Annotated in this window: 102 protein-coding genes, 1 tRNA gene and 1 riboswitch (1 of these 104 running past the window's edge); of the genes, 68 read left to right on the top strand and 35 right to left on the bottom strand. The window is 68.2% G+C overall.

What is annotated here, in order from left to right:
• On the bottom strand, window positions 1-1,274 hold a 1,274-nt coding region (locus M2282_RS05185; protein ID WP_280807721.1), incomplete at its 3' end, for an ABC transporter transmembrane domain-containing protein.
• A gap of 262 nt (window positions 1,275-1,536) precedes the next feature.
• Complete coding sequence (locus M2282_RS05190; RefSeq protein WP_280807722.1) at window positions 1,537-1,659, bottom strand: hypothetical protein; 123 nt, start codon at window positions 1,657-1,659, stop codon at window positions 1,537-1,539.
• A 61-nt stretch (window positions 1,660-1,720) separates the two neighbouring features.
• Between M2282_RS05190 and M2282_RS05195 the strand changes: the two genes are divergently transcribed.
• Window positions 1,721-2,209 (top strand): YcxB family protein, encoded by a 489-nt coding sequence (locus tag M2282_RS05195; RefSeq protein WP_280807723.1) that lies wholly within the window; start codon window positions 1,721-1,723, stop codon window positions 2,207-2,209.
• 6 nt (window positions 2,210-2,215) lie between these two features.
• On the opposite strand, the gene M2282_RS05200 is transcribed toward M2282_RS05195, so the two are convergent.
• Together M2282_RS05200 and M2282_RS05205 are read right to left on the bottom strand one after the other, a co-directional pair.
• Window positions 2,216-3,706 carry an ATP-binding protein gene (locus tag M2282_RS05200; protein ID WP_432422867.1) on the bottom strand — a complete coding sequence of 497 codons (1,491 nt, stop codon included), beginning with the start codon at window positions 3,704-3,706 and terminating at the stop codon, window positions 2,216-2,218.
• Window positions 3,703-4,431, bottom strand: coding sequence for a response regulator transcription factor (locus M2282_RS05205; RefSeq protein ID WP_280807724.1), 729 nt, complete (start codon window positions 4,429-4,431; stop codon window positions 3,703-3,705). Before M2282_RS05205 ends, M2282_RS05200 begins: the two co-directional genes overlap by 4 nt.
• 96 nt (window positions 4,432-4,527) lie before the next feature.
• Here M2282_RS05205 and M2282_RS05210 point away from each other — a divergent pair, with 96 nt between their 5' ends.
• The 4 genes from M2282_RS05210 (at window position 4,528) to msrA (ending at window position 7,071) form a co-directional block, all read left to right on the top strand.
• Window positions 4,528-5,163 carry a cytochrome b/b6 domain-containing protein gene (locus tag M2282_RS05210; protein ID WP_280807725.1) on the top strand — a complete coding sequence of 212 codons (636 nt, stop codon included), beginning with the start codon at window positions 4,528-4,530 and terminating at the stop codon, window positions 5,161-5,163.
• Window positions 5,160-5,951 carry a molybdopterin-binding protein gene (locus M2282_RS05215; RefSeq protein ID WP_280807726.1) on the top strand — a complete coding sequence of 264 codons (792 nt, stop codon included), beginning with the start codon at window positions 5,160-5,162 and terminating at the stop codon, window positions 5,949-5,951. The genes M2282_RS05210 and M2282_RS05215 overlap by 4 nt, the downstream gene beginning before the upstream one ends.
• A 76-nt stretch (window positions 5,952-6,027) precedes the next feature.
• Window positions 6,028-6,264 (top strand): pentapeptide MXKDX repeat protein, encoded by a 237-nt coding sequence (locus M2282_RS05220; protein ID WP_280807727.1) that lies wholly within the window; start codon window positions 6,028-6,030, stop codon window positions 6,262-6,264.
• Window positions 6,265-6,369: 105 nt separating this feature from the next.
• Window positions 6,370-7,071 (top strand): peptide-methionine (S)-S-oxide reductase MsrA, encoded by a 702-nt coding sequence (gene msrA / locus M2282_RS05225; RefSeq protein ID WP_280807728.1) that lies wholly within the window; start codon window positions 6,370-6,372, stop codon window positions 7,069-7,071.
• Here msrA and M2282_RS05230 read toward each other — a convergent pair whose 3' ends face one another.
• From M2282_RS05230 to M2282_RS05250, 5 genes are read right to left on the bottom strand one after another with little or no spacing between them, the layout of a single operon-like run.
• Entirely contained in the window at window positions 7,072-8,367 is a 1,296-nt protein-coding gene (locus M2282_RS05230) for an acetyl-CoA hydrolase/transferase family protein (protein ID WP_280807729.1), read from the bottom strand.
• A gap of 13 nt (window positions 8,368-8,380) precedes the next feature.
• Window positions 8,381-9,406 (bottom strand): class I fructose-bisphosphate aldolase, encoded by a 1,026-nt coding sequence (locus tag M2282_RS05235; protein ID WP_280807730.1) that lies wholly within the window; start codon window positions 9,404-9,406, stop codon window positions 8,381-8,383.
• Between the two features lie 47 nt (window positions 9,407-9,453).
• On the bottom strand, window positions 9,454-10,626 hold the full coding sequence (locus M2282_RS05240) for an NAD(P)/FAD-dependent oxidoreductase (protein WP_280807731.1): 1,173 nt from the start codon (window positions 10,624-10,626) through the stop codon (window positions 9,454-9,456).
• 13 nt (window positions 10,627-10,639) lie between these two features.
• The gene (locus tag M2282_RS05245; protein ID WP_280807732.1) at window positions 10,640-11,545 is read right to left on the bottom strand and encodes a delta(1)-pyrroline-2-carboxylate reductase family protein; all 906 of its coding nucleotides are present in this window, start codon (window positions 11,543-11,545) and stop codon (window positions 10,640-10,642) included.
• An 11-nt stretch (window positions 11,546-11,556) separates the two neighbouring features.
• Complete coding sequence (locus M2282_RS05250; protein ID WP_280807733.1) at window positions 11,557-12,702, bottom strand: branched-chain amino acid ABC transporter substrate-binding protein; 1,146 nt, start codon at window positions 12,700-12,702, stop codon at window positions 11,557-11,559.
• Window positions 12,703-12,876: 174 nt separating this feature from the next.
• On the opposite strand from M2282_RS05250, the gene M2282_RS05255 reads away from it, so the two are divergent.
• From M2282_RS05255 to M2282_RS05340, 18 genes are all read left to right on the top strand, one after another.
• Window positions 12,877-13,770, top strand: coding sequence for a LysR substrate-binding domain-containing protein (locus M2282_RS05255; protein WP_280807734.1), 894 nt, complete (start codon window positions 12,877-12,879; stop codon window positions 13,768-13,770).
• A 50-nt stretch (window positions 13,771-13,820) separates the two neighbouring features.
• Window positions 13,821-14,273 carry a GNAT family N-acetyltransferase gene (locus M2282_RS05260; RefSeq protein ID WP_280807735.1) on the top strand — a complete coding sequence of 151 codons (453 nt, stop codon included), beginning with the start codon at window positions 13,821-13,823 and terminating at the stop codon, window positions 14,271-14,273.
• Window positions 14,274-14,294: 21 nt separating this feature from the next.
• Entirely contained in the window at window positions 14,295-15,035 is a 741-nt protein-coding gene (locus M2282_RS05265) for an extensin-like domain-containing protein (protein WP_280807736.1), read from the top strand.
• A 246-nt stretch (window positions 15,036-15,281) separates the two neighbouring features.
• Window positions 15,282-16,256 (top strand): MurR/RpiR family transcriptional regulator, encoded by a 975-nt coding sequence (locus tag M2282_RS05270; protein WP_280807737.1) that lies wholly within the window; start codon window positions 15,282-15,284, stop codon window positions 16,254-16,256.
• On the top strand, window positions 16,256-17,212 hold the full coding sequence (locus M2282_RS05275) for an isoaspartyl peptidase/L-asparaginase family protein (RefSeq protein WP_280807738.1): 957 nt from the start codon (window positions 16,256-16,258) through the stop codon (window positions 17,210-17,212). Before M2282_RS05270 ends, M2282_RS05275 begins: the two co-directional genes overlap by 1 nt.
• 29 nt (window positions 17,213-17,241) lie before the next feature.
• A complete protein-coding gene (locus M2282_RS05280) occupies window positions 17,242-19,119 on the top strand; it encodes a dipeptide ABC transporter ATP-binding protein (RefSeq protein WP_280807739.1) in 1,878 nt (625 codons plus the stop codon).
• A 56-nt stretch (window positions 19,120-19,175) separates the two neighbouring features.
• On the top strand, window positions 19,176-20,729 hold the full coding sequence (gene gsiB, locus M2282_RS05285) for a glutathione ABC transporter substrate-binding protein GsiB (protein ID WP_280807740.1): 1,554 nt from the start codon (window positions 19,176-19,178) through the stop codon (window positions 20,727-20,729).
• Between the two features lie 95 nt (window positions 20,730-20,824).
• Complete coding sequence (gsiC, locus tag M2282_RS05290) at window positions 20,825-21,745, top strand: glutathione ABC transporter permease GsiC (RefSeq protein WP_280807741.1); 921 nt, start codon at window positions 20,825-20,827, stop codon at window positions 21,743-21,745.
• A 10-nt stretch (window positions 21,746-21,755) separates the two neighbouring features.
• Window positions 21,756-22,676 carry a glutathione ABC transporter permease GsiD gene (gsiD, locus tag M2282_RS05295; protein WP_280807742.1) on the top strand — a complete coding sequence of 307 codons (921 nt, stop codon included), beginning with the start codon at window positions 21,756-21,758 and terminating at the stop codon, window positions 22,674-22,676.
• A gap of 10 nt (window positions 22,677-22,686) precedes the next feature.
• The gene (locus M2282_RS05300) at window positions 22,687-23,763 is read left to right on the top strand and encodes a P1 family peptidase (RefSeq protein WP_280807743.1); all 1,077 of its coding nucleotides are present in this window, start codon (window positions 22,687-22,689) and stop codon (window positions 23,761-23,763) included.
• Complete coding sequence (locus M2282_RS05305) at window positions 23,760-24,581, top strand: M55 family metallopeptidase (protein ID WP_280807744.1); 822 nt, start codon at window positions 23,760-23,762, stop codon at window positions 24,579-24,581. Before M2282_RS05300 ends, M2282_RS05305 begins: the two co-directional genes overlap by 4 nt.
• Before the next feature lie 999 nt (window positions 24,582-25,580).
• Window positions 25,581-27,359, top strand: a complete 1,779-nt coding sequence (locus M2282_RS05310) for a nitrite/sulfite reductase (RefSeq protein ID WP_280807745.1) — start codon at window positions 25,581-25,583, stop codon at window positions 27,357-27,359.
• A complete protein-coding gene (locus M2282_RS05315) occupies window positions 27,356-27,751 on the top strand; it encodes a DUF934 domain-containing protein (RefSeq protein ID WP_280807746.1) in 396 nt (131 codons plus the stop codon). Before M2282_RS05310 ends, M2282_RS05315 begins: the two co-directional genes overlap by 4 nt.
• A 19-nt stretch (window positions 27,752-27,770) precedes the next feature.
• A complete protein-coding gene (locus M2282_RS05320) occupies window positions 27,771-28,391 on the top strand; it encodes a phosphoadenosine phosphosulfate reductase family protein (protein ID WP_280807747.1) in 621 nt (206 codons plus the stop codon).
• 42 nt (window positions 28,392-28,433) lie between these two features.
• The gene (cysD, locus tag M2282_RS05325; protein WP_280807748.1) at window positions 28,434-29,375 is read left to right on the top strand and encodes a sulfate adenylyltransferase subunit CysD; all 942 of its coding nucleotides are present in this window, start codon (window positions 28,434-28,436) and stop codon (window positions 29,373-29,375) included.
• Window positions 29,375-30,712, top strand: a complete 1,338-nt coding sequence (locus M2282_RS05330; protein WP_280807749.1) for a sulfate adenylyltransferase subunit 1 — start codon at window positions 29,375-29,377, stop codon at window positions 30,710-30,712. The genes cysD and M2282_RS05330 overlap by 1 nt, the downstream gene beginning before the upstream one ends.
• A 41-nt stretch (window positions 30,713-30,753) precedes the next feature.
• A complete protein-coding gene (gene fdxA, locus M2282_RS05335; RefSeq protein ID WP_056518182.1) occupies window positions 30,754-31,083 on the top strand; it encodes a ferredoxin FdxA in 330 nt (109 codons plus the stop codon).
• Window positions 31,041-32,117, top strand: a complete 1,077-nt coding sequence (locus M2282_RS05340; RefSeq protein ID WP_280808225.1) for an NAD(P)/FAD-dependent oxidoreductase — start codon at window positions 31,041-31,043, stop codon at window positions 32,115-32,117. Before fdxA ends, M2282_RS05340 begins: the two co-directional genes overlap by 43 nt.
• Here the strand turns inward: M2282_RS05340 and M2282_RS05345 are convergent.
• The 3 genes from M2282_RS05345 to M2282_RS05355 form a co-directional block, all read right to left on the bottom strand.
• Complete coding sequence (locus M2282_RS05345) at window positions 32,098-33,402, bottom strand: aspartate aminotransferase family protein (RefSeq protein ID WP_280807750.1); 1,305 nt, start codon at window positions 33,400-33,402, stop codon at window positions 32,098-32,100. The genes M2282_RS05340 and M2282_RS05345 overlap by 20 nt on opposite strands.
• Before the next feature lie 77 nt (window positions 33,403-33,479).
• Complete coding sequence (locus tag M2282_RS05350; protein ID WP_280807751.1) at window positions 33,480-34,898, bottom strand: sigma-54-dependent transcriptional regulator; 1,419 nt, start codon at window positions 34,896-34,898, stop codon at window positions 33,480-33,482.
• A gap of 252 nt (window positions 34,899-35,150) precedes the next feature.
• Window positions 35,151-36,035, bottom strand: a complete 885-nt coding sequence (locus tag M2282_RS05355; protein ID WP_280807752.1) for a class I SAM-dependent methyltransferase — start codon at window positions 36,033-36,035, stop codon at window positions 35,151-35,153.
• 507 nt (window positions 36,036-36,542) lie between these two features.
• On the opposite strand from M2282_RS05355, the gene M2282_RS05360 reads away from it, so the two are divergent.
• The 18 genes from M2282_RS05360 (at window position 36,543) to M2282_RS05445 (ending at window position 67,305) form a co-directional block, all read left to right on the top strand.
• The gene (locus M2282_RS05360) at window positions 36,543-43,775 is read left to right on the top strand and encodes a polyketide synthase (RefSeq protein ID WP_280807753.1); all 7,233 of its coding nucleotides are present in this window, start codon (window positions 36,543-36,545) and stop codon (window positions 43,773-43,775) included.
• On the top strand, window positions 43,772-48,799 hold the full coding sequence (locus M2282_RS05365) for a non-ribosomal peptide synthetase (protein WP_280807754.1): 5,028 nt from the start codon (window positions 43,772-43,774) through the stop codon (window positions 48,797-48,799). The genes M2282_RS05360 and M2282_RS05365 overlap by 4 nt, the downstream gene beginning before the upstream one ends.
• A gap of 6 nt (window positions 48,800-48,805) precedes the next feature.
• Window positions 48,806-49,660, top strand: coding sequence for a serine aminopeptidase domain-containing protein (locus M2282_RS05370; protein WP_280807755.1), 855 nt, complete (start codon window positions 48,806-48,808; stop codon window positions 49,658-49,660).
• A complete protein-coding gene (locus tag M2282_RS05375) occupies window positions 49,653-50,597 on the top strand; it encodes an alpha/beta fold hydrolase (protein WP_280807756.1) in 945 nt (314 codons plus the stop codon). The genes M2282_RS05370 and M2282_RS05375 overlap by 8 nt, the downstream gene beginning before the upstream one ends.
• Window positions 50,598-50,632: 35 nt before the next feature.
• On the top strand, window positions 50,633-51,850 hold the full coding sequence (locus M2282_RS05380; protein ID WP_280807757.1) for a polysaccharide biosynthesis/export family protein: 1,218 nt from the start codon (window positions 50,633-50,635) through the stop codon (window positions 51,848-51,850).
• A gap of 64 nt (window positions 51,851-51,914) precedes the next feature.
• A complete protein-coding gene (locus M2282_RS05385) occupies window positions 51,915-54,200 on the top strand; it encodes a polysaccharide biosynthesis tyrosine autokinase (protein WP_280807758.1) in 2,286 nt (761 codons plus the stop codon).
• A complete protein-coding gene (locus M2282_RS05390) occupies window positions 54,197-54,889 on the top strand; it encodes a sugar transferase (protein ID WP_280807759.1) in 693 nt (230 codons plus the stop codon). Before M2282_RS05385 ends, M2282_RS05390 begins: the two co-directional genes overlap by 4 nt.
• A gap of 63 nt (window positions 54,890-54,952) precedes the next feature.
• Window positions 54,953-55,933: a GDP-L-fucose synthase family protein gene (locus M2282_RS05395; protein WP_280807760.1), complete on the top strand. Its 981-nt coding sequence runs from the start codon at window positions 54,953-54,955 to the stop codon at window positions 55,931-55,933.
• Between the two features lie 22 nt (window positions 55,934-55,955).
• Window positions 55,956-57,308, top strand: a complete 1,353-nt coding sequence (locus M2282_RS05400; protein WP_280807761.1) for a hypothetical protein — start codon at window positions 55,956-55,958, stop codon at window positions 57,306-57,308.
• A 26-nt stretch (window positions 57,309-57,334) separates the two neighbouring features.
• A complete protein-coding gene (locus M2282_RS05405; RefSeq protein WP_280807762.1) occupies window positions 57,335-58,429 on the top strand; it encodes a glycosyltransferase in 1,095 nt (364 codons plus the stop codon).
• Complete coding sequence (locus M2282_RS05410) at window positions 58,426-59,433, top strand: hypothetical protein (protein WP_280807763.1); 1,008 nt, start codon at window positions 58,426-58,428, stop codon at window positions 59,431-59,433. Before M2282_RS05405 ends, M2282_RS05410 begins: the two co-directional genes overlap by 4 nt.
• Before the next feature lie 31 nt (window positions 59,434-59,464).
• Window positions 59,465-60,421 (top strand): hypothetical protein, encoded by a 957-nt coding sequence (locus M2282_RS05415; RefSeq protein ID WP_280807764.1) that lies wholly within the window; start codon window positions 59,465-59,467, stop codon window positions 60,419-60,421.
• A complete protein-coding gene (locus tag M2282_RS05420; protein WP_280807765.1) occupies window positions 60,418-61,677 on the top strand; it encodes a polysaccharide biosynthesis protein in 1,260 nt (419 codons plus the stop codon). The genes M2282_RS05415 and M2282_RS05420 overlap by 4 nt, the downstream gene beginning before the upstream one ends.
• Window positions 61,678-61,696: 19 nt before the next feature.
• A complete protein-coding gene (locus M2282_RS05425) occupies window positions 61,697-62,995 on the top strand; it encodes a glycosyltransferase WbuB (protein WP_280807766.1) in 1,299 nt (432 codons plus the stop codon).
• Entirely contained in the window at window positions 62,992-64,071 is a 1,080-nt protein-coding gene (galE, locus tag M2282_RS05430; protein WP_280807767.1) for a UDP-glucose 4-epimerase GalE, read from the top strand. The genes M2282_RS05425 and galE overlap by 4 nt, the downstream gene beginning before the upstream one ends.
• Before the next feature lie 164 nt (window positions 64,072-64,235).
• Window positions 64,236-65,051, top strand: coding sequence for a response regulator (locus M2282_RS05435; RefSeq protein WP_432422879.1), 816 nt, complete (start codon window positions 64,236-64,238; stop codon window positions 65,049-65,051).
• A gap of 43 nt (window positions 65,052-65,094) precedes the next feature.
• Window positions 65,095-65,763, top strand: coding sequence for a sensor histidine kinase (locus M2282_RS05440; protein WP_280807768.1), 669 nt, complete (start codon window positions 65,095-65,097; stop codon window positions 65,761-65,763).
• Window positions 65,764-65,808: 45 nt separating this feature from the next.
• A complete protein-coding gene (locus M2282_RS05445) occupies window positions 65,809-67,305 on the top strand; it encodes a mannose-1-phosphate guanylyltransferase/mannose-6-phosphate isomerase (protein ID WP_280807769.1) in 1,497 nt (498 codons plus the stop codon).
• 22 nt (window positions 67,306-67,327) lie between these two features.
• Here M2282_RS05445 and M2282_RS05450 read toward each other — a convergent pair whose 3' ends face one another.
• Window positions 67,328-67,810, bottom strand: a complete 483-nt coding sequence (locus M2282_RS05450) for a hypothetical protein (protein ID WP_280807770.1) — start codon at window positions 67,808-67,810, stop codon at window positions 67,328-67,330.
• 220 nt (window positions 67,811-68,030) lie between these two features.
• Window positions 68,031-68,133, top strand: a riboswitch (TPP riboswitch).
• 76 nt (window positions 68,134-68,209) lie between these two features.
• Here M2282_RS05450 and M2282_RS05455 point away from each other — a divergent pair.
• A complete protein-coding gene (locus M2282_RS05455) occupies window positions 68,210-69,544 on the top strand; it encodes a purine-cytosine permease family protein (protein WP_280807771.1) in 1,335 nt (444 codons plus the stop codon).
• Here the strand turns inward: M2282_RS05455 and thiD are convergent.
• The gene (gene thiD, locus M2282_RS05460) at window positions 69,489-70,367 is read right to left on the bottom strand and encodes a bifunctional hydroxymethylpyrimidine kinase/phosphomethylpyrimidine kinase (protein ID WP_280807772.1); all 879 of its coding nucleotides are present in this window, start codon (window positions 70,365-70,367) and stop codon (window positions 69,489-69,491) included. The genes M2282_RS05455 and thiD overlap by 56 nt on opposite strands.
• 185 nt (window positions 70,368-70,552) lie before the next feature.
• Here thiD and M2282_RS05465 point away from each other — a divergent pair, with 185 nt between their 5' ends.
• The 8 genes from M2282_RS05465 (at window position 70,553) to M2282_RS05500 (ending at window position 77,450) form a co-directional block, all read left to right on the top strand.
• Complete coding sequence (locus M2282_RS05465) at window positions 70,553-71,653, top strand: FAD-dependent oxidoreductase (RefSeq protein ID WP_280807773.1); 1,101 nt, start codon at window positions 70,553-70,555, stop codon at window positions 71,651-71,653.
• A complete protein-coding gene (gene thiS, locus M2282_RS05470; protein WP_198784221.1) occupies window positions 71,650-71,853 on the top strand; it encodes a sulfur carrier protein ThiS in 204 nt (67 codons plus the stop codon). The genes M2282_RS05465 and thiS overlap by 4 nt, the downstream gene beginning before the upstream one ends.
• A gap of 24 nt (window positions 71,854-71,877) precedes the next feature.
• Complete coding sequence (locus tag M2282_RS05475) at window positions 71,878-72,690, top strand: thiazole synthase (protein ID WP_280807774.1); 813 nt, start codon at window positions 71,878-71,880, stop codon at window positions 72,688-72,690.
• Window positions 72,687-73,634, top strand: a complete 948-nt coding sequence (locus M2282_RS05480; RefSeq protein ID WP_280807775.1) for a thiamine phosphate synthase — start codon at window positions 72,687-72,689, stop codon at window positions 73,632-73,634. The genes M2282_RS05475 and M2282_RS05480 overlap by 4 nt, the downstream gene beginning before the upstream one ends.
• A 5-nt stretch (window positions 73,635-73,639) precedes the next feature.
• Window positions 73,640-75,805 carry a TonB-dependent siderophore receptor gene (locus tag M2282_RS05485; RefSeq protein ID WP_280807776.1) on the top strand — a complete coding sequence of 722 codons (2,166 nt, stop codon included), beginning with the start codon at window positions 73,640-73,642 and terminating at the stop codon, window positions 75,803-75,805.
• An 83-nt stretch (window positions 75,806-75,888) separates the two neighbouring features.
• Window positions 75,889-75,964: transfer RNA gene (locus M2282_RS05490), tRNA-Asn, on the top strand.
• A gap of 147 nt (window positions 75,965-76,111) precedes the next feature.
• On the top strand, window positions 76,112-76,759 hold the full coding sequence (locus M2282_RS05495; RefSeq protein WP_280807777.1) for a murein hydrolase activator EnvC family protein: 648 nt from the start codon (window positions 76,112-76,114) through the stop codon (window positions 76,757-76,759).
• A gap of 289 nt (window positions 76,760-77,048) precedes the next feature.
• Window positions 77,049-77,450 (top strand): GreA/GreB family elongation factor, encoded by a 402-nt coding sequence (locus M2282_RS05500; protein WP_280807778.1) that lies wholly within the window; start codon window positions 77,049-77,051, stop codon window positions 77,448-77,450.
• 3 nt (window positions 77,451-77,453) lie between these two features.
• Here M2282_RS05500 and M2282_RS05505 read toward each other — a convergent pair whose 3' ends face one another.
• A complete protein-coding gene (locus tag M2282_RS05505) occupies window positions 77,454-77,672 on the bottom strand; it encodes a hypothetical protein (protein WP_280807779.1) in 219 nt (72 codons plus the stop codon).
• A gap of 328 nt (window positions 77,673-78,000) precedes the next feature.
• Here M2282_RS05505 and M2282_RS05510 point away from each other — a divergent pair, with 328 nt between their 5' ends.
• Entirely contained in the window at window positions 78,001-78,888 is an 888-nt protein-coding gene (locus M2282_RS05510; RefSeq protein ID WP_280807780.1) for a CsgG/HfaB family protein, read from the top strand.
• Window positions 78,889-78,901: 13 nt separating this feature from the next.
• Here M2282_RS05510 and M2282_RS05515 read toward each other — a convergent pair whose 3' ends face one another.
• A complete protein-coding gene (locus M2282_RS05515; protein WP_280807781.1) occupies window positions 78,902-79,816 on the bottom strand; it encodes a LysR family transcriptional regulator in 915 nt (304 codons plus the stop codon).
• A gap of 129 nt (window positions 79,817-79,945) precedes the next feature.
• On the opposite strand from M2282_RS05515, the gene M2282_RS05520 reads away from it, so the two are divergent.
• The 3 genes from M2282_RS05520 to M2282_RS05530 are packed head-to-tail and all read left to right on the top strand — an operon-like array spanning window position 79,946 to window position 83,592.
• A complete protein-coding gene (locus tag M2282_RS05520; RefSeq protein ID WP_280807782.1) occupies window positions 79,946-80,929 on the top strand; it encodes a Bug family tripartite tricarboxylate transporter substrate binding protein in 984 nt (327 codons plus the stop codon).
• A 16-nt stretch (window positions 80,930-80,945) separates the two neighbouring features.
• Window positions 80,946-82,472: an amidase gene (locus M2282_RS05525; protein WP_280807783.1), complete on the top strand. Its 1,527-nt coding sequence runs from the start codon at window positions 80,946-80,948 to the stop codon at window positions 82,470-82,472.
• A gap of 49 nt (window positions 82,473-82,521) precedes the next feature.
• Window positions 82,522-83,592 carry an MBL fold metallo-hydrolase gene (locus M2282_RS05530; RefSeq protein WP_280807784.1) on the top strand — a complete coding sequence of 357 codons (1,071 nt, stop codon included), beginning with the start codon at window positions 82,522-82,524 and terminating at the stop codon, window positions 83,590-83,592.
• Here M2282_RS05530 and M2282_RS05535 read toward each other — a convergent pair.
• Genes M2282_RS05535 through M2282_RS05560 form a run of 6 tightly spaced genes read right to left on the bottom strand, consistent with a single transcriptional unit; the run spans window position 83,589 to window position 89,028 of the window.
• Window positions 83,589-84,371: an SDR family oxidoreductase gene (locus M2282_RS05535; RefSeq protein WP_280807785.1), complete on the bottom strand. Its 783-nt coding sequence runs from the start codon at window positions 84,369-84,371 to the stop codon at window positions 83,589-83,591. The two genes, M2282_RS05530 and M2282_RS05535, sit on opposite strands and share 4 nt — an antisense overlap.
• Complete coding sequence (locus tag M2282_RS05540) at window positions 84,368-84,961, bottom strand: cysteine hydrolase family protein (RefSeq protein WP_280807786.1); 594 nt, start codon at window positions 84,959-84,961, stop codon at window positions 84,368-84,370. Before M2282_RS05540 ends, M2282_RS05535 begins: the two co-directional genes overlap by 4 nt.
• Entirely contained in the window at window positions 84,958-85,443 is a 486-nt protein-coding gene (locus tag M2282_RS05545) for an aromatic-ring-hydroxylating dioxygenase subunit beta (protein ID WP_280807787.1), read from the bottom strand. Before M2282_RS05545 ends, M2282_RS05540 begins: the two co-directional genes overlap by 4 nt.
• Window positions 85,440-86,783, bottom strand: coding sequence for an aromatic ring-hydroxylating dioxygenase subunit alpha (locus M2282_RS05550; protein ID WP_280807788.1), 1,344 nt, complete (start codon window positions 86,781-86,783; stop codon window positions 85,440-85,442). The genes M2282_RS05545 and M2282_RS05550 overlap by 4 nt, the downstream gene beginning before the upstream one ends.
• Window positions 86,784-86,806: 23 nt before the next feature.
• A complete protein-coding gene (locus M2282_RS05555; RefSeq protein WP_280807789.1) occupies window positions 86,807-87,772 on the bottom strand; it encodes a PDR/VanB family oxidoreductase in 966 nt (321 codons plus the stop codon).
• Entirely contained in the window at window positions 87,769-89,028 is a 1,260-nt protein-coding gene (locus M2282_RS05560; RefSeq protein ID WP_280807790.1) for a dienelactone hydrolase family protein, read from the bottom strand. The genes M2282_RS05555 and M2282_RS05560 overlap by 4 nt, the downstream gene beginning before the upstream one ends.
• Before the next feature lie 190 nt (window positions 89,029-89,218).
• Here M2282_RS05560 and M2282_RS05565 point away from each other — a divergent pair, with 190 nt between their 5' ends.
• The gene (locus M2282_RS05565; protein ID WP_280807791.1) at window positions 89,219-90,406 is read left to right on the top strand and encodes an ABC transporter substrate-binding protein; all 1,188 of its coding nucleotides are present in this window, start codon (window positions 89,219-89,221) and stop codon (window positions 90,404-90,406) included.
• Here the strand turns inward: M2282_RS05565 and M2282_RS05570 are convergent.
• Together M2282_RS05570 and M2282_RS05575 are read right to left on the bottom strand one after the other, a co-directional pair.
• Window positions 90,403-91,404, bottom strand: coding sequence for an AraC family transcriptional regulator (locus tag M2282_RS05570; protein ID WP_280807792.1), 1,002 nt, complete (start codon window positions 91,402-91,404; stop codon window positions 90,403-90,405). The genes M2282_RS05565 and M2282_RS05570 overlap by 4 nt on opposite strands.
• Window positions 91,405-91,547: 143 nt before the next feature.
• On the bottom strand, window positions 91,548-92,561 hold the full coding sequence (locus M2282_RS05575) for a zinc-dependent alcohol dehydrogenase family protein (protein ID WP_280807793.1): 1,014 nt from the start codon (window positions 92,559-92,561) through the stop codon (window positions 91,548-91,550).
• A gap of 116 nt (window positions 92,562-92,677) precedes the next feature.
• Here M2282_RS05575 and M2282_RS05580 point away from each other — a divergent pair, with 116 nt between their 5' ends.
• Genes M2282_RS05580 through M2282_RS05595 form a run of 4 tightly spaced genes read left to right on the top strand, consistent with a single transcriptional unit; the run spans window position 92,678 to window position 95,760 of the window.
• Window positions 92,678-93,580, top strand: a complete 903-nt coding sequence (locus tag M2282_RS05580; RefSeq protein WP_280807794.1) for a LysR family transcriptional regulator — start codon at window positions 92,678-92,680, stop codon at window positions 93,578-93,580.
• A 1-nt stretch (window position 93,581) separates the two neighbouring features.
• The gene (locus M2282_RS05585) at window positions 93,582-94,484 is read left to right on the top strand and encodes an alpha/beta hydrolase (RefSeq protein WP_280807795.1); all 903 of its coding nucleotides are present in this window, start codon (window positions 93,582-93,584) and stop codon (window positions 94,482-94,484) included.
• 11 nt (window positions 94,485-94,495) lie between these two features.
• On the top strand, window positions 94,496-94,966 hold the full coding sequence (locus M2282_RS05590) for a group II truncated hemoglobin (RefSeq protein WP_280807796.1): 471 nt from the start codon (window positions 94,496-94,498) through the stop codon (window positions 94,964-94,966).
• 38 nt (window positions 94,967-95,004) lie between these two features.
• A complete protein-coding gene (locus M2282_RS05595; RefSeq protein WP_280807797.1) occupies window positions 95,005-95,760 on the top strand; it encodes a molybdate ABC transporter substrate-binding protein in 756 nt (251 codons plus the stop codon).
• Window positions 95,761-95,805: 45 nt separating this feature from the next.
• On the opposite strand, the gene M2282_RS05600 is transcribed toward M2282_RS05595, so the two are convergent.
• Both M2282_RS05600 and M2282_RS05605 read right to left on the bottom strand, forming a co-directional pair.
• Window positions 95,806-96,153 (bottom strand): GFA family protein, encoded by a 348-nt coding sequence (locus M2282_RS05600; RefSeq protein WP_280807798.1) that lies wholly within the window; start codon window positions 96,151-96,153, stop codon window positions 95,806-95,808.
• Between the two features lie 83 nt (window positions 96,154-96,236).
• Window positions 96,237-97,487 carry a LysR family transcriptional regulator gene (locus tag M2282_RS05605; RefSeq protein WP_280807799.1) on the bottom strand — a complete coding sequence of 417 codons (1,251 nt, stop codon included), beginning with the start codon at window positions 97,485-97,487 and terminating at the stop codon, window positions 96,237-96,239.
• Window positions 97,488-97,644: 157 nt separating this feature from the next.
• Here M2282_RS05605 and M2282_RS05610 point away from each other — a divergent pair, with 157 nt between their 5' ends.
• The 5 genes from M2282_RS05610 to M2282_RS05630 are packed head-to-tail and all read left to right on the top strand — an operon-like array spanning window position 97,645 to window position 102,374.
• Window positions 97,645-98,673, top strand: coding sequence for an amidohydrolase family protein (locus M2282_RS05610; protein WP_280807800.1), 1,029 nt, complete (start codon window positions 97,645-97,647; stop codon window positions 98,671-98,673).
• A 3-nt stretch (window positions 98,674-98,676) separates the two neighbouring features.
• Window positions 98,677-99,375, top strand: coding sequence for a 4-carboxy-4-hydroxy-2-oxoadipate aldolase/oxaloacetate decarboxylase (gene ligK / locus M2282_RS05615; RefSeq protein WP_280807801.1), 699 nt, complete (start codon window positions 98,677-98,679; stop codon window positions 99,373-99,375).
• 11 nt (window positions 99,376-99,386) lie between these two features.
• Complete coding sequence (locus M2282_RS05620) at window positions 99,387-100,694, top strand: gallate dioxygenase (RefSeq protein ID WP_280807802.1); 1,308 nt, start codon at window positions 99,387-99,389, stop codon at window positions 100,692-100,694.
• On the top strand, window positions 100,691-101,680 hold the full coding sequence (locus tag M2282_RS05625) for a Bug family tripartite tricarboxylate transporter substrate binding protein (protein WP_280807803.1): 990 nt from the start codon (window positions 100,691-100,693) through the stop codon (window positions 101,678-101,680). The genes M2282_RS05620 and M2282_RS05625 overlap by 4 nt, the downstream gene beginning before the upstream one ends.
• A 4-nt stretch (window positions 101,681-101,684) precedes the next feature.
• Window positions 101,685-102,374, top strand: a complete 690-nt coding sequence (locus tag M2282_RS05630) for a substrate-binding domain-containing protein (RefSeq protein WP_280807804.1) — start codon at window positions 101,685-101,687, stop codon at window positions 102,372-102,374.
• A 16-nt stretch (window positions 102,375-102,390) separates the two neighbouring features.
• On the opposite strand, the gene M2282_RS05635 is transcribed toward M2282_RS05630, so the two are convergent.
• Window positions 102,391-102,795, bottom strand: coding sequence for a GFA family protein (locus M2282_RS05635; RefSeq protein ID WP_280807805.1), 405 nt, complete (start codon window positions 102,793-102,795; stop codon window positions 102,391-102,393).
• Window positions 102,796-102,884: 89 nt separating this feature from the next.
• Here M2282_RS05635 and M2282_RS05640 point away from each other — a divergent pair, with 89 nt between their 5' ends.
• The 3 genes from M2282_RS05640 to M2282_RS05650 all read left to right on the top strand — a co-directional run bounded on the left by M2282_RS05640 (window position 102,885) and on the right by M2282_RS05650 (window position 106,554).
• A complete protein-coding gene (locus M2282_RS05640; RefSeq protein WP_280807806.1) occupies window positions 102,885-103,868 on the top strand; it encodes a helix-turn-helix transcriptional regulator in 984 nt (327 codons plus the stop codon).
• Between the two features lie 108 nt (window positions 103,869-103,976).
• Window positions 103,977-104,660, top strand: a complete 684-nt coding sequence (locus M2282_RS05645; protein WP_280807807.1) for a response regulator transcription factor — start codon at window positions 103,977-103,979, stop codon at window positions 104,658-104,660.
• Window positions 104,602-106,554: a sensor histidine kinase gene (locus M2282_RS05650; RefSeq protein ID WP_280807808.1), complete on the top strand. Its 1,953-nt coding sequence runs from the start codon at window positions 104,602-104,604 to the stop codon at window positions 106,552-106,554. Before M2282_RS05645 ends, M2282_RS05650 begins: the two co-directional genes overlap by 59 nt.
• Before the next feature lie 6 nt (window positions 106,555-106,560).
• On the opposite strand, the gene M2282_RS05655 is transcribed toward M2282_RS05650, so the two are convergent.
• The 5 genes from M2282_RS05655 to M2282_RS05675 all read right to left on the bottom strand — a co-directional run bounded on the left by M2282_RS05655 (window position 106,561) and on the right by M2282_RS05675 (window position 111,665).
• Entirely contained in the window at window positions 106,561-106,902 is a 342-nt protein-coding gene (locus M2282_RS05655) for a hypothetical protein (RefSeq protein ID WP_280807809.1), read from the bottom strand.
• Between the two features lie 18 nt (window positions 106,903-106,920).
• Entirely contained in the window at window positions 106,921-108,405 is a 1,485-nt protein-coding gene (locus tag M2282_RS05660) for a Do family serine endopeptidase (protein WP_280807810.1), read from the bottom strand.
• A gap of 73 nt (window positions 108,406-108,478) precedes the next feature.
• Window positions 108,479-109,840 (bottom strand): ATP-binding protein, encoded by a 1,362-nt coding sequence (locus tag M2282_RS05665; protein WP_280807811.1) that lies wholly within the window; start codon window positions 109,838-109,840, stop codon window positions 108,479-108,481.
• 172 nt (window positions 109,841-110,012) lie between these two features.
• Window positions 110,013-110,672, bottom strand: a complete 660-nt coding sequence (locus M2282_RS05670) for a response regulator transcription factor (RefSeq protein ID WP_280807812.1) — start codon at window positions 110,670-110,672, stop codon at window positions 110,013-110,015.
• Window positions 110,673-110,894: 222 nt separating this feature from the next.
• On the bottom strand, window positions 110,895-111,665 hold the full coding sequence (locus M2282_RS05675; RefSeq protein WP_042579964.1) for an IclR family transcriptional regulator domain-containing protein: 771 nt from the start codon (window positions 111,663-111,665) through the stop codon (window positions 110,895-110,897).
• Window positions 111,666-111,798: 133 nt separating this feature from the next.
• Here M2282_RS05675 and pobA point away from each other — a divergent pair, with 133 nt between their 5' ends.
• Complete coding sequence (gene pobA, locus M2282_RS05680; RefSeq protein WP_280807813.1) at window positions 111,799-112,983, top strand: 4-hydroxybenzoate 3-monooxygenase; 1,185 nt, start codon at window positions 111,799-111,801, stop codon at window positions 112,981-112,983.
• Here the strand turns inward: pobA and M2282_RS05685 are convergent.
• The 3 genes in view from M2282_RS05685 to M2282_RS05695 are tightly spaced (at most 16 nt apart) and all read right to left on the bottom strand, a layout consistent with a single transcriptional unit that may run on beyond the window.
• On the bottom strand, window positions 112,980-113,384 hold the full coding sequence (locus tag M2282_RS05685; RefSeq protein ID WP_280807814.1) for an SRPBCC family protein: 405 nt from the start codon (window positions 113,382-113,384) through the stop codon (window positions 112,980-112,982). The two genes, pobA and M2282_RS05685, sit on opposite strands and share 4 nt — an antisense overlap.
• Before the next feature lie 16 nt (window positions 113,385-113,400).
• Entirely contained in the window at window positions 113,401-113,760 is a 360-nt protein-coding gene (locus tag M2282_RS05690; RefSeq protein WP_280807815.1) for a VOC family protein, read from the bottom strand.
• Window positions 113,739-114,272, bottom strand: the 3' portion of a protein-coding gene (locus M2282_RS05695) for a helix-turn-helix transcriptional regulator (protein WP_280807816.1). Its footprint extends 378 nt past the window's final position; only the last 534 of its 912 coding nucleotides appear in the window; its start codon lies beyond the right edge, outside the window; its stop codon occupies window positions 113,739-113,741. The genes M2282_RS05690 and M2282_RS05695 overlap by 22 nt, the downstream gene beginning before the upstream one ends.

Below are 114,272 nucleotides of genomic sequence, written 5' to 3' on the forward strand. Positions count from 1 at the left end.
ATGCGCATGATGGGCTGGCTCACGCGCTGGGCGAACATGTTGAAGGCGACGAACTGGCCGACGGTCAGCTCGTTGTTCATGACAAGGTGTGCGCCGTACCAGAGGGTGGCGGAGTTGACGAGCTTGCCGATGAGGTTGACGCCTTCGTGCGCCCAACTGGCGAGGTTCTGGGTCCGGAAGCTGGCTGAGACGTAGGCCGCGAGCTGGTTGTCCCAGCGGCGTCCGAAGGCGGGCTCGAGCGCGGTGGCCTTGACCGTCTGGATGGCACTGACGGTCTCCACCAGCATGGCCTGGTTCTCGGCACCGCGCGCGAACTTCTCGTCCAGGCGCCGGCGCAGGATGGGCACGACCGCGAGGCTGAGGCCGAAGTACAGCGGCATGCTCACGAGCACGATCAGCGTCAAAGGCACGCTGTAGAACAGCATGACCGCCACGAAGACAAGGGAGAAGACGACATCCAGCAGCACGGTGAGCGCATTGCCAGTGAGGAAGCTGCGGATGTTCTCCAGTTCGCGCACGCGGGCGACCGAGTCACCGACGCGCCGGGCCTGGAAATAGGCCAGGGGCAATTGCACGAGATGCCGGAACAGGCGCGCACCGAGTTCGACATCGATGCGATTCGTGGTGTGGCTGAAGACGTAGCTGCGCAGGCCGTTCAGCAGCGACTCAAAGACGACGACGACCACAAGGCCGATGACGAGCACGTCCAGCGTGGTCATGCCGCGGTGCACGAGCACCTTGTCCATGACGACCTGGAAGAACAGCGGGCTGACCAGCGCAAAGAGCTGCAGGATGAAGGAGATGAAGAGCACTTCGCCCAGCAGCTTGCGGTGCTTGACGAGGCTGGGGATGAACCAGGAGAAGTCGAACTTGGCGAGTTCGCCCGCGAGGGCAGCACGGCTGGTGATGAGGATGAGTTCGCCGGTCCAGTGGGCGGCGAAGACGTCCAGGGGTTCGATGACGGGGCGTGCGCTGTCGGCCGCAGGGTCTTGCAGCAGTACGCGCTGGGCATCGCACTGGGCGAGGATGACGAAGCGTTCGCTGCCGTCTTCGTTGCGCAGCACGGCCAGGGCGGGGAGCGGCGTCAGGGACAACCGCTCGGGGGTAGTGCGGGAGGACTTGGCCTTGAGACCCAGTTGCTTGGCTGCGCGCAGCAGCGTGGAAGTGTCGACGGGCTCGGAAGGCGTCAGGCCCAGTTGGTGCGCCAGCAATGACGCATCCGCTGCGACCTGGTGAAAGCGCGCAATGGTGCACAGCGCCGCCAAGGAAGCCATCGCCAAAATCGACGGTTCCGCCTCTCTTGATCCTTCACGCGCACTTGGCTTTGCGGCGGCCCCGGAGGGGCTCGCCATCGTGCTTTCCATTCGATCTCTCCCGATGCTGAACTCTGCGGTTCAGATCTTCGGAAGATATCGTGAGGGCTTGTCTTTGGGTTGAACGCAGTGAGAAAGAACAAGACTTAGAGGACTGGCAACAACGCAATGTCAGCCCAAGAAACCCCCGTGTCCCAAACGTTTCCGATCAGTCAATGCCCGCTCAATGCGATCCGCGCCCCTTACGCGTGTCGATGAACGCAATGATCTCGCCCATGATCCCCTTGCGGAACGCAAACACGCAGATCAGCAAGATCCGCCATGTCTCCTTGGGTTGGGTCGCCATGCTCTTGTAGCATCGCCCCCAGGCCGACCGGCACAGGCAAACCACGGGAGAGCACCACGCGATGACCGCGACATTCACTATTTCGGAAGACGACTACGTCGATGCGATGCGGCTCTACGGCAGGCTGCCGCGCCTCGCGCGATGGGTGGTGATTGCGATCGCCGTCGGGCTGCTGCTGGCTGCGATCTTCGGTTCGCGCCAGATCCAGTCGGGTGCGCTGGGCGGCCTCGTCGGCGGCACGCTGGTGCTGCTGGCCATGCGCTACATCGCCCTGCCGATGAGCGCACGCCGCCACTACCGCAAGTACAAGGCGATCCAGGACGAGTTCTCGGTGGACCTCCTGGAAGACGCGCTGCGCATCCGTGCCGCGCATGGCGAGAGCCGGCTCATCTGGGCGAACGTGCTCAAGTGGCGCCAGGACGACCGCTTCGTGCTGATGTACCTGATGCCGCGGCTCTTCCACGTGCTGCCCAAGTCGGTGGCATCGCAAGGCTTCGACGTCCCCGCGCTCGTCGAGCAGCTGAACCGCCACGTCGGCCCGGAGACCTGAGGCGACTCAGGCGCCCGCGGCGCCGCTCAACTGAAAGCGGAACACCGCGCCCTTGCCCGCCTGCGGCACCAGCCGGATGTCGCTGCCATGCAGCTGCAGGATGCGCTGCACGATCACCAGCCCCAACCCACCGTTGCCCGAACCGTCGCTGCGCGCACCGCTCATGAACACGGGCCGCACGAAAAGCCCCTTCTGCAACTCGCCCGGAATGCCCGGCCCCGTGTCGCTCACCTGCACCGCCACACCGGTATTTGCGGGCCGCAGCTGCACTTCGATTTCTCCGCCGGCCGGCGTGTGGCGGATGGCGTTGTCCAGCAGGTTGGTCAGCACGCGTTCGATCATCCCGAGGTCGGCCGACACCACCGGTAGGCCCGGCGCGATGTCGGGCTTGAGCTGCTGGTGCCGCGCCTCGGCCGCGAGTTCGAACTTCTGGAACACGTCCTGCACCAGGTCGGCGAGTGCGAAGTTCTCCTTCTCGGGCTTGACCACGCCGTATTCGAGCCGCGCGAGCTCGAACAGCTCCTGCGCCAGCCGGCCCACCTTGCGGCTCTGGCCGAGCGCGATCTCCAGGTAGCGCCGACGCTCTTCGTCGCTGAGCGTGCCGGCCTTGAGCAACAGGGTTTCGAGGTAACCGTGCAGCGATGTGAGCGGCGTGCGCAGGTCGTGCGAGATGTTCGCGAAGAGCTCGCGACGCTGCTGGTCCTGCAGCGTGAGCTCGCGCCATTGCTCCGCGATGCGGCGCGTCATTTGCGTGAAGGCCTGGCCCAGCAAAGCGATCTCGTCGCTGCCGTGCGAGAGCCGCTCCAGCGTGGGCGTCTCGCTTTCGAGCGAGGCGATGCCCTCGGTCTCGAAGCGCTTGACCGCCTTCGTCAACTCGCGCAGCGGCCGCGTGATGAGCCGGAACGCCGCCAGCCCCGCAATGAGCCCGAGCAACGCGACCAGCGCCATCGACCAGAGCGTGGTGCGCAGCACGTTGTCGGTCGCGACATGGGCCGCGAGCGCGTCGTAGTCCTCGCCCTGCAGCACCACGTACACATAGCCGGCATCGCGCCCGCCCATCTTCAGCGGCGCGGCGCTGAACACCTTGGCCGCATCGGCGCTGCGCGGATCGTCGCCCAGGATGGGCAGCGGCGCGCCCGACAGCAGCTTGCGGATCGGTTCCAGCGCGACACGGTCGCGCTTCATGTGGCCGGGCGGCGCGGCCTGTGCCTCGATGCGGCCATCGAGGCCCAGCAGGTAGACCTCCACGCTGGGGTTGACGGCCATCAGCTTGTCGAACAGGTCCTTCACCGCGGCCTGGTTCAGGCCTCCGGGCTGCATCAGCTCGGAGTTCCCGGCGATGTGCGCGGCGAGCCCGCCCGACAGGCGCTGCACCACCTCCTGCTCGTGCAACCCGCTCGATCGCATCTGCAGCCACGCCGAAGCGCCGTAGCAGGCCAGCAGCAGCGCCGCGAACACCATCGAGAGACGGCGCGAAAGCGTGGCCCAAGCCATCATGTAGCGCCCTCTTCTCCAGCGCCCGTCGGCGAGAGCTTGTAGCCCCGCCCCCACACGGTGAGGATGCGCCGCGGCTCGGCCGGATCGGCCTCGACCTTGGTGCGCAGCCGGTTGATGTGCGTGTTGACCGTGTGCTCGTAGCCGTCGTGCTGGTAGCCCCACACTTGGTTGAGCAAGTCCAGCCGCGAAAACACCTTGCCGGGGTTGCGCGCAAAGAAATACAGCAGGTCGAACTCGCGCGGCGTGAGCTCGATGAGCTTGCCATCCACGCGCACCTCGCGCGCCAGCGGCTCGATGTCCAGGTTGCCGAGCGTGAGGCTGCCCGACTCCATGCGCGCATTGCGCGCCAGCGCGTCGGTGCGCCGCATCAGCGCCTTCACCCGCGCCACCAGCTCCAGCACCGAGAAGGGCTTGGCCAGGTAGTCGTCGGCGCCCAGCTCCAGCCCGAGGATGCGGTGCACTTCGCTCGAGCGGGCACTGATGATGATGATCGGCGTGTAGCGCGCCATGGCACGGGCGCGGCGGCAGATCTCGAGGCCGTCGACGCCGGGCAGCATCAGATCGAGCACCAACGCGTCCCAGTTGCCGCGCTCCAGTTCGCGCAGGCCCGCGTGGCCGTCGGCGGCGTGATGCACTTCATAGCCCTCGTCGCGCAGGTGCATGCGAAGCAGTTCGGCGATGTGGGCGTCGTCCTCGACGATCAGCACGCGTTTGGGGGTGTCCATCCCGCGATTGTCCTGCGATACCGGCCCGGGAGTTATCACGATTAATTGAACTTTGCGTGATGAATCGGCCATGGGGTGCGCCCAAGAATCCACCCCATGAACAGCACAGCCCTCGCAAGCACTGCACCCGATGCCCGCCCCATCCACCCGCTGTGGATGCGCATCACCCACTGGCTCAACGCCCTGGCCGTGCTCGTGCTGGTGACCAGTGGCTGGCGCATCTACAACGCGGCGCCGTTCTTTACGTTCAGCATTCCGAACCCGGTGACGCTCGGCGGCTGGCTCGGCGGCGCGCTGCAGTGGCACTTTGCGGCGATGTGGCTGCTGGTGTTCAACGGGTTCGTGTACCTGGCCATCAACATTGCCAGTGGGCGGCTTGCCGCGAAGTTCTTCCCGGTCACGCCGGCCGGCATCTGGCACGACGCGCTCGCTGCCCTCAAAGGCAAGCTCTCGCATGCCGACCCGCGCCGCTACAACAGCGTTCAGCGCCTGGCCTACCTGTTCGTGATGCTCGACATCGTGGTGATCGTGCTCTCGGGCCTGGTGCTGTGGAAGTCGGTGCAGTTCGCCGTGCTGCGCGACCTGTTGGGCGGCTACGAGTTTGCGCGCCGCATCCATTTCTTCGGCATGGCCACGCTCGTAGCCTTCGTGGCCCTGCACCTGGTGATGGTGGCGCTGGTGCCTCGCACGCTTCTCACGATGATCCGCGGCCGCACCTCCAAGCAATCATGAATATCTTCAAAGCCCCCAAGATGAGCGGCGTCGACGGCGATGCCGTGGTGCGCGAAGCCCGCACGCTGATCGCGAAGAACCTCGACCAGCCTGCGCGCCGCGCCTTCCTGCAGCGTTCGCTCACGCTGGGTGGCCTCTCGCTGCTCACGGGTTGCAGCATCAGCGACGACAAGAACGTGGAAGCCGCCCTCTCGAAGATCTCGCGCTTCAACGACGAGGTGCAGGGCCTCATCTTCAGCCCCACGCAACTGGCCGAGACTTTCCCCGAATCGATGATCACGCGTCCCTTTCCGTTCAACGCCTACTACGGCGAGGACGAGATCCGCGAAGTCGACGAAGCTACCTACAAGCTCGAAGTGACCGGCATGGTCGCCGACAAGCGCAGCTGGGCGCTGCCCGAGCTGCGCGCCATGCCGCAGCACGACCAGGTCACGCGGCACATCTGCGTGGAGGGCTGGAGCGCCATCGGCAAGTGGGGCGGCGTGCGCTTTGCCGACTTTCTGCGCCACATCGGCGCGGACACCACCGCCAAATACGTCGGGTTCAAGTGCGCCGACGACTACTACACCAGCATCGACATGCCCACCGCGCTGCACCCGCAGACGCTTCTGGCGCTCACCTACGACGGCCAGCCGCTGCCGCCCAAATACGGCTTCCCGATGAAGCTGCGGATGCCGACCAAGCTTGGCTACAAGAACCCCAAGCACATCAAGGCGATTTTCGTCACCAACACCTACACAGGTGGCTACTGGGAAGACCAGGGCTACAACTGGTTCGGAGGGAGCTGAGGCGTCGTTTGCGACGCCTGAACTGCCGATGAAAAACGCGAAAGCAAAGACCTCAACCTCAACTCAAGGATTTCCAATGAACAAGCTCACCGCAACCCTGCTCGCAACCTGCATGGCCTTTGCCGGCGCCTCGGCCTTTGCCGCGGACGAAATGGCCAAGGATTCGATGTCGAAAGACGCGATGAAGAAAGACTCGATGGCCAAGGATTCCATGGCCAAAGACGGAATGAAGAAGGATTCGATGGCCAAGGACTCCATGTCCAAGGACGCCATGAAGAAAGACAGCATGGGCAAGGACGAGATGAAGAAGTAAGCGGCGCGCCATTGACGGCCGGTGGATTCGGCGGCAATGTCGCCGAATCCACCGGCTTCTTGCCTGCAGGCGCAACCCTTCTCAAGGCCCCCTCAAGGACAAACCATGAAATCCCTCGCACTCACCGCTGGCGCACTGGCTGCCGCAGCCCTGGTCTGGTATGCCGTGCCCTCCTTCGCCGAACCGGCCAGACGCGTGCCCGCCCCCACCGCCGACCTGGCCGCCCCGGCCAGCGCAAAAACCGAAACCGCCGTCTTCGCGGGCGGCTGCTTCTGGGGCGTGCAGGGCGTGTTCCAGCGCGTCAAGGGCGTGAGCAACGCGGTGTCGGGCTATGCCGGCGGCGACGCCAAGACCGCGCGCTACGACGAAGTGGGCTCGGGCCGCACCGGCCATGCCGAATCGGTGCGCATCACCTACGACCCCAAGCAGATCAGCTACGGCAAGCTGCTGCAGATCTACTTTTCGGTGGCGCACGACCCGACCGAGCTGAACCGGCAAGGCCCCGACACCGGCACGCAATACCGCTCCACCGTGTTCGCCGAGAACGCCGAGCAGGCCCGCATCGCCAAGGAATACATCGCGCAGCTGAACCAGGCCAAGACCTTCGGCAAACCGCTCGCGACCACCATCGAGGTGTCCAAGCCCTTCTACGCGGCCGAGGACTACCACCAGGACTACCTCACGCTCAACCCGAGCCAGCCCTACATCGCGATCAACGACATGCCCAAGATCGACGACCTGAAGAAGCTGTTCCCTGAGAGCTACAAGGCCACGCCGTCATTGGTGCGCGCGGCGAAGGCGAGTTGATCAGAGCAGCTTCGCGCGCTTCGCCTGTTCGGTGAGCTCCGTCCGGAAATCCGGGTGCGCGATCGCGATGAGTTCCTGCGCCCGCTGCTTGGCCGACTTGCCGCGCAGCTGCGCCACGCCGTATTCGGTGACCACATAGTTGATGTCGTTCTTGCTCGTGCTCACATGCGTCCCGGGCGACAGCGAGGGCACGATGCGCGAGATGGTGTCGCCCTTCGCCGTCGAGGGCACCACGATGAAGGCCTTGCCGCCGCGCGAACGATTGGCCGCGCGCACGAAGTCCGACTGTCCGCCCGTGCCCGAGTACGGCGCGTGCCCCAGGCTTTCTGAGCCGCACTGGCCCAGCAGGTCGATCTGCAAGGTGGCGTTGATGGCGATCAGGTTGTCGTTCAACCCCGCGAGCGCAGGGTCGTTGGTGAAGTTCACTGGATGCATCTCCAGCGACGGATTGCGGTCCATGAAGCGGTAAAGCTTGCCGGACCCCAGCGCGAATGTGGCGATGGTCTTGCCGGGCAGGTAGTTCTTGCGCCGATTGGTGACGGCACCGCTTTCGATCAGCGTGAGGATGCCATCGCCGATCATCTCGGTGTGGATGCCCAGGTCGTGCTTGTGCGTGAGCTGCATCACCACCGCATCGGGAATGCCGCCGTAGCCGATCTGCAGCGTCGAGCCGTCGTCGATCAGGTCGGCCACGTGCTTGCCGATGGCCTCCTGCACCGGGCCGATCTTCGGGAGGCCTACTTCCATGACCGGCGCATCGCTTTCGACCAGCGCGGCCACCTGCGAGATGTGCACATGGCAGTTGCCGTGCGCGAAGGGCACGTTCGGGTTCACCTCGAGCACTACTGCGCGCGCCTTGGCAACAGCGGCCATCGTGTAGTCGGCACCCAGGCTCAGCGCGAAGTAGCCGTGCGCGTCCATCGGCGAGGCCATGCTGAAGACCACCTCGGCAGGGATCTGGCCGCGCTCGATCTGCGCGGGAATCTCCGAGAAGTAGTTGGGGATGAAATCGATCCACCCCTCCTGCCCGCCCGCGCGCGTGGCGCCGCCGAAGAACAGCGCGACGTGCCGCACATGCTCCACCGTCTCGGGATCGATGTAGGCGTACCTGCGCATCGCGAGGATCTGCGCGACCTTGACGTCGCGGAAATCGCGGCGTTGTTCGGACAACGCCGTGAGCAACGACGGCGGCTCGCCGACGCCGGTCGGCACGATGATGAGATCGCCGTTGCGCACCAGGCGCACGGCATCGGCGGCGGAGACGCGTTTCTTCGCGTACTGATCCTGGACAGTCATTCGTTCTTTCTGTTCATCGAGGCGCATCGGCCTGCGCGTCGTAGCTGCCGCCGCGCGCGGCCTTGTTGCAGCCCGTGCGGAACACGAGCGCCTGCTGGGCCTGTGCGACGTTGGCGGCCTGGCCCTTCCAGAGGTCGAGCGCCGGTTGCTGCACGGCACGCGAGAACGAGAAGGTCAGCGCCCAGGGCATGCGCGACTTGAACTTCAGGTTCATCGCGTTGAGCCGCGCGGAAGCCAGTTGCGCCGACTGCCCGCCCGAGAGAAACGCCACGCCCGGCACGGCGGCCGGCACCGTACGCAAGAGGCACGCGACCGTGGCATCGGCCACCGCATCCACGCTGTCTTGCGTCTTGCTGCCTTGCCCCGGCAGCACCATGTTCGGCTTGAGCAGCATGCCTTCGAGCACCACGCCCTGCGCATTCAGCTGGATGAACACTTCGCGCAAGACCTCTTCGGTGACCTCGGCGCATCGCGCGAGCGAATGGTCGCCGTCCATCAGCACTTCAGGCTCGACGATGGGCACGACGCCGGCCTCCTGGCACAACGCCGCGTAGCGTGCGAGCGCATGCGCGTTGACATCGATGCAGGCCCGCGTGGGCAAGCCGTCGCCAATGGCGATCACCCCGCGCCACTTGGCGAAGCGGGCGCCCATGCCGACGTACTCGGCCAGCCGCTCGCGCAGGCCATCGAGGCCTTCGGTGACGGTCTCACCCGGATGGCCGGGCAACGCCTTCGCGCCCGTATCGACCTTGATGCCGGGGATGATTCCCGCGTCGGCCAGCGCCTGGGCGAAAGGCTTGCCTGCATTGGTTTTCTGGCGGATCGTTTCATCGAACAGGATCGCGCCACTGATGCTGCCGGCGAGGCCGGGCGCAGTGACGATCAGCTCGCGCCAGTCGCGCCTGGCATCCGCCGTTTGCGGAATGCCCAGCGCGGCGAAGCGCTTGTTGCAGGTGGCATTGCTCTCGTCCATCGCGAGCAGGCCCTTGTTGCCGGCGACCAGCGCCTGGGCGGTATCGATCAATGTCTGTGCAGTCATTGGGGCACCTTTCTGGCGGGCATGGTACGCCCCTGCCCCCGCTGCATCTAGATCACGTTCTTCTCGAGCAAGGGCTTGTTGTCCAGGATGCGCGCGAACGAGACCGGCGAAAGGTCGAGGCTGCGGTAACCGCCGAAGCGGATCAGCTCCGCAATGCCGCGCCCCGCAGCCGGGCATTGCTGCAGCCCGTGGCCCGAGAAGCCGTTCGCGAAGAACAGGTTGTCGCAGTCCGGGTGCAGGCCGAGGATCGCGTTGTGGTCAAACACGTTCATCTCGTAGTAGCCGGCCCAGGCGCCAGTCATGCGGATGGCTTCGAAGGCGGGAATGCGTTCGGCCAGCGCGGGCCAGATGAGTTCGTCGAAGGCGCCGTACTCGACATCGAGCGGCGCGTCGTCGTGGTCCTGGTCTTCGGGCGGCGCAAAGCCGCAGATGAACTGGCGGCCTTCGGGGCGCAGCCAGATGCCCGAGGTGTCGATGATCAGCGGGCAGCCCGGCAGCGTCTCGGGACATGAGAAGCTGAACACGCTGCGGCGTCGGCCGCGCACCGGCAGGTCGATGCCGGCCCATCCGGCCACCTTCGCGGCCCAGGCGCCTGCGGCGTTGACGACGATGTCGGCTTCGAGCGTCTCGCCGCTGTCCAGCTGCACGGCGGTGACTGTGCGGCCGTTGCGCCGCAGCCCCGTCGCATGCGCCTGCACGTACCGCACCCCCTGCGACGCGGCCTTCTTGCGGAAGGCCTGCAGCAGGCTGTAGCCGTCATACCAGCCCTCGCCCGAGAGGCCCAGCGATGCGAGTTCGACGCCCTCGGTCGATATCCATGGGAAGCGCGCCTTCAGTTCGTCGGGCGTCATCAGCGCCACGTCCACCGCGTGCGCCTTCTGCGTTGCGTGGTTCTCGCGCAGCACCTCCACGCCCGCAGCAGAAGCCAGGTACAGGTAGCCCGGCTCGACGAGGCCGATGTCCGGCACGTCGTCGCCGACGCGCAAGGTCTCGCCCAGATGCCGGAAGAAGTCGATGCCGTAGAGCGACATCTCGATGTTGATGGCGGTGGAGAACTGCTGGCGGATCGAACTGGCCGACAGCGCCGACGAGGCCTGCTTGTACGAGAAGTCGCGCTCGACCACCGTGACCTCGAAAGGCTCCGCCTCCGGGTCCTGGGTCAGAAAGTACGCGATGGCCGAGCCGATGGCCCCGCCGCCGATGATCACCACTCGCCGCATGAATGTCTTCCGTTCATCGTTGCTGTTGATGCGTGTACGCCAGTTGCGCCGCCGCCAGATCCCACAGCGCATGCCCCACGGTCTTGATCAGCACCGGCCGGTCTTGCGTTGCCGGCTCCGCGTTGGCGAAGGCCTGCACGGTGGACCAGTCGACGCCCGCCTGAATCAGGTCGCCCGCCTCGTTGCGCGCACCCTCCAGCGTATCCACAAACACGGCGCAGCGGCGCACGAGTTCGGGCGGCACCTCGGCCATGTCGGCGCGGTAGGCGCCGACGGCGATCACCGTTGCGTCCGGTCGCACCTTCGGCGGGATCACGGGTGTCGAAGAATTGGTCGTGGCGACGATCACGTCGGCCTTTTCGCTGACCTGCGCCGGATCGGCGATTGCGCTGGCGTCCACGCCGAGCGTGCGCATGTGCTGCGCCAGTTGTTCGGCATGAGCTTCGGTGCGCGCGTGAATCCACAGATGGCGCACGCCTGCGACTTCCGCAAACGCCTCGGCATGCGAACGCGCCTGCACGCCCGCGCCGATCAGCAACATGCGGCCACCGACAACGCGCCCTGCCCTTGCGGCTCCGGCCAGCGACAACGCCGCGGTGCGACGCGCGGTCAACACATTGCCGTCCATCGCTAGCAGCCGGGCGCCGGTGGCGGCGTCCATCAGCGTGACCTCGCCCTGCACCACGGGCAATCCGAGTCCGGCGTTCGCTGCATGCACGGTCACGGTCTTGAGCGCTGCGAAGCGCGCGTCCGCCGCAGGCATCAGCAGCAGCACGCCGCCGCCCGCGAGCGGCACCGAGGTCCGGGTCGCGGCATGCGCCTCGCCCCGGCGCTCTCGCTCGAACATCTGCAGCAGCGCCTCGACCAGCGCCCCGTAAGGCAGCGCCGCTGCCGTTTCCGCCGCGTTCAGCGTCCGCATGCGTGCCGAGTTCAGGAGCCGGCCACTCGGACGCGCTTGCCGTCCTTGTAGGTGAAGACGGTGAAGTCCGGCTTCTGCAGGTTGCCCTTGGCATCGAAGCTGATGGCGCCGGTGACGCCGTCGAACTTCACCTTGCGCATCGCGGGCAGGTAGGCCTCGGGTTCGACCGAGTTGGCCGCGCGCATGCCGGCGGCGAGCGCCATCATGGCGTCGTAGAGGTACGGCGCATAGGTCAGCACCTCGACGCCGAAGCGGGCCTTGTAGCGCTGCTCGAACTCTGCACCCTTGGAAGTCTTCTCGATCTCCTTGCCGCCGCGCGTGCAGTACAGCAGGTCGTCGACCGCGCCTGCGCTGATCTTGGCGACCTCGTTGGTGCACAGGCCATCGGTGCCCAGCAGCTTGGCGGTAATGCCCAGCTGCTTCATCTGCCGTGCGATCAGGCCGCCCTGCGCGTCCATGCCGCCGTAGAACACCACGTCGGGCTGCTTGGCCTTGATGCTGGTGAGGATGGCCATGAAGTCGGTGGCCTTGTCGCTGCCGAACTCCTGCGCGACGATGGTGCCGCCCAGGCCCTTCACGCCGCGCGTGAACACCTCGGCCGCGCCCTGGCCGTAGGCGGTGCGGTCGTCGATCACCGCGATCTTCCTGGCCTTGAGGTCTTTCACCGTGAAGTCGGCAATGGCCATGCCCACGTCGTCGTCGCTCGCCAGGATGCGGAAGACGTTGTTGTAGCCCTGCTTGGTGAAGGTCGGGTTGGTGGCGGTCGACACGTCGGGCAGGCCCGCGCGGCTGTAGACGGCCGAGGCCGGGATCGCGGCGCCCGAGTTGAAGTGGCCGAGCATGCCCTTGACGCCCATGTCGGCCAGCTTGTTGGCGACCACCATGGCCTGCTTCGGGTCGGCCTGGTCGTCTTCGGACTGCAGCACGAACTTGATCTTCTTGCCGCCGATGACGAGGCCCTGCTTGTTCAGGTCTTCGACCGCAAGGCGCGCCCCGTTGTCGTTGTCCTTGCCCCAGTGGGCGGCGCCGCCGGTGAGCGAGCCGGCGTGGCCGATGGTGACGGTCTGCTCGGCCTGCGCGAGCGCGGCGGTGGGCAGACCAAGAACGGAAGCCAGTGCAATGCCCAGGGCAGTGCGACGGGTGCGCAAGACAATCATCGGAAGTCTCCTCATATCGTTGGCGGGGTCGAGCCGCAGAATAGAGTCGCGGCGGCATGCGAAACAAACGCTAAATACTCACAACGTTGTGCACCGCCGGAAGGACCGGACAACGAGACCGCCGGGCACGGCAGGTGCTTGCGGCAGCAGGACAGAAGAGACAACAGGCATTCGATGAGAAAAGACATTCCCAACCTGGGCGCACTGCAGGCCTTCGAGGCCTCGGCGCGGCTGGGGAGCTTCACCCGCGCGGCGGCCGAGCTGGCGCTGACGCAGAGCGCGGTCGGGCGGCAGGTGGCGATGCTGGAGCAGCGGCTCGGCGTGCCCCTCTTCTCGCGCGTGCGCCGGCGCTTGACGCTCACCGACGTCGGGCGCGAATACGCGGCGCGCATCCGCCGGCACCTCGACCAGATCCGGCGCGACACGCTCGAGATCAGCGCCGGCCACGACATGGGCTTCGTGCTGGAACTGGCCGTCGTGCCGACCTTCGCGACGCAGTGGCTGATTCCGCGGCTGCCCGATTTCAGCCGGCTGCATCCGAACATCACGGTCAATCTGTCGGCGCGCTCGCAGCCCTTCTCCTTCCAGGAAAACGCATACGACGCGGCGATCTATTTCGGCGACCAGTTCTGGCCCAACACGCGCGGCGGGCTGATCTTTGCCGAGGGCCAGATGGTGCCGATCTGCAGCCCCGCCTTTCGCGACGCCAACGGACCGTGGGACGAAGCCGGCTTCGAGCGCTGCCGGCATGTGCACCTGAGCACGCGCGCACATGCATGGCGCGACTGGTATGCCCAGCAGGGCTGGGACTACACGGTGCACGCCTCGCGCGGACCGCGCTACGAGCTCTTCACGATGGTGGTCGCCGCGACGGCCGCGGGCATGGGCGTAGGCCTCGCGCCGCGCATCCTGATCGAACACGAACTGCGCACCGGCGAACTGGTGATCCCCGTGGACCGGCACCTCGACGTGCCGCAGGGCTACTACTTCGCGTACCCCGAAGGCCGTCCGGCCTCCGGGGCGCTGGAGCAGTTCAAGCAGTGGGTGCTCGGCTTGACGCCTGCCTAGAACCCCTTCGCGAGCCGGGCTTTCGGGGGTCGCTGGGTAACATCAACCGCATGCAGATCGCGATTGAAAATCCCAACCAACCCGACGTCATCCAGCTCATCGACGACCTCGACGCGTACCAGAAGCCGCTCTATCCGCCGGAGGCCCACTACGGCATCGACATCGCGGCGCTGTCCGCCGCGAATGTGCTGTTCGCCGTTGCGCGCGACGAAGTGGGCACGGCGGTTGGCTGCGGGGCCATCGTCATGGAGCCCGGGTATGGCGAGCTCAAGCGGATGTATGTGCGGCCGGAGCACCGTGGACAAGGCGTTGCGGCCAAGGTGCTGGCCTTTCTCGAAAGCGAAGCGACGGCCAGGGGCTGTGCGATGTTCAGACTGGAGACGGGTGTGAGCCAGCCCGAGGCGCTGTCGTTCTATGCGCGCTCGGGGTATGCGCGGCGTGAAAGGTTCGGGCGTTATCCGGAAGACCCGCTGAGTGTTTTCATGCAGAAGGATGCGGGCTGAGCCGCATCTGAAGGCAGCGAGATGACTCCGATACCTGCCGCGTCATCGCGCCGCGGCCTTTGGGTCGGCCTCGGGTTCTGCGCCGTGCTCGCCACGGGCGCATGGGCCGTGATGAGCGGCACCGTCGAAGTGCCGGAACGCTTCAACCCGTGGGCACCGCTCGACGTGGCGGCCGAGCCCGACTGGCTGACCGGCTTCAAGCTCGCCCGCGCACGCCGCGATCCCACGCGCTGCCTCGCGGCGCTGGCGCGAACCGGCATGCAATACGACCTGCTGCCTGATCGCGTCACCGGCGAAGGCTGCGGCTTCGAGAACGCTGTGCGGTTGCGCGCGGCCGGCGTGCGCTTCGGCACGGCGCCTTCGCTCAGTTGCCCCATGGCACTGTCCTTCTTCATGTGGGAGAAGCACGCGCTGCAGCCGGCCGCGACGCAACATTTCGGCCAGACGGTGGTGGCCATCGAGCATCTGGGCAGCTATGCGTGCCGCAACGTGAATCGCGGCGAAGGCGCGGTGCCGGGCGCGCCGCGCAGCCGGCATGCGACAGCCGATGCATTCGACGTGGCCGGCCTGACGCTCGCCAGCGGTCAGCGCATTGCCGTGAAGCGGGACTGGTCCGGCAGCGGCGAACCGGCAGACCTGCTGCTGCGCGATGCGCATCGCGGCGCCTGCCGGTTCTTCGATGGCGTGCTGGGGCCCGACTACAACGCGGCGCACAGGGATCACTTTCATCTGGAGACTGGCGGCTATTCGATGTGCCGCTAGCGGCGAGCTTGCATACCGCACTGCTCTGCAAGAAGCCCCGGGGAAACACCTAGAAGCGAAACCTGACGCGAACTCGGACACGAGTTCCCAGAGGAGAAACCGCGCTTCCACCGCCTTTCCGAACCCTTTCGCGGCTGGCCCACAACTTGCGATCTCGATCAAAAATGACAGAAAATTTTCTTGTTTGACTTATATTTGTAAACCAGTTTTCAAAAAAAGCACACTTTCGGGCTCCCCCGCACCTTCATGAGCACCCCTGTCGACACCCCAGGCACCACCGTGGCCCAGCGCATTGCGCAGGCGTTGCCGCGGCTGACGCGTTCGCACCGGCAGGTGGCCGACTACGTGCTGGAGCACCCGCTGCAAGTGGCCACGCTGCCCATCGACGAGCTCGCGGCCGCCGTGGGTGTCTCTGTCGCCACGGCCAACCGCTTTGCCCGTGCACTCGACTTCGACGGCTACGCCACCTTCCGCGCCGAACTCGTGCGCGGCTTCGAATCGCTGGTGGCGCCGGTAGAGCGCCTGCGCGGCAACCTGGAGCATCCCAGCACGGTGGCCGAGGTGTTCGCCACCGCGCTCGACGAGAGCCGCCGCAACATCGAGGCCACGCGCCAGACGCTGGACTACACCGCCTGCGAAGCCGCGGTGGAGCGCATCGGCAAGGCGCGCTCGATCTATATCGCGGGCTTCGGCGCGAGCGGGTGGCTTGCGGGCCTCTTGCAGCACGGGCTGGACAGCAGTTGCCGCGACGTGCGCCTGCTCGCGGGCGTGAGCGGCGTCACGCATGCGGCCCGCGCCCTGATGCATGCGGGTCCCGAGGACGTGTTCATCGGCCTCACCTTTCCGCGCTACCTGACCGACACCGTGATGCTCGCGCAGATCGCGCGTGAACAAGGCTGCGGCGTGATCGCGCTCACCGACCGCCCGACCTCGCCGATGGCGCCGTTGGCCGACGTGGCGCTCTATTGCCAGACCGAAACCAGCTACCGCCCCAATTGCGAGACCAGCGTGCTTGCGCTGGTCGAGGCGCTGACCAGCGCCGTGGCGCTGCGGGCGCCCGACCCGGTGCAGTCCGCCCGCCGCACGCTGCAGGTGCTGCGGCCCTGGCTGCACGGCGCGAACGGGCTGTCGCGCATCGACGGCATTGCCGCGCGCACCGCCGCCACATTCGAGGCCGCCGCCCTGAACGGCGCGGCCGGAAAAAAGAAGAAAGCTTCCTGATGAAGAAAACCACTCCCGTCATCGCCATCCACGGCGGTGCCGGCACCATCAGCGCCGCGACGACCGGCACAGCGCAAGCGCAGGCGTATCACGACGCGCTGCAGAACATCGTGCGCGCCGCGCAGGCCGCGCTGCTCAAGGGCGCTTCCGCGCTCGACGCCACCTGCCTCGCCGTCGAACTGCTCGAGGAGTGCCCGCTCTTCAACGCGGGCCACGGCGCGGTCTTCACGCACGAGGAAACCCACGAGCTCGATGCCGCCGTGATGGACGGCGCGACGCTCGCCGCCGGTGCCATCGCTGGCGTGTGCCACGTGCGCCGCCCGGTGCGCGCCGCGCGTGCCGTGCTCGAAGACGGCGCGCACGTGCTGTTGGCCGGCGCAGGCGCCGAAGCCTTCGCACGCGACCGCGGGCTCGAAATGGTCGAGCCCTTCTTCTTCTCTACGGAAGCACGCCGCCAGCAGCTCTACCGCGTGCGCGACACCGGCCGCGTGGTCACCGACCACGAAGGTGCGGCGATGACACCGCCGCTCGACGAAGACAAGAAATTCGGCACCGTCGGCGCCGTCGCGCTCGACATGCACGGCCATCTCGCCGCCGCCACGTCGACGGGCGGCATGACCAACAAGCGCGTCGGCCGCATCGGTGATTCGCCGCTGATCGGTTCCGGCACCTACGCCGACGACCGCACCGCTGCCATCTCCTGCACCGGCAGCGGCGAAATGTTCATCCGCGTCGCGGCCGCCCACGACATCTGCGCGCGCATGGCCTACGGCGGCGCAACGCTGGCAGCGGCCACGCACGCGGTGGTGCACCAATCGCTGCCCGCCATCGGCGGCACCGGCGGCCTGATCGCCGTCGACCGCCACGGCAACCTGAGCCTCGCCTTCAACACCGAAGGCATGTACCGCGGCCACGCGCGCGGCGATGAAGCGCCGGTGACGGCCATCTTCGCCTGACGCGCGCCCCTCTCTTTCCCTCGCACTCCATGTCCACCCCTGCCCTCGCCCTGCCGGACGGCCGCGTTCTCGCCGTCGACGATCTCACCGTGCGCTTCTCGACCTCCGAGCGCACCGTCGATGCCGTCAAGCACCTGTCCTTCCACGTCGACCATGGCGAAACGCTCGCGGTGGTGGGCGAATCGGGTTCGGGCAAGTCGGTCACCTCGCTCGCGCTGATGCGGCTGGTGGAGCACGGCGGCGGGCGCATCCTCGGCGGCAGCATGGCGTTTCGCCGCCGCAATGGCGAGGTGCTCGACCTGGCCCAGGCGCGCGACGGCACGATGCGCGGCATCCGCGGCGCCGACATCGCGATGATTTTTCAAGAGCCGATGACCTCGCTGAACCCGGTGTTCACCGCCGGCGAACAGATCGCCGAAGCCATCCGCATCCACCAGGGCAAAACGAATGCAGCCGCGCGCGCCGAGGCGCTGCGCATGCTCGAACTCGTGCGCATTCCCGAAGCGCGCAATGTGCTCGACCGCTTTCCGCACCAGCTCTCGGGCGGCATGCGCCAGCGCGTGATGATCGCGATGGCGCTCTCGTGCAAGCCGCAGTTGCTGATCGCAGACGAGCCCACCACGGCGCTGGACGTGACGATCCAGGCGCAGATCCTGCAGCTCATCCGCGAGCTGCAGAAGGAGATGCGCATGGGCGTGCTCTTCATCACGCACGACATGGGCGTGGTGGCTGAAATCGCCGACCGCGTGCTCGTGATGTACCGCGGCGACAAGGTCGAGGCGGGTTCTTCCGACACCGTGTTCGCCTCGCCGCAGCACCCGTACACGAAGGCGCTGCTGTCGGCCGTGCCCAAGCTCGGCGCGATGCAGGGCACGGACCTCCCGGCCAAGTTCGAACTGCTGCGGACCGAGGGCACGCCCGAGACCGTGCCCTGCACCGACACCACGCCGCAGACCACCGTGCGCGAAGAGGCCGGCCCGATCCTGCGCGTGCGCGACCTCGTCACCCGCTTCGACGTGCGCAGCGGCATCTTCGGCCGCGTGAAGCGCCGCGTGCACGCGGTGGAGAAGATCAGCTTCGACCTGTACCCCGGCGAAACGCTGGCGCTGGTCGGCGAATCGGGTTGTGGCAAGTCGACCACCGGCCGCTCGCTGCTGCGCCTGGTCGAGAGCCAGAGCGGCGCGATCGAGTTCGGCGGCCAGAACATCCGCGAGCTGCCCACGCGCGAACTGCAGGCGCTGCGCCGGAACATCCAGTTCATCTTCCAGGACCCGTTCGCCTCGCTCGATCCGCGCGTGACGGTGGGCTTCTCGATCATGGAGCCGCTGCTCATCCACAACATCGCCAAGGGCGCCGAGGCGCAGAAGCGTGTCGACTGGCTGCTGCAGAAGGTGGGCCTGCCGCCCGAAGTGGCGCAACGCTATCCGCACGAGTTCTCGGGCGGACAACGGCAGCGCATTGCGATCGCGCGTGCGCTCGCGCTCAACCCCAAGGTGGTGGTCGCCGACGAATCGGTGTCGGCGCTGGACGTGTCCATCCAGGCGCAGATCGTCAACCTCATGCTCGACCTGCAGCGCGAGCTGGGCGTGGCATTCCTCTTCATCTCGCACGACATGGCCGTGGTCGAGCGCATCAGCCACCGCGTGGCCGTGATGTATCTCGGCCAGATCGTGGAGATCGGCCCGCGCCGCGCCGTGTTCGAAGCGCCGCAGCACGCCTACACGCGCAAGTTGATGGCGGCGGTGCCGGTGGCCGATCCGTCGCGCCGGCACAAGCCACGCGCGCTGCTCGAAGGCGAAATCCCGAGCCCTATCCGCGCAGTGGGCGATGAGCCCGACGTGCCGCCGCTGGTGCTGGTCGCGCCCGGCCATTTCGTTGCACGCCACGCCATCGGCGGGGCCTTCTGATTTTTCCAACCGCAGGCCCGGCCTGTTTTTTCTCACGAACCGACTGGAGTTCTTCCATGAAGCAATCTTCTTCCTCCCTGCGATGGGCATCCGCACTGCTGGGCCTGGCGGCACTGGCTGCATCGGGCACGGCACTGGCCTCCAAAGACGTGGTGCTGTCCATCGGCTACCAGCCGGAAACGCTGGACCCGTACAACACCAACACCACCATCACCACGGCGGTCACCAAGTCCTTCTACGAAGGCCTGTTCCAGTTCGACAAGGACCTGAAGGTGCAGAACGTGCTCGCCGAGAGCTACGAGGTGTCGAAGGACGGCCTGGTCTACACCATCAAGCTGCGCAGCGGCGTCAAGTTCCATGACGGCACGGACTTCAACGCCGAAGCCGTGAAGTTCACGCTGGACCGCGTGCTGAACCAGGACAACAAGCTGCTGCGCTACACGCAGTTCAACCGGGTGGGCAAGGTCGAGGCCGTCAATCCGACGACCGTGCGCATCACGCTCAAGGAGCCCTTCGGCCCCTTCATCAATTCGCTGGCCCATGCCTCGGCCGCGATGATCTCGCCCACGGCGCTCAAGAAGTGGGGCAACAAGGACATCGGCTTCCATCCCGTGGGCACCGGCCCCTTCGAATTCGTCGAATGGAAGCAGACCGAAGCAGTCAAGGGCAAGAAGTTCGACGGCTACTGGAAGAAGGGCTATCCGAAGATCGACAACATCTCGTGGAAGCCGGTGCTCGAGAACAACACGCGCGCCGCGATGCTGCAGACCGGCGAAGCCGACTTCGCGTTCCCCATTCCCTACGAGCAGGCCGAGCTGCTCAAGAAGAGCGACAAGCTCGAAGTGGTGGCCACGCCCTCGATCATCACGCGCTTCCTGAGCTTCAACGTGCTGCAGAAGCCCTACGACAACCCGAAGGTGCGCGAAGCCATCGGCTACGCCATCAACAAGGAAGCGCTCTCCAAGGTGGCCTTCGGTGGCTACGCCTTCCCGGCGCAGGGCTTCGTGCCGCAAGGCGTGAAGTTCGCCGAGAAGATGGCGCCCATTCCCTACGACGTGAAGAAGGCCAAGCAGCTGCTGACGGAAGCAGGCTTCCCGAACGGCTTCGAGTCGGTGCTCTGGAGCCACTACAACAACACGACCTCGCAGAAGCTGATCCAGTTCGTGCAGCAACAGCTGGCGCAAGTGGGCATCAAGCTGCAGGTGCAGGCGCTCGAAGTGGGCCAACGCAACGAGTGGGTGGAAACCTGGGCCGACCCGGCCACCGCCAAGGTCCGCATGTACTACGCAGGCTGGTCGTCTTCCACCGGTGAAGCCGACTGGGCGCTGCGCCCGCTGTTCGCCTCGGAAGCCTGGCCGCCGAAGCTGGCCAACTACGCGTACTACAAGAACGAGCTGGTCGACGGCAACATCGCCAAGGCGCTGGTCACGGTGGACGACAAAGAGAAGGCCGCGCTCTACAAGGCCGCGCAGGAACAGCTCGCCAAGGACTTGCCGCGCATTCCGCTGGTCACCGAGCAGAACCTCTCGGCCCACGCCAAGCGCCTGTCCGGCGTGTTCGTGATGCCCGACGGCAACATCAACGTCGACGCCATCGCTGTCTCCAATTGAGGAACTGACCAACAACCGTTCGGGCCGAGCCGGTCGAAGCCTTGCGCAGTGCTTCGACCGGCTCGGCATGAACGGGTTGGCGCCCTTTGCATCCCATGCTGAATTACTTTCTCAAACGCCTGTTGGGCCTGATCCCGACGCTGCTCATCGTGGCTGTGCTGGTGTTCCTGTTCGTCCACATGCTGCCTGGCGACCCGGCGCGTCTTGCCGCCGGCCAGGAGGCCGACGAGCAGACCGTGGCGATGGTGCGCCAGGAGCTGGGCCTCGACAGGCCTCTGCCGCAACAGTTCGTGAGCTTCTTCGGCCACATGCTGCAAGGCGACTTCGGCACCTCGATCCGCACGCGGCGTCCGGTGTCGGTGGAGATCGGCGAGCGCTTCTTCCCGACGGTGATGCTGACCATCACCAGCATGGTGTGGGCGGTGATCTTCGGCATGGGCATCGGCATCGTCTCGGCCGTCTACCGCAACAAGTGGCCCGACCGGCTGGGCATGACGCTCGCGGTGTCGGGCATTTCATTTCCAGCGTTCGCGCTCGGCATGCTGTTGATGCAGATCTTTTCCGTCGGTCTCGGCTGGCTGCCCACCGTGGGCGCCGACAGCTGGAAGCACTACATCCTGCCCTCGATCACGCTGGGCGCAGCCGTGGCGGCCGTGATGGCGCGCTTCACGCGGGCGTCGTTCGTCGAGGTGATCCAGGAAGATTTCGTGCGCACCGCGCGCGCCAAGGGCGTGCGCGAGCGCAGCGTGATCTTCAAGCATTGCCTGCGCAATGCGCTGATTCCCGTCGTCACGATGATGGGCCTGCAGTTCGGCTTCCTGCTGGGTGGCTCCATCGTGGTGGAAGCGGTCTTCAACTGGCCGGGCCTGGGCCGGCTGCTGGTGGATTCGGTGCAGATGCGCGACTACCCCGTCATCCAGACGCTGGTGCTGCTGTTCTCGCTCGAATTCATTCTGATCAACCTGGTGGTGGATGTGCTGTATGGCTACATCAACCCGACCATTCGCTACAAGTGAGGCAGCCGACATGACGCAAGCTTCCGGCGTGCCTGCCGAAACCATCGACCCGCCCGTGGCGGCGATTCAAACCGCGGGCAAGGTCCGCACGCCTTGGGACGAGTGCTGGCGCCGCTTCAAGAAGCAGCCGGTGGGCATCGTGGCTGCGGCCTTCGTGCTTCTGCTGGTGCTGGTGGCGGTGTTCGCACCGTGGATCGTGCCCTTCGACGCAGAGAATTTCTTCGACTACGACATGCTCAACAGCGGGCCGACGGCCACGCACTGGTTCGGCGTCGATCCGCTGGGCCGCGACATCTTCAGCCGCATCCTGATGGGTGCGCGCATCTCGCTGGCGGCCGGCTTTCTTTCGGTGCTGGTGGGCGGCTTCATCGGCACGGCACTCGGCCTGCTGGCGGGCTACTACGAAGGTTGGTGGGACCGCATCGTGATGCGCATCTCGGACGTGCTGTTCGCCTTCCCCGGCATCCTGCTGGCGCTGGGCGTGGTCGCCATCCTCGGCAGCAGCATGACCAACGTGGTGGTGGCGGTGTCGGTGTTCAGCGTGCCGGCCTTCGCGCGCCTGGTGCGCGGCAACACGCTGGTGCTCAAGCAGCAGACCTACATCGAGGCCGAGCGCAGCATCGGCGCATCGGACTGGACCATCATCGTGCGGCACATCCTGCCGGGCACGATCTCCTCCATCGTCGTGTACTTCTCGATGCGCGTGGGCACCTCGATCATCACGGCCGCCAGCCTGTCGTTCCTCGGCATGGGCGCGCAGCCGCCGACGCCCGAATGGGGTGCGATGCTGAACGAGGCACGCGCCGACATGGTGAATGCGCCGCACGTGGCGCTGTTCCCGAGCCTCGCCATCTTCTTCACCGTTCTCGCCTTCAACCTGCTGGGCGATGCATTGCGCGATGCGCTCGATCCGAAGATCGACCGCGAGTAACCGGTTTTTCATGGCATCGACGAACACCCTGCCCTACATCGGCACCCTGCTCCAGGGCCCGCGCAACGCCATCACCGACGTCGAAGGCGTCACGGTCGGCCACCGGACGCTGGACGACGGCCCCGTGCAAACGGGCGTGACGGTGATCCGTCCACACGCGAGGGACCCGTTCCGCGACAAGGTGCCGGCCGCGGCCGTGGTGATCAACGGCTTCGGCAAGAGCGTCGGACTGGTTCAGCTCGAAGAGCTCGGCGTGCTGGAGACGCCCATCGCGCTGACCAACACCTTTTCGGTCGGCACGGTGGCGACGGCGCAGATCCGGCATTGCCTCGCGTCCAACCCCGAGAGCGGCCGGTCGCTACCGACGGTGAATCCGCTGGTGTTCGAGTGCAACGACGGCTTTCTCAACGACATCCAGCGGCTGGCGGTGACGGAGGCCGACTACCTGGGTGCGCTCGAGAACGCCGGCGCCGATTTCGCGCAAGGCTCGGTCGGCGCGGGGCGCGGCATGTCGAGCTTCCAGTTCAAGGGCGGCATCGGCAGTGCCTCGCGGCGGGTGTCGTCGCCTTGCGGCGAGGTGCATACGGTGGGCACGCTGGTGCTGGCGAACTACGGGCGCCAGCCGCAGCTGGTGCTGGCCGGACACGCGGTCGGCGAGCGGCTGGCCGCGCAGAACACACCCGAATGCAGGGAGCCCGAGAAGGGCTCGATCATCATCGTCGTCGCCACCGATGCGCCGCTCGATGCGCGTCAGCTTCGCCGCCTGGCGCTGCGCGCAGGCGCGGGTTTGGCGCGCACCGGCTCGGTCTTCGGCCATGGCAGCGGCGACATCGTGCTGGCCTTCTCCACCGCCTACACCGTGCCCGACCGCGTCGACCGCCCGATGCCGACCATCGCGATGGTGCACGACGGGCTGCTCGACGGTTTGTTCCAGGCCGCGGCCGACAGCACCGAGCAGGCGATTCTTCATGCGCTCTGGCGCGCCACGGCCGTGACGGGCCGCGACGGCAATCATCGGGCGGCTTTGTCCGAGGTGCTGCCGCCTTCCACCCTTTCTTCTTTCGCGCAGTCGTGCGTCCTCCCATGAAAGTCCTGATCTCCACCGACATCGAAGGCGTTGCGGGCGTCTATCACCACGAGCAGACGCGGGCAGGCAACCCCGAGTACGAGCGCGCCCGCCTGCTGATGGCGCAGGAGGCCAACGCGGCGATTGCCGGCGCCTTCGATGCGGGCGCCACCGAGGTGCTGGTCAACGACTCGCACGGCGGCTTTCGCAACATGCCGCCCGATGTGCTCGATGCGCGTGCGCGTGTCGTGCAAGGCAAGCCGCGCTACCTGAGCATGGTGGCGGGCGTGGAGGAAGAAGGCGTGGAAGCGGTCTGCATGGTCGGCTACCACTCGCGTTCGCAGGGGCGCGGCATTCTTGCGCACACGATCAACAGCTTTGCATTTGCAAGCATCCGGCTCGGCGAGCATGAGTTGGGCGAGGCCGGGCTCTACGGGGCGCTGGCTGGCGAGTACGGCGTGCCGGTGGTGATGGGCAGTGGCGACGATGTGTTCATCGACGAGAACCGGGCGCTGTTTCCGCATGCGACCTTCGTGGAGACCAAGAAGGCGACGGGCTTCAACAGCGGCGTTTCGCTTTCGCCTGAGGCATCGCGCAGGGCGATCCGGGCCGGGGTGGCTGCAGCGTTGGCTGCGCGCGGCAATGCGAGTCCGCTGGTCTTCGAGGGGCCGCAGGTCGTTACCTTGCGCACCCAGTCGCCGATGATGGCTGATCTGTTCTGCCAGTGGCCTATGTTCGAGCGGGTTGATGGCGTCACTCTGCGCTTCACTGCCGATACGGTGGAGGCGGCTGTGCGGATGTTGAACTGCTGTTCGGCTATGTCTTCCATGTTGCGTTGAGCTTTTCTTTTTGAGTTCCGAGGCCGGGTCTCGCCCCGGCAGGCGACCTACTTTTCTTTGCTTCGCCAAAGAAAGGTAGGCAAAAGAAAGGCGACCCTGCTGTCTGCGTCCCTCCGCTTCGCTTCGGGCAACCTGCGGTGCTCACGTTTCGCGGGGTCTCGCCCAAACTCACTGCGCTCAAACAAGGGCGAGCCCTGATCCGCGAAACGCTCCGCTCCTCGGCGCATACAGAAGGGCTTGGGGACCGACGCGCCATCGCTGCGCTCGGCGCTCGACGCAATGCGGGCCATCGCTTTGCTCGGCCCGTATTACTCCCTCTCCCCTCGGGGAGAGGGTTGGGGTGAGGGTCAGCGGCGTAGCTATCGAGCGCTCTGCCTGCCCCCATCCCAGCCTTCCCCCAGAGGGGGAAGGAGCAAGTCCAGCGGCCGAGCGCAGCGAAGGCTCGGCTGAAACCAGAGGCCGAGCGCAGCAAAGGCCCGTGTGGTCTCCACCCCTCTGGCTGCGCCGAGGAGCGCAGCGTTTCGCGGATCAGGGCTCGCAGCTGTCTGAGCCGAAGGCGAGTTCTGCGAGACCCCGCGAAACGCGAGCACCGCAGGTTGCCCCGTAGCGCAGCGAAGGGGTCGCAGACAGTGGGGTCGCCTTTCTTTTGCCTACCTTTCTTTGGCGAAGCAAAGAAAAGTAGGTCGCCCGCCGGGGCGAGTCCCGGCCTCGGAAAGAAAACCAGGCCAATTGCCTCAAAAGAACCCAGAGCCCAACACCCGCCCACCAATTCCTAGAATCCCAGGTCCGGCGACCATTTCCCACCCGCCGGCCTTATCCAGAATAAGCATCCAACCGCCCGCAAACCCGCATGGCCATTGATGAATTAGCTTATCCGCATAAAGCGCGAACCAAAAAATAGTTTGCTTCCATAAGGCCCGCTTTCAGAATCTCGGCTTCTTGCTGGGGCGCCCCGTTTCACGTTCGGCACCGCACTTCCTCAAGACACACACACGCACGATGTACCAATACACAGAATTCGATCGCCAGTTCGTCCACCAACGGGCCGCCCAGTTCAGAGACCAGCTGGAGCGCTGGCAGAAGGGCAAGTTGCCCGAAGACGAGTTCCGCCCCTTGCGCCTGCAGAACGGCTGGTATGTGCAGCGCTACGCGCCCATGCTGCGCGTGGCCGTGCCCTACGGCGAGCTGTCGAGCCGCCAGATCCGTGTGCTGGCCCGCATCGCTCGCGAATACGACGAGCCGGAAGCCGAGGTCTACCGGAAGGCACTCGAAATCCAGGGCGGCATGGGCAGCCACAAGCTCCCGACCCACTACGCCCACTTCTCGACACGCCAGAACGTCCAGTACAACTGGATTCCGCTGTCCAAGTCGGCCGACGTGATGGACCTGTTGGCTTCGGTCGACATGCACGGCATCCAGACCAGCGGCAACTGCATCCGCAACATCACGAGCGACGAGCGCGCCGGCATCGCCGTCGACGAAATTGCCGATCCGCGTCCGTTCGCCGAAATCATGCGCCAGTGGAGCACGCTGCACCCCGAGTTCGCCTTCCTGCCGCGCAAGTTCAAGATCGCCATCACCGGCGCCACCGAAGACCGCGCCGCCACCGGCTGGCACGACGTGGGCCTGCATGTGGTGAAGAACGAAGCCGGCGAGATCGGCTTTCGCGTGCAGGTGGGCGGCGGCATGGGCCGCACCCCCATCATCGGCACGGTGCTGCGCGAGTTCCTGCCGTGGCAGCAGATCATGAATTACCTCGAAGCGGTGATCCGTGTCTACAACCGCTATGGCCGCCGCGACAACATCTACAAGGCGCGCATCAAGATCCTGGTGAAGGCCGAAGGCCAGCGCTACATCGACGACGTCGAGGCCGAGTACAAGCAGATCCTCGAGCACGACGGCGCACCGCACACCATCACGCAGGAAGAGTACGACCGCGTGGCCGCCTCCTTCGTGCCGCCGACGCTGGCCACCCGCGTGCTGCAGAGCGCCGAGAAAACCGACGCCGAATTGCGCACCCAGGCCGCCGACGACGTGCAGTTCGCCCGCTGGCTCGCCCGCAACGTGGCGCCGCACAAGAACCCCGCGCTGCGCGCCGTCACGCTGTCGTTCAAGCGCCTGAAGCAGGCGCCCGGCGATGCCTCGGCCGACCAGCTCGACACGCTCGCCGAACTGGCCGACCGCTTCTCCGCCGGCGAAGCCCGCGTGACGCACGACCAGAACGTGGTGCTGCCCTGGGTGCACGCCGAAGATCTGCATGCGCTGTGGCTCGCAGCACGCGCCGCCGGTTTCGCCAGCGCCAACGTGCACCTCTTGACCGACATGATCGCCTGCCCCGGCGGCGATTTCTGCTCGCTGGCCAATGCGCGCTCCATCCCCATCGCCGAAGCGATCACCGAGCGTTACCAGGACCTCGACGAACTCGACGACCTGGGCGAGATCGACCTGCACATCAGCGGCTGCATCAACTCCTGCGGCCATCACCACAGCGGCCACATCGGCATCCTGGGCGTCGACAAGGACGGCAAGGAGTGGTACCAGGTGTCGCTGGGCGGCTCCGACGGTTCCGCGCTCAGCGGCGCGCCCGTGGCCGGCAAGGCCGTGGGCCCCTCGTTCTCGGCCGCCGAAGTGCCGGGTGTGATCGAGGCCGTGCTCACCACCTACCGCGACACGCGTTCGTCGGGTGAGACCTTCATCGACACATTGCGCCGCGTCGGACCCGATCCGTTCAAGGCCGCGGCCAACGGTGCGCGATTCAAGGTGGAGGAAGCAGCATGAACCGGACTTTGAACATCCTCTCGGCCGAAGAACACATCGACGACGGCGACCCGAAGGTCTTGCAACTGGCCAACGATGCCGACCCGCTCGCCATCGAGATGTGCCTGGCGGACATCGAGCGCATCGACCTCAACTTTCCGAAGTTCACCGACGGCCGCGCGTACAGCCAGGCCTTCCTGCTGCGCCGCCGCCTGGGCTTCACGGGCGACATCCGCGCCACGGGCGATGTGCTGATCGACCAGCTGGTGCAGATGGAACGCACCGGTTTCTCCAGCGCCGTGCTGAAGGAAGGCGTGGACGCCTCCGACGCGCAGCGCCAGTTCGACCGCTTCTCTGCCTTCTACCAAGGCGATGCGGTCAAGACCGCACCGCACTTCGTGGCCGGCAACTGAGACCGCATCGGAACCCGACATGAGCATTGACCTCGCACGCATCAACACCGACCTCGGCCGCAACGCCGAAGGCCTGGTGGACTGGGCGATCGGCCTGGGCCAGCCTTCGATCATCACCACCAACTTCCGCCCGTTCGAGGCGGTGATCCTGCACATGGTCACGCGCGCCAAGCGCGATGTGCCAGTGATCTGGATGGACAACGGCTACAACACCGAGGCCACCTACCGCTTTGCCGACGAGGTGACGAAGCAGTTGGGCCTGGACCTGCACATCTACCTGCCCCGCCGCTCGCGTGCGCACCGCGAAGCAGTGGAAGGCCCGACACCGGCGCTGGACGATCCGCGCCACGCCGCCTTCACCGAAGAGGTGAAGCTGGAGCCTTTCGCCCGCGCGCTGCGCGAGACGGCGCCGAAGGTCTGGTTCACCGCGCTGCGGGCGACCGACACGGCGGTGCGCGCGCAGATGGACCCGGTCAGCGTCAATCCGGACGGCCTCATCAAGGTCGCGCCGCTGCTGCATTGGTCGTCCAAGGAGCTGTACGAGTACTGCACGGCGCATGGCCTCCCCAACAACTTCGACTACGTGGACCCGACCAAGGGCGAAGACAACCGCGAGTGCGGACTGCATATCGCGCACTGAGCGCCAACGCCTCACCGATCCCCTGAATCCAGCCCCAACCCGATGAACGCCCGTACCGAAACCGAACTGCTGCTGTCACCGGCGCACCTGTCCAACACGCACCTCGATGCGCTGGAAGAGGAAACCATCTTCATCCTGCGCGAAGTGGCGGCCGCCTTCGAGCGCCCCACCCTGCTGTTCTCGGGCGGCAAGGACTCGCTGGTGCTGCTGAAGTGCGCGGAGAAGGCGTTTGGCGCCGGCCGCATTCCCTACCCGCTGCTGATGATCGACACGGGCCACAACTTCCCCGAAGTGACGGCCTACCGCGACCAGCGCGCCAAGGAGCTGGGCGCCGAACTCATCGTGCGCAGCGTCGAGGATTCGATGAAGCGCGGCACCGTGCGTCTGGCGCACCCCGGCGAATCACGCAACGCGCACCAGTCGGTCACGCTGCTCGAAGCGATTGAAGAATTCCGCTTCGACGCGCTGATCGGCGGCGCCCGCCGCGACGAGGAAAAAGCCCGCGCCAAGGAGCGCATCTTTTCGCACCGCGATTCCTTCGGCCAATGGCAGCCCAAGGACCAGCGGCCCGAGCTATGGACGCTGTTCAACACGCGCCTGGCCCCCGGCGAACACTTCCGCGTGTTCCCGATCTCGAACTGGACCGAGTTGGATGTGTGGCAGTACATCGAGCGCGAGCATGTGGGCCTCCCTTCGATCTACTACACGCACAAGCGCGAAGTGGTCGAGCGCCGGGGCCTCCTGGTGCCGGTGACCGAACTCACCCCGCCGCGCGACGGCGAAACGGTGCAGGTGCGCGACGTGCGCTTTCGCACCGTGGGCGACATCACGACCACCTGCCCGGTCGAAAGCCTCGCGGCCGATGCGGGCGACGTGGTGCTGGAAACGCTGACGGTCGACGTCAGCGAACGCGGCGCGACCCGGATGGACGACATGACCTCCGAAGCTTCGATGGAAAAACGAAAGAAAGACGGTTACTTCTGATGAGCGCGACGACAGCCACCCCCAACGAACTCGCCGTGCACGGCGACACCGGCACCGCCCTGCGCTTCATCACCTGCGGCTCGGTCGACGACGGCAAGAGCACGCTGATCGGCCGCCTGCTGGTGGACAGCAAGACGGTGCTGCAGGACCAGCTGGCCGGCGTGCAGCGCGGCGGCGAAACCGACCTGGCCCTCCTGACCGACGGCCTCTCGGCCGAGCGCGAACAGGGCATCACGATCGACGTGGCCTACCGCTACTTCTCGACCGCCAAGCGCAAATTCATCATCGGCGATGCGCCGGGCCATGAGCAGTACACCCGCAACATGGTCACCGCCGCCTCGGCCGCCGATGCCGCCGTGGTGCTGGTCGACGCGACCAAGCTGGCCTGGGCCGCCGAAGTGGAAGACGGCACCGTGGTCAAGCGCGAGCTGCTGCCGCAGACGCGCCGCCACACGCTGCTGGCCAACCTGCTGCGCGTGCAGTCGATCGTGTTCGCGGTCAACAAGCTCGATGCCATCGCCGACGCGGGCCTTGCCTTCGAGCGCATCTCGACCGCGTTGAACGCCTTTGCCGAAGCGGCCGGCGTGCAGGTGGCGGGCATCGTGCCGATCTCCGCGCTCAAGGGCTGGAACGTGGCCACGCGCCATGCCGACTGGGTGGGCTACGAAGGCCCCAGCCTGCTCGAACTGCTCGAAGACCTGCCGGTCACGGTGCAGGACGAGGCCGTGCCCTTCGCCTTCCCGGTGCAGTGGGTCGAGAAGTTCTCGTCCTCCGCCGACACCTCGCAGGGCCGCCGTGTGTTCTGGGGCCGCGTGGCCTCGGGCCATGTGGAGCCGGGCCAGCGCGTGACCGTGCTGCCGAGCAACCAGACCGCCACCGTCGCGCAGGTGCTGAGCCACACGCGCCAGCCGAAGTCGGTGCATGCGGGCCACAGCGCCGGCATCGTGCTCGACCGCGAGGTCGATGTGTCGCGCGGCGACTGGCTGCTGGCGCCCGGCGCCTTCGAGCCGGTGCGCGAGATCACCGCCACCGTGGCCTGGCTGGACGACGAGCCGCTGGTCGCGGGCCGTGTGTACTGGGCGCTGCAGGGCCATCGCTGGGTCAAGGCGAAGGTGGCGCGCATCGTCGATCGCGTGAACATCACCACGCTCGAATCGGAACCCACGACGCAGCTGGAAGCCAATTCCATCGGCGATGTGGTGCTTGCGCTGCAGCAGCCGCTGGCCGTGCTGCCCTTCACGCAATCGCGCGCCCTGGGCTCGCTGGTGCTGGTCGATACGGCCACCCACAAGACCGCTGCTGCCGTGCTCGTGCAGCCCGCCGCCGCAAAGGCCTAAAATCTGGGGTTTTCCCCGATCAAACTGACGTTAAAAAACAAATGACCCACGTCGTTTCCGAAGCCTGCATCCGTTGCAAATACACCGACTGCGTGGACGTTTGCCCCGTCGACTGCTTCCGCGAAGGTCCCAACATGCTGGTGATCGACCCGGACGAATGCATCGACTGCGCGGTCTGCATTCCCGAGTGCCCGGTCAATGCGATCTACGCCGAGGAAGACCTCCCGGCCAACCAGATCGCCTTCATCAAGATCAATGCCGAACTGGCCTTGGCCGATGGCTGGAAGAGCATCACCAAGCGCAAGCCCGCCCTGCCCGACGCGGACGACTGGAAAGACAAGACGGACAAGGTCGGGGAGTTGGTGCGCTGAGCGCCCTGCCCGTCCCCATCGAAACCGACGCGCTGATCGTCGGTGCCGGCCCTGTCGGGCTGTTCCAGGCCTTCCAGCTGGGCCTGCTTGAAATCTCCTGCCACATCGTCGATGCACTGCCCGCCGCGGGCGGCCAGTGCGTGGCGCTCTATGGCGACAAGCCGATCTACGACATTCCCGGCACGCCGGTGACCAGCGGGCGCGAGCTTGCGCAGTCGCTGCTCGCGCAGGTGGCGCCGTTCAAACCGCAGTTTCATTTCGGCGAGCAGGTCGCCACGCTGGAGCGACAAGCCGACGAGCGCCTGCTGCTGACCACTTCGGCCGGCAGGGCTTTCCTCGCGAAGACGGTGTTCATCGCGGCCGGTGTCGGGGCCTTCGTGCCCAAGCGCATCACGATCGAGGGCATCGCACAGTTCGAAGGCACTTCGCTTTTCTATCACCCCGAATCGCTGGACCGCTTTGCGGGGCAGACGGTGGTGGTGAACGGCGGCGACGACATTGCACTCGAAACGGCCATCGCGCTCACTGCCATCGCCAGGCAGGTCACGCTGGTCCACCGCCGCGACGGCTTCCAGGCCGACGAGGCGAACATCGCCGCAATGCGCGCCCTCGTGGCTGCGGGCAAGCTGGCCTTCGAGGTCGGCCAGCCGACCGCCTTCGACGGCAAGCAACTGCAGATCACCACGCCCGACGCCACCACCGTCGACCTGCCGCTCGATGCGCTGGTCGCGTGCCTGGGCATCTCCCCGCGCCTCGGCCCCATCGCCGACTGGGGCCTGGAACTGGAGCGCAAGCAGGTGCCGGTCGAAACCGAGAAGTACGAAACCCGCGAGCGCGGCGTGTTCGCTGTGGGCGACATCAACACCTACCCGGGCAAGAAAAAGCTCATCGTCTGCGGCTTCCACGAAGCCACGCTGGCGGCCTGGGGCGCCACCGCCATCGTGTTCCCGGGCAAGGCGGTGCCGCTGCAGTACACGACCACCAGCACGCGGCTGCACGAACTGCTGGGCGTGGCTACTCCGCGCCAGGCATAAGCGCCCGGTACTCGCCGATGAAGCTGCCGATGGCCGCGACGTAGCCATCGATGTCCGCATCCGTCACCGGCAGCGAGAGCACGACGAAGCCGCGCGGCGAGGTGTAGATGCCCTGGCCCAGCAGGTGGAAGAACAGCAGTTGGCGCAGGCGCCCGTCGACCGCGGCCAGATCGCCCACACGCCGTACTTCGCCACTGACGAAATGCGCGTTCATCAGCGAGCCGACGCCGGTGAACTGCATGGCCACGCCCTCTTGCGCGCGCAGCGTGTTCAGCCGCGCACGCATCGCCTCGCCACGTTCGGCCAGCGCGCCGGCCGTCTCGGGCGTGAACAGCTTCGTGAGCCCCGCATACCCCGCCGCCATCGTCATCACGTTGTTGTTGAAGGTGCCCGAATGCGCGAGCGCGCCGGTGCGCGGATCGAACTGCGCCATCACGTCCGCGCGCCCGCCGAAGGCACCGAACGACATGCCGCCGCCGATGTATTTGCCCAGCGTGGTGAGGTCGGACTGGATGCCCAGCTTGTTGGCCAGCCCGTGCGGCGCAAGGCGCGAGGTCATGACTTCGTCGAAGACCAGCAGCGCACCGACCCGCGTGGCACCGTCGCGCAGCGCCTGCAAGAAATCGAGCTCGCCCGGGATGCATCCGCTCGCCCCCTGCATCGGTTCGACCAGGATGGCGGCGATTTCCGGGCCGTACTTGTCGATCTCTTCGCTCGCAAGCTGCGCGTCGTTGTAGGGCAGCACAAGGAAGTCGAACGGCACGGTGGTCGGCAGCGGCTTGTCGCCGAAACCGAGCACGCCGCCGTGATAGCCGCCCGTGAACACCACGATCTTTCGTCGCCTTGTGAAGTGCAGCGCGGCTGTGAGCGCCATCAGGTTCGCCTCGGTGCCCGAGTTCGTGAAGCGCAACTGCTCGATCTGCGGAAAGCGCTCGCAGATGGTCTTTGCCAGCCGGCCTTCAAGCAGGTTGTGGCCCGTGAGGTTGATGCCGCTCTGCATCGCCTCGACGACCGCCTCGCGGATCTCGGGCGCCGAGTGGCCGTAGACGCCGGCCGTGTACTCGGCAATGAAGTCCGTATAGCGATGGCCATCGGCGTCCCAGAGCGCGGCGCCCTCGCCCTTGGCGATGGTGAGCGGAAACGGCGCGTAGAACAGCACCGATCGCGTGTTGGCGCCCGGCATGTAGCGCGCCTGTTCGTCGAAGCGGGCCTTGCTCGCGGGGTTGTCTCCGGCGAAGCGTCGGTGCGCCTCGGCGAGCGCTTGGTCAACGGCAGCTTCGGTCATGGAGCAGTCCTTGGAAGAGACGAAGAGGGACGGAGCGAAAGATCAGCTTCGAGAGCCGATGCAAACCAGGCAGTCTTTCACACCCGGTACTCCTTTAGCCGGTTGTACAGCGTCTTCATGCTGATGCCGAGCATCCCCGCGGTGCGCTCCTTGTTGCGCCCGCAGCTCTCGTAAGTTGCAAGGATCACGCGCCGCTCCACGTCGGCGAGCGGCGTGCCGACCTCCACGACCACTTCGCCGCCACCCGGCTCCAGGGAGCCGGGCGCGGTGTCGTCGAAGCCCGCCATGGTCGCGCGCGAAGACAGCGCCGGCTGCGGCCGCGGAAAGCGGGCCGGTGCGGCGGTTGCAGGCGGCAGCCATTCCTCCCCTGCTTCCGGACCTGTGGTCATGACCCATGCGCGCTGCACCGCGTTGCGCAGTTCGCGCACGTTACCCGGCCAGGGATACGCGCGCAGCCCCTCCAGCGCCGCCGGGCTGAAGCGCGACGCGCCGCCTTCGGCCAGATGCAGTTCCTGCAGGAAGCTGCGGGCAATGAGCGCAATGTCGTCGCCGCGCTCGCGCAGCGGCGGCAGCCCGATCGGAAAGACATGAAGCCGGTAGAGCAGGTCTTCGCGCAGCTTGCCGCGGGCCACCGCCTCGGCCGGGTCGCGGTTGGTCGCCGCGATGATGCGCACGTCGGTCTGCTGCACCTGCGTCGATCCGACGCGCGTGAAGGTGCCGGTTTCCAGCACGCGCAGCAGCTTGGCCTGCAGTTCGAACGGCATTTCCGTCACTTCGTCCAGGAACAGCGTGCCACCGTGCGCCCGCTCGAAAAAGCCCTGGTGCTGCCGCTCGGCGCCGGTGAAGCTGCCGCGCTCGTGGCCGAAGATCTCGCTCTCGATCAGGTGCGGCGAGAGTGCCGCGCAGTTGACCGCCAGAAAGGGCTGGTCGCGCCGGCGGCTCAGGTCGTGCACGCCGCGCGCGACCAGTTCCTTGCCGGTGCCGCTCTCGCCATGGATGAACACGCTCACCGCGGTGCCGGCCACACGCGACATCTGGCGATACACGCGCTGCATTTCCTGCGACCGTCCGATCAGGTGCCCGAAACGGCCGGTCTCGCGCCAGCGGTCCTGGACTTCGTCGAGTTCCGCGCGCAACTGCGAGGGCGCGATCAGCCGGGACAGCAGGCCCTTCAGGTGCTGCGGGTTGATCGGCTTGACCAGGTAGTCGGCCGCACGCAGGCGCAGCGCGCGAATGGAAGTCTCCAGGCTCGCCTGCCCGGTCATGAGCACCAGCATCGTGTCGTCCTGGACCTCGGGACCGGCCAGCAGGTCGAACCCGCTGCCGTCGGGAAGATGGAGATCGAGCAGCAGCAGATCGGGCGGCTGCATTGCGATCAGGCGGCGGGCCGCCTCGAGCGAATGGGCGCACATCACCATGTGGCCCTCGCGCACGACCAGGGCGGCGATCATGCGCGCGGCGTCTTCGTCGTCTTCAACAATCAATGCGTGGCCCAATTTTTTCCCCCTGATTTTTTGCGTATTTCACGTGGTACCTCACGCCCCTTGGTTCCCTGCGAGTCGAGGACGCCAAGCTGCGTACGAGGCCGTGCAAGCGCCTTGTCAGCAATGACATACGCGCGAAAGCCGCAATTAGTTTCTAAATTGAACTATTTTTTGCGACTTTTGTGAATAGCACAGACGCAAGAAAGCCGTGCAGCGCCTTTTTTGGGCATCTGCACGGCCATTCGGCCAGGTAGCAGGCGGTAACTAGGGCAGCTCAGGCCCCTGCGCGCCGCGGCGCGCGATGCACATGAGCGACAGCGCGCTCGCAGCCGCCTTGGGATCGCGCCCCGACAGCAGGTTGCCGAGGCGGTATTTCCACTGTGCCGGCCCGACCTGGCCCTCGAACGCCTCGGCCCCGATCTGGTGGTTGTGCGCATGGACATCGACCTCGAAGCCCAGCGGCTCGAGCGTTGCCCTGAAGAATTCCGGCGTGACCCCGTCCCCCGGCTTGTGGTGGATTTCGGTCCGAAGCCCCCACGTCTGCTGCGTGTCGCTCTTGTGAAAGCCATGGCGGATCCAGCGGTAGATCCATAGCCGCGCATCCCAAAGAAGCCTGGCAACGCCCTTGTAGTCCCAGGCGGTCAATTGCGGGTCGTGGTCGGTGATGAGCAATCCTCCCGGCCTGACCAGCCTCGCGCCTTCGCGCAGCACCGCCGCCATGTCGTCGCAATGGTGCAGGGACGCATTGATGGCCACGATATCGGCAATGGCCGAGCGAAACGGTGTTCGCGCCGCATCGGCCAGCACGGCCGTGTAGCCGATGCGGGATGCCAGCGCCAGCGAACCGCCCGCCACATCGACGCCCAGCAGCAGCCTGGGTTCGCCGCCCACGGTGGCAAAGACATTGCCGGGACCGCAGCCCAGATCGATCACGACCTTGCCGGTCCAATCACCTCCGCCCGCAGCCAGCCAGCGGCTTTTGAAATGCGCGTCGCGGTGGCAGGCGTCGAAATACTCCTGCGCCCATTCTCTATTGCCGAAATAAAAAGCATTGGCCGATCTGCCTTCTGAATTGCCATGGAGATCGGACTCCCAATAGCTTTCGCATTGCCGGAGAACAACGTCGGGTAACAGAATGTCGTTGAGCATATGCACCTTTCGGAGTGGATATCAATGCCGACAAATACTGCATCCAATTCAATTATTTTTCAACTGCCGCGCTTTCGATCCCTTTCGGCTTGAGGACCTGCGATTGAACGCGGATCAGAGAAAACGCCGATTCTGGACAATTTTTAAAACCTAAGACTTACAAAAATAAGGCCTTCGGAGTGATTCCGCGGAATATCGCAACCCGCTTCAGCCTGCGCGAGATACACGGCGCAACTTGCAACAGCCCTTTCCGCGGCTTCCATCGGTAAATTCGACCGTCAATTTCTCCGCAAACTATTCAAAATCATTGTTGGGGTACCTCAAATCATCCAAACTGGGTAGTTGAGATCGGAAATATGTATATCTTAATGTAATAACACTCCAAAACAGCCGCACAGCCACTTCGACGAACTTCTAGGATCGCGACAAGCCGATCAACCTCGGAGCCCTGGTTAATTGGCCGATTTTAATTCAAGAATTATTCATTGAATTCCAACCGGTAATTAAATGAACACTCGATTCGCTTCGCCGCCGCCTGTTGCCATTGCTGCACAGGAGCACACGCTGGACGACCTGTTCGTCCCTAGGCACGACGCGGCCGAAGAGCGGCTCACAGCCGCGCTGACGCTCGAAGCGGATCTCGTGCAGCACTGGCTGGCGCTGCTGGAGACGACAGGTTTTCTGCCCGACACGCTGTTCGAGGGGGCCTGGCGGTTCCTGCAGTCGCGCTGGCTCGGCGCGGAAACGAACGGCACGGCGCACGCATGGCTCGCGCAACTCGACAGCCAGCGGCGCACGACACCGCCCCAGAGCGGCAGCGCCATCCGTCTGTCCCTGGAAGCCCATCCTGGGTACCCGGCCCGCCTGCAGCTCGATGCCCCTGCGACCCTCATGGACGCCTCATCGGCCGGCCGGCTGCTCGCCGCCATCGCCGACACCGCCGCCGACCTGCTCGCCCGCCCCGACACGGCGCTCTGCGGCATCCGCACCCTGCCCGATGCCGATCGCCACCACCAGCTCGCCGCCTGGAACACACCGCCCGCCGCCGTCGACCGCGCGCTGACCGTGCCCGCGATGTTCAGCCGCCAGGCCGCAGCCACGCCCGACGCGGTGGCGCTTGTCGAAGGCGACGAGACCATGCGCTACGGCGAGCTCGAACGCCGCACCGACCGCTTCGCGCAGCACCTGTGGCAGTCGGGCGTGAGGCCCGGCGACAACGTCGGGATGATCTTCGAGCGCTCGATGGACGCCATCGTCGCCACGCTCGGCATCCTGAAGGCGGGCGCCGCCTACGTGCCGGTGCCGGCCGACTTTCCACCCGGGCGGGTCGCCGGCATGCTCGCGCAGGCGGGGGCCACACGGGTGGTGGTGGCCGAAGCGCTGGCGCATCTGGTGCCCGCCGAGAGCGCCGTGCTGTTGCCCGGCAATCTCGAAGACGTCATGGAGGGCAATGGGTATCGCAGCACTGCGAATACCCAAATCGATGGCGAATCGGTCGCGTATGTGATGTACACCTCCGGCTCGACCGGTATACCCAAGGGTATAGAGATCTGCCACCGCGCGATCCTGCGGCTGGTGGTCGGGGTGGATTACGTCGAGCTCGCACCCGGCCGCGCAATGTTGCATGCGGCGCCGCTCGCCTTCGACGCATCGACGCTCGAGATCTGGGGCCCGCTGCTGAACGGCGGGCGCTGCGTGATCCACGACGAACGGGTGCCCACCGGTGCCGGCCTCGCCCGCACCATCGCCCGGCACGACGTGCACACCGCCTGGCTCACGGCCGCGCTCTTCAACGCGGTGGTCGACGGCGATCCGCAGCATCTCGCGGGCCTCCGTCACCTGTTCACCGGTGGCGAGGCGCTGTCGGTGGCGCATGTGCGGCGCGCGCTCGAAGCCCTGCCCGGCCTTGTGCTGAGCAACGGCTACGGCCCGACCGAGTGCACAACCTTCGCGGCCACCCACCGCATCGACCCGGCGAGCCTCGCGGCCGGCCTGCGCTCGGTGCCGCTCGGCCGACCGATCAAGGACACGGTGCTGCGTGTGCTGAGCCCGTCGCTGGCACTGCTGCCCAGCGGCCTCGTGGGCGAACTCTGCATCGGCGGGCACGGCCTCGCCCGCGGTTACCTGGGCCAGCCCGAACTCACCGCCGCGCGCTTCGTGCCCGATCCGTTCGGCGGGCCTGAAGACCGCCTCTACCGCACCGGCGATCTCGCGCGCTGGCTGCCGGACGGCACCATCGAATTCATCGGCCGCATCGACGGCCAGGTGAAGATCCGCGGCCACCGCATCGAGACCGGTGAGATCGAGGCGGCGATCCTCGCGCACCCCGCGATCCAGTCCTGCACCGTGGTCGCCCGGCCCGGTGGCGATGGCGCGTTGCGCCTGGTTGCCTACCTCGTCGCCCGCGCGCAGCCGCTGCCTTGGGAGATGCTGCGCACGCACCTTGCGGCGCGTCTGCCCGCGGCGATGCTGCCCTCGGCGCAGGTGTGGCTCGCGCAGCTCCCGGTCACCTCCAACGGCAAACTCGACCGCAAGGCATTGCCCGAGCCCGCGGGCGAGCGCCCCGAGCTTGCGCAGCCTTTCGAGGAAGCACGCGACGCACTCGAAGCGCAGGTGTGCGGCGCCTTCGCGCGCGCCCTGTGCATCGGCAAGGTCGGGCGCAACGACAACTTCTTCGACCTCGGCGGCAATTCGCTGCTGGTGCTGCAGGTGCTCGCCGACCTGCAGCGCGACGACGCGCCGCCGTTGTCGACCAACCTGTTCTTCCGGCATCCGACGCCGGCCGCCATTGCGGCGCAGCTGCAGCCGGTTGAAGAAGAGACCGCACAGCCAACGCCCGTTCGCGCGACCGCACACCGCACACCGGCCGACGCCCCCGAAGCCATCGCCCTCATCGCCACCGCCGGCCGCTTCCCCGGCGCTGCCGACGTCGAACAGTTCTGGGACAACCTTGTCGCCGGCCGCGACACCGTGAGCTTCTTCGACGACGCCACGCTCGATGCCAGCGTGAGCGAGGCGCTGCGCGGCGACCCGGCCTATGTGCGGGCGCGCGGCGTGATCGAAGGCATCGAGAACTTCGACGCCGCCTTCTTCGGCATCGGCCCGAAGGAAGCCACGCTCATGGACCCGCAGCACCGCGTGTTCCTGGAGATCTGCTGGGAATGCCTGGAGCGCGCGGGCTATGTGCCCGACGAGGCGCCCGGTCCGGTGGGCGTGTACGCGGGCATGTACAACGCCACCTACTTCCAGCGCCACGTGGCCTCGCGGCCCGACCTGGTGGAAGCCGTCGGCGAATTCCAGGTGATGCTGGCCAACGAGAAGGACTACATCACCACCCGCGTGGCCAACCGGCTCAATCTGCGTGGGCCGGCGGTGAGCGTGAACACCGCGTGCTCGACCTCGCTGGTCGCCGTGGCGCAGGCCTTCCATGCATTGCGCACGGGCCAGTGCTACATGGCGCTCGCGGGCGGCGCCTCGGTCACCTGCCCGCCGCGCAGCGGCTATCTCTACAACGAGGGCTCGATGCTCTCGCCCGACGGCCACACGCGCAGCTTCGATGCACAGGCCCGGGGTACCGTCTTCAGCGACGGCGCGGCCGTGGTGCTGCTCAAGCGCCTGTCGGATGCGCTGGCCGATGGCGACACGATCTACGCCGTGCTGCGCAGCGCCTGCGTGAACAACGACGGCGGCGCCAAGGCCAGCTTCACCGCGCCCAGCGTGGACGGCCAGGCCGCGGTGATCCGCGCCGCGCTGGCCGCGGCCGACGTGGACGCGCAGAGCATCGGCTACGTCGAGGCGCACGGCACCGCCACGCCGATGGGCGACCCGATCGAGGTCGAGGCGCTGGCCGTCGCCTTCGCCGAGCACACCGACGCGCGCGGCTACTGCACGCTCGGTTCGCTCAAGAGCAACGTGGGCCACATGGTCACGGCCGCTGGCGCCGCGGGGCTCATCAAGGCGGCGCTGTCGCTGCACCACGAACTGATTCCGCCCACCGCGCACTTCACCGCGCCGAACCCGGCCATCGACTTCGCGCGCACACCGTTCTTCGTGAGCAACCAGCTGCAGCCCTGGCCGCGCGCCGACCTGCCGCGCCGCGCGGGGGTGAGCTCCTTCGGCGTCGGCGGAACGAACGCCCACGTCGTGCTCGAGGAAGCACCAACACGCCCCGCTGCGCCATCGGCCGTGGCCGGTGTCCACGTGCTGCCGCTGTCGGCCCGCTCGGAGGCCGCGCTCGCGGTGGCCGCGCAGCAGCTCGCGGCGCACCTCGAAGCGCACCCCGGCCTTGCGCTCGCCGATGCGGCCTTCACCCTCTGCGTCGGCCGCAAGGCGCACGCCTTCCGAAGCGCCGTGTTGGCCGCCGATGCGGCAGAAGCCATCGCTGCATTGCGAATGAACGATGCCCCGTGGCGCACGAGCGGCGGCATCGCCGCTCGCACCCCGCAGCCGGTGCTGATGTTCCCGGGCCAGGGTGCGCAATACGCCGGCATGGGCCGCGCGCTGCATGCGAGCGACACGGTGTTCGCGGCCGCCTTCGACGACTGCCTGCATGCCCTGGACGGCGTCACCGATTTCGATCTGCGCGAACGCATGTTCAGCGACGACCCCGGTGCGCTCACCCCTACGGCGGTCACGCAGCCTGCGCTCTTCACGCTCGAGTACGCGCTCGCACGGCGGCTGCTGTCGCTGGGCCTGCGGCCGCATGCGCTGATCGGCCACAGCGTCGGCGAATTCGTCGCGGCCGTGATCGCCGGGGTGATGCGGCTCGAAGACGCCGCCCGCCTCGTCGCCCGCCGCGGTGCGCTCATGCAGGCGCTGCCCGCGGGAACCATGCTGTCGGTGCGGCTGGGCGCGAACGATCTCGCGGCGCGGCTCGCGGCCTGGCCGTCCGTCTCGCTCGCGGCGGAAAACGGACCCACCGCCTGCGTGGCCGCCGGCCCCACCGAGGCCATGGCACAGCTGCAGGCCGCGCTCGAAGCCGAAGGCATCGCCTGCCGCGCGCTGCAGACCTCGCACGCCTTCCACTCCGCCATGATGGACGGCGCGGTCGCCCCCTTCGAGGCGCTCGTGGGCCAGGTCGCGTTGCGCGCACCGGCGATCCCGATCTTCTCGACGCTCACCGGCCGGCTGCTCGAAGACGTGGAGGCCGCGAGCCCCGCCTACTGGGCGCAGCACCTGCGCGGCACGGTGCGCTTCTCGCCCGCGTTGCAGAGCGCGGCGGCTGCGGCCGCGCATCCGGTTTTCGTGGAGGTCGGGCCGCGCAACACCCTGGCCACGCTGGTGCGCCAGCACGGCGCGAAGACGCTGGCCCCCACGTCGAAGGCGGGCGCCACCGCGGTCTCGCTGCTGCACGGCGAACCGGCCGACGAGGTCCGCACCCTGCGGCTCGCAGCCGCGCGCCTGTGGACCTGCGGCACCGACATCGACCTCGCCCGCCTCGCCGCTCGCGCGGGCGCGCGCCGCGTGTGCCTGCCCACCTATCCGTTCGAACGCAAGCGCTTCTGGGTCGACATCGCGCCGATCGCCCGGTTGCCGGCCGTCCTTCCTACCGCCCTTCCCGCCCCATCCGTCTTCGTCCCACCTGTTTCATTGGAGCCGATCGTGACCGCTGCAGTGCCCGCTATCCATCCGCCGCTACCGTCCCCGCCCCAGCCCGCCGCTTCGCGCGCGCCCTCGGTGGACGCGCGATTGCGAACCCTCTTCGAGGACATCTCGGGCATCGACATGGCCGAGGCCGAAGGCCACGCCGCCTTCGCCGAACTCGGCCTGGACTCGCTCACGCTGACCCAGGCCGCCACGCAGATCAAGAAGAGCTTCAAGGTCAACCTGAGCTTCCGGCAGCTGATGGAGAACTACCGCAGCCTGGATGCACTTGCGGCGTTCCTACGGCAGAGCCTGCCGCCCGAGACCGAGGCGCAGCCCGCGCCGGCAGCGCCCGGCGTCATCCCGATGCCGCAGGTGGCTGCCGCCGCACAGGCGCCGGTGCCGATGGCCGATCCGGTGCCCCGGCAACCGGCCGGCGCGCTGAACCAGTTGATTGCGCAGCAAATGGAATTGATGCGCCAGCAACTCGCATTGCTGTCCGGGGCGGCCATTCCCGCCGCAATGGCCACACCGGAGCCGGTGCAGGCTCTGCCGGAACCGCAGGCCCAATCGCTCGCATTGCCCGACATGCCACGCGAACCGCAGCGCTACGACGTCGCCAAGGCCTTCGGCGCCATCGCCCGCATCCACACCAAGCCCACCGCCGAGCCGAGCGCACGCCAGAAGGCGCGGCTGGCCACGTTCGTGCGGCGCTATGTGGAACGCACGCAGAAGAGCAAGCGCTTCACCGAGGACAACCGCGCCCACATGGCCGATCCGCGCGTGGTCAACGGCTTCCGGCCGCTGACCAAGGAGATCACCTACCAGCTCGTGATCGAGCGCTCCAAGGGCTCGAAGCTCTGGGACATCGACGGCAACGAGTACGTGGATGCGCTCAACGGCTTCGGCCTGAACCTGTTCGGCTGGCAGCCCGACTTCGTGCAGGAGGCGGTCAGGAAGCAGCTGGACGCGGGCTACGAGATCGGCCCGCAGCATCCGCTGGCGGCCGAGGTGACGCGCCTCATCTGCGAGCTCACCGGCTGCGAGCGCGCGGGCCTGTGCAACACCGGCTCCGAAGCGGTGATGGCGGCCCTGCGCATCGCGCGCACCGTCACCGGCCGCAGCACGGTGGTGGTGTTCACAGGCTCCTACCACGGCACCTTCGACGAGGTGCTGGTGCGCGCCGGGAAGGGCGGCAAGGGCCTGTCGGCCGCGCCGGGCGTGATGAGCGGCATGTTCGGCGACGTGCGCGTGCTCGACTACGGCACGCCCGAGGCGCTGGCCTTCATCCGCGAGAACGCCGAGGACCTGGCCGCGGTGCTGGTCGAGCCGGTGCAGAGCCGCCGCCCCGACTTCCAGCCGCGCGAGTTCGTGCAGGAACTGCGCGAGATCACCGCGCAAAGCGGCACCTGCCTCATCTTCGACGAGGTCATCACCGGCTTTCGCACGGGCCTGGGCGGTGCGCAGGAACTGTTCGGCGTGCGCGCCGACCTCGCCACCTACGGCAAGGTGATCGGCGGCGGCTTCCCCGTCGGCGTGATCGCGGGCAAGCGGCCGTTCATGGATGCGCTCGACGGCGGCGCCTGGCAGTACGGCGACGACTCGATCCCGGGTGTGGGCGTGACCTACTTCGCGGGCACCTTCGTGCGGCATCCGCTCGCACTGGCGGCCGCCAAGGCCTCGCTCGAACACCTGAAGGAAGCCGGCCCGGCGCTGCAGGCCGCGCTCGGCGCGAGCACCGCCGCCATGGCCGAGGAGCTCACCGCCTGGTGCACCGAAACCGGCGCGCCGATCGCGATCCGCCACTTCGCCTCGCTCTGGCGCGTGAACTGGCTGGAAGACCATCCGCTGCAGGACCTGCTGTTCGCCATGATGCGCAGCCGCGGCGTGCACATCCTGGACAACTTCCCGTGTTTTCTCACGACGGCGCACAGCCAGGAAGACATCGCGGCGATCCAGCGCGCGTTCAAGGAATCGGTGGCCGAGATGCAGGAGTCGGGCTTCCTGCCGCGCCGCACGCCGGCCGTGCGCGCCTTCGACGTGCGCAAGCCCTCGGAAGACGGTTCGGTGCTCGGACGGGATGTCGACGGCCAGTTGTTCTGGTACGTGCCGGGCGGCGCTGAAGCGATCCGCATCGCCAACGGGCGGGCCGCATGAACGCCGTTCTTCGCCCCACCACGGCCGCGATGGGCACGGCCGCCAACCTCGGCGCATTCGTGGAATGCGTGATTCCCACGACAGAATCACAGCGCGAGGTCTGGCTCGGTGCGATGCTGAGCACCGAGGCATCGCTCGCCTACAACGAGTCGGTGGTGCTGCGGCTGCGCGGTCCGCTGGACCGCCAGGCCATGGCGCGCGCCGTGGCCCGGCTGGTCGGACGGCACCAGTCGCTGCGCGCGACCATCTCGCCGGACGGCACCTGCATGCTGGTCGGCCAGGCAGGTCCCGACCCGCTCGTGCAGCGGGACCTGGGCCTGCTCGATGCCGAAGCCCGCGCGCTTGCCCTGCAGGACGCGCACGAGGCAGCGGTGAGCACGCCCTTCTCGCTGGAGCAGGGGCCGCTCTTCCGGGCCCAGCTCTACCGGCTCGGCGAGGACGAGCACGAGTTGCTGATGTCGGCCCACCACGTGGTCTGCGACGGCTGGTCGTGGGCCGTCATCACCGAGCAGCTGGGCCACCTCTATGCCGAGCAGACCGGCGACGGCCTGCCGCTGAAGGCCGCCCCCACCTTCGACGCCTTCGCGACCGAGGAAGCCGCCGACGCTGCGCAGCCCGGGATGCAGCAGCACGTGGACTACTGGCTCGAGTGCTTCTCGGGCGGCACGCTGCCCGTGCTCGACCTGCCGCTGGACCATCCGCGCCCCGCCGTGCGCACCTTCGCCTCGCGGCGCACCGAGCGGCTGCTCGAGCGCCGCCTGGTGGCCTCGCTGCGCACCATGAGCGCGAAGACCGGCACCAGCCTCTTCGCAGGGCTGCTCGCCGGCTTCGTCGCCACGCTGCACCGGCTCACCGGCCAGGACGACATCGTGGTGGGCATTCCGGCCTCTGGCCAGCTGGCGCGCGACATGCCCGGCCTGGTGGGCCACTGCGTGAACCTGCTGCCGCTGCGCATCGCCGCGCCTGCCGAACTGCGCTTCGACACGCTCATGGGCGAATGCAGGACCGCCGTGCTCGACGCCTTCGAGCACCAGGCGCTGACCTACGGCGCGCTGCTGGGCAAGCTCTCGCTGCAGCGCGACGCGAGCCGCCAGCCGCTGGTGAGCGTGATGTTCAACGTCGACCCCGACGTGGCCGCCGGCTTGCAGACTTTCTCGGGCCTGCATGTCGAGCAGGACACGGTGGCGCGCCGCCACGAGAACTTCGAGCTCTTCCTCAACCTGCGGCCGCTGGACGGCGGGCTGCAGATCGAAGCCCAGTACAACACCGACCTCTACGACGAGGAGAGCGTGCAGCGCTGGCTCGACATGTTCGAGTGCGTGCTGCGCTCGGCCGTGCGCAATCCCGCCGACGCGATCGGCCGGCTCGAGGTGCTGTCGCCCGAAGCCGCGCGCGCACTGGCCGCGCTGCAGCCGCTGCCCGTTCCGCTGCAGGGCGCGCCGTTCGCGCATGCCGGCTTCGTGGCGCGCGCATTGCAGCAGCCGGACCGCCCCGCGGTGCGCGACGGTGCACGCACCTGCAGCTACCGCGATCTGGACGCGCGCTCCAACCGCCTGGCCCATGCGCTGCGTGCGCGGGGCGTCGGCCGCGGCGAGTACGTGGGCCTGTGCCTGGAGCGCGGGCTGGACATGGTCGTCGCGGTGCTCGCGGTGCTGAAGGCGGGTGCGGCCTATGTGCCGCTCGACCCGGGCTTTCCGCAGGCGCGGCTCGATCACTACGCCGCCGACGCCAGCCTCAGCCTGCTGGTGACCACCTCCGACATCGCCACCGCGCCGCGCAAGTGGAATGCCGACGCGGGCGCACGGCTGTTCGAGATCGACCGCGACACCGCATGGCTGCAGGCGCCCGCCGATGCGATCGCGCCGGGCGTCTGCGATGCGCGTGCCGAAGATCCGGCCTACGTGATCTACACCTCGGGCTCGACCGGCCTGCCCAAGGGCGTGTGCGTGCCGCACGGCGCGGTGGCCAACCTGATCGCCTCGATGCAGAAGGCACCCGGCATCGGCGCGACCGACCGCATCGCCGCGGTGACCACGCTCTCGTTCGACATCCACGTGGCCGAGATCCTGCTGCCGCTGGCGGCCGGCGCCGAAGTGGTGATGGTCCAGCGCGAGACCGCGGTGGACGGCAACCGCCTGCGCGCACTGCTGGAGACCGAAGACATCACGGTGCTGCAGGCCACGCCCGGCATGTGGCAGTTGCTGCTCGATGCCCAGTGGGCCGGCACCAAAGAGTTTCGCGGATGGATCGGCGGCGAAGCCGTGCGCGCCCGGCTCGCGTTCGACGTGCTGGACCGCTGCGCCGAATTCTGGAACGTCTACGGCCCCACGGAGACCACCGTGTGGTCCACCGCCTGGAACATGCAGCGCGAGGTGATCGCCGCGCGCGGCATGTCCGTCGGCACGCCGATCGACAACACCGAGGTGTGGATCCTCGATGCCAACCTGCAGCCCTGCCCCATCGGCGTGCCGGGCGAGATCTGCATTGCGGGCGAAGGCCTCACGCTCGGCTACCACGAACGCCCCGAGCTCACCGCCGAGCGCTTCCTCACGGCGCGCGTGCTGGGCCACAACCGCACGGTGTACCGCACCGGCGACCGCGGCCGCTGGCGCAACGACGGGCTGCTCGAACACCTCGGTAGGCTCGACTTCCAGGTGAAGGTGCGCGGCTACCGCATCGAGCCCGGCGAGATCGAGGCACGCTGCAACGAAGCAGACGGCGTCTCGCGCAGCGTGGTGGTGGCGCGCGAGGACCGTCCCGGCGATGTGCGGCTGGTGGCCTACCTGGCGCTGGTGCCGGGCGCCGCATTCGACCTCGATGCGCTGATGCAGCACCTGCGCGAGCGCCTGCCGGCCTTCATGCTTCCGCAGCACGTGGTCACGCTCAAGAGCCTGCCCACGCTGCCCAACGGCAAGCTGGACCGCGTGTCGCTTCCAGCGCCGCAGGCGCTGCCGCGCGATGCGGTGCGCCGCGGCGCCAACCCGCGCAACGACACCGAGCGCACGGTGCTCGCGGCGATGGAGCAGGTGCTGAGCCTGCCGGGCCTGGACATGCAGGACGACTTCTTCACCATGGGCGGCCATTCGCTGCTGGCCGCGCGGCTGGCAACGCTGCTCGCCCGCGAGTTCAAGGTCACGCTGCCGCTGCGCGTGCTGTTCGAGGCGCCGACCCCCGAACGCCTGGCCACGGCGATTGCCGGCCTGCAGGCCGCCGGTGCCGGCATGCAGGCGCCGCTCGCCTGCCGCATCGACCGCGCCAGCGCGCCCATGACGCCGTCGCAGGAGCGCATCCTGTTCATGGAACAGCTGCACCCGGGGCGCTCGGTCTACAACGTGCCGTCGGCGCAGCGGCTGGCCGGCCCCTTCGATGCGGCGCGCTTCGAGGCGGCGCTCGCGGAAATCATTCGCCGCCAGCCCGCGCTGCGCACCTGCGTGGGCACCGACCCGGCGACCGGACAACCGGTTCAATCGATATCGCAGGCTGTGGAATTCCCACTGCCGGTGATCGACCTGCGCGGCCTGCCCGCGGACCAGCGCGAGGCCGAGCTGGCCGAGCGCATGCAGGAACTGGCGGACCGCCCGATCGACCTGCACCGCGCACCGATGGCCCATGCGGCGCTGTTCCAGGTCGACGACGACGACCACGCGTTCGTGTTCGTGCCGCACCACCTGGTCTGGGACGGCTGGTGCTTCGACCTGTTCCAGCGCGAGCTCACCGCGATCTACGACGCCGCCGAGCGCGGCCGTCCGCACGGGCTGCCGCCGCTGGCCACCACGCACGGCGACTATGCCGAATGGCTCGCCGGCTGGATGCGGGAGCCGGCCTTCGAGGAGCAGTTCGGCTTCTGGCGCCGCCGCCTCGCGAGCGGGCCGCCGCCGCGCCTGCCCCGCACCGACATGCCCCGCCGCGCGGGCAAGAGCGGCCAGGGCGGCACGCAGTGGATCCACATCGACCTGGCCACCACCGGTCGGCTGCGCGAGATCGCGCGCGGCATGGAGGTGACGCTGAGCATGCTGACCTTCGGCCTCTACGCGCTCACCCTTAGCCGGGTCATCGGCAGCGAGACGGTCGTCATCGCGAACCCGGTGCGCGGACGCCTGCAGCCCGAGACGGAGGACGTGATGGGCGTCTTCAACAACGTGCTGCCGGTGTCGCTCCGGATCGACCTGGCCCAGCCGCTGCCCGACTTCATGCGCTACGTGAAGCAGGAGCTGCTCGCGCTCATGAACGTCCAGCAGGTGCCGTTCGAGCGGATGGTGGCCGGCGACGGCCTCGAAGGCCCGAACAGGAACGCCGGGGCCTACCAGTCGATGTTCTCGTTCCAGGACGCACGCGAACGCGCGCGCCGCCTGGGCAGCCTGCAGACCCGCCAGATGCACCTGATGCAGCGCGGCGCGACCGACGACATCGGCGTGTGGCTGATGGACAAGCCGCACGGCCTGGAAGGCGCGCTGATCTACAACGCCGACATCTACCTGCGCGAGACGGGTGCGCAGCTGCGCGACCGCTACCTCGAGCTGCTGCACCGCGCCGCCGGGCGGCCGGCGGCCACGCTCGCCTACCTGGCCTCCGACGAGGGCTCCGCGAGCGCGGCCTACCTGCGCAAGCTCGCGGCCGATGAACCGGAAGGGGCGGACAAGGCCCACAAGCCCGCGGCCGCCGCCGGCGAGCGCGCCGCGGCCGGCAGCCTGCTCACGCCGGAGCAGGCGCCGCTCGCGCAGATCTGGGCCGGCGTGCTGGGCATCGACGTCAACGAGATCCGTGCGAGCGACAACTTCTTCGACCTGGGCGGCGACTCGCTGCTCGTGCTGAATGCGGTGAAGCAGACCGAGCAGACGCTGGGCTATCGCGTGGAGATGCGGCGCTACCTGTTCGAGAACTTCGGGCAGATCGCGTCGCGCCCCGGTGCGGCGGACACGCAGCCCGCGGATCTGGTGGGCGTGCCGGCCGGCCACGCCGCGAGCGCATCGCGCGGCGAAAGCCTGCTGGGCCGCGCCTTCGGCGGCTGGCTGCGCAGGGAGTGACGCGACATGGTCTCCCACGCCACCGCCCTCCCCACGGCCTGCGCGCCCGCGCAGCCGATCCTGTTCGGCCCGGCTTCGCGCCAGCTGTTCGGCATGTTCCATCCGGCGGACGAGGCGCGCGCGGAAGACAGCGCGGTGCTGGTCTGCCCGCCGTTCGGACAGGAGGGCCTGCGCACCCACCGCTTCTTCAAGGTGCTGGCCGAACGCTTCGCGCGTACCGGCATCGCCACGCTGCGCTTCGATTTCCACGGCACCGGCGATTCGCCCGGCGATGAGAGCCAGGGCGAACTCGACGGCTGGCGGCGCGACCTGTGCGCGGCGCACGAGGAACTGCACCGGCATGCACCGGGCAAGCGCATCGTCTGGCTCGGCGCGCGCCTGGGTGCCACCCTCGCGGTGCTGGCGGCGCGCAACGGACGCTGCGACCCGGTGCGCCTGGTGCTGTGGGAGCCGGTGATCGATGGGCGCCGCTATGCGCGCTTCCTGCGCGAGCAGCACGTGGCCGCGATCGATGCGAGCTTCTGCATTCCCGACCTGGCGTGGCGCCGCAGCCTCGGCCGCGATCCCGCCGCGCTGCCCGAAGAAGCGCTGGGCGCCCTGCTCTCGCCCGCGCTGCGCACACAGCTGGGCGCGCTCACGCCGGACTCGCTGCCGCTCACCGCGCTGCACGACACGCTGGTGCTGACGCCGCCCGACGACACCCACACGCCGCAATGGGCGGCCGAGCAGCAATCGCGCCACATGCCGGTGCGGCTCGCGTACTTCCAGCACCGGCTCGACTGGACCTCGGACCCCTATCCCAACAGCGCCATGGTTCCGGCCGATGCGCTCAACCGCCTGCAAGGGGCTCTCCATGAATGACGCCGCGCACCTCACGCCCATGACGCACACCCCCGTACGCTTCGGGGCCGGCGAAGCGCTGGTCGGCATGGTCACAGCGCCCGCGGGCCAGGCGCCCGCTGCGGTGGCATGCCTCATGTTCAACATGGGCGCCAACCACCGGGTCGGGCCGCGCCGCATCAACGTCAAGCTGGCGCATGCGCTGGCGGCGCGCGGCGTGTCCAGCCTCCGGTTCGACCTGGGCGGCATCGGCGACAGCGACCTGCCCGCCAACGCCGGGGACCTGCCCTCGCGCGCGCTGCACGACCTGCAGGCCGGCATGGACCTGCTGGAGAAGACGCTGGGCATCGGCCAGTTCGTGATCGCGGGCATGTGTTCGGGCGCGGAGCACGCCATGGCCACCGCCGCGGTCGATGCGCGCGTGGTGGGGCTTTCGCTGTTCGACGGCTTTGCCTTTCCGCAACGGCGCACGCGCTGGGAACGCACGCTGCGGCGCGCGTTGGCCGCACCCGCCCACCCCTCGTTCGCGGGCAAGACGCAGCGCTGGCTCAAGCGCCGGCTGCTGCGCGGCGAAGCGGCCAAGCCGATGCCGGGCTTTTTCACCGAGGCGGCATCGCCGGCGGCCACCGAGGCCTGGTTCGGGCAGACGATGGCGCTTCTGGCCGAGCGGAACGTCGCGCTGCAGCTGCTGTATTCGGGATCGCTGCATGTGTGCGACCGCGACCGTGACCAGCTCGGCCCCTTCCGCGCAGAGCCGTTCGCGCAGTCGCTGCACTACGAGTTCATGCGCAAGGTCGACCACACGGTCTGCACGGCCGAGGGCCAGCAGCTGTATCTGCGCAGCGTGGGCGACTGGGTCGCGGAGCGCTGCTTCGGCACCGGCACCGAACGGCGCGGCGCGAGCCGCCCGCCCGCGGTCGTCGCCCGCCCCCTGCCGGCCAAGTGGGCCGCGCCATGACATCACCCCGTTCAACGCCAGCCAAGGAGAACCTCATGAACCGCACCGATCCATCGAGCGCGCCGCAGGCCGCCCGCGTTCCGTTCTTCACCGGATGCGCCGGCCTCGGCGCCCGCGCCTCGTTCGCGGCAGGACGGGTCCGATGGCTGGGGCTGTCCATGCTGCTGTCGCTCGGCCTGGCCGGCTGCGTGCCGGGCTTCGGCACGCCGGGCCTGCTGCGCAACGAGGACGGCTCCGTCGGCACCAACAAGGTCAAGACCATCACGCCCGAACTGATCCAGGCGCAGAACGCGCGCAACACGGGTCTCGCGCCCGAGGTGCGGGCGCTCTTCGGCCGCGCCGCGACCTACACCATCGGTCCGGGCGACGTGGTGGGCGTCATCGTCTACGACCATCCGGAGCTGCTGCCCAACGCGGGCGCGGTGATCTCGCAGCAGAGCGACCCCACCGGCGTCACCGTGGCGCCCGGCTTCATCGTCGATGCCGCGGGCGAGATCAGCTTTCCGTACATCGGCCGCACGAAGCTGCGCGGCCTCACCGAAAGCGAGGCGTCGGAGCTGATCGCGCGGCGCATCCGCGCCTACGTCAAGGCGCCGCAGGTCAGCGTGCGCATCCAGTCGTTCCGCAGCCAGCGCGCCTACGTGGAAGGCGAGGTGCGCACGCCGGGGCTGCAGATCTTCACCGACGTGCCGATGACGCTGTCCGAGGCGCTCAACCGCGCCGGCAGCATCACCGCCGCGGGCGACCGCTCGCAGGTGCTGCTCACGCGCGGCGACCGCACGGTGCCCATCGACCTGATGGCGCTCAAGCGCTACGGCGCGGACGCCAACAACATCCCGCTGCGCAACGGCGACGTGGTGTATGTCGGCGCCCGCGACGACAGCCGGGTCTATGTGATGGGCGAGATCCTGCGGCCCTCGGCGCTGCTGATGCGCAACGGCCGCCTGAGCCTGAACGAGGCGCTCGGCGATGCGGGCGGGCCCGACCTGTTCACCTCCGACCCGGGCCAGATCTACGTGATCCGCAATGCCCGGAACGACGGCTCAGCCGACACGCCCGACGCGCTGGAGATCTTCAACATCAATGCGAAGAACCCGGCCGCGCTCGCGCTGGCCGACCGCTTCGAGCTGAAGCCGCGCGACGTGGTCTACGTGGACCGCGTGCCGCTGGTCTCTTGGAACCGGGTCGCGAGCCTGATCCTGCCCGCCGCCCAGGTCGTGAACCTCGCGCGCGACACCGCGCGCAGCAGGTAGGCCGCCCCGGTCCCCACCCCCGCATCCCGCCCGCACACCACGACCCGGAAAGAAGGTGACCCCCATGAATGCCCGCTGGTACCCCCCGCTTCCCGCACCCCAGGGCGCGGAACCCGACCGGCCCCGCTCGGGGCCGAGGGAATACGTCGACATCCTGCTCGACCACCGATGGCTGATTGCCGCGATCACCGCCGCGGCGCTGGTGGTGGGCGCGTGCTACGCGCTCTTCGGGCCGCGGGTGTACGAGGCGAACGTGCTCATCCAGGTGGAGGATGCCGACCGCTCCGCCACCCCCGGCGATACCGCGGTCAACGGCGTGAGCGTGAAGACGCCGACCTCGGGCGAGGCCGAGATCCTGAAGTCGCGCATGGTGCTCGGCCAGGCGATAGAGAACACCCGGCTCTTCATCACCGCGCAGCCGCACTACCTGCCCCTGGTGGGCGAGTTCATCGCGCGGCATTCCACGGAGCTCTCGGACCCGGGCTTCCTGGGCCTGGGCAGCCATGTGTCGGGCACCGAGCGGATCTCGGTCGCGCAGATGGATGTGCCGCCGGCCTTCGAGGGCAAGCGATTCCTGCTGACCGCGGGCGACAACGGCAACTACACGCTCACGCATCCGGACCTCGCCACGCCGCTGCCGGGGCGCGTCGGCGTGCCGCTCGATGCCCCGGTGCCGGGCGGCGCGATCCACCTGCTGGTGGGCTCCTTCGAGGCCAGGCCCGGCGGCGCCTTCGAGCTGACCCGGCGCTCCAAACAGCTGGTGCTGCTCGAACTGCAGAGCGAGCTGCGCGTGATCGAGAAAGGCAAGCAGTCGGGCGTGATGGATGTGAGCTGGCAGACCGGCAACCGCATGCAGCTGACCGAACTGCTCAACGAGGTGTCGCGCCTCTACGTGCGGCAGAACATCGACCAGAAGACGGCGCAGGCCGAGCGCACGCTCGACTTCCTGGGCACCGAACTGCCGAAGTTCAGGCAGCAGCTGGAGCATTCCGAAGAGGTCTACAACCAGTACCGCAACCAGAACGGAACGATCAGCCTGGACGACGAGGCCCGCAATGCGCTCGCGCAGAACGTGGACCTGCAGGCCAAGCTGTTCGACGCGCGCCTGAAGCGCCTGGACCTCACCAGCCGCTTCACCGCCCAGCATCCGACGGTGATGACGCTGGATGCCCAGATCGCCTCGCTGCGCAAGGAACTCGGCACGGTGGACAGCCGCATCCGCCGCATGCCGATGCTGCAGCAGAACTCGGTGCGCATGCAGCGCGACATCAAGGTCAACACCGACCTGTATGCATCGCTGCTGAACAGCTCGCTGCAGATGCGGCTGGCCCGCGAAGGCAAGATCGGCAACGTCCGCGTGCTCGACGCGGCGCTGCTGCCCGAGAAACCGGTGCGGCCCAAGGCGGCCATCGTGATGGCGCTGGCGCTGATCGCGGGCCTCTTCCTGGGCGCGGTCACGGCGATCCTGCGCAAGACGCTCAAGAGCACGGTCGCCAACCCCGACGAGATCGAGGCGCACACCGGCCTGGACGTGTACAGCACGATCGCGCTGAGCACGCAGCAGGCCCAGCTGGACCGCGCCGTCCGCCTGGGCAAGCCCGGCATGAAGCTGCTCGCGGCGCTGCATCCGGAAGATGCGGCGCTGGAGGGCGTGCGCCGGCTGCGCACCACGCTGCGCTTCACGATGCTCGGGGCACCGAACAACCGCATCCTGCTGACCAGCGCCACGCCGGGTGCGGGCAAGACCTTCGTCTCGTCGAACCTGGCCGCCGTGCTCGCGGCTTCGGGCAAGCGCGTGCTGCTGATCGATGCGGACATGCGCCGCGGCAGCCTCGCGGCCCAGTTCGGGTTGGCGCAGGAGACGGGCCTGGCGGAACTCATCGCCGGCAGCGCGACGATCCCGCAGGCAACGCATGCGCAGGTGCTGCCGCACCTGGACGTGATCACCAGCGGCACGCTGCCGCAAGACCCGGCCACCGCCCTGGCGGGTGATGCGTTCACGCAGCTGCTCGCGACGCTCTCGGCGCACTACGACATCGTGCTCATCGATGCGCCGCCCATCCTGTGGGCGACGGAGACCGTGGCGATGGCGCCGGCGATGGGCACGCTGCTGCTGCTGGCCCGCGCGGGCGACAGCCAGCTGGGCGACCTGGTGGAGAGCTCCAAGCGGCTCGCGCACGTGGGTGCGTCGTTCCACGGCGTCGTGCTCAACGGGCTGGACACGCGCCAGCACCACTACGGCAGCTACGGCAGCTACGGCTACGGGTACGGGCTCTACCGCTTCCGTCCCCACACCTATCCCGCCCTGGGCCACACCCGTCGGCCCGAGCCGGAGCACGCCGCATCATGAACACGCTGCACTCCGGTACGGAGAACCGCTCCGCGCCCACCGCCGCACCGTCAGCCGCACCCCTGGGCGGCTCACGGCTGCTGCGCGGCACCAAGCGCGCCGCGGACATCCTCATGGCGGGCACCTTCTTCGTGTGCTTCGGCTGGGCCTATGCGCTCATCTGGGCGGGCGTGCTGCTCACCTCGGGCAGCCCGGCCATCTACATGCAGCCGCGCTACGGCCGCAACGGCAAGGTGTTCCGCTTCTACAAGTTCCGCACCATGGTGCCCGACGCCGAGGCCGTGCTGGCGCGCCACCTGCGCGAGAACGAAGACGCGGAGCGCGAGTGGCACAAGTTCCAGAAGCTGGCGCACGACCCGCGCATCACCCGCTTCGGCGCGTTCCTGCGCAAGTACAGCATCGACGAGTTCCCGCAGTTCTGGAACGTGCTCAAGGGCGACATGAGCATGGTCGGGCCGCGCCCCTGCATGTTCGCGCAGAAGGGCCTGTACGGGGCGTACTGGAACCACTACTGCGCGGTGCGCCCGGGCATCACCGGCCTCTGGCAGATCAGCGGGCGCAACGAGGTGAGCTACCGCCGCCGCGCGGCGATGGATGCCGAGTACGTGGCCACGCTGTCGGTGCTGGGCGACATCTCGATCCTCTTGAAGACCTTCGGCGTCGTGGCCGGGGCGCGCGGCTCGCGCTGAGCCCGGCCCGCCATCGCCGCATTCCTCTCCCCGTATCCATCAACCCTTCACCGAAAGAACGAAATGCGTATCTATGTTGCAGGTCATCGCGGGATGGTGGGCCAGACGCTCACGAGGCGCCTGGCCGGACTCGGCCACGAGGTGGTGACGCGAACGCGCGCGGAGCTCGACCTGCTGGACCAGGCGGCGGTGGCGCGCTTCTTCGCGACCGAGCGGATCGACCAGGTCTACGTGGCGGCCGCCAAGGTCGGCGGCATCCACGCCAACATGACCTACCCCGCGCAGTTCATCTACGAGAACCTGATGATCGCGGCCAACATCACGCACCAGGCTTTTGCCGCGGACGTCAAGCGGCTGCTGTTCCTCGGCTCCAGCTGCATCTATCCGCGGCTGGCCGACCAGCCGATCCGGGAAGACGCGCTGCTCACCGGCAAGCTGGAGCCGACCAACGAGCCTTACGCGATCGCCAAGATCGCGGGCATCAAGCTGTGCGAGAGCTACAACCGGCAGTACGGCGCCACCCACGGCATCGACTACCGCAGCGTGATGCCGAGCAACCTGTACGGGCCCGGCGACAACTACCACCTGGAGAACAGCCACGTGGTGCCCGCGCTGATCCAGCGCTTCCACCTGGCCAAGATCAGCCGAGCGCCCAGCGTGCTGATCTGGGGCAGCGGCCGCGCGCGGCGCGAGTTCCTGTATGTGGACGACATGGTCGAGGGGTGCCTGGACGTGATGAACCTGCCGCGCGCGGCCTACGACCATCACACCGACCCGATGCGTGGCCACATCAACCTGGGCACCGGCGAGGACGTGTCGATCGCCGAGCTGGTGGAGCTGATCCGCGAAGTGGTGGGCTACGAGGGCAGCATCCGCTACGACCTCGCGCAGCCCGACGGGGCGCCCCGCAAGCTGCTGGACGTCTCGCGCGCCGCCACCTTCGGCTGGCGCGCCACGGTGCCGCTGGCCGAGGGCCTGCGCCGCACCTATGCGGACTACCAGAAGGCCGCGCGGTCGACCGAAGCGGTCGCCGAGCACGCCTGAAGCCCGCAACCCGGAAGCTGCCATGAGAACCCTCACCTTCTGGTTCGGCATCGCCTCTGCGCTGCTCTGCGGGCTGGTCGATCCCGTCTGGGGCTATGCGGCCGTGTTCGTGCTGGCGGCGGTGCAGCTGTCGATGCTCGGCGCCGCGAGCGACAGCGTGTTCCTGCTGATCCACTACACGGTGGTTCTCATCTACTTCTCGCTCGCCCCTGCGATGCAGATCGCCGCGGACGTCGACTTCTGGGAAGTGGGCATCCTCGGCCGTGCCGCGCACACGCAGGCGCTGGTGCTGCTGCTGCTGTACATGGCCGGCGTGGAGGCCGCGCGCCTGGGCATGCCCGTGCGGCCGCCGGTGCACGGGCCGCGCGATGCCGACCGCGGCGTGGGCGTGGCCCACCCCTTCCTGCTGCTCCTGAGCTGCTCGCTCGCGGCGTTCGCGGCGCTCTTCATCCGGCCCGACCTCAACTTCGTGGCGCGCGGCGTGATCGCCGACGACGAGAGCCTGCCGATCGAGTTCATCGCCTATTCCACGATTCCCAAGCTGGTGGTGCTGATGTGCTTCGTGGCGCTCGCGATCCATGCGGTGCGCCAGCGCACGCTGTGGGCCTGGTGCGCGGCGGGCCTGGCGTTCGCGCTGGCCGCCCTGGCCGCGAACCCGGTCAACACGGCGCGCCAGATCATCCTGATCGGGTTGCTGCCGCTGCTCATCCATGCGATTGCGCGCAGCCACCGCTGGACGCTCGCGGCCGTGGTCTTCGGCGCCATCGCGGGCCTGGGCCCGGTGCTGAACCTGATCTCGCGCGATGCCATGTGGGGCGCGAGCCTGGAGTCGTTTCCGTTCAGCCAGGACTTCGATGCGATGTTCGTGGTGGCGGGCCTGCTGGAGCGCGCGCCCTCGCCCGATGCCGGCTTCGGGCGCTACCTGCTGTCGGCCCTCTCGTTCTTCCTGCCGCGCGACCTGAAGATGTTTCCGGGCTACGACCCGCTCGGCTGGTCGGCGGTGGCCGCCAATTTCTCGCAGAGCAACCTGTCGCTGCCGCCGTTCGCCACCGCGTACTTCGACTTCGGGCTGCTGGGCCCGGCGCTGCTGGGCTTCGCGCTCTCGGCGGGCTTCCGGAGCGTCGACCGCATCGTCGATCCGCGCCGTGCGCTGAGCGCCACCTACCTGTGCGCGCTGGTGATGCTGGCGGCCTACGTGCCATTCATGCGCGGCCCGATCCTGGGCTGGGGACCGTTCGCCGCATCGGGGTTGATCGCCGCGCTGGTCGCGGGCTGCCTGAGTTCGTGGTTCCGGCGCGCGGCGCGCATGCGGGCTCGCCAGCCGGTCCACGAGCCGGCGCTCGATGCGCCGCGCCTGGGCGCCCCCGCCGCGTGAAAGAAAGAGAAAGAAAGAAAGCGCCCATGGCCACCTATCTCTTCTACGACACCATCCGGCTGAACAGGTCGGCGGGCGGCGTGCTCAACGTGTCCGAGGTGCTGCTGCGCAGCATGCGCCTGTCGCCCGACGACAAGGTGCAGCCGGTGAGCGAACGCCACCCCTTCGTCTACGAGGCCGCGCGCCGGCTGCGCATCAGCCGCTTCGTGCTCGACATCCTGCTCTACAACTTCCACCGCGTGCGCGCATGGTTCTCGGGCGAGCGGATGTTCTCGCTGTTCCCGAACTACTTCCTGCCGTTCTCGCCGCTCGGGCGCCACGCCGATTCGATCGTGGTGGTGCACGACCTTCAGTACAAGTCGTACCCGCAGTACTTCACGCCCGCCAAGCGCCTCTGGCTCGACTGGAGCCTGCGCCGCATCGCACGCAGCGCGGCCGACGTGGTGTTCATCAGCAGAAGCAGCCAGGAAGATTTCGAGCGGCACTTCGCACGCTGCGCGCGTCCGGCGGTGATCTTCAATCCGGTGGACGCGGGACCGGGCGGCCGCGGCCGCGAGAACGCCGCAGACGAGACCGCGACCCAAGGCGACCGCTACCTGATCGCGGCCTACCACTACTACCCGCACAAGAACTTCGGCGGCATCCTGAAGTTGTTCGAGCGCATGAAGCGCGAGGGCCTGGTCGACTGCCTGGACATCACCGGCAACGGCGCGGCCGAGGTCGAACGGATGATCGCCACCCAGGCGCCCGCGCTGCGCGACAGCGTGCGGCACCGCGGACTGGTTCCGCGCGACGAACTTCTCCGGCTGTACCGCGGGGCGGCGGCATTCATCTCGCTCTCCACCTTCGAGGGCTTCAACCTGTCGGCGGCCGAGGCGGCCACGCTGGGCGTGCCGCTGCTGCTCTCGGACATTCCGGTGCACCGGGAGTTGTTCGCCGGCTACGGGTTCTTCATCGGCAGCGAGGCGTGCGATCTCGCACCGGTGGCGCGCTACCTGGCCGAGCACCAGCGCACGCGCCCGACGTGGCAGCACTCGCGCGACTGCGTGCCGAGCGCGGTGGCCGCGAGCTACTTCACGCTGAAGCGCCGGCCCGCTCCGCTGACGGAGGCGATGCAATGACGAACCGCGAGCGCCCAGGAGCCGTTCTTCTTCGCCGGCTCGCCGCCGTCGCGCTCGCGATGGCCGCATGGCACCTGCCTGCGCAGGCGGCGACGCCCAAGGTTCAACCCGCCCAAACTGCTGCATCCGCTGAATCTGCATCAGCCGGCAAGGCCGTCCCCGGCTTCGGCGTGATGGTGCATTACCTGCCCGACAAGCAGTCCGCCGGCGAGATCGCGCGCTTCGACGCCGAGGCCCTGGCGGCCTCGCTCGCCGAGATGCGCGCGAGCTATCTCATCCTCACCCTCGGACAGAACAACGGCCAGTTCAACGCGCCCAATGCCGCGCTCGAGACGCTGTGCCCGCGCAGCGCCAGGAACCGCGCGCCGCGCGACCTGCCGCTGGCGATCGGGCGGGCGCTGCAGCGCCACGACATCGCACTGATCCTGTACCTGCCGTTCCGCGCGCCGCAGGCGGACCCCTACCTGATGGAATGCCTGGGCGACATCTCGGAGCAACTGCCGCCGCCGCCGCGCTTCATCGCCGCCTGGTCGGCGGTGATCAAGGACTGGTCGGACCACTACGGCCCGCTCGCCACCGGCTGGTGGTTCGATGGTGTCTACAACACCACGGGCATGACGGCGGACGACTGGGGCAAGCTGTGCGCGGCCGCCCGCAGCGGCGCATCGAACCGGTGGCTGGCCTTCAACGCCGGAGAGGGCCAGGCGCGCTTCAGCCTCAAGAGCGCGCCCTGCCAGAACCTCATGGCGGGCGAGTACATGCGTCCGACCGCCCGCCTGGTGTCGCCGCCCTCCGAGCTCAGGCTGCACGTGCTCACGCCGCTGGCCGCGTCCTGGGGCCGGCCGGGCAGCGCGCGGTTCTCGGCCGCGCAGCTGCGCGGCTGGATCGGCGATGCGACCGCCGCCGGCGGCATGTTCACGCTGGACCTGCCGCTGGACGACAACTTCCATTTCCTGCCCGCGCACGTGGCGCTGGTGCGCAGCGCCACCGCGCCGCGGCCCTGAACGCGCCCGTTCTCCAACCCATCGCTCCGCCATGAACAACCCCCTTGCCTTCATCGTCGTGGAAGACCGCCAGAACGACACGATGCGCCTGTGCCGCGAGGCAGCCGCCCGCGCCGGCGAGCACCTGCTCGTGCTGGGCGGCACCGAGGCCGGCTACGCGTACAAGCGCTTCTGCCAGGCCTACGTGCACCTGTCGAGCAACACGCCCGAGTTCGAGAAGATCTGCTTTCGGCGCTACTTCATCCTGGCCGGCTACCTGGCGGCGCACCCCGAGTGCCGCGAATTCGTGCTGATCGACAGCGACGTGCTGCTGTTCCGCGGCGCCGGCGCGCACATTGCGAAGCTCGTGGGGAGCGCGGGCTTCTCCGGCTCCTTCATCCGGCCCGCCGACGGCTGGAACCCCTGCCAGATCTCGCCGCACGTGAGCTACTGGACGGCGGCGGCCCTGCACGATTTCGTCGCCCACCTCATCGAGACCTACACCACGCCGGCCGGCCTGCAGCAGCTGCGCGACATCGCCGGGCGCTTCGCGGCGCGCGGCGTGCGCGGCGGCGTCTCCGACATGACGCTGCTCTACCTGTGGGCGGAGGCCTCCGGCAATGCGGCGCCGATCAACCGGGTGTTCGAGGGCCAGGTGATCGATCACAACATCAACGGCGGGACCAACCATCTCGCAGGGGAGTTCCGCGTTCGCGGCGGCGCCAAGCGCCTCGCATTCGTCGACGGACGGCCCTGCCTGGAGACCACGGCCGGCGAGGCGGTGCGCGTGCTCGCATTGCATTTCCAGGGCTCCGCCAAGCGCGCGATGCGGCTCGCGCTGCATGGCCGGGTGCACGGCGTCGCTGCGCTGACCCAGGCGCTGCAGATGGCGCGGCGGGCGAAGAACGCCGCCTTCGCCCTGGCGATGCGCGTGCGGCGCGCAGCCGATGTGCGCCCCTTCGCCGACGCATCGGGCGCTGAGTTCCCCGCGGACCGGAACGCACCATGAAAACGTCGGCCGGCGCCTCCTTCGCACTGCCGGGCGCGCGCATCGCGCGGCGCCTGGGCCTGGGCGCGCTCGCTTCGCGGCTCTACGTGTACCTGTCGGGTTTTCTCGCGATCTTTCTCATGGCAGCCGAGGTCGCACCCGCGCGCTTCGGCGAGTACTCGATCTACCAGTCGGTGCTGGAAGTGGCGCTGGTGGTGGGAACGCTGGGCAGCGCGCTGCTGTTCTCGCGCAACGCCGCGAGCGTGCCGCCCGCCGTGACGCGCGGCGACCTGGTGCGCACGCTGGCCATCGGGCTGCCGCTCGCCACGGTGCTCGCGGCCATCATCGTGAGCGCGCAGCGGCTGCCGGTGGCCGGCATGCCCTTCGCGCTGGTCGCGGCGACGCTCGCGGTCTTCGCGTTCAACAGCCTGCGCCTGTCGTACAGCCGGGGCCTGGGCAACGCGGGGCTGCTCAACCTGGAGTCCGGCCTGCGCTCGACGCTGCTGGTGCTGGGCGTGGCCGCGCTCGCTGCGTTCCATTTCGAGATCGGCGTGGCGCAGCTGCTGGCCATCAACCTGCTCGCCTTCGTGCTCGTGTGCGCGGCCGTTGGCCTGCCGGTGAATGGCCCGGCGCCCCCAGCCGGAAAGCCCGCGCTCGATCTCCCGTCGCAAGCCCATGCCACCGTGTATGCGCTGCTGACCTTCCTGCTGCGCAAGTCGGACCTGCTGGTCATCGCCCTCTTCATGCCGCTGGGCTATGTGGGTGCGTTCAAGCTGGCCTTCCTGCTTGCGGAAGCGCCCTCGCAGTTCGTGCAGGCCTTCCTGGTCACCAAGACGCCCGCCATGCTGAACGCCACCTCGGGCGACGCGGCGGCCGCGGCAACGCTGCGGCTGGCGCGGCATTCGTTCCTGCTCGGTTGCGTGCTGTTCGCGGTGCTCGCGGGCGTGCTGGCGGTGGCCGCGCCGCTGCTGAAGGTCGGCGGCCAGGCGATGGACATCTTCGTGTGCATCGCGCCCTATTTCCTGCTGCGCACCTACACGGTCCACCACGAGATGGTGCTCGCGCTCAACACCCCGGTGGGTTCGCTCGGGCGATGGGCGCTGCTGGAAGTGGCGCTGCGGATGGCCTCCTACGGCGCCGTGATCGCGCTCTTTCCGGACCGGCCGCACTACGTGTTCTTTATCGCCTTCTTCTCCGACCTGCTGCTGTACGAGCTGCGCATGCGTGCGCTGTTCGGCTTCTTTCCGCTGCTTCGCCTGCTTCGCCCGGTCCATTGAGAGCCACTGAAAGGTGTCCGTGAAAATCCTGCTGTATTCGATGAACTTCATGCCCGAGCTCACGGGCATCGGCAAGTACTCCGGCGAGATGGCCGCATGGCTCGCCAGCCAGGGCCATGAGGTGCGCGTGATCGCGGCGCCGCCCTCCTTTCCGCAATGGAAGGTGTTCGAGGGGCACTCGGCCTGGGCCTACCGCAGGAGCGAAATCAACGGTTTCACCGTCTGGCGCGCGCCGACCTGGGTGCCCGCGCGGCCACGCACGCTCAGCCGCATGGCGCACCTGTTCTCGTTCATGCTGTCGAGCATGCCGCTGCTGCTGGCGCAGGCGCGCTGGAAGCCCGACCTCGTCTTCGTGGTGGAGCCGCCGCTGTTCTGCGCACCCGCGGTGCTGTTCTTCTCGAAGATGCTGGGCATCAAGTCGTGGCTGCACATCCAGGACTACGAGGTCGACGCGGCCTTCGGCCTGGGCTGGGTGCGCGGCGCGGGCGTGCGGCGCTTCGCGCTGTCGCTGGAGCGGTGGCTGCTCGCCCGGTTCAGCCGCGTCTCGACCATCTCCGGCGCCATGGCCGAGAAGGCCAGGGGCAAGGGCATCGAGGAGGCCCGGCTCGTGCTGTTTCCGAACTGGGTGGACGTCTCGGCGATCCGCCCGGGCGCACCCTCCTCGGAGGGTGCGTCGCCCGAAAGCGCCGGCGGCCACGGCTACAGGGCCGAACTCGGCATTCCGGCCGATGCGGTGGTCGTGCTCTATGCGGGCAGCCTGGGTTCCAAGCAGGGCATCGAGCTGCTGGGCGAGGCCGCGCAGCTGCTGGCGCATGCGCGCAGCATCCATTTCGTGATCTGCGGCAACGGGCCGAGCCGCGGCCCGCTGATGTCGGCCTGCATCCGCCTGAAGAACGTGCACTTCCTGGACCTGCAGCCGGCCGAGCGGCTCAACGAGCTGCTGGGCATGGCCGACATCCATGTATTGCCGCAGCGCGCCGATGCCGCCGACCTGGTGATGCCTTCCAAGCTCGCCGGCATGCTCGCGAGCGGCAAGGCCGTGATCGTGACCGCGAACCCCGGCACCGAACTCAGCCGCGTGATGGCGGGCTGCGGCCTCGTGGTGCCACCCGGCGATGCGGCCGTGCTCGCCGATGCCATCGAGCAGCTCGCGCTCTCGCCCTCGGTGCGCGAGGCGCTGGGCGCGGCGGGCCGGGCGTTCGCCGTGTCGGAGCTGGACCAGCACGCGATCCTCTCGCGCTTCGAGCAGGAGATGCTCCGCTGCGTCGCCGGCACGGAAGCCGCCCCCTGCAGCCCCTCTTTCGGAGTCAAGGGATGAACCATCCCAAGATCCTGGTGACCGGCGGCGCGGGGTTCATCGGAAGCCACGTCTGCGTGTCGCTGATCGAAGCCGGCTTGCGGCCGGTGGTGCTGGACACGCTGATCAACAGCGACCCGCGCTCGCTGCAGCGGGTGGCGAACATCACCGGCGTGGAGCCGCCGCTGGTGCGCGGCGACGTGCGCGACGCGGTGGCGCTGGACCGCGCGTTCGCCGAGCACGGGGTCGACGCGGTGATGCACCTCGCGGGGCTGAAGGCGGTCGGCCATTCGGTGAGCGACCCGATCGGCTACTACGACGTGAACGTGGCGGGCACCCTCGCGCTGATCCGCGCCATGGAGCGTGCAGGGGTGCGCACGCTGATCTTCTCGTCCTCGGCCACGGTCTACGGCGACAACCAGCACTCGCCCATCCGGGAAAGCGCCAGGTATGCGGCCGTCAATCCGTACGGGCGGACCAAGGTGATGGTGGAGCGCATGGTCGCGGACCTCGCCCGGGCCGACAAGCGCTGGGCCATCGCATGCCTGCGCTTCTTCAACCCCATCGGCGCGCACGAGAGCGGCCTGCTCGGGGAGCACCCGCACGGCCCGCCCGACAACCTGCTGCCCTACGTCGCGCAGGTCGCGGTGGGTGCGCGCGCGCACCTCGTGGTGCACGGCGACGACTACGAGACGCCCGACGGCACCGGCGTGCGCGACTACGTGCATGTGATGGACGTGGCCGAGGGCCATGTGGCGGCGCTGCGGCATTCCGCGCGCCACCGGGGCCTGCTGACGGTCAACCTGGGCACCGGCCGGGGCGCATCGGTGCTGGAAGTGATCGCGGCCTTCGAGCGGGCCTCGGGCCGGGAGATCCCGGTGTACATCGGGCCACGCCGCCCCGGCGATGCCGCCGCCTACTGGGCGGATGTGCAGCATGCCCGCGACCGCCTCGGCTGGCGCGCCCGCCGCAACCTGGACCAGATGTGCGCGGACTGCTGGCGCTGGCAACTCGCGAATCCGCGTGGGTTCGACGAACCGGAACCTGCCTCCGCCGTGCTCGCGGCCCTTTCAAAACCGGTCGGAGCCGCCGAATGAAAGCGCGAAAGAAGAGAAACCAGCAGCTCCGAATGGCCATATTGCCGTCGGAGTACGCCAAAAGACGAACGAAATAAAGCCTTATTCCTTACAAAAGAAACCCAATTGTTATCTAAGGTTGCTAAAAATGCCGACCCGACACAATTCAAACCGAGGGCATGCCAATGCTTGACAAGTCGCTTCAATTTTCCGTCGAGCGGCCCTCCGCCGCAATGGGCGAGCGCCGGGCGGGCCACGCCGCCGGCGTCTGCATGCCGGCGGCAATGCCATGGCCCGACTTCCTCACCGGGCAGGAAGCAGCGCCGGTGCGCGTGCTGCTGGTCGACGACGATGAATTCGTGCGCCGGGTGATCGCCCAGGAATTGCTGTCGGACATGCGCATCCAGCTCGAGGGCCAGGCGGACAGCATCCGCGAAGGACGCAAGCTCCTGGCTGCGCACGAGTTCGACGTGCTGATGGTCGACCTGCGCCTGAGCGACGGCATGGGCTTCGAGTTGATCGACGAAGCGCGCAGGCACCACAGCAACGGCGAGATCATCGTGATCTCGGCGCTCGAAGACGACTCGCATGTGCTGCGCGCCTTCGAGCTGGGCGCCACGGGCTACCTGCTCAAGAACGCATGGCTGCAGAGCTTTGCCGAAGCCGTGCTGCACGTGGTGAACGGCGGCGCCGCCATCACCCCCCGGCTGGCGCGGCGGCTGCTGCACCGCATGAACCACAACCCTCATCACACTTATAAGGATGGGGCCGTCGGCGACCCTTTGCCGCCGCGGATGCCCTCGCGCGACGCAACGCTGACGCCGCGCGAGAGCGAGATCCTGCGCTTCGTGGCGTGCGGCTACGTCTCGGCCGAGATCGGCACCAGGCTCGGCATCACGGGCCAGACGGTCAACGTGCACATCAAGAGCATCTACAAGAAGCTGCACGTGCATTCGCGTGCACAGGCCGTGAACTTTGCGGTTCACACCGGCCTGATCTGAGCGGCTCAAGGCCGCGCCGTCAGAACGAACAGGAAATCCGCCGATGCCATCCCGTGTCCATGACCCCATCCTGCTGGCCACGCTCGCAGAACGACAGCGGATCGCGCGCGACCTGCACGACGGTGTTGCCACCCGCCTGATCATGCTGCTGGCCAGCCTTCCCGTGCACAGCCCCCTGAACGCCGACATCGTGCGCGGCCTGCAGGAGTGCCTGCTCGAATTGCAGATGACCGTGGACGGACTCGGTGCCGAGCGCATGTCGCTGGCCGAAATGCTCGGCAACCTGCGCTACCGCTTCGAGCCGGCCTTCCGGCGCAGCGGCATGAAGTTCCAGTGGGAGGTGTCCGACCTTGCGCTCGAAGCGCGGGACGACTCCCGCATCCACCGCGAACTCTGCAAGATCGCGCAGGAGGCCCTGGCCAATGCGCTGCGCCACTCCGGCGCCAGCAGCGTGCAGGTGCGGCTCGCGCCCGGCCGGGGCAACACCCTGCTGACGCTGGAGGTGAGCGACAACGGCCGCGGGCTTCCCGATTCCGGCGGCGGCGCAGCGCCGCGCACCGGGGGCCAGGGCCTGCGCAGCATGCGCGCGCGCGCCGAATCCATCGGCGCCAGCATCAGCATCTCGAACCTCTCGCCCCGCGGCCTGCGCGTGCGCGTGACCCTGCCGCTGACCGGCGACCCGACGGGGCCCGACGCCGTCCTGGCGGCGTAGCCCCCGCAAGCCCGCTTCACATCCACTCCACAAAGGCTGGTCGACATGAACGCTTCCACCATTCATCCCGTGCTTCTGTGCGGCGGCAGCGGCACGCGCCTGTGGCCGCTCTCGCGCAAGGCCCTGCCCAAGCAGTTCGCACCGCTGATCGGCAACAAGAGCCTGCTGCAGCTCACGCTCGAACGGCTCACCGGATTGAACCGGAACGTGACCTGCGTGACGTCGGAAGACCATCGCTTCCTGGTGCGCGAAGCGATGGACAACGCAGAGGTGCAGGGCCGGCAGATCCTGGAGCCGGTGCCCCGCAACACCGCCGCCGCCATGGCCGCGGCCGCCCTGCTGGCAGATCCCGACGACCTGCTGCTGTTCGCGCCCTCCGACCACCACATCCCCGATGCCGCGCTGTTCGCGGCCACGGTGCGCGCCGGCGTCGAGGCGGCGCTGGCGGGCCGGATCGTCACCTTCGGCGTGGCGCCCAGTTTTCCGAGCACGGCCTACGGGTACATCGAGGCGGCCGGGGCGACCGGCCATGGCGCGAGCCGCGTGGTGGCGCGCTTCGTGGAAAAGCCGACGGCGGCGGTGGCCGAATCGCTGATCCTGCATGGCGGCTACTGCTGGAACGCCGGCATCTTCCTGGTGCAGGCCCGCACGCTGGTCGCCGCGCTGCGCACGCATGCGCCGGACATCCTCGCCACCTGCGAACGCGCGGCGGCCGCGGTCTCGGTCGACGGCAGCTTCCTGCGCCTGGACCGCGAAGCCTTCGAAGGCTGCCGCAGCGAAAGCATCGACTACGCGGTGCTCGAAAAACATGCCGACGTCGCGGTCGTGCGCTTCGAGGGCACCTGGAGCGACGTGGGCAGCTGGAACGCGGTGGCCCTGCTGCACCCGGCCGACGATGCAGGCAACCGCCTGACCGGCATGGCGAGCGCCCTTCATTCGCGCAACACCTTCGTGCATGCGCCGCACCGGCCGGTGGTGGCGCTGGGCACCGAGGACCTGATCATCGTGGACACGCCCGACGCCGTGCTGGTGGCGGGCGCGGGCTGCGCCGAGCAGGTGGCCGAGGTGGTGCGCATGCTCGCGCGAGAAGGCAAGGCCGTGGCCACCGAACACCGCCGCGTCGTACGGCCCTGGGGCGCGTACGACAGTCTGGACACGGGCGAGCGCTTCCAGGTCAAGCGCCTGACCGTCAAGCCCGGCGGCAAGCTGTCGCTGCAGATGCATCACCACCGCGCCGAGCACTGGATCGTCGTCAAGGGCATGGCCAAGGCCACGCGCGGCGGCGAAGTCGTGCTGGTGCGCGAGAACGAGTCGATCTACCTGCCCTCGGGCACCATCCACCGGCTGGAGAACCCGGGCAAGACGATGCTGGAGGTGATCGAGGTGCAGACGGGGGGGTATCTGGGCGAGGACGACATCGTGCGGTTTGACGATACGTATGGGCGGTGTGCGGCGGTCGAGGTGCGGGGTGAGGTCGAGCTTGCATTCCCGCAGCCGGCTTTTCAATCGACGGCAGCGCTCGCCGTCGGCGCGGCGGCCTGACCGCAGCGCGCGCAACGCCCGGCTACCGCGGGGCCGCGAGGAATCGGCCGCTCAATCCGCAGCGAGGCTGCTTGTACAAAGCCTGAAGCAGGCCGAGATTGGCTGCATCCTCGAAGACCACGGCATCTCGGCGGAACGAGCTGCTGTCGTAGGGCGAATAGCTGTTGATGGGATTGTCGATGGCCGGGCGCACCGGCAGGACATAGGTGCGCACCCTTCCGTCGAAGCTGTATCGCTCGTTGACGCGGGGCCGCTGCATCAGCGCCGAATCCGCTGCCAAAGTGTTGGCAAGATGGCGCCTGACGCTTTCCGCGTTGACGCCGTAGGCTCCCACACTCTCTACAACAACACTCTCCGGTCCGATGCGGGCAGCCCATTTCTCGATGACGACACTCTCGTTTGTCGCCTGGCTGACGACCTCGGTAGCGCTCACCGAAGTCACGGTGAAGAGAGCGCTCGCGCAAAGGGCGAGTGCCGTGAGGCCAAAAGGAAAATCCAAACTCATCGAGAACTCCTTCGCCTGGGCGGCATTTTTCGAAGTCGAGGTTTATACCCGAGCGGGTCAGCCTGCCCGATGAATGCATCGATCGGGCAAAGGCAGCAGCAATTCATTGATAGACAACTCTGATCGCGCCCGAGGCCGGCGTTCCTGAATATCCGGTTCTGGCTGAGCTCTGCCGTGCGCAGCAACTTTTCAGCCAATGGCGTCTCGGGAGCATAAAATCGCCGCTCGCTAGGGGTGCTGGCCTGTTCGCGCAGGCCGGCTGAGAAAGTCCCTTTGAACCTGACTGAGGTAATCCTCGCGCAGGGAAGCTGGTCCGGCGGCCCGTCGCGTTGTCTCGCGTGACGGCCGTGCCGCTGGAGCCTCGCCCACCTGCCAAACCTTTTGCACTGGAGCAAACGGATGGCACACGACAACAAAGACGAATCCTCTTCCGGCAACGAGGCGCTGACGCCCTTGCCCGCGTCCCGCCGCGTGTTCGGCTGGCACGACCACGCCTCGCTGTGGTTCAGCCTGGGCGTCGGACTGCTGGTGATGCAGATCGGCGCGTACCTGGTGCCGGCCGTGGGCACGCGCGATGCGGCGCTGGCCATTGCGCTGGGCTCGGTCATCGGCGCCGGCCTTCTGGCCTGGACCGCGCGGCTGGGCTGTGAAACCGGCCTCGCAAGCGCCGGCCTCATGCACGCCACCTACGGCAGCGCCTTCGCGCGGCTGCCGGTGCTGCTCAACATCGTGCAGCTGGTGGGCTGGACCACCTTCGAGCTGGTGATCATGCGGGAAGGCACACAGGCCATCGGCCAAGTCGCTTTCGGCGCATCGCTGGGCAGCTTCTGGGGCGGCGTGCTGACCACGCTGCTCTGGGGCGCGGTGCTGCTGGCGCTGCTCGCGGGGTCGATGGTCAAGCTGGTGCGGCGATTCGTGAGCCGCTTCGGGCTGCCGCTGGTGGTGATCTCGCTGCTCTGGCTGACCTGGCAGTTCGCGACGCGCCTTCAAGCCAAGGGCCTGGACGCCTTCTGGGCACGCCCCGGCGACGGCAGCATGGGCATGTTCGGCGCGCTCGACCTCGTGATCGCGATGCCGGTGTCGTGGCTGCCACTGGTGGCCGACTACGCGCGCCATGGCAAGCGCAGCGCGGGTGGATTGGGCAGCGCGTTCAGCGGCACGTGGATCGGCTACGCGCTCGCGAACATCTGGTGCTATGCGCTCGGCGTGATGGTGGTGAGCGTGGCCGAGCCGGGCACGGGCCTGGTCACTGCGCTGCTGCTCGCGCAGGGCGGGCTGGTGGCGCTGGGCCTGATCCTCATCGACGAGCTCGACAACGCGTATGGCGATGTCTATTCGGGTTCTGTCTCCACGCACAGCCTGCTGCCGCGCTGGAGCGTGAAGAGCTGGGGCCTGCTGCTGGCCGCGCTGTGCATCGCGCTCGCGCTGGTGCTGCCAATGCACACGCTGGAGCCCTTCCTGCTGCTGTTGAGTTCGGTGTTCGTGCCGCTCTACGGCGTGATCCTCGGTCGGCTCGGCAGCGGCCAGGCAGCCATGCCCACCAGCACGCGCCAGATCGACTGGGCTGCGGCGCTGATCTGGATCGCAGGCATCGCCGCGTATCACGCGCTCGCCAAATGGGCGCCGCAGTTCGGCTCGGCGCTGCCGACGCTGGCGGCGACCTTCGTGCTGGCGTGGATCAGCCGGCCGTCGCGGGCAGCCGGTGCATCGGCACTGGCGCAAAGCCGTGGTTGAGCGGACCGTGGCCCGAACCGACCTGCACGTCCGCACCGGCGGCCATTGCGCCGAGGATGTAGGCGCGCGCTCGTTCGACGGCCTCGGGCAACGTCAGCCCCAACGCCAGGTGCGCAGCAATCGCGGACGACAGCGTGCAGCCGGTGCCATGCAGGTTGCGGCTCGCGATGCGCTGCGAAGCCAGGCGCTTGCGCGTGCCGCCCGCCTGCAGCAGCACGTCGACCACTTCGTTGCCTGGCAGGTGGCCGCCCTTGAGCAGCACTGCCTTGGCACCGAGCGCCAGCAGCTCGTCGGCCGCGCCATCGAGCGCGTCGATGCCGTCGATGGCGTGCCCGATCAGCAAGGCCGCTTCATCGAGATTGGGCGTGACCACCACGGCGCGCGGGAACAGTTCGCGCACCAGCACCTGCACGGTTTCCGAGGCGATCAGGCGATCGCCGCTTGTGGCGACCATCACCGGATCGAGCACCACGTTTGGCAGCCGGTAGTGGTCGATGGCCCATGCGACGACTTCGACCACTTCGGGCGCATGCAGCATGCCGAGCTTGACGGCGTCGACGCCGATGTCTTCCACCACCGCCTGGATCTGCGCCTTGAGAAAAGCCGGCGGCACACCATGGATGCCCGAGACGCCGAGCGTGTTCTGCGCGGTGAGCGCGGTGATGGCCGTCATGCCGTAACAGCCGAGGGCCGCGAAGGTCTTGAGATCGGCCTGGATGCCGGCACCGCCGCCGCTGTCGGAGCCTGCGATGGAGAGCACGCGTGCGTAACGCAGGGGCTGGGGCGGGGACGCTTGCGACGCGGGAGAAGGTGCTTGGGTCATGCGGAAAATTATCGGCGAGGTGCGCCAGGTCTCGCGCCATGGCTGCTTTGCTCCCTCTCCCCTCGGGGAGAGGGTCGGGGTGAGGGCATGGGCCTTTGCAAGCACGCGGCCTTTGCTATCGCCGCTGGCCCTCACCCCAGCCCTCTCCCCATGGGGAGAGGGGGCAACAACCGCAGAGCAAGACCATGAGCGTGCCCTTTCAATCGGCCGCGATCATCGGTGCCGGCCTCATGGGCCGCCTGATGGCGGTCACGCTCGCACAGGCAGGTTGCAAGGTCGCGCTGTACGAAGCCGGCAGCCCCGAAGCCGAAGGCGCGGCGGCCCGCGTTGCGGCGGCAATGCTCGCACCGTTGGCCGAATCGGCGGTGGCGCCGGTGTCGGTCGTGCGCATGGGGCACTACGGGTTGTCGCGCTGGCCCGAACTGCTCGCGCCACTGGCAAAGCCCGTGTTCTTCCAGCGCGAAGGCACGCTGGTGCTGTGGCACCGGCAGGACGCCGCCGAGGCCGCGCGGCTCGAACGCGTGCTCGCCCACACCGGCACGCAGGTGCCCGAGCTGGCGCCGATGCAGACGCTGGCCGGCGCCGACATCGCCGCGCTGGAGCCGTCGCTCGGCCAGCGCTTTGCCAAGGGCCTGTTCCTTCCGGGTGAAGGCCAGCTCGACAACCGCGCGCTGCTCGCCTCGCTGCTCGCGACGCTGCAGGCCAGCGCCAACGTCACGCTGCACTGGCAATCGCCGCATGTGCCTGAGGACTTCTCTCCCGGCGCCCCCGGCCAGCCCGACTGGGTGATCGACTGCCGCGGCCTCGGCGCCCGTCCGCAATGGCGCGCATTGCGCGGCGTGCGCGGCGAGGTGATCCGCGTGCATGCGCCCGAGGTCGCGCTGCAGCGGCCGACGCGGCTGGTGCATCCGCGCTATCCGCTCTACATCGCGCCGAAGCCCGACCACCTGTTCGTGATCGGTGCGACCGAGATCGAATCCGATGACATGTCGCCCGCCAGCGTGCGCTCCACGCTGGAACTGCTGAGCGCGGCCTATGCGGTGCACAGCGGTTTTGCCGAAGCGCGCATCGTCGAGATCGCCACGCAGTGCCGCCCCACGCTGCCAGACAACCTGCCCGCCATCCGCCAGCCACAGGCGCGCGTGCTGCAGATCAACGGGCTCTACCGGCACGGATTCATGATCGCACCGGCGCTGCTCGATACGGCAATGGAGCTGCTCGTGCACGGGCGCTCGGCACTCGCGCAGGGCTTCGGCATGGCCACCACCACATCCGACGACGCATGACGATGAACATCCTGATCAACGACAAGCCCTACACGCTGCCCGACGGCGCCGCACTCACCGACGCGCTCGCCGCGCTGGAAGCCGTGCCGCCCTTCGCGGTGGCGGTGAACCGCGAATTCGTGCCGCGCTCGGCCTACGCCGCGCGCACGCTGCAGCCCGACGACCGCATCGAAGTGATCCGCCCAGTGACGGGCGGCTGAACAACAAAGATGGAGACCACACCCATGACCACCCCGAACGACCCGCTGGTTCTCTACGGAGAAACCTTCCAGAGCCGCCTGCTGCTCGGCACCGCGCGCTACCCCTCGCCCGACCTGCTCGAAGCGGCCGTGAAGCGCGCGAAGCCCGCGATGCTCACCGCATCGCTGCGCCGCCAGACCGCGAACCAGGGCTCGGGCGGCAACGACACGAGCAACGGCTTCTGGGCGCTGCTTCGCAAGCTGGCGGTGCCCGTGCTGCCCAACACGGCCGGCTGCCACAGCGTGCAGGAGGTGATCGCCACCGCACAGATGGCGCGCGAGCTGTTCGACACGCCCTGGATCAAGCTGGAACTCATCGGCGACGACTACACGCTGCAGCCCGACACGCTGAACCTCGTCGATGCCGCCTCGCAGCTGATCCGCGACGGCTTCAAGGTGCTGCCCTACTGCACCGAAGACTTGGTGGTGTGCCAGCGGCTGGTCGACGTGGGCTGCCAGGCCGTCATGCCGTGGGCCGCACCCATCGGCAGCGGGCGCGGGCCGGTGAATCCGTATGCGCTGCAGCTGCTGCGCGAGCGGCTCGAGGTGCCGATGCTGGTCGATGCGGGCCTCGGCCTGCCATCGCACGCCTGCCAGGTGATGGAGTGGGGTTACGACGGCGTGCTGCTCAATACCGCCGTGGCGCTCGCGCAGGACCCGGTCGCGATGGCCGGTGCCTTTGCCGATGCGGTGCAGGCCGGCCGCACCGCGCATCGCGCCGGCGCCATGGCCGCGCAAGACGCCGCGCAACCCAGCACACCGGTGCTGGGCACGCCCTTCTGGCATCACACGGCATGAGCACGATGACTGACGCACGCTCCATCGCCCACGCCATCGTCGCGGCCCACGGGTTGCGATTCGGCGCCATCACCGCATCGCCGGTGGGGGCCACGCCTTTCTCTTCGGACGAGGCGGTCTACCGCGGTGCCAAGCAGGCCTGCGCGGCGCTCGGCTTCATCGAGATCGATGCCGAATGCCTCGCCCTCGCCTGGCATGCGCAGACCGAACGCATCGGCCACTTCGATGCCGCGCAATGGCCCGACACCCCCGCCGACTTCGGCATGCGGCCGTTTCCGCCCGCATCGCGCGACGACGCCTTTCCGGCCTGCCCTGAGCGGCTCGGCCTCTATGCAGTGCTGCCCGATGCGCGATGGGTCGGCCGCATGGCGCGCGCCGGCGTGCCGACGGTGCAGCTCCGCTTCAAGTCGGAGGATGCAGATGCCATCGCGCGCGAAGTGCAGGCGGCCGTCGAAGCCGTGCAAGGCACCGGCGCCCTGCTCTTCATCAACGACCACTGGCAAGCCGCCATCGCCGCGGGCGCCTATGGCATTCATCTTGGCCAGGAAGACCTCGACGCCTTGACGCCGGACGAGCTGCAGCAACTGCGCGCCTCCGGCCTGCGGCTGGGCGTCAGCACCCATGGCTATGCCGAGATGGTGCGCGCCGATGCGGTGAGTCCGAGCTACATCGCGATGGGCGCGGTCTACCCGACCACGCTCAAGAAGATGGCGACCGCGCCGCAAGGCGTGGCCCGGCTCGCGGCCTATGCGCGCCTCTTGCGCGGCTATCCCCAGGTGGGCATCGGCGGCATCGACGCCGTGCGCCTGCCCGAGGTGCTGGCCACAGGCGTCGGCTCCGTCGCCGTGGTGCGCGCACTGGTCACAGCCAATGATCCCGAGGCCACGGCCGCGCAATGGATGGAGGCCCTGGGCGCCGCCACCACCGCAACCACCGGCAACTGAACCCAATGAACCGACCACCACGCTCCTCGAATTCTTCCGCCTGGCCGCTCTCGCCGGTTTCGTGCGCGATCGCCGCCGCGCTTCTGGCCACTGCCTGCGGTGCGCACGCGCAACAGGCCGCACTGCCCGAAGTCACCGTCAACGAAGGCGCGGCCGCGTCGCAGGCCGACGTCAGCGGCTTCGGCGATGTGCCCCTGCGCGAGCTGCCGCTCTCGGCCACCGTGATCGACAGCAAACAGCTGAATGCCAGCGGCGCGCGCCGGCTCGCCGACCTCACGCAGTTCGATTCTTCGGTGACCGATGCCTACAACGCCGCCGGCTACTGGGACTACCTGACCGTGCGCGGCTTCGTGCTCGACAACCGCTTCAACTACCGGCGCGAAGGCCTGCCGATCAGCGCCGAGACATCGATCCCGCTGGACAACAAGGAGCGCGTCGAGATCCTGCGCGGCACCAGCGGCATCCAGGCCGGCACCAGTGCGCCGGGCGGGCTCGTCAACTATGTCGTCAAGCGCCCTACCGAGCAGGACCTGCGCACGGTGCGCGTCGAGACCACCAGCCGCGGCAGCGTGCTCGGCGCGCTCGACCTGGGCGGCCGCTTCGGCGAGAACCGCCAGTTCGGCTACCGGCTCAACGTGGCGAGCGAAAACCTGAAGCCGCTCACGCACAACCTGGACGGCAACCGCAACATGTTCTCGCTCGCGGCCGACTGGCGCATCACGCGCGACTCGGTGCTGGAGTTCGAGGTCGAGCAAAGCCGCAAGACGCAGCCGAGCCAGAACGGCTACAGCCTGCTCGGCAGCGTGCTGCCCGCGCCGGTCGATCCGCGCATCAACCTGAACAACCAGCCGTGGTCGCAGCCCTCGGTGTTCAAGGCGCTCACGGGCACGGTGCGCTTCAGCCAGGCGCTGAACGCCGACTGGCGCTGGAGCGCGCAGATCGGCCAGCAACGCCTGAAGACCGACGACCGCCTGGCCTACGCCTTCGGCTGTGGCGCCGAGGGCAACTACGACCGCTACTGCTCCGACGGCACCTTCGACGTCTACGATTTTCGCAGCGAGAACGAGCGCCGCACGCAGACCGCGGGCAGCCTGAACCTGAAGGGCAACGTGATGACCGGCAGCGTGCGCCACGAGCTGGGCTTTGGCCTCTTGCAAAGCCGCGTGCGCAACCGCTTCCAGGACCAGGCCTACAACTACGTCGGCACAGGCAACATCTGGGCGACCGCCGTGGTGCCGGCCGACCCGACGCTCACCGACGTCAACACGAACCGCGACGAGCGCTCGACCGAACTGTCGGTGCAGGACGCGATCCGCTGGAACGACCGCTTCACGACATGGGTCGGCGTACGCCACACGCGACTGGACCGCAGCAGCGTTCGCACCGACGGCTCGCGTCCCACCGGCTACAAGGACGGCATCACTACGCCGTGGATCGCGGCCAGCTACGCCATCCAGCCCGGGCTGCTCGCGTACGCGAGCTGGGGCAAGGGCGTCGAATCGCAGGTCGTGCCGAACAAGAGCTCGCAGTACAGCAACGCCGGCGAGGCGCTGCCCGCGCTGAGTTCGCGCCAATGGGAGCTGGGCATCAAGGGCGACGACGACGCGTTCAACTGGCAGCTTGCGTGGTTCGACATCTCGCGGCCCATGACCAACCTCGATGCGTGCAACCGGCTGGGCACCACGCCGTGCGAAGCGAAGTACGACGGCCGCGCCGTGCACCGAGGCCTCGAAGCCGGCGCGCAGTGGATTCAAGGCCCCTGGCGCATCGGCGGCAGCATGACGCTGATGGATGCCAAGCGCCGCGGCAGCATCGCCGAACCCGCGAGCAACGGAAAGTGGCCGACCAACGTGCCCAAGCAGGTGGTGCGCGCGCAGGCGGCGTACCGCGTGGCATCGGTGCCGGGCCTCGAAGTGGCAGGCCAGTTGTCGCACGAGGGGCGGCGCAACGTCCTGGCCGACGGCTCGATCACGCTGCCCTCGTGGACGCGCGTCGATGCGGTGCTGCGCTACGACACGAAGATGCGCGGCGTGAACGCGAGCTGGACGCTGGCCATCGACAACCTGTTCGACCGCCGCTACTGGAAGGAATCGCCCTATCAGTTCGGCCATGTTTATCTGTTCCCCGGCGCGCCTCGCACGCTGCGTCTGGGCCTGAGCGTCGCGCTGTGAAGATGCGCGAGCGAAACTTTTTTGCGCAAAAGTTTCGGAGGCTTGAGAAGGCCAAAAAAACCACGCTATAATTTGAGGCTTGTTCCTCGATAGCTCAGTTGGTAGAGCGCCGGACTGTTAATCCGTAGGTCCCTGGTTCGAGCCCAGGTCGAGGAGCCACTATAAGCCGCAAGGCAACTGGATGCCCCGCTACTCAAAAGGTAGCGGGGCATTTTCATTTCCGGTGCCTTGTTTTCGACGGCAGCCGCACGGCCTCGAAGTTGCTGCGTCATCGACAGGCCAGCGGATTCCAATACAGTCCCGACCATGCATTTCAAGCCGCAAGCCCAACCCGGACTTCCCGACTTCCCCTTCCCCCGCCCGCTCGTCCCGCATCGGATAGCACTGGCACTCGCCTCCGGCGCACTGAGCATCCTGCTCATCGGCTGCGCCACCAAGCCGGCGCCCGCACCCGCGCCGCCGAAGAAAGCAGCCAGCACCAAGCCGTCCGCGGCCGCACGCAACGAGTCTTCGCGCCCGGCACCGGAGCGCCGCCCGCGAAGCAGCGAACCGTCGCCGGCCACGCCGTCCGCGCCGGTGGCCAGGGCGGAGCGGAATTTCCTGCGCCCGTCGAAAGGCACCGTCATCCAGCGCTTCGACGGCCGCAACAGCAAGGGCATCGACTTCGCAGGATCGGAAGGCGATCCCGTCATTGCCGCGCGCGACGGCAAGGTGGTCTATTCGGCCGTGGGTCCGCGTGGCTACGGGCAACTCGTGATGATCAAGCACGACGCAGTCTTCGTGACCGCCTATGCGCACAACAGCAAGCTGCTGGTGAAGGAGGGGCAGTCCGTGAAGCGGGGACAGGTGATTGCCCACATGGGCCGCACCGAAGCCGATCGCGTCAAGCTGCACTTCGAGCTGCGCAGGAACGGCAATGCGGTCGACCCCGTTCCGTACCTCATGGCCGACTGAGGCCCTGCCGGCTTATCGGCAAGGCACGTGAGGCCATTGCTTGACGGGCCTGCCCGCCTCCCTACACTCGATCGAATGGTTCCCTCACCCGCGTTCGGCCCACATCCTGCATGCGCAGCCCTGCCTTCGGCAGCGCGCGGCCGTCGCAGGAATGAAGTTGCGGCGAGCCCGGTGGTGTTCCGACGCACCTGCGCACTTTCCTGAGCCCGGTGGTCCGCTACTTTCCTTGATGCGCAAACCATAGACCGCCGGGCACCGCACCCGCGCGTTCGATTGGAGTGCTTCATTCATGCTTGCAACGATTCACGGAGAGCGCACGCTCACCGAACTCGACTTCGTCCGTCTTCAGAAATTGACGGGCAGTCACCCGCCCCCGGCACTCGCCGATCTTCTCGACATCGCGGACGTTCTTCCGTCGCGCGATGTGCCCGCGGACATCGTCACGATGTACGCGCAGACGGAAATCGAAGACCTGTGCACCCGGCATCGACAGACGCTGGTGGTCTGCTATCCGGGCGATGCGGAGCCTAGCGCCGGCTTCATCTCGGTGCTGTCGCCCGTCGGCATCGGCCTGCTCGGCCTGAAGGCGGGTGCCACGGCGCGTTGGCACACGCCGGGCGGCGAAGAGAACAATGCGCGCGTGGTCGCGGTGCGCTTCCAGCCCGAAGCCAGCGGCGACTACACGACCTGAAGGTCAGTGCTGCAGGACGCTGGTGCGGCTCTTCGCGTTGTCGATGGTCGCGCTGACGGAATTGGTGTTGACGGCCAGGGCCACCAGGATGGAGCCGACGAAAGACGGATCGGAAGCGCCGCTGAAGTTCGACGCGCCGGCAATGGCCAGCGCCTGCGCGACCTGCTGGCGGGTCAGTTCCGCAGCTGCTTCGCCAACGACATTCTTCTTGGTGGTTGCCATCTGAAACTCCTCGTGTTGAAGGCCCGACTGTAACGTCCGCGCCCGGCCCCGCAAGGCCATCTCCCTGCGCGTGCCGGGGCGCCTTGCCGACGCCCGCGGGCAGACACGCCCTCGCGTGATAATCCCGCCCGCTTCGCCGCGCACCCACGACGCATGCGCCATGACTTTCGGCACTGGCATGCCGGCGCTCCGGGTCTTATCGTCGCGCGTTCGCTGGCGGCGCGATGCATCGGGGGAGGTCATACAGGCCATGCGGTCCACTTCGGTATCCGATGGGTGGCGCCTCCCACTGGGGCGCCCTCTTCATTTTTTACCTGTTGATCCGGACATGGCTTTTTCCAAACTTTCTCTCGCAAGCGCGCTTGCCGGCGCGCTGGTTCTCTCCGGCTGCGCGACCACCGACATGCAGATGGGCAGCCAGTCGGCCAAGACCGTGGCCACCGGCAGCGCCGCCGGCTCGGCCACCTCCGGTGAAAGCAGCGCGCTCGAGCGTTGCGACTCGCCACTGGGCACCGTCTCCCTCATCGAGAACGTCAATGCCGGCTGGTACACCATCCTCACCGGCGAATACAAGCTCCCGCCCACCGCCAACCTGCTGCGCCTCCTGGTACAGCAATCGAACTGCTTCGTGGTGGTCGAGCGCGGCGCGGCCGGCATGAACGCAATGACGCGCGAGCGCGCCCTCATGCAGTCGGGCGAAATGCGCGGCGGCAGCAACTTCGGCCGCGGCCAGATGGTCGCTTCCGACTACGGCCTGTCGCCCGAGATCGTGTTCAGCAACAGCGATGCCGGCGGCCTCGGCGGCGCGCTCGGCGGCCTGGTGGGTGGCGGCCGCGGCCGCGCCATCGCCAACATCGGCGCCAGCCTGCAGACCAAGGAAGCCAGCGCGTTGCTGACCCTCATCGACAACCGCTCGGGCGTGCAGGTCGCTGCTTCCGAAGGCAGCGCGTCGAAGACCGACTTCGCGGGCTTTGCCGGCCTGGGCGGCCTCTCGGCCGCGGGCGGCGTGGGTGGCTACACCCGCACGCCGCAAGGCAAGGTGATTGCCGCCGCCTTTATGGACGCCTTCAACCAGATGGTCCGGTCGCTGCGCAACTACAAGGCGCAGACGGTGCGCGGCCAGGGTCTTGGCGGTGGCGGCCGGCTCGGCGTGGACGGCGGCGCGGCGCCCTCGCAAACCTCGGCGCCGGCCGCCCGCAACCGCCGCAAGCAATAAGCGCACAGGCCGCTCAGCCGGCTTCTTCGATCGCCTCCGTCAGGAAGCGCACGAACGCCTTTCCCGCCTCGGGCAACGACCGGCCGGCCAGCGTCTCGACCTCGAGGTAGCGCTCGTTCATCTCCCTGTCCTTCAGGGGAATCGCGACCAGCGCCCGGGTCTTGAGCAGCGTGCGGATCGACAGCGCTCCATAGAAGGCGATGCTGCCGCCGCCCGCTGCCGCAAAGCTCACCAGCGCATTCGCATGGTTGCTGGACATGGCCTGCACATACTGCAGCCCCTGCCGGCCGCAGCCGATGTCGAGCAGTTGCCGGATCGAGCTGCCCTCCAGCGGCAGGCCCAGCGGATAGCCCACCACCTGGCGCAACGACAACTGCCGCTGCGCCGCCAGCGGATGGCCCTCGGCCATCACCGCCAGGATGGGGCTGGGATGCCGCAACTCGACCTGGATGCCGGGCTCGGGCAGCGCGCTCAGCGTCATGCCGATATCCGCTTCACCGTCGCGTATGCGGCGCGGAATCTCGGTCGGCGTGCTGACCTCCAGGTGAAAGCGGATGCCTTCGTACTTCTCGCGAAAGCGCGAGATCAGCGTCGGCAGGAAGTCGAAGGCGAAACCCTCGGTGCTCACCACCCGCACATAGCCGCTGCGCAGGCCGCGCAGGCCGGCGATGTCGCTCGCCACCCGTTCGATGTCCTGCTGCGTCCGCTTGGCATGCGCGGCCAGCAGTTCACCGGCGGCGTTGGGCACCATGCCGCGCGCATGGCGGTCGAACAGCAGCGTGTCGAGTTCGCGCTCCAGGCGCGCGACCTGCCGGCTCACGGCCGAGGGCGCCACGTTGAGCCTGAGCGCCGCCTCCTTCACCGAGCCGCTTTTCACGACCTCGAGAAAGTACCGGACCGCCGTCTCCTGCAGTGAGTGAAGTCGCATGGGTATCTCCGGGTCGCACCGCGACCGATGGGCCGCGTCGATTGCCGATTTGGCAACGCACAATTCTAAACATTGCGCTTGTGGCAGCCCAAGCCGGCTCCTACGATGGGATTTCACAGGAGCCCATTCATGAAAAGCCTTCCCGCACTGGCCGGCATCGCGCTGGCCTCCTGCCTCGGTCTTGCCTCGCTGGCCGCCACAGCGGCCGAGCCCGGCTTCCCGTCGCGGCCGGTCACCCTCGTGATCCCGTTTCCACCGGGGGGCGCGACGGACGTGAATGGCCGGATCCTCGGCCAGCGGCTGAGCAAGGAACTGGGCCAGCCCGTGGTCATAGAGAACCGCGCCGGAGCGGGAACGATCATCGGTGCGAGCTATGTTTCCAAGGCGGCACCGGACGGCTACACGCTGCTCGTGAGCTCGGGCACCACCTTCACCGTGAACCCCGCCATCCGCCCCAACCTGCCGTACGACCCGGTCAAGGGCTTCGAGCCCATCGGCATTGCCGGGCGGCTCGCACTCATCCTCCTGGCCAACAGCGAGGTGCCGGTGAAGACCGTCAAGCAGTTCGTGGACTACGTGAAGGCATCGCCGGGCAAGTATTCCTACGCCTCCTACGGCACCGGCACCACCTCGCATTTCGCCGGCGAGACCATCCTGCATGCGGCCGGCCTGAAGATGACGCACGTGCCCTACAAGGGCAGCGCACCGGCCATGACGGACCTCATGGGCGGGCAGGTCGCGTTCAGCGTCGACACGGTGAGCGCCGCCATCCCGCAACTCAAGAGCGGCAAGATCCGGGCCATTGCGGTGACGACGGCCAAGCGGTCCAGCCTCCTGCCCGATGTCCCCAGCCTGGCCGAGAGCGGCTATCCCGACATCGACATGGACTCCTGGCTGATCCTCGCGGCGCCGAAAGGCCTGCCGCCGGAAGCGAAAACCCGCCTCGGGAAAGCGCTGGCCGCAACGATGACCGATCCGGACACTCGGGCCAAGCTGAGCGCCCAGGGGCTGGAGCCGGTCTACAGCAATGCCGCTGCGGCCAGCGAGCTGATCAACCGGGAACTGCCTGTGATGCGGGCCGTCGCCGCCCGCGCGAACATCACCGCCGACTGATCCATCGACCATTGCAATGTCCACACCCACCGAACTCGTCGAACACTCCGCGGTCGAACTGCGCCGCCTGATCGGCAGCAAGGCGATCTCGCCGGTCGAACTGCTCGAGGCCTGCATCGCGCGCATCGCGCAGGTGAACCCCTTCGTCAACGCGGTGACCGCGACCTGCTTCGACCGCGCGCGGACCGAAGCCGCGGCCGCGGAAAAAGCCGTGATGCAGGGAGAGCCGCTGGGACTGCTGCACGGCCTCCCGCTGGGCGTGAAGGACCTGGAGCCGACCGAAGGCCTGCTCACCACCTGGGGTTCGCCGATCTACCGCGACCACGTGCCGCAGGAAGACATCGAACTCGTCGCCCGTCTTCGCAAGGCCGGCGCCATCGTGGCCGGCAAGACCAACGTGCCCGAGATGGGCGCGGGCGCCAACTCGCGCAACGAGGTCTGGGGCGCCACCGGCAACCCCTTCAATCCGAACCTGAACGCGGGCGGCTCCTCGGGCGGATCGGCCGCGGCCCTCGCGTGCGACATGCTGCCCGTGTGCACCGGCTCCGACACCGGCGGATCGCTGCGCATTCCAGCGGCCAAGTGCGGCGTGGTGGGCTTCCGGCCCTCGCCGGGCATCGTGCCGAGCGTGCGAAAGCCGCTGGGCTGGACGCCGATCTCGGTGGTCGGTCCGATGGGCCGCACGGTGGAAGACGCCTGCCTGCAGCTCGCGGCATCGGCCGGCATGAGCGCCGGCGATCCGCTGAGCTATCCGCTGGACCCGCTCTCCTTTCTCAAGCCGCTGGATGTCGATCTCAGCCGGCTTCGCATTGCATGGACCGAAGACTTCGGCACCTGCGCGGTGAACGACAGCATCCGCGCCACCATGCGCCGCAAGATCGCTCCGATGCGGCACCTGTTCCAGCGCTGCGACGAAGTGAGCTTCGACCTGGGCGATGCACACCGCTGCTTCGATGTGCTGCGCGCCGAGGCGTTCGTGGCCGGCATGCACGCCGCCTACGAGCGCGACCCGGACAGCCTGGGCCCGAACCCGCGCGCGAACTACGAGATGGGCGCGCGCATGAGCCTGCTGGACAGCGCCTGGGCGCAGGCCGAGCAGACGCGCCTCATCAAGCGCTTCCAGTCCACCTTCGCCGACTACGACCTGGTGCTCTCGCCGACCACGCCGGTGTCGCCCTTCCCATGGACCCAGCCCTACGCCGACATCATCAACGGCGAGAAACAGGCCAACTACTACCGCTGGCTCGCGCTGACCTATGTGGTCACGCTGACCACGCATCCGGCGATCTCGCTGCCCTGCGGCGTCGATCACGCGGGCATGCCGTTCGGCCTGCAGGTCGTGGGCGGCTTCCGGGCCGACCACCAGGTGCTGGGCGCGGCGCATGCCATGGAAATGGCGTTCGCCCGCGACGTGCAGCTGCGCCGCCCGCGGCCCGACCTGTCTTTGCTGCGCCCGGCCGAACCTTCGCTCACCTCGATCGTCCGGACGCCACCGGTGCTGTCCGGCGGCGCGCGCGAAGCAGCCATCGTCGCGGCCGTCTGACACCATCGGCGGAACGGCCACAATCGACCTCCCTCTGGAGGTGAACACGATGGATGGTCTGGAAGAAACAGCGGACGCGGCGAAGGGCAAGCTCATCTACCCCTTTGCGGAGTTGCCGCCACGCGGCAAGTCGATCGAGGTCGCCACGGGCGTGCACTGGATCCGCATGCCGCTGCCCTATTCGCTCGACCACATCAACCTGTGGGCGCTGGACGACGGCGCCGGCTGGGCCGTGGTGGACACCGGCGTGCGCACTGAGGAAACGGTCGCCGTCTGGCGCGAGCTCTTCGCCAATTCGCCGGACACGCGCGGCCTCACCCGCGTCTTCGTGACGCACATGCACCCCGACCACGTCGGCATGGCCGGCTGGCTCACTCGCAAGTTCGGCGTGCGGCTGTGGATGACCCGCTCCGAATACCTCATGTGCCGCGTGATGGTGTCCGACACCGGACGCGAAGCACCCGACGACGCCATCGCCTTCTACCGGCGCGCCGGCTGGAGCGATGCCGCCATCGAGACCTATCGCACGCGCTTCGGCAATTTCGGCAAGCACATCCATCCGCTGCCCGACAGCTTCCGGCGGCTTCGCGACGGCGAGGTGCTGCGCATCGGCGCGCACGACTGGCGCATCGTCACCGGCAACGGCCATTCGCCCGAGCATGCGTGCCTGTACTGCCCCGACCTGAAGGTGCTGATCTCGGGCGACCAGATCCTGCCGCGCATCTCGTCGAACGTTTCGGTGTCGCCCATCGAACCCGACGCCGATCCGATGGCCGACTGGCTCGCGTCGCTGGCCAAGCTCAAACGCGAAGTGCCCGACGACGTGCTGGTGCTGCCCTCGCACAACGAGTGCTTCCGCGGCCTGCATGCGCGCATCGACCGGTTGCAGACGGGCCAGGAGCGCTCGCTCGACCGGTTGCGCAACACCTTGAAGACGCCCAGGCGCGCGGTCGATGTGTTCGCGAGCCTGTTCGCGCGCAGCATCGCCGAGTCCGACGTGCAGCTGCTGGGCATGGCGACGGGTGAGAGCCTCGCCTGCCTCAACTACCTGTTGCACCGCGGCGAAGTCGTCTGCGACATCGCCGACGACGGCATCGGCTGGTATCGGCTCGCCGGCTAACCGCCGAACCAGTCCCGCGCTGAGCGCCCCTGGTCGGGGCCCAGCATCGAGAACCCGCCGTCGACCGGAATGTCTGCGCCGGTCACGAAACGCGCCGCGTCCGAGCACAGGAACAGCACCACCTGCGCCACGTCGTCGCCGTCGCCCGCACGGCCCAGCGGATGCATCGGCGCGGCCATGCGGTCCGCATGCGCACGGTCGCCGCCCGACATGCGCGAGAGCGCATCCGACCAGGTCCAGCCCGGCGACACCGAGTTCACACGCACGCGCCTGTGCGCCAGGCTTGCGGCCTGGTTGCGCGTCAGCTGAAGGATGGCCGCCTTGGCCGCCGGATAGAGCGCCCGATTCGCCGTGCCGAACTTGCCGCCGACACTGCCCATGTTCACGACCGCCCCGCCCTGCGCCGCCAGGGCATCGGCGGTCTTTTGCACCAGCAGCGCACCGGAGACCAGGTTGACGTCGAGCGCATGCAGCCATTCGCCGCGCGAAGCTTCCAGTCCGTTGTCGCCGTACACCACCGCGTTGTTGATGAGGAAGTCGATGCGCCTCTCGCTGGCGAGCGCATCGGCCACCAGCGCATCGAGTGCCGCATCGGAGGCGATGTCGCACGCAATGAAGCGGCAGCGCGAACCCAGCTCGACGGCCAACGCCTCGCCGCGTGCGGCATCGATGTCCACCGCCAGCACCTGCACACCGGCTTTCACGAAAGCACGGACGATGGCGCTGCCGAGCATGGCCGCCGCGCCGGTGACGATGGCGACTTTTCCTTCGAAGTTCATGGCATGGCCTTCATTTGTGCGACCGCTTCCTCGACGCTCATCACGTCCGCGAGCATCGCCAATGTTCCCAGGCTCGCCGCATGCAGATGCGCCAGCGCAGTGTTGCAGGCATCGGCGACGACCGCCACCTCGTAACCCAGGTCGCTCGCGTGGCGCGCGCCATGCTCGACCACGTGGTTGGTCGCAATGCCAGCCACATAGAGCCGCGATGCCCCGGTGCTGCGCACCACATCTTCGAGCCCGCTGGCCCAGAACGGGTTGTTGCGCTTGTGGGTGACGATGGCCTCGCCCGGCAGCGGCGCGAGTTCCTCATAGAACTCCGCGCCCCACTCCCCGTCGAGCACCGCACCCGTTTCGGCCACCCGCCGGAACAGCGTGCAGTTGCGCAGGCAATCGGCGTATCCGGGCGCGAAGGCGATGCGCACGAAGATCACCGGCACGCCGCTCGCCCGCGCACCGGCGATCAGGCGCGAGGCCGAGGCGATGAGCCGCGGGCGCGCCGGATCGTCGGCCGCCACGCCCACGCGCACCTTGCCATCGACATGCAGCACATCGTTCTGGTAATGCATGGCCAGGAGCGCGGCCTTCACATGAACACCTGCAGGGCTTCGTGCGGCGCGTCGCAGTTGACGAGCTCGACGCGCTTCATGTGGATGCGAAATTCGCCGCCCTCGCGCCGCAGCGTGTGCAACACACTGCCGCCGAAAGTGCGCTGCTCGGTCTTGCGCCATTCGAGGAGCAGGAAGGTCGAGCGCACGACACAGCCTTCTTCATCGCGTGATTCGAGCCCGATGTTGCCCACCACATGCACCGTGCGCGTGGGCGGCTGCTGCGAATAGGCGCGCGCCTGCTCGAGCCGCCGCGCCCGCATCGAGCGCAGCAAGGCGTCTTCGCAGAACAGCGAGGCGTGGTTGATGTGATCGGCCTGCCCGTGCACCAACGGCACCCAGTAGAGCCCCTCGGGCGTGAAGAGCCGCTGCCATTCGTCCCAGCGGTGCTCGTCCAGGAGGCGCGCCTCGTGGTGCAGGAACTGCGTGATCGCCTGCTGCTCGTGCCAGTCGTTGAAGTTCATTCGGCGCTCCCGGCCGGCGCGCCCATGTACGAGGCCCAGGCCGCGAACATGTTGCGCGATGGCATCTCGCTGTTGCCGTTGGAGGCCCGCCCGCCCGGCAGCGGCTGGTCGCGCCCGGCTGCGCGGTGCATGCTGACCCATTCGCCGCCGTCGGAGGCCAGCCCCTCCTGCACGCGGTTGTAGGCCTCCAGGTCGTCGGGCATCACGTTCGACGAGGGCGAGTTGACGATGTTGGTGTACTTCAAGGTGCGCTGGAAGGTCGCCTCGGGCGCGCCCTTCAGCCGGAAGCTGAAGATCTCCACCAGCGTGCGGTCCACTGACAAAGGCCGGATCACGCGGATCTGCTGGAACGAGGTGTGCGGCGAACAGCTCGGGTAGACGATGGTGTTGTGCCGGTTCACCCGCAGGATTTCGCCCGCGCGCTCGGCGCCCTGGCTGGCTTCGAGCGCCGCCACATAGGCCAGGCTCACCGGGTCGGTGGGCGGCACGAAGATGCCTTCCATGAAGCCGTGGCCGTTGTCGTAGCCCTTGAGCTCCAGGTTCTCCCAGAACTCCAGCGGCTCGCCGTTGCCGTCGACGATCACCACCTCGAAGGGCTTGGGCGTGCCCGAGGGCATGGCCTCGAACTCTTCCTTGGCCGCGCGCCACGACGACTCGTGCGTGGCCACCGCATGGATCGTGTCGTGCAGGTTCTCGAAAAAGATCTTCCAGTTGTTGCGCTGGATCACGCGCTGCACGCCGCCGGCCACTTCCACTTCGCCATCGGGGGCGCGGTCGCAGAAGTTGTCGAGCGATGTGGCCACGCCGCCGAGGAAGTCGGCGAGTTCGGGGCCGTCTTCCGAAAGGCTCGCGAACACAAAGCCGCGGTGGCTGGCCACGCGCGCCACCTTGCGCACCGAGTGCGACCCGCTCTTGAGGTCGAGCGCAGTGTCCTCGTAGCCGCTGCGCAGCGGCACCGACAGGAGGCTGCCATCGCACTTGAAGGTCCAGCCGTGGTAGAGGCACCGCAGGAACTTGCCGGCGCTGCCGCTGCCGTCGGGAACGATCTTGGCGCCCTTGTGCGGGCAGCGGTTGTACAGCACATTCACCGCGCCGTCGGTGTGGCGCACCATCACCACGGGCTCGCGGCCCAGGCGCGTGGTGAAGTAGTCGCCGACGTTGGGCACCTGGCTCTCGTGGCCCACGTACAGCCAGGCCTGGCCGAAGACGCGGTCCATCTCCAGCTCGAAGATGGCGGGGTCGGTGTAGACGCGCTTGTGCACGCGGTCGGGCTGCACGAGCCCCTTTATGTCGAGCGAGGGTGCAAAAGGTATGGGGGTGATGGGGATCACGGGATTCATCGGGTGGGTCTCCTGAAGCGTCATCAGATGTCGAGCACCAGGTGCGGCGTCTTGGCGCGCGACACGCAGGTGCACAGGGTCTTGCCGCCCGCCTTCTCGCGCGGGCTCAGGTTATGGTCGCGGTGGTCGGGCACGCCTTCCACCACGTCGACGGCGCACACGCCGCAGTCGCCCTGGCGGCAGTCGTACATCGGGTCGAGCCCGGCGGCGATGAGCACGTCGAGCAGGCTCTGGCCGGGCGGCACGGTCAGCGTCTTGCCCGAGCGCAGCGTGCGCACCTCGAACGGCGTGTCGCCGGCCTCTGCGAGCGCGCCGGCGAAAAGTTCGAAGTGCACGTGGTCGTCGGGCCAGCCTTGCGTGCGAGCGGTGTCGACCACCGCCTGCACCATGCCGCGCGGGCCGCAGACATGCAGGTGGCGACCGCCCTGCGGCGCCGCGAGCAGTGCGCGCAGGTCGAGGCCGCGCGCGGGGTCGCCGCCGTCGTGCACCACCGTGCCGCCGAGCGCTCGCACTTCGTCCAGGTAGGCGGTCGCTTCTTCGCTGCGCGTCGCATAGAAGAAGTCGAAGGCCTGGCCCTCGGCGGCCAGCGCGCGCGCCATGCACAGCAGCGGCGTGATGCCGATGCCGCCTGCCACCAGCAGCGGCTGCTGGCCGCCCTTGTCATCCTTGTGCAGGGCGAAGTCGTTGCGCGGCGGGTGCGCAGCCAGCACCGCGCCGGGCGCGAGCCCGTGCATCCAGGCCGAGCCGCCCGTGCCCTGCGGCTCGTGCAGCACGGCGATCTCGTAGCTGCCGGAGCCATCGTGCGGGCGAACCAGGGAATACGCGCGCTGCCCGCTCGAATGCGCCACCTGCACGCTCAGGTGCGCGCCCGGTGCGAACGGCGGCAGGTCGCCGCCATTCGCCGGCCGCAGCACGAACGCCTTGATGGCCGGCGTGAGCGGCGTGACCGAGGCCACGACCAGCGCCAGCATGTCTGCGCCCTGCGTCATCCGAGCGGCAGCGCGGGGTCGGCGATGCTGAGGCCGTTCGACTTCGACCAGCGCGGCATCAGCGTGTTCGAAGGCAAGGTCTCGTCCACCAGCTTGCGTGAGGTCTCGACGCCGGCCACCGGCAGACCCTTGGCATCGAGCAGGCCGATCTGCACCAGCACGCTGGCCTGGTCCCAGTAGATGTGCTCGTGGTAGAGCTTGTCGCCGCGGAACTTGACGATGGCCACCAGCGGAATCTCCACCGGCTTGCCGGTCGGCGCGATGCCCGGCAGCATCCAGTCGATCTCCACCGTGTGGGTGAAAGAGAAGAGCATCTCGTCCACGATCTGCGTCGCGCCCACGGTGCGCGAAATGGGCGTGAGCCGCGTGTCGGGCGGCGTCGTCGGAATGAAGTGGTGCTTGTAGAAGCGCGACAGTTCCCTCGCACCCACGCCGCCGGTCATCGTCGGAATGTGGTTGACATACGGCTCGCTCACCATCGTGCCCATGGTGGCGACGACGTCGCGCGTGGCGAACTCGTACTCACAGTGCTTGTCCCAGAGCGCCGACAGGTCGTACACGGGCCCGATGGCCGCCTTGAACAGTGCCATCGAGCGCTGGTGCGCCATGAGCGTGGAAGGCTTGTCGAAATGGTCGCCACCGGTGCGGGCGAAGGCGTGGTCCACGCTGGGGTAGACGTACATCTGCGCGCCGGCCTTGCCCGCAAAGGCCTCCAGCACCTGGGCACGGGCCTCGGGTGGGCAGAACTTGTCGAGCTCGGCGAAGTGCAGCGCAATCGGGCATTCGATCTTCGGCACCAGGTCCAGCGCAGCCTCGATGCCGACGCCGTAGTAGCCCACCGCCGCATCCACGCCCGAATGCGCGGCCGCGAGATACGCCAGCTTGCCGCCGAGGCAATAGCCCAGCGCGCCCACCTTGCCGGTGCAGGCCGGGTGCGCACGCAGCGCCTTCACGCTCGCGGTGACGTCGGCGATGCCGGCATCGATGTCGAACTTCTGGAAGAAGCCGAAGGCCCGTTGCCAGTCTTCCGGCGAATAGCCCAGGTCGACATTGGGCTCCATGCGCCAGAAGAGGTCGGGTGCGAGCACCACGTAGCCTTCCTCGGCGTAGAGGTCGGCCACCTCGCGCACGTAGTCGTTGATGCCGAAGATCTCCTGGCACAGCACGATGCCGGGGCCGCTGCCAGAAGCTGGCAGTGCGAGGTAGCCGCGAAAGCTGCGGCCGTCGCCGGCCGGGATGTCGATGTACTGACTCATCGTGGGTGTCTTTCGAAGTGATGGGGCTTGCGGCGCAATTCTGGGCAGCGCCCTCCCCCGATGTCTGTCCACTTCTTGCAAGCAACGTCGCTGCAGGAAACGGATAGCCCGCCGCCATGGCGGCACGCAGACTCCGACCCGCATTGCATTCACCCCCCACGCAACCGAATCCCTCCAGAGGAGATCTCTCATGTCGCAGGCAAGCATCAGAACGGCCTTGTTGGCCTTCACCGTCGTCACCGGCGCATCGCTCTCGCAGGCACAGGCCCAGCCGGTCAAGGTAGGCATCGCGATGGACCTCTCCGGCCCGTTCGCCGTCGGCGGCGCCGAGGCCAAGGCCGGCTTCACGGTGGCGATGAAGCAGCTCAACGGCAAGCTGGGCGGCGTGCCGGTCGAGTTCGTCGAGGCCGACACCGCCGGCAACCCCGACCTCGCCCGACAGGTGGTGGAGCGCATGCTGCTGCGCGACAAGATCGACCTGTTCACCGGCCCTGTGGGCTCGTCCGTCGCGCTCGCCGTCGGCCCGCCGCTCTTCGCAGCCAAGGTGCCCTATCTGTCGAGCAACACCGGCCCCAGCGACTACTCGGGCGCCAAGTGCAACCCCTACTTCTTCGGCGCGTCGTACCCGAACGATGCGTACCACGAGGCCGCGGGCAAGTTCGCCAGCGACAAGGGCTTCAAGAAGGTCGCGCTCATTGCACCCAGCTACCCCGGCGGCAAGGACGCGGTCAACGGCTTCAAGCGCAACTTCAAGGGCGGTGTGGGCGACGAGCTCTACACCAAGCTCGGCCAGCTCGACTACTCGGCCGAGCTCGCGCAGATCCGCGCGAGCAAGCCGGACGCGCTCTACTTCTTTTTGCCCGGCGCGATGGGCGTGAGCTTCATCAAGCAGTTCGTCGGCGCGGGGCTGTCGAAAGACGTGGCACTGATCTCCACCGCCTTCTCTGCCGACGAGGACATGATCCCCGCCGTGGGCGAGCCGATGCTCGGGCTGTTCAACACCGCGCATTGGTCCTACGACCTGGACAACCCCGCCAACCAGCGCTTCGTGGCCGAGTTCCGCCAGCAGAACAACGGGCGCAATCCGTCGTTCTATGCCGGCCAGGCGTATGACGTGCTGATGGCCATGGATGCGGCCGTGCGCGATGCCGGCGGCAAGGTGGCCGACAAGCCCGCGCTGCTCAAGGCCATCAAGGCCGCGAGGTACAAGTCGGTGCGCGGCGATTTCAGCTACGGTGCCAACAACTTCCCCATCCAGAACTACTACCTGCGCGTGATCGGCAAGGACGCCAGCGGACGCATCACCAACAAGGTGATCGGCACGGTGCTGCAGAACTACCAGGACAGCTCGGCCGCCAAGTGCGCGATGAAGTCCTAGTGACGTGAGGTGTCCCGCGGGAGCTGGCCGAAGCGCTCCCGGTAGCAGGCGGCGAAGCGGCTCAGGTGCGAGAAGCCGCAGTCGAGTGCGATCTGCGTCACGCTCGCGCCGTCGTGGCGCGCGAGCTGCGCATGCGCGGCATCCAGCCGCATGTTGCGCAGCACCTCCATCGGCGACAGGTCGCGGTGGCGCCTGAAGAGCAGCGCCAGCATGCGCCGCGTCACGCCCGCGGCCTCTGCCACCTCTTCGAGCGACACGGTCGTGTCAAGCCGGCTGCGCATGAACTCCTCGGCGCGCCGCAGCTGCCCGAGGCTGGCCGCCTCCGAGCCGAGGCGCAGCGCATCGTGCTGTCTCCGCACCGAGTTGGGCCGATGGCACAGCAGATAAAGCATCAGGTTGTCTTCGCAGTGTGCGAGCCAACGCGGATCGTATGAAGGGCTGTCGCTCGCCGAGGGCAGCAGCGAAGCGAGGTTGGCCACCATGCGGCACCACTGCGTGCCGGCGGCGTCGTCCAGCCGCAGCGGCATGTCGAAGTCGATCTCGCCCACCTCGTCCGCATGGCGCGTGCCGAAGGCGCGGCGCGCCACCTCTTGCAGGCGGCCCAGTTCGATCTTGAGCATCAGCTGCTCGCAGTCGGCATGCCAGCGCAGCCGCACCGGTTTGTGCGCCGACACCACGGCGCCCTGCCCCGGATGGATGTGGAGCGTCTCCCCGCCCGTGTGGATCTCGGCATGGCCGCGCAGCGGCATCTGTACCAGCACGAAGTTGCCCAACGCATCGGGCTCGATGTCCACGTCGCAGCCATAGCGCAGGATGCACAGCGACAGTGCGCTCAGTTCGGCGCGGCAGAAGACCGAATCGACCTTGCCGCGACCCCAGACGCTGCGGTGGTCCTTCAGTTCATGGGCGACCAGCGCATGGGTCTCGTCCGCCTCGCGCGAGCGGAACACCTCGCGTCCGTACAAGGGAGAAAGCTGCTGGCTCGACCATGCGTCCACGGGCACTCCTGGGGGTCAGGTGGTTGAAAACCATTGTTTGCCACTGGGGGCGTGCCCGCAATTTACCGCCGGGTCGCGCTTCCTGCCATGGGGCTTGCCCCGACGTGCAAGAAGCTTGCCCGGCTTGCCGTCCCGGACGCCGCTCAGACCGTGAGCACCACCTTGCCGATGTGCCCCGCACGCTCCAGGTATTGGTGCGCCTGCACCACGTCGTCGAGCGCGAAGGTCCGGTCGATGCGCACCTGCAGCGCACCGTCCGCGAGGCCCGCGTCGATGAAGGCCAGTGCGCGGCCGAGCGCGGCCTCGTCGCGCGGCAATCCCATCGTGGCCGCGCCGGTGTGCTCCAGCACCTTGTAGACGTGGAAGCGCCAGCTCTTGCTGAACTGCGCGATCACCGGGTACCTGAACTCCGCGCCGCCGGAGAGGCCATACAGCACGTACCAGCCGCGGTGCGCGACCACATCGCCGAGCCGCTCGACCTGCGCGCCGCCCACGCCGTCGTACACCAGGTCGACGCCGCGGCCCTCGGTGAGCTTCAGGACGCGTTCGACCACGTCTTCGTCGTCCGTCACGACCACATGCGCCGCACCGGCTTCGCGCAGCGCATCGCGCTTGGCAGCCGTGCGCGTGACCGCGATGGCGACGATGCCCGCCGCACGCGCCATCTGCAGCGCCGCGATGCCGGTGCCCGATGAAGCGCCGGTCACGAGCAGCGTCTGGCCGCGCTTCAGTTGCGCCATCTCGAACATCGGGAAGTAGCCCGTGAGGTAGGCCATGTAGGCGCCTGCAGCCTGCGCGGCCGAGAGGTTGCCGGGATACCGCACCACATGCGCCATCGGCAACAGGATGCTCTCGCCATAGGTGGGATACCGCCCCTGGCCCGCGCCCGGCAGCACCGCGACCTTGTCTCCTGCCTTCAGCCCCTCGACGCCTGAGCCGACCGCCTCGATGACGCCCGCGGCCTCGTTGCCCAGGCCCGCAGGCAGCGTCGCGTCTTCGATGTACAGGTTCTCGCGCCACAGCGCATCGGCCCGGTTCAGTCCGACGGCCTCTACCGCGATGCGCACCTCGCCAGTGCCGGGTGCCGGCGTCGGGACCTCCTCGACCTTCAGGACGTCGGCGCCGCCGAACGAATGAAAACGGACCATCTTGCCCATGGGAAATCTCCTTCTTGAATGACCGATGGCACGAATCTAGAAGCCGCAGGACAATCGAGGAAATCGATTCGCGAGATACCGGCTATGCGCGCAATCGATAACCGACAGGCCTTGCGATGAAACCCATCGAACTCAACCGGATCGACCTGAACCTGCTCACCGTGCTGGCCGCGCTCATGCGGGAGCGCCACGTCAGCCGCGCCGCGGAGCGGCTGAACCTCGGCCAGCCCGCGGTGAGCCATGCGCTGGCGCGGCTGCGCGAACTCACCGGCGATCCGCTGCTGGTGCGCCAGGGCCGCGTGATGGAGCCGACCGAGCGCGCATTGGCCTTGATGCAGGGCCTGGGCCCCGCACTCGCGCAGATCGAAGCCACGTTCCGCGCACAGGCCGACTTCGAGCCCGCCCGCGCCGCACCGGTGTTCCGCATCGGCCTCACCGACGACCTGCAGATCGCGATGCTGCCGCGCCTGCTGCGCGCCCTGAGCGCCGAAGTGCCCCGCGCCAAGCTGGTGACGCTCACGGTCTGCTACCGCAACGCCATGAGCTACCTGGAGCAGGGAGAGGTCAGCGCGGTGATGTCTTTCCTGAAGGACCTGCCCGCCGATGCGAAGGTGCGCAAGGTCCGCACGGCGCGCTTCGCCATGCTGCGTGCCGACACCGCGCCCGGAAAGCTCTCGCTCGACGATTACTGCCGGCGGCGCCACGTGCTCGTGACCTATGCGGGCGACCTGTGCGGCACCGTCGATGAAACGCTCGGCGAAATCGGGCGCCAGCGCGACGTGGCCTTCTCGGTGCCGCAGTTCGGAAGCCTCCCCGCCGTGCTCGCCGGCACCGATCTGGTGGCCACAGTGCCCGAGCACGTGGCGCTCGCACTGTCCGCGCAGGGCGGGCTTCGCTTCGAGGCCTTGCCGTTCGAAAGCCCGAGCTACCAGATCAAGCTCGCCTGGCGCGCGGTGACGGACAAGGACTCGGCGGAGACGTGGCTGCGCAAGGCGATGCTGCGCAGCTTCAACGATTAGGATGACAACCCCCTTCCACGGAGAAGACCGCATGCCGAGCACCGAGACAGACTTCAACCTCACCGCCAACGACGGCCACCCGGTGGAAGCCCACCGCTGGCAGGCTGGGACGCCGCAGGCCATCGTGCAGCTGGCGCACGGCATGGGCGAGCATTCGCTGCGCTATCGCCCACTCGCCGATGCGCTGACGCAGGCCGGCTACGTCGTCTACGCAAACGAGCACCGAGGCCACGGCAAATACGCTTCAGCGAACAACGAGCTCGGCGAATTCGGCCCGCGCAATTTCGCCGGCCTCGTGGACGACATGGCGCTGCTGAGCCGGCATGCGCGCGCCGAGCACCCCGGCCTGCCGCTCATCCTCGTCGGCCACAGCATGGGTTCCTTCGCCACGCAGTACTACCTGGTGCGGCACAGCGAACTGCTGTCGGGCGCGGTGCTCTCGGGCACCTCGGCGCTCGACCTGCTGGGCACGGCGCTGCAAAGCGGCTTCCGGCTCGAAGACATGAACGCCGCCCTCCCCGAGGTGCGCACCCCGTTCGACTGGCTCAGCCGGGACCCGGCGCAGGTGGACAAGTACATCGCCGATCCGCTGTGCGGCTTCACGGTCTCGGCCGAGGGGCTGGGCTCCATGTTCGCGAACCTCGACGAGCTGACGCCGGCCGCGATGCAGGCGCGCATCCGGCCCGAGCTGCCGCTGTACCTCTTCATCGGCGACCAGGACCCGGTCAGCAACAAGGCCGAATGGTTCTACCCGCTGGTGCAGCGCTACCGCGACGCAGGCCTGCGCGACGTGTCGTGCCATGTGTTCGGCGGCGCACGCCACGAGACGCTGAACGAGACCAACCGCGATGAAGTCGTGGCCGTGCTGCTGGCGTGGATCGCGCGGGTGGTGCGCAAGGACTGAAGGCTGCTCCCATGCCCGACACCGAAGTCCCCACCCTCTACCAATGGCTAGGTGGCATCGAGGCGCTGACTCGACTGACCACGCGCTTCTACGAGAACGTGAAGGCCGACCCGCTGCTCGCGCCTGTCTTCGCGCACATGGACGGCGAGCATCCGGCGCACGTGGCCGCGTTCCTGGCCGAAGTGCTGGGCGGCCCTACCGACTACTCGCAAAGCCATGGCGGCCATCCGCACATGATCCGCCAGCACCTGAACCGCCATCTGCAGCAGGAACAACGCCGCCGCTGGGTCGCGCTGCTGCTGGAGACGGCGGACGAACTCGCGATGCCGGACGACCCCGAGTTCCGCTCGGCGCTGGTCGGCTACCTGGAGTGGGGATCGCGGCTCGCCGTCATCAACTCGCAGCCCGGCGCAACCGTGGACGCCGATGCGCCGATGCCCCGGTGGGGCTGGGGCGAGGTCAAGGGCCCCTACAGCGGATGAGCCCGATCGAACCGCAGCAAAAGTCGAAGGCAAAACACATGCGAAGAACGTTCATCTCGTTGTCGCTCGCGCTCATGGCCCTGTGCGGCGGCGCGTCGGCGGCGGAACTCAAGGTGCTGACGGCGGGCGCGTTCAAGCCCGTGATCACGGCGCTCGCGCCGGCCTTCGAGCAGGAGACGGGCCACCGGCTGGTCGTCGACAACGACACGGCCGGCGCACTGCAGCGGCGCATCGGCAAAGGCGAAGTTTTCGACGTGGTGGTGTTGACGCCCGCCGCCCTCGATGACCTGGCCAAAGCCGGCAAGGTGGATGCCGGCACGGCGACGCGGCTGGCGCGTGTGGGCATCGGCGTCGCGGTCAAGCAGGGCACGCCGGCGCCCGACATCGGCAGCGTGGCTGCGTTCCGGCAGGCCTTGCTGGCAGCGCGTACCGTGGCCTACATCGATCCGGCAGCCGGCGGCTCCAGCGGCGTGTACCTCTCGCAGTTGTTCGCCACGATGGGCATCGCGCCGCAGATCCAGGCCAAGGCTGTTCTGGTGCCCGACGGCCTGGTGGCGCAACGCGTGGTCGATGGTCAGGCGGAGATCGCCATTCACCAGATCAGCGAAATCCTCGCCGTGCCGGGCGCGGTTCTGGTGGGACCGATTCCGGCCGAGATCCAGAACTACACGGTGTATGCGGGCGCCATGGCGGTCGCGCCGCGCGAACCGGCGGCTGCAAAGGCCTTTCTCGCCCTGCTTGGCAGCACCCAGGCGCGCGATGTGCTCGAGCACAAAGGCATGCAAGGGCCTTGACTTCGAGGTGCCGTGCGACCGGCCTGCGCGTGCGGCCCGCCCGGCTCACCTGGAGCGCCCATCGAAGTGCGTGACGGGCACGGCCTCCAGGTCGATGCCCTCGATGCAGCGGATGTTGATGGCCGCCATCGGTTCGCCCTTGGGGTTGGTGGCTTCGCTGTACGGCTGGATGCCGCAGACGGGGCAGAAGCGATGCTTGATCGCATGCTTGTTGAACAGGTAGGTGTTCGCGTTTTCTTCGGGTGTGAGCAGGCGCATGGCATCGCGCGGCACGAACCACAGCAGCGAGCCGCGGCGCTGGCACATGGAGCAGTTGCAGGCCATGGCGGAGGCGATGTCGCCCTCGGCCTCGAATTTCACGCGGCCGCAGTGGCAGCTTCCTTCGTATTTCATGTCGTGTCTCCGGCATGTGGGGGCTGCAAGAATGGCAGCCGGCCGCGCCCATGGCAAGCGCGGCCCGTGCACCTCGTCGTACCTCAGCGCGCCGCAACGCGGAAATCGGGCGACTGCGCCACCACCAAAGCGATCTCCTCCATCAACGCCCTCGCCCCCGGCGACGGAAACGCGCCCTGCCGCTGCGTCAGGCCGATCTCTCGGCGCGTCTGGTCCAGCGGAAAGTCCAGCACGACCAGGCTGCCGTCGCGGATCTCGTAGCGCAGCTGATGCGGCGAGATCGCGGTCAGCATGTCGCTCTCCAGCAGCAGGCCGCGCAGCACCGCGAGGTCGCCGGTCTCGACCGCGGGAATCGGAGGCGCCTCGCGCGCCGACGAGAAAAAGCGTTCGAGCAACTCGCGCGACGGCGTGTTGTGCCGCGAGAGCGCCCACGTTGCTTGCCGCAGCGCATCGAAGTCGATGCGTTTCGCATGCTCCAACGGATGGCCGGCGCGCGCGATCACCGAGATGCGGTCTTCGAACAGCGCTTGCTGCTGCAGGTCCCTGGCCTCGGCGGGGCTGCGCAGCGCACCGAGGATGAAGTCGATGTCGCCGCTGCGCAGCGAAGCGGCCAGGGCGTCGTAGGGGCTTTCGACCGTTGCGATGTGCAGCCCGGGGTGCCGCGCGAGCAGCGAGGCAATCGCGAGCGGCAGGATCTGCGTGCGGCCCAGCGGCAACGCGCCCACGGTCACGCTCCCCTGCAGGGTACCTTCGCTCGCGGCGATGTCGGGCCCGATGTGGCGCAGCTCCGCCAGCACGCGCTTGAAATGAAAAGCCACGATCTCGCCGGCCGGCGTCGGTGAAAGCCCGCGCGCCTTGCGCTCCAGCAGCACGACGCCGAGCCCGCGTTCGAGGTCTTTCAACGCGCTGCTGATGGCCGGCTGCGTGATGCCGAACTCGCGCGCGACGGCCGGCATGTTGCGCTTTTCCACCAGGCTCGCGACCACCGCGAGGCGCCGGCCGTTGAGGATCGAGGCGAAGAGCGAGGGCACGTCGGCGGCGGCGCCGATACCGCCGCGCGCGACAAGCTGCGCCCGCGCATCCTCGAACTCGCGCTCGATGCGGCGCGCGCGCACCAGCACCAGGTCGCCATACGAATTGAGCGCCATGCCGCGCGCGCGGCGGTCGAACAGCGGCCGGCCCAGCACGCCTTCGAGTTCCGAGATGGAGCGCGTGACGCCCGAGGCAACGCGGTACAGCTGCTCGTCCGCAGCCCTGGCGATGCTGCCGGCGGCGGCCACGGCCGAGAACGCGCGCAGATGGCGCAGGTTGATGGCGAGCGCGCTGCCGATCACTTTGTCTGGTTGATGCGCACCCCTCATTTCAACCCCTCGGGTAAACCCTGTCGATAAGAAAGTCTGATGGTAGAGCAACCCGAACTCACCCCAGGCGAAGGCATCCGCAACCACACTCGATACCTCCGAGCCAACAACCGATCGGGTTGCAAGAAAAATGATCATCGACTGCCACGGCCACTACACCACCGCGCCCAAGGCGCTGGAGAACTGGCGAAACCAGCAGATCGCGGGCCTCCAGGACTCCGCGCTCAAACCCCGCGTTGCCGACCTGAAGATCAGCGACGACGAGCTGCGCGAATCCATCGAAGGCAACCAGCTGCGCCTCATGAAGGAGCGCGGCAGCGACCTGACGATCTTCAGCCCGCGCGCGAGCTTCATGGCACACCACATCGGCGACTTCGAGACCTCGTCGACCTGGGCCGCGATCTGCAACGAGCTGTGCTTTCGGGTGAGCGAGCTGTTCCCCGACCACTTCATCGGCGCGGCGATGCTGCCGCAATCGCCCGGCGTGGACCCGGCCAGCTGCATTCCCGAGCTGGAGCGCTGCGTGCGCGAGTACGGCTTCGTGGCGATCAACCTCAACCCCGACCCCTCGGGCGGGCACTGGACCTCGCCGCCGTTGTCGGACCGCCAGTGGTATCCGCTCTACGAGAAGATGGTCGAGCACGACATTCCGGCGATGGTGCACGTGAGCACCAGCTGCAACGCCTGCTTTCACACGACCGGCGCGCACTACCTGAACGCGGACACCACCGCGTTCATGCAGTGCCTGACCTCCGACCTCTTCACCGACTTTCCGACGCTGCGCTTCGTGATCCCGCACGGCGGCGGCGCGGTGCCCTACCACTGGGGGCGCTTTCGCGGGCTCGCGCAGGAGATGAAGAAGCCGCTGCTGAAAGACCACCTGCTCAACAATATCTTCTTCGACACCTGCGTGTATCACCAGCCGGGCATCGACCTGCTCACGCGCGTGATTCCGGTGGACAACATCCTCTTCGCGAGCGAGATGATCGGCGCGGTGCGCGGCATCGATCCGGAGACGGGCTTCTATTACGACGACACGCGCCGCTACATCGACGCAACGCCGATGCTCGATGCCGAAACGCGCCACAAGGTGTTCGAAGGCAACGCACGCCGCGTCTATCCGCGCCTGGATCGCGCACTCATCGCCAAAGGCCTCTGACCCATGTCCAACACCCTTCAACAACAGCTCGGCGTCGTCCATCGCAGCATTGCGCGCGCCGACGCGGCCGCTGTCGAAAAGCTCTCGCGCTTCGGCGTCTCGACCGTGCATGAAGCGCTGGGCCGGCTCGGGCTGATGCAGCCGCGCATCCGCCCCATCCACCCCGACGCGCGGTTCTGCGGCACGGCCGTCACCGTGCTGCTGCAGCCCGGCGACAACTGGATGCTGCATGTCGCTGCCGAGCAGATCCAGCCCGGCGACGTGGTGGTCGCCGCCTGCACCAGCGACAGCACCGACGGCTTCTTCGGCGACCTGCTGGCCACCTCGTTCAAGGCGCGCGGCTGCAAGGGCCTGGTGATCGACGGCGGCGTGCGCGACGTGCGTGACCTCAACGCGATGGGCTTCCCCGTGTTCAGCCGCGCCATCCACGCCAAGGGCACCATCAAGGCGACCCTCGGCTCGGTCAACGTGCCGGTGGTGTGCGCGGGTGCACTGGTGCAGCCGGGCGACGTGATCGTGGCGGACATCGACGGCGTGGTGGTCGTGCCGGCCGCGCGTGCACAGCAGGTGGCCGATGCGGCCGAGGCGCGTGAGGCCAACGAGACCGCCAAGCGCGAGCGATTCGCCGCAGGCGAACTGGGCCTGGACATGTACGCGATGCGCGAGCCGCTGACCAAGGCGGGCCTTCGCTACATCGACTGAAGGAAACAGCCATGGCTAGCATCATCGGCGCCGTCGCGTGCTCCCACACGCCCACCATCGGCTTCGCGTACGACAGGAAGAAGCAGCAGGACCCCGTGTGGGCGCCGATCTTCGAGGCCTTCGAGCCCGTGCAGCGCTGGCTCGCGGAGCGCCGGCCTGATGTGCTCTTCTTCATCTACAACGACCACGTCAGCTCGTTCTTCTTCGACCACTATTCGGCCTTTTCGCTCGGTGTCGGCGAACGGCATGCGGTGGCCGACGAAGGCGGCGGCGCGCGCGACCTGCCGTCGCTGGCGGGCCACCCGGCGCTCGCGCAGCACATCGGACGCTCGCTGGTAGCCGACGAGTTCGACATGTCCTTCTTCCAGGACCGCGCGCTAGACCACGGCGTGTTCTCGCCGATGTCGCTGCTGTGCCCGCACGAGCCCGCATGGCCCGTGCCGGTGATCCCGCTGCAGGTCGGCGTGCTGCAGTCGCCCGTGCCGTCGGCGCGGCGCTGCTACCGGCTCGGGCAGGCGCTGCGCCGCGCGATCGAGAGCTACCCCGACGACCTGAAGGTGGCCATCGTCGCCACCGGCGGGCTGTCGCACCAGGTGCACGGCGAGCGCGCGGGCTTCAACAACACCGCGTGGGACGCGCAGTTCCTCGACCTGATCGAGAACGACCCCGTGCGCCTCACCGAGATGACGCAGGCCGAGCTCGCCACGCTCGGCGGCATGGAAGGCGCGGAAGTGATCATGTGGCTGGTGATGCGCGGCGCGCTGTCGTCCAACATCCGCAAGACGCACCAGAGCTACTACCTGCCGTCGATGACGGGCATCGCCACCGCCGTCTACGAGAACCTCGCGAGCCCGCCGGTCGCGGGCGAAGTGCAGCGGCACCGGCGCCATATCGAAGAGCAGCTGACGGGCATCGAGGCGCTCGAAGGTACGCACCCGTTCACGCTGGAGACCAGCGTGCGCGCCTATCGCCTCAACAAGTTCCTGCATGGCATGACGCGGCCCGAACATCGCGCCCGCTTCCTTGCAGACGAAGAAGCGGCGTTCGATGCCGCGGCGCTGACACCGCAGGAGCGCACGCTGGTGCGCGAGCGCGACTGGCGCGGGCTCATCCACTACGGCGTGATCTTCTTCATGCTGGAAAAGCTCGGCGCGGTCGTCGGCGTATCGAACCTGCACATCTATGCCGCCATGCGCGGTCAATCGCTGGAGGCATTCCAGCAGACACGCAACGCGCCCGGCGCGCTGTATTCGGTGGCCGGCAAGGATGCCGCGCCGCAAACCTGGGATGCACAGTCCTCTTCCTTATCCAAGCAATGAACACACGCTCCCTCGGCCGCCGGCTGCTGACCCTGGCCCTGACCGCCCCCTTCGTGCTCGGCGCCTCGGTGCCCGCAGTCGCAGCAGACGCCTACCCTTCCAGGCCGGTGAAGATCCTCGTCGGCTACAGCGCCGGCGGTGCGGTCGATGCCATCGCGCGCTCCGTCGGCCAGCGCATGGCGGCCATCCTCGGCCAGCCTGTGGTGGTCGAGAACAAGCCCGGCGCCGGCACCAACATCGCGATCAAGTCACTGACCTCGAGCCCGCCCGATGGCTACACCCTGCTGCTGGCGGCCAATGCGCTCGCGGTGAACCCGTCGATGTACCAGCCCGCGCCCTACGACCTCGACCGCGACTTCACGCCGATCGCATCGGTCGGCCGCGTGCCGGTGGTGTTCGCGGTGCGTGAAGGTTCGCCGATCAAGACACTGCCCGAGCTGGTGGCCGCGGCCAAGGCCAAGCCGGGCGGCGTGACCGTCGCGACCCCGGGCAACGGCGCCACCCCGCACCTGGCAATGGAACTGTTCCAGCACACCGCCGGCCTCAAGCTGAGCCACGTGCCCTACAAGGGGGGCGCGCAGGCGATCACCGACGCGCTCGGCGGGCATGTGGACGTGGTGGCGGTCAACGCGCTCGAAGTGCTTCCGCTCGTCAAGGGCGGCAAGCTGAAGGTGCTGGCGGTGATGAGCACCGAGCGCTCCGCGGTGCTGCCGGGTGTGCCGACGGTGGCCGAGTCGGGTTATCCGGGGTTCGAGGCCAGCGTCTGGTACGGATTCGTGGCGCCGGCGGGGCTTCCTGCGCCGGTGCTGGCCAAGCTGCACGAGGCGGTGCAGAAGGCGCTCGAATCGAAGGAGGTGCGCGACCAGCTCGCCGCGGCGGGCGGCGTCCCGCTGCCGGGGCCCACCGCCCAATTCGAGAAGCTGCTCAAGACCGATGCGGCGCGCTACGGCCAGCTGATCCGCGAAGCGAACATCAAGCCGGACTGACGCCATGACAACGCCGATCCAGGGCATCTGCTCGATGGCAACCCGCGGGTTGCTCGACGAACTCGCGGCCGCTTACGCGCAGCGCACCGGCGTGCCGGTCTCGTTCCTGTCGGTGGGCGGCGTCGACGCGGCGCGGCGCGTGGCCGCGGGCGAAGCCTTCGACGTGGTGGTGCTGGCCTCGGAGGCGATCGACAAGCTCATCGCGGCAGGCAAGCTCGATGCGGGCGGCAAGGTGGACATCGTTCGTTCGGGCGTCGGCGTGGCGGTGCGCGCGGGTGCCGGGCGGCCGGACATCGCCACCGAAGAAGCGGTGCGCAATGCCGTGCAGAACGCCACGGGCATCGCCTATTCAACGGGCCCGAGCGGCGTCGCGCTGGCCGCGCTGTTCGAGCGCTGGGGCATTGCCGACGAGATCCGGGGCCGCCTGGTGCAGGCACCGCCGGGCGTGCCCGTCGGTTCGCTGGTCGCTCGCGGCGAGGCTGCGCTGGGGTTCCAGCAGATGAGCGAGCTGATCGGCGTCGAAGGCATCCAGTTGCTCGGCCCCCTGCCGCAGGAAATCCAGATCCTCACGACCTTCTCGGCCGCGCCTGTCATCGACACCCCGCGGCCGGACGCGGTGCGCGCCCTGCTCGGCTTTCTCGCCTCACCGGAATGCGCCGAAGCCAAGCGCCGGCACGGCATGGAACCGGCCTGAGCTGCCGCGCGCCTTCTCAGAGGTAGCGCACCTCGGCCGGCACTTCGAACCAGTTGTTGTTGCGCCCGTCCATGTAGCGCACCGGCGCGGTCGAAAGCTCCTCCAGCGTCACGTCGTCCAGGCAGGTCACGTTCACGCTGACGTACGCGCCGCCGATCTCCGGCACGTTGCCGCGGCCGAACGACTTGATGCCGCAGGTCTTGCAGAACAGGTGCTCGGCGCTGTAAGAGCCGAACTGGTAGCTCGAGAGGTCCTGTTCGCCCGAGAGCAAGGTGAAGTCTTCAGGCTTGATGACGGCGCCCCAGCCGCGGGCCTTCATGCAGATCGAGCAATTGCACTTGCCGGTGCCTTCGGCCAGGTCGATCAGGGCCTGGAAACGGACCTTGCCGCAGTGGCAGCTGCCGTTGTATGTCTTCTTCATGGGAATGTCCTTGGAACGGTGGTGAGGAATCCAAGGCTACGACCCATTGCGGACATATCCTGTCCTCGATCCGAGGCATCATGCGGGCCATGCTGTCTGCCTCCGCACGCCTGATCCGGCTTCTTTCCCTGTTCCAGGCCCAGCGCGCGTGGACCGGTTCGGCGCTCGCGGGGCGGCTCGAGATCACCGAGCGCACGCTGCGCCGCGACGTCGATCGCCTGCGCAGCCTGGGCTACACGGTCGACTCGACATCGGGTGTGGCCGGCGGCTACCGGATCGGCGCGGGCAGCGCCCTGCCCCCGCTGCTGCTGGAAGACGAAGAGGCCATCGCAGTGGCGCTGGGCCTGGGCAACCCGAGCGACGGCAAGGGCGACATCGAGAACGCCTCGATGCGCGCGCTGGCCAAGCTGGAGCTGCTGATGCCGCCACGGCTGCGGCGCCGGCTCGACAGCGTGCGCGCGTCGGTGGTGCCGCTCGCGCGCGGCAAGTCGGAAGTGCGGCTGAAGGCAGTGACGCTGTTCGCCGAAGCCTGTACCGACCGGGCCGAGCTGCGCTTCGACTACCGCGACCACCACGCCAAGGCCACCGCGCGCACGGTGGAGCCGCACCGCGTGGTGCAGTCGGGTCAGCGCTGGTATCTGCTGGCGTGGGACACGGCGCGCGACGACTGGCGCACCTTCCGCCTCGACCGCATCGTGGCGCCGGTGCCGACCGGCATGCGCTTCACGCCGCGCCGGCTGCCGCTGGGCGATGTGGCGGCCTACATGGCGCAGGCCTTGCGGGTCTCGCCCTTTCTGCACCACGCGAGCGTCGTGGTGCATGCACCGGCCAAGTCGCTCGAAGCGCACCTGGGCTGGGTGGGCGGCACGCCGGAAGCCTTGGAGGGCGGTTCGGCCACGCGCATCACGACCGGCGCCAATTCGCTCGACGCGCTGGCCGTGTGGCTCGGCTGCCTGGGGCATGACTTCGAGGTGGAGTCGCCGCCAGCGCTGGCCGAGCACCTCGCGCTGGTCGCAGGCCGGCTGGGCAAGGTCGCGGCGCGCGCCATGAAAACCAGCCGGTCGCCTCCCTGATCTATAGGATGGGCAAGCGCCGCGCCGGCCCGTAGGCTGGAGGCTCGCCACCGGCCCTCTCTCCTTTCTCTGGAACCCGTTCATGCGCCTCGCACGCGGCCCCATGCCATGACGACCACGCAGGTCGCGCTGGTCGAAGACGACACCGGCGTGCGCGAGCGCATCGGGCGAGTCATTGGTGCCGACGCTTCGCTCGCGCTGGCCTACAGCGCCGCGAACGCCGTGGACATGCTGCGCTGGCTGGGCGAGAACCCGGTGGAGGTGCTGCTGGTGGACCTGGGCCTGCCCGACCTGCCCGGCCTTCAGGTGATTCGCCGCTGCCGCAGCATGCAGCCGGCCTGCGCGGTGATGGTGCTGTCGATCTTCGGCGACGAGGCCAACATGGTCCAGGCCTTCGAGGCCGGCGCGAGCGGCTACCTGCTCAAGGATGGCACCGAGGCCGACCTCGCCACCCACATCCGCAACCTGCGCGCGGGCGGCTCGCCGATGTCGCCCGTGATCGCGCGGCAGTTGCTGCGGCGCTGGCAGACCCGTACGGAAGCGCCGCCGCGCGGCCCGGAGCCCCAGGGTGCCGGTGCCCGCTCCCTCGTGGTGCCCGAGCGCCTGTCGCCGCGCGAGTCGGAGGTGCTCGGCCTGGTGTCTCGTGGTTTCACCTATGTCGAAGTCGGCGTGCAGATGGGAGTCTCTGCGTCGACGGTCCAATCCCATATCCGCAATATCTACGGCAAGCTGGATGTGCACAACAAATCGGAAGCTGTGTTCGAAGCCCGCAACCTGGGCTGGCTTCCCTGAGGCAGGTCGGCGGGCGGGCCTGCACCGGCTGCTGCTGATCCTTGCGCTGCTGCTGCCGTGCGCCACGGGCCATGCGCGCCCGGCCGATGCAGCCGGCAGCCTGCCCGACGGCATGGACGTGCGCTTCGCCGAGGCCACGCTCGAACCCGACGGCCTGCCGCCGGAGGTACGCCAGGTGCAGTTGCCCTTCCGGTGGGACCACGCATTTCCCGGCCGCGGCGGCAAGGCGAGCTACCGCATCGAACTCCCGGCCGTGGCCGTGCCCGAGGGCGGGCCCGCGGCGCTGCTGTTCTCGGGCGTGGGCAACCAGGTGGCGGTCTCGCTCGACGGCGCGCTGATTGCGAGCTTCGGCAGCCTCGGCAACCCCGCCTACGACGCGGCCAAGGGCTCCCAGCTGGTGTCGGTCGCCGCGGCCCTGCACCGCAGCAGCCAGCCGCAGCAGCTCGTGATCCGGACCACGCTGCAGCGCCAGCGCGGCGGCGGCCTCGCGAGCATCCGCTACGGCGCCGAGGCGCCGCTCGCCTCGCTTTACCGCACGCAGCAGAACTGGCGCAACAACTCGGCCATCGTGTACGCGGTGAGCCTGCTGCTGATGGGCGGGCTGGCCGGCGGCCTGTGGCTGCGCCAGCGCGATGCGCTCTACGGCTGCTTCGCGCTGGCCGCGCTCTCGGGCGTGACGCGCAACCTCGACCGCGTCTGGCCCGAAGTGCCGGTGCCCTGGCCGCTCTGGGGCGCGCTGGTGGCGGTCTGCTATGCCTGCCACATCGGGCTCATCGCGCGCTTCGTGCTGCTGGTGCTGGATCGCAACCCGCCGTGGCTGGTGCGCTCGATCTACGGGGCGCTGGCGCTGTCGGTCACGCTGGCCTGCGCTTCCTTCGCGCTCGCCAGGCCCACGCTGTGGACCGCCGGCCTGGTCGTCCTGCAGCTGACCAGCATCGTCTGCCTGCCCTACGTGATCCACGGTGCGTTCGTGGCGCGGCGGCGCATCGCGGCCGTGCTGATGGCGGCGGGCACGCTCGCCATCCTGGCCGGCGCGCACGACCTGCTGCTGGTGCGCATGGGCCTCTTCGGCGGCGCCTACTACACGCTCACGCCGCATGCGATGTTCTTCTTCGTGATGATCCTGGCCGGCCTCGTGGTCGAGCGCTACAGCCGCACCGTGGCCGACTACGGCGCGCTCAACGCCAACCTCGCGGCCCGCGTCGCCGAGCGCGAGGAACAGCTGCGCGGCGCCTTCGAGTCCCTGCGCCTGCAACAGCAGGAACAGGCGGTGCTGCTGGAGCGCCAGCGCATCATGCGGGAGATCCACGACGGCGTCGGCTCGCAGCTGGTGGGCCTGCTCAACGTGGTGACGCAGCCTTCGCCCGACCGTGGCGTGGTCGAGGAGCATGTGAAGCTCGCGCTCGACGAGATGCGCATGGCGGTCGATTCGCTGCAGCCCACGCAGGACGACCTCTCCACCGTGCTGGCCACGCTGCGCTACCGGCTGCAGCCGCGGCTGGATGCGGCCGGCATCGAGCTGGTCTGGGACGTGGGCCTCATTCCCGCCGTCGCACCCTTCGCGGCCCAGGCGGCACTGCAGTTGCAGCGCATCCTGCTGGAGGCTTTCACCAATGTGCTCAAGCATGCGGCCGCCACGCGCATCGTGATGCAGGTGAGCTGGCACGGGGACGAATCGCCGCCGCTGGTGCGCATCGTGCTCACCGACAACGGACGCGGCCTGCCCGTCACAAGCGGCGGGGCCGATGCAGCCGGAAGGCCGATGGGCCATGGCATCGCGAACATGCGCTCGCGCGCGCAGGCCATCGGCGCGCGGCTGGAGATAGAGCCGGCGGACGCGGAAGCCGGTGGCGGCACGCGCGTGCGGCTGGAATGGCCCTGTGCCCTGACCTGAAGAACACTAGCGCAGCGAGAACGCCAGCGCGACCGCGCCCAGCGCCAGCAGCCCGAGGCCGGCGATGAACACCATCTCGCCCCAGGCCTCCAGCCGCACGCCCGCGCGGCGCGAACGCATCGACATGAAAGACAGCAACGCGCTGGCCAGGAAGACCAGCGCGTCGACGGCCAGCAGCCGGTCGATCACCAGCCGCATGTCGCCGCGCGGCCCGAGGTGGCCGATCGACATGACGGTCATGCACACGCCGATCATGGTGGCCGACGTGGGCAGGATGTGCGCGGAGAGGCCGTTGGCCGCCGCGCGTTCCTGAACCACGACCAGAGGCAAATGGTCTGGCGACTTCATCCGGCGGGTGCCTGTGGATCAGCCGATCCGCACCGGCACGAAGATCTTGTCTTCGCCGCGCTGGATCAGAAGCGCCACCGATTTGTTGGTCGCCTTCGCCACCACCTCGCGCACCTGCTCCAGGCTCTGCGCGGGAGTGCCGTTGATGGCCAGCAGCACGTCGCCGGCCTGCACGCCGGCCTGCGCCGAGGGTCCGGCCGCGTCTTCGATCAGCAGGCCGCTCTCGACACCGGCCTCGCGCTTCTCCTGCGGCTGCAGCGGGCGCAGTGCCAGGCCCAGCTTGCCCTGGCCCGCGCCGGTGTCGGCCTTCGCGACCTGGGCCGGCTTGTCGCTGGCATCGCCGAGCTTGGCCTGCAGTTCCTGGCGTTCGCCCTGGCGCCACACTTCGAGCGTGACCTTCTTGCCCGGCGCCTGCTGCCCGATCACCGCGGGCAGGTCGCCCGACGAAACGATGGCCTGGCCGTCGACCTTGCGGATCACGTCGCCCGCCTTCAGGCCCGCCTTGTCGCCGGGCCCGCCCTTCTCGATGTTCGAGACCAGCGCGCCTTCGGGCTTGTCGAGCTTGAACGAATCGGCGAAGGCCTGGTTCACTTCCTGCACCGCCACGCCCAGGCGCGCATGCGAGGCCTTGCCGGTCGCGACGATCTGGTCCTTCACCTGCACGGCCACGTCGATCGGGATCGCGAACGACACGCCCTGGTAGCCGCCGCTGCGGCTGTAGATCTGCGAGTTGATGCCGACCACCTCGCCGCGCGTGTTGAGCAGCGGGCCGCCGGAGTTGCCGGGGTTCACCGCCACGTCGGTCTGGATGAAGGGCACGTAGCTGTCGTCGGGCAGCGTGCGGCCCTTGGCGCTCACGACGCCGGCCGTCACCGTGTTCTCGAAGCCGAAGGGCGAGCCGATGGCCAGCACCCATTCGCCGACCTTCAGGTCCTTGGTGTTGCCCAGCGCGAGCACGGGCAGGTTCTTCGCATCGATCTTCAGCACGGCGATGTCGGTCTTGGCATCGGCGCCGAGCACCTTGGCGCGGTATTCGCGGCGGTCGGTCAGCTTGACGGTGACCTCCTTGGCGTCCTTCACGACGTGGGCGTTGGTGATGATGATGCCGCCGGCGTCGACGATGAAGCCCGAGCCCTGCGCGCGCACCGGCACGTCGCGCTGCTGTTGCTGCTGCTGGCCGCGCGGGCCCATCTGGCCCTGGAAGCGGCGGAAGAACTGGAACATCGGATCGTCCGGGTCGACGCCCTGGATCTCGGCCGCGGCTTCGTCGTCCGACGCCTTCATGGTGCCGGTCACGCTGATGTTGACCACGGCGGGGCCGTCGCGCGAGGTGATGGTCGAGAAGTCGGGCAGCGTCACCATCGCGGGGGCGGCAGCGATGGGGGTGGCGTTGGTCGGGGCGCTCACGGCGCTGGTGTAGGCGCCGGCACCGATGGCACCGATCACGCCGGCGCTTGCCAGGGCGATCACCAGGGCGCGGGGGGAAGTCAGTCGGGTGTTCATCTGTCGGTTCCTTTCATTGCGTGGGACGCAAAACACGATGAAAGGAATGTCGTTGCGCTGGCTTAAGCGCGGCTTAAACGGGATTCACGCCCTCTTTGCCCCTGGGGGAGGGCGCGAACACCACGCGCACGCGCAGCCCGCCGAGACTGGGGGACTTTTCCAACGTCACCGTCGCACCGTGCAGTTCCGCAATCGACTTGACGATCGCCAGCCCCAGGCCGCTGCCCGGCGCCTGCGGTTCGCCCGAACGGTAGAAGCGGTCGAGCACGCGCTCGCGCTCGGCCTCGGGCAGGCCGGGGCCGCTGTCGTCCACGCTGAGTTCGATGGCATCGCCGAGCTTCGCGATGCCGATGTCGACACGGCCCTCCTCGGGCGTGTACTTGACCGCGTTGTCGAGCAGGTTACGCAGCAGCATGCGCAGCGCCTCGGGCTGGCCCTTGACCACTGCCGCGTCGGCATGCGCCACGCCGATGTCGATGCGCCGCGCCTGCGCGGCAGCGACAGCATCCGAGATGGCAAGCCGCGCGACTTCGGCCAGATCGACCGGCTCCGGCTTCGCACCGGCCGCCATGCTGGCCTCATGCCGGGCCAGCGCGAGCATCTGTTCGACCAGCCGCGTCGCGCGGTCGATGCCCGCGACCAGCCGGCTCACTGCGAGGTCGCGCGCCGCATCGTCGTGCGCGCGCTGCAGGCCTTGCACCTGCAGCTTCAGTGCCGCGAGCGGCGAACGCAGCTCGTGCGCGGCATCGGCGACGAAGTGCTTCTGCGCATCGAAGGCATGGCGCACGCGGCCGAACAGCAGGTTGAGTTCCTGCACCAGCGGGCGCACCTCTTCGGGCAGGTCCTCCTCGCTCACCGGCGAAAGATCGTCGGCCTGCCGCGATGCCACTTGCTTTCTCACGCGCGCCACCGGCGCGAGCGACCGGCTCACGACCCACCACACGACCAGCATCAGGAGCGGCGCCATCAGCGCGACCGGCGCGATGGTGCGCAGCGCCAGCGTGCCGGCCATGCTGCGGCGCGCCGCCATGTCCTGCGCCACCTGGATCACCAGGCCGCGCGTCTGCATCGAGAACACGCGGTAGGTGGTGCCGCGCGCGCGCACGTCGGCAAAGCCCAGCACCGCGAGCTGCGGCAGCGCGGCCTGGTCGGCGGATTCGAAGACGCGCACGCCGTCGGCGGTCCACACCTGCACCACGAAGTCGAAGTTCTGCTCGCCGCCGCCGATGCCGCCGACGGCCGCGCTGGGCGGCAGGCCCGAGCGCAGCGACATCGCCATCTGCTGCATGTGGTAGTCGAAGATCTCGTCGGCCTCGTGCAGCACCGTGCGGTAGGCCACGATGGCCTGGGCGCCCGCGGCCAGCACGATGGCCGCGAGCAGGAACCACAGGAGGCGCGCGCGCAGCGATCCGGTCACCCAGCGCCAGCCGTTCATCGCACCACCTCCATGCCCTGGTGCCCGCTCGCAGGTCGGCTCCTGCCCCCTCTCCCCTTGGGGAGAGGGCCGGGGCGAGGGCCGACGGCGATGGCGGAGACAGTGCGCGTGCGAAGGCCCACGCCCTCACCCCAACCCTCTCCCCGAGGGGAGAGGGAGCAAGAGTTCGCGCTCATACCTTGGGCACCATGTAGCCAACCCCGCGCACGTTGCGGATCAATTCCGCCCCCAGCTTTTTGCGCAGCCCATGCACATAGACCTCGACCGCGTTGCTGCTGATCTCGTCCTTCCAGCTGTAGAGCTTTTCTTCGAGCTGGGCGCGCGAGAGCACCATGCCCGGACGCGCCAGCAGCGGCTCGAGCACCGCCCATTCGCGCGCAGACAGCACCACCGGCTGGCCGGCCACGGTGACCTCGCGCGTGGCCGGGTTGATGCTCACGCCCATGTGCTCGTACACCGGCTCGGCGCGCCCCGCCGCGCGGCGCAGCAAGGCGCGGATGCGGGCCAGCAGTTCATCGAGGTCGTAGGGCTTGAGCACGTAGTCGTCGGCGCCCGCATCGAGCCCCTCGATGCGCTGCTGCACCGAGTCGCGCGCGGTGGCGATCAGCACCGGCATGCGCTGCTTGCGGGCGCGCAGGCTGCGCAGCACTTCGAGGCCGTCGCGGCGCGGCACGCCCAGGTCGAGCAGCACCAGGTCGTACTGCTGGGTGCGCAGGGCCGATTCGGCGGCCTCGCCGTCCTTCACCCAGTCCACCGCGTATTGCTCGGCGCGCAGCAGGTCGAGCACGGCCTCGCCGATCATCACGTCGTCTTCGAGAAGCAGGAGTCGCATGTTGTGTGTTCCGTTGTCCGGTCTGCGGGATTCGAGGCAGTGGCTGCGGCGAAGTTCAGTTCAGAGGCTGAGAGGCAATTCGGCGTGACCGCGCAGCCCCCGCAAATGCCTCCAATCAAGGCGCAAAGCACAGCCATAGCTCGGGTTATGGCGAGCATTTGCAACGCAGAGTAGGGGCATTTGCGGGGGATGAGCGGTCATGTCGGATTGCCTCTCAGCCTCTCAGAGCAGCGAGCGGACTTCGCGGGCGGCCTCGAAAAGGAGCGGCAGCATCTCGCGCTGCAGGGCTTCTTCCTGGTAGCGCGTGCCCGACAGCACCACGTTGAGCGCAGCCACCGTGTGACCCTGCATGTCGCGCAGCGGCACCGCGAGCGCCTGCACCCCGAGCTCGTGCTCCTCGCTGGCAAAACAATAGTCGTCCTTGCGCGTGCGGGCAATCAGCTGGCGCAGGCCCCGGGCCTGCGTGACGGTGTGCGGCGTCAGCCGTGCGAGGTGCCGGCCCTTGAGCCACTGGGTGAGCTGGGCGGCGGGCATGGCCGCCAGCAGCACGCGGCCGGTGGACGTCGCATGCGCCGGCAGCCGCGCGCCCAGGTGCAGGCCGTAGGCCAGCACGCGCGTCGGTGTGCCGTAGCTGCCGCTGCGCGCGACGATGACCACCTCCTCGCCATCGAGCACCACCGCGGAGAACGATTCGCCGGTCTGCGCCGCGAGCCGGTTGAGCGTGGGCTGCAGCGCGCGCGGCAGGCGCGACGAAGCGAGGTAGCTGCCCGAGAAGCGCAACACCTTGGGCGCCATCCAGAAATAGCTGCCGTCGGTCTCCAGGTAGCCGAGGTGGGCCAGCGTCAGCAGATGGCGCCGGGCGGCGGCGCGCGTGAGGCCGGCGCGTTCGGCGGCCAGCGTGGCATTGAGGCGCTGGCGCTCGGTGTCGAAGCTTTCGAGCACCGCCATTCCCTTGGCGATGCCTTCGATGAAATCGGCTTTGGCGATGGTCATTCGGGGTGTGTTTTCGAAGTGTTGCGCGATCATCGCGCACGCGTTCGCATGATCGCACAGTGCCTCGGAATGCCGTGAACCAGGCGGCCGGCCGCGCCCTACGCTTGGCAAAACCCTTCTCGGAGACACGAACATGCGCACCCAGGTCGCGATCATCGGCGCGGGCCCCGCCGGCCTTCTGCTCGGTCAACTGCTTTTCAAGGCCGGCATCGACAACGTCATCGTCGAACGCCAGAGCGGCGACTACGTGCTGGGCCGCATCCGCGCCGGCGTGCTCGAACAGGTGACGATGGATTTGCTGGCACGCGCCGGCGTCGATGCACGCGCCCGCACCGAAGGGCTGCCGCACGAAGGCATCGAACTGCTGTTCAAAGGCGCGCGGCATCGCATCGACATGCACGGCCTCACCGGCGGCAAGCAGGTCACCGTCTACGGCCAGACCGAGGTGACGCGCGACCTGATGGAAGCGCGCGCCGCCGAAGGCCTCACGACCATCTACAGCGCCGCAAACGTCAGCTTGCACGACTTCGATTCAGCCAAGCCGCGCGTACGCTACGAGAAAGACGGCCAGACGCACGAGATCGAATGCGACTTCATCGCCGGCTGCGACGGCTACCACGGCGTGAGCCGCGCGAGCGTGCCGGCCGATGCGATCCAGACCTACGAGAAGGTCTACCCCTTCGGCTGGCTCGGCGTGCTGGCCGATGTGCCGCCGGTATCGCACGAACTCATCTACGCGAACACCGAGCGCGGCTTCGCTCTCTGCAGCATGCGCAGCGCCACGCGGTCGCGCTACTACGTGCAGGTGCCGACCGAAGAGCGCGTCGAGAACTGGAGCGATGAAGCGTTCTGGAACGAGCTGCGCGCGCGGCTCGACCCCGAGGCCCGCGAGCGCCTGGTGACCGGCCCGTCGCTGGAGAAAAGCATTGCGCCGCTGCGCAGCTTCGTCGCCGAGCCGATGCGCTTCGGCGCGCTGTTCCTGGCAGGAGACGCGGCGCACATCGTGCCGCCGACCGGCGCCAAGGGGCTGAACCTCGCGACGGCCGACGTGGGTTATCTCTCGCGTGCGTTCGAGATTTTCTATGGCGAGAAGAAGTCGGCTTCGGCGCTCGATCGCTATTCGGACCTGTGCCTGCGCCGCGTCTGGAAGGCCGAGCGCTTCTCGTGGTGGTTCACCTCACTGATGCACCGCTTTCCCGAGACGGGCGCCTTCGGCCAGAAGATTCAGGAAGCCGAGCTCGACTACCTCGTGCATTCGCACGCGGCCTCCACCTCGCTGGCGGAGAACTACGTGGGACTGCCGCTCGAGGACTTCTAGGGCACCTGCCGCTCGAGCGCGGCCTTCATCGCCTCGCCGCCCTTCACCATCATCGACTCGACGTAGGCGGCGAATTCGTCGGGCAGCACGTCGGTGATCCAGACGAAGCGCGAGCGCCCTTCGCCGTCCGCGAACACTTGCGCGGACGCGTGGTGGTGGCTGGCCTTGCCATCGGTGATGGTGTAGGCCAGCCGGCGGTTCGCCTCGTCCATGCCCACCAGCAGTTCGCGCGCCACGAGGCCATTGGCAAAGCTGACGATGCGGGCGCCCTGCCCGTCCAGCTTGCAATCGGTCAGGAAGCCGGGCGCGAGGCGCGTATGCACTGCGCCGAAGTCGCGGAGCGCCTCCCACATCTTCGCCACATCGGCCTCGACAGTGAATTCCTTGTAGATGGTTGCCATGGTGCTTCTCCGGGTCTCAGGGACAGACCGCCTCGACGTTGTTGCCGTCGGGGTCGATCAGGAAGGCCGCGTAGTAGGTCGGGCTGTAGTCGGCACGCGGCCCGGCGCCGCCGTTGTCGATGCCGCCGGCCTTCAGGCCCGCCTTGTGGAAGGCCGCGACGGCCCGGTGGTCGGGTGCGCGGAACGCGAGGTGCGTGCCCGGCCCCTTCACTCCCTTGGCCGCGTAGAGCCACAGGGCGGGCGCGTCCACCGGGCCGATGCCGGCATAGCTGTCGTCGTGGCTGCCCAGCACATGGCCGAGGGGTGCGAGCGCGGCTTCGTAGAAGCGCCGACTCGCGGCGAGGTCTGTGACTTTCAGTCCGATGTGGTCGTACATGGCGATGACTTCCTGCTTGATGAATGAACCAGGCGGTCATCATTGAGCAGGGTCGCCATGCGGTCTTGGAGAATCTTGCGGTCGCCCCTGGCGGCCTGGCGAAAGCCGCGTGGCGACACGCCGGCCGCACGGTGGAAGGTGCGAACGAAGTTGCTGAGGTCGGCAAAACCGACGTCGAAGGCCACGTCGGTCACGGGCCGGTCGTCGTCCGCCAGCAGGCGCGCCGCATGCCGCAGGCGCGAGCGGACCAGGTACTGGTGCGGCGTGACGCCCAGCACCTGCGAGAACAGGCGCAGGAAATGGAAGGAACTCAGGCCCGCTTCGGCGGCCGCGCCTTCGAGGCCGATGTCGTCGTGCGAGTGGGCGTCGATCCACATCGCGGCATCGACGGCCCGGCGCCTGTCGCGCGGCGTGGCGGACCGCGACGGCGGCTTGCCGCGGCCGCCCACCACTTCGACGAAGCGGCTCGCGAACCACATGCCCAGTTCGTCGAGACCGACGTCGCTCTCGCC

It is taken from the genome of Variovorax boronicumulans (genome assembly GCF_029892485.1).
Taxonomy (GTDB): Bacteria; Pseudomonadota; Gammaproteobacteria; order Burkholderiales; family Burkholderiaceae_C; genus Variovorax; species Variovorax boronicumulans_B.

Coding starts and splice junctions, on each gene's coding strand:
- M2282_RS05190 (WP_280807722.1), bottom strand. CDS start 1,659: ATGGCGACCCAACCCAAGGAGACATGGCGGATCTTGCTGATCTGCGTG.
- M2282_RS05195 (WP_280807723.1), top strand. CDS start 1,721: ATGACCGCGACATTCACTATTTCGGAAGACGACTACGTCGATGCGATG.
- M2282_RS05200 (WP_432422867.1), bottom strand. CDS start 3,706: ATGATGGCTTGGGCCACGCTTTCGCGCCGTCTCTCGATGGTGTTCGCG.
- M2282_RS05205 (WP_280807724.1), bottom strand. CDS start 4,431: ATGGACACCCCCAAACGCGTGCTGATCGTCGAGGACGACGCCCACATC.
- M2282_RS05210 (WP_280807725.1), top strand. CDS start 4,528: ATGAACAGCACAGCCCTCGCAAGCACTGCACCCGATGCCCGCCCCATC.
- M2282_RS05215 (WP_280807726.1), top strand. CDS start 5,160: ATGAATATCTTCAAAGCCCCCAAGATGAGCGGCGTCGACGGCGATGCC.
- M2282_RS05220 (WP_280807727.1), top strand. CDS start 6,028: ATGAACAAGCTCACCGCAACCCTGCTCGCAACCTGCATGGCCTTTGCC.
- msrA (WP_280807728.1), top strand. CDS start 6,370: ATGAAATCCCTCGCACTCACCGCTGGCGCACTGGCTGCCGCAGCCCTG.
- M2282_RS05230 (WP_280807729.1), bottom strand. CDS start 8,367: ATGACTGTCCAGGATCAGTACGCGAAGAAACGCGTCTCCGCCGCCGAT.
- M2282_RS05235 (WP_280807730.1), bottom strand. CDS start 9,406: ATGACTGCACAGACATTGATCGATACCGCCCAGGCGCTGGTCGCCGGC.
- M2282_RS05240 (WP_280807731.1), bottom strand. CDS start 10,626: ATGCGGCGAGTGGTGATCATCGGCGGCGGGGCCATCGGCTCGGCCATC.
- M2282_RS05245 (WP_280807732.1), bottom strand. CDS start 11,545: ATGCGGACGCTGAACGCGGCGGAAACGGCAGCGGCGCTGCCTTACGGG.
- M2282_RS05250 (WP_280807733.1), bottom strand. CDS start 12,702: ATGATTGTCTTGCGCACCCGTCGCACTGCCCTGGGCATTGCACTGGCT.
- M2282_RS05255 (WP_280807734.1), top strand. CDS start 12,877: ATGAGAAAAGACATTCCCAACCTGGGCGCACTGCAGGCCTTCGAGGCC.
- M2282_RS05260 (WP_280807735.1), top strand. CDS start 13,821: ATGCAGATCGCGATTGAAAATCCCAACCAACCCGACGTCATCCAGCTC.
- M2282_RS05265 (WP_280807736.1), top strand. CDS start 14,295: ATGACTCCGATACCTGCCGCGTCATCGCGCCGCGGCCTTTGGGTCGGC.
- M2282_RS05270 (WP_280807737.1), top strand. CDS start 15,282: ATGAGCACCCCTGTCGACACCCCAGGCACCACCGTGGCCCAGCGCATT.
- M2282_RS05275 (WP_280807738.1), top strand. CDS start 16,256: ATGAAGAAAACCACTCCCGTCATCGCCATCCACGGCGGTGCCGGCACC.
- M2282_RS05280 (WP_280807739.1), top strand. CDS start 17,242: ATGTCCACCCCTGCCCTCGCCCTGCCGGACGGCCGCGTTCTCGCCGTC.
- gsiB (WP_280807740.1), top strand. CDS start 19,176: ATGAAGCAATCTTCTTCCTCCCTGCGATGGGCATCCGCACTGCTGGGC.
- gsiC (WP_280807741.1), top strand. CDS start 20,825: ATGCTGAATTACTTTCTCAAACGCCTGTTGGGCCTGATCCCGACGCTG.
- gsiD (WP_280807742.1), top strand. CDS start 21,756: ATGACGCAAGCTTCCGGCGTGCCTGCCGAAACCATCGACCCGCCCGTG.
- M2282_RS05300 (WP_280807743.1), top strand. CDS start 22,687: ATGGCATCGACGAACACCCTGCCCTACATCGGCACCCTGCTCCAGGGC.
- M2282_RS05305 (WP_280807744.1), top strand. CDS start 23,760: ATGAAAGTCCTGATCTCCACCGACATCGAAGGCGTTGCGGGCGTCTAT.
- M2282_RS05310 (WP_280807745.1), top strand. CDS start 25,581: ATGTACCAATACACAGAATTCGATCGCCAGTTCGTCCACCAACGGGCC.
- M2282_RS05315 (WP_280807746.1), top strand. CDS start 27,356: ATGAACCGGACTTTGAACATCCTCTCGGCCGAAGAACACATCGACGAC.
- M2282_RS05320 (WP_280807747.1), top strand. CDS start 27,771: ATGAGCATTGACCTCGCACGCATCAACACCGACCTCGGCCGCAACGCC.
- cysD (WP_280807748.1), top strand. CDS start 28,434: ATGAACGCCCGTACCGAAACCGAACTGCTGCTGTCACCGGCGCACCTG.
- M2282_RS05330 (WP_280807749.1), top strand. CDS start 29,375: ATGAGCGCGACGACAGCCACCCCCAACGAACTCGCCGTGCACGGCGAC.
- fdxA (WP_056518182.1), top strand. CDS start 30,754: ATGACCCACGTCGTTTCCGAAGCCTGCATCCGTTGCAAATACACCGAC.
- M2282_RS05345 (WP_280807750.1), bottom strand. CDS start 33,402: ATGACCGAAGCTGCCGTTGACCAAGCGCTCGCCGAGGCGCACCGACGC.
- M2282_RS05355 (WP_280807752.1), bottom strand. CDS start 36,035: ATGCTCAACGACATTCTGTTACCCGACGTTGTTCTCCGGCAATGCGAA.
- M2282_RS05360 (WP_280807753.1), top strand. CDS start 36,543: ATGAACACTCGATTCGCTTCGCCGCCGCCTGTTGCCATTGCTGCACAG.
- M2282_RS05365 (WP_280807754.1), top strand. CDS start 43,772: ATGAACGCCGTTCTTCGCCCCACCACGGCCGCGATGGGCACGGCCGCC.
- M2282_RS05370 (WP_280807755.1), top strand. CDS start 48,806: ATGGTCTCCCACGCCACCGCCCTCCCCACGGCCTGCGCGCCCGCGCAG.
- M2282_RS05375 (WP_280807756.1), top strand. CDS start 49,653: ATGAATGACGCCGCGCACCTCACGCCCATGACGCACACCCCCGTACGC.
- M2282_RS05380 (WP_280807757.1), top strand. CDS start 50,633: ATGAACCGCACCGATCCATCGAGCGCGCCGCAGGCCGCCCGCGTTCCG.
- M2282_RS05385 (WP_280807758.1), top strand. CDS start 51,915: ATGAATGCCCGCTGGTACCCCCCGCTTCCCGCACCCCAGGGCGCGGAA.
- M2282_RS05390 (WP_280807759.1), top strand. CDS start 54,197: ATGAACACGCTGCACTCCGGTACGGAGAACCGCTCCGCGCCCACCGCC.
- M2282_RS05395 (WP_280807760.1), top strand. CDS start 54,953: ATGCGTATCTATGTTGCAGGTCATCGCGGGATGGTGGGCCAGACGCTC.
- M2282_RS05400 (WP_280807761.1), top strand. CDS start 55,956: ATGAGAACCCTCACCTTCTGGTTCGGCATCGCCTCTGCGCTGCTCTGC.
- M2282_RS05405 (WP_280807762.1), top strand. CDS start 57,335: ATGGCCACCTATCTCTTCTACGACACCATCCGGCTGAACAGGTCGGCG.
- M2282_RS05410 (WP_280807763.1), top strand. CDS start 58,426: ATGACGAACCGCGAGCGCCCAGGAGCCGTTCTTCTTCGCCGGCTCGCC.
- M2282_RS05415 (WP_280807764.1), top strand. CDS start 59,465: ATGAACAACCCCCTTGCCTTCATCGTCGTGGAAGACCGCCAGAACGAC.
- M2282_RS05420 (WP_280807765.1), top strand. CDS start 60,418: ATGAAAACGTCGGCCGGCGCCTCCTTCGCACTGCCGGGCGCGCGCATC.
- galE (WP_280807767.1), top strand. CDS start 62,992: ATGAACCATCCCAAGATCCTGGTGACCGGCGGCGCGGGGTTCATCGGA.
- M2282_RS05435 (WP_432422879.1), top strand. CDS start 64,236: ATGCTTGACAAGTCGCTTCAATTTTCCGTCGAGCGGCCCTCCGCCGCA.
- M2282_RS05440 (WP_280807768.1), top strand. CDS start 65,095: ATGCCATCCCGTGTCCATGACCCCATCCTGCTGGCCACGCTCGCAGAA.
- M2282_RS05445 (WP_280807769.1), top strand. CDS start 65,809: ATGAACGCTTCCACCATTCATCCCGTGCTTCTGTGCGGCGGCAGCGGC.
- M2282_RS05450 (WP_280807770.1), bottom strand. CDS start 67,810: ATGAGTTTGGATTTTCCTTTTGGCCTCACGGCACTCGCCCTTTGCGCG.
- M2282_RS05455 (WP_280807771.1), top strand. CDS start 68,210: ATGGCACACGACAACAAAGACGAATCCTCTTCCGGCAACGAGGCGCTG.
- thiD (WP_280807772.1), bottom strand. CDS start 70,367: ATGACCCAAGCACCTTCTCCCGCGTCGCAAGCGTCCCCGCCCCAGCCC.
- M2282_RS05465 (WP_280807773.1), top strand. CDS start 70,553: ATGAGCGTGCCCTTTCAATCGGCCGCGATCATCGGTGCCGGCCTCATG.
- thiS (WP_198784221.1), top strand. CDS start 71,650: ATGACGATGAACATCCTGATCAACGACAAGCCCTACACGCTGCCCGAC.
- M2282_RS05475 (WP_280807774.1), top strand. CDS start 71,878: ATGACCACCCCGAACGACCCGCTGGTTCTCTACGGAGAAACCTTCCAG.
- M2282_RS05480 (WP_280807775.1), top strand. CDS start 72,687: ATGAGCACGATGACTGACGCACGCTCCATCGCCCACGCCATCGTCGCG.
- M2282_RS05485 (WP_280807776.1), top strand. CDS start 73,640: ATGAACCGACCACCACGCTCCTCGAATTCTTCCGCCTGGCCGCTCTCG.
- M2282_RS05495 (WP_280807777.1), top strand. CDS start 76,112: ATGCATTTCAAGCCGCAAGCCCAACCCGGACTTCCCGACTTCCCCTTC.
- M2282_RS05500 (WP_280807778.1), top strand. CDS start 77,049: ATGCTTGCAACGATTCACGGAGAGCGCACGCTCACCGAACTCGACTTC.
- M2282_RS05505 (WP_280807779.1), bottom strand. CDS start 77,672: ATGGCAACCACCAAGAAGAATGTCGTTGGCGAAGCAGCTGCGGAACTG.
- M2282_RS05510 (WP_280807780.1), top strand. CDS start 78,001: ATGGCTTTTTCCAAACTTTCTCTCGCAAGCGCGCTTGCCGGCGCGCTG.
- M2282_RS05515 (WP_280807781.1), bottom strand. CDS start 79,816: ATGCGACTTCACTCACTGCAGGAGACGGCGGTCCGGTACTTTCTCGAG.
- M2282_RS05520 (WP_280807782.1), top strand. CDS start 79,946: ATGAAAAGCCTTCCCGCACTGGCCGGCATCGCGCTGGCCTCCTGCCTC.
- M2282_RS05525 (WP_280807783.1), top strand. CDS start 80,946: ATGTCCACACCCACCGAACTCGTCGAACACTCCGCGGTCGAACTGCGC.
- M2282_RS05530 (WP_280807784.1), top strand. CDS start 82,522: ATGGATGGTCTGGAAGAAACAGCGGACGCGGCGAAGGGCAAGCTCATC.
- M2282_RS05535 (WP_280807785.1), bottom strand. CDS start 84,371: ATGAACTTCGAAGGAAAAGTCGCCATCGTCACCGGCGCGGCGGCCATG.
- M2282_RS05545 (WP_280807787.1), bottom strand. CDS start 85,443: ATGAACTTCAACGACTGGCACGAGCAGCAGGCGATCACGCAGTTCCTG.
- M2282_RS05550 (WP_280807788.1), bottom strand. CDS start 86,783: ATGAATCCCGTGATCCCCATCACCCCCATACCTTTTGCACCCTCGCTC.
- M2282_RS05555 (WP_280807789.1), bottom strand. CDS start 87,772: ATGACGCAGGGCGCAGACATGCTGGCGCTGGTCGTGGCCTCGGTCACG.
- M2282_RS05560 (WP_280807790.1), bottom strand. CDS start 89,028: ATGAGTCAGTACATCGACATCCCGGCCGGCGACGGCCGCAGCTTTCGC.
- M2282_RS05565 (WP_280807791.1), top strand. CDS start 89,219: ATGTCGCAGGCAAGCATCAGAACGGCCTTGTTGGCCTTCACCGTCGTC.
- M2282_RS05575 (WP_280807793.1), bottom strand. CDS start 92,561: ATGGGCAAGATGGTCCGTTTTCATTCGTTCGGCGGCGCCGACGTCCTG.
- M2282_RS05580 (WP_280807794.1), top strand. CDS start 92,678: ATGAAACCCATCGAACTCAACCGGATCGACCTGAACCTGCTCACCGTG.
- M2282_RS05585 (WP_280807795.1), top strand. CDS start 93,582: ATGACAACCCCCTTCCACGGAGAAGACCGCATGCCGAGCACCGAGACA.
- M2282_RS05590 (WP_280807796.1), top strand. CDS start 94,496: ATGCCCGACACCGAAGTCCCCACCCTCTACCAATGGCTAGGTGGCATC.
- M2282_RS05595 (WP_280807797.1), top strand. CDS start 95,005: ATGCGAAGAACGTTCATCTCGTTGTCGCTCGCGCTCATGGCCCTGTGC.
- M2282_RS05600 (WP_280807798.1), bottom strand. CDS start 96,153: ATGAAATACGAAGGAAGCTGCCACTGCGGCCGCGTGAAATTCGAGGCC.
- M2282_RS05610 (WP_280807800.1), top strand. CDS start 97,645: ATGATCATCGACTGCCACGGCCACTACACCACCGCGCCCAAGGCGCTG.
- ligK (WP_280807801.1), top strand. CDS start 98,677: ATGTCCAACACCCTTCAACAACAGCTCGGCGTCGTCCATCGCAGCATT.
- M2282_RS05620 (WP_280807802.1), top strand. CDS start 99,387: ATGGCTAGCATCATCGGCGCCGTCGCGTGCTCCCACACGCCCACCATC.
- M2282_RS05625 (WP_280807803.1), top strand. CDS start 100,691: ATGAACACACGCTCCCTCGGCCGCCGGCTGCTGACCCTGGCCCTGACC.
- M2282_RS05630 (WP_280807804.1), top strand. CDS start 101,685: ATGACAACGCCGATCCAGGGCATCTGCTCGATGGCAACCCGCGGGTTG.
- M2282_RS05635 (WP_280807805.1), bottom strand. CDS start 102,795: ATGAAGAAGACATACAACGGCAGCTGCCACTGCGGCAAGGTCCGTTTC.
- M2282_RS05640 (WP_280807806.1), top strand. CDS start 102,885: ATGCTGTCTGCCTCCGCACGCCTGATCCGGCTTCTTTCCCTGTTCCAG.
- M2282_RS05645 (WP_280807807.1), top strand. CDS start 103,977: ATGACGACCACGCAGGTCGCGCTGGTCGAAGACGACACCGGCGTGCGC.
- M2282_RS05650 (WP_280807808.1), top strand. CDS start 104,602: ATGTGCACAACAAATCGGAAGCTGTGTTCGAAGCCCGCAACCTGGGCT.
- M2282_RS05655 (WP_280807809.1), bottom strand. CDS start 106,902: ATGAAGTCGCCAGACCATTTGCCTCTGGTCGTGGTTCAGGAACGCGCG.
- M2282_RS05660 (WP_280807810.1), bottom strand. CDS start 108,405: ATGAACACCCGACTGACTTCCCCCCGCGCCCTGGTGATCGCCCTGGCA.
- M2282_RS05665 (WP_280807811.1), bottom strand. CDS start 109,840: ATGAACGGCTGGCGCTGGGTGACCGGATCGCTGCGCGCGCGCCTCCTG.
- M2282_RS05670 (WP_280807812.1), bottom strand. CDS start 110,672: ATGCGACTCCTGCTTCTCGAAGACGACGTGATGATCGGCGAGGCCGTG.
- M2282_RS05675 (WP_042579964.1), bottom strand. CDS start 111,665: ATGACCATCGCCAAAGCCGATTTCATCGAAGGCATCGCCAAGGGAATG.
- pobA (WP_280807813.1), top strand. CDS start 111,799: ATGCGCACCCAGGTCGCGATCATCGGCGCGGGCCCCGCCGGCCTTCTG.
- M2282_RS05685 (WP_280807814.1), bottom strand. CDS start 113,384: ATGGCAACCATCTACAAGGAATTCACTGTCGAGGCCGATGTGGCGAAG.
- M2282_RS05690 (WP_280807815.1), bottom strand. CDS start 113,760: ATGTACGACCACATCGGACTGAAAGTCACAGACCTCGCCGCGAGTCGG.